This is a genomic window from Actinoplanes sp. NPDC051859 (assembly GCF_044452725.1).
GTDB lineage: Bacteria > Actinomycetota > Actinomycetes > Mycobacteriales > Micromonosporaceae > Actinoplanes.
This window is the reverse complement of the sequence record NZ_JBITBX010000001.1, coordinates 615,869-731,211: the sequence shown is the minus strand read 5'-3', so window position 1 is coordinate 731,211 and position 115,343 is coordinate 615,869. Positions and strand designations below refer to the sequence as shown.

Here is a 115,343-nt window from a genome sequence, read left to right as displayed (position 1 = left end):
CGGTACAGCACGCTCACCTACCAGCACGTCGACGACGAGTTGGCCCCGCCGTACGCCCGGATCCTCGACCGGGCCGGCGAGCTGCCCGACGACGACTTCTCCACCAGCCTCGCCGCGAGCCGCCGGCCCATCGTCCTGGCCGGCGAGAACGGCGAGCCGCTCACCGAGCTGCCCCAGCCCCGGCACGAGGCGTACGTCGACACGGGTGAACCGGCTGCCGCGGTGCACGCGGCCGTGCTGTGCCCGGTCATCGTCGACAACACCTTCGCGGGCTACCTGGTGGTGACCCGGTCGACGCCGGGCTCGATCTACTCCCCCGCCGAGGTGGAGCTGGCCCGGGACCTGGCCGGCGAGCTGTCCCTCGCGCTGTCCGGCGCACGGGCGATGGAACGGCTTCGGGCCAGCGAGGAACGCTACCGCCGGGTGCTGGAAACCATCCCCGAGGGCGTGCTGCAGCTCGACGACGACGGGGTCGCCACGTACGCGAACGAGCCCATCGGTGTGGTCCTCGGCATGCCGCGCGCCCAGCTCATCGGGGTGTCACTGCGCGGCTTCCTCGACAAGCACGGGCAGGCTGAGCTGTCCCGCCGGATCACCGAGTGCAAGCAGGGCCGTTCGACGGTCGGCGCCACCAAGCTGCTGCGGGCGGACGGCTCGCAACGCAGCGTACGGATGAGCATGATGCCGTTGGAGGACGAGCACGGCCACCGCACCGGCGTGCTGTGCATGGTCACCGACACCACCGACCACATCGACGCCAAGGGACTCAAGCGCCAGCTGGACCACCTGCGCCGGCTCGACAGCATGGGCCAGCTCATCGGCGGCATCTCACACGACTTCAACAACCTGATGACCGTGGTCGCCGGGTCCGCCGACATGATCGCGACCACGACGGCGGAGGGTTCGCCGCAGCACCAGATGGCCAAGGACATCCTGGACGCGGTCGGCACCGGGCGGACCCTGACGCATCAACTGCTGGCGTTCGGACGTACGGAAGGAAACCGGCCGGAGATCATTCCGATCCCGGACCTGCTCACCGACGTGCAGAGCCTGTTCAGCCGGACGCTGGGCGAGCGGATCGGCCTCGACCTGGCGTTCAGCCCGGACGTGTGGCCGATCCACGCCGAACGCGGGCCGCTGGAGCAGGCGCTGGTCAACCTGGCCGCGAACGCCCGCGACGCGATGCTGCACGGCGGCATGCTGCGGGTCGCCGCCAGCAACGAGGTGGTCGAGCCGGGTCAACTGGCCGAAGGTGCCCCGGCCGGGCGGATCGTGCACCTGGTCGTCCAGGACACCGGCGTGGGCATGAGCGACGAGACCCGCAAGCGGGCACTCGAACCGTTCTTCACCACCCGGCCCACCGCGGCCGGGCTGGGCCTGGCGACCTGCGCGGGCATCGTCCAGGGCATCGGCGGGCACATCGCGCTGGAGTCGCAGCCCCGGATGGGTACGACCGTGCACCTCTACCTGCCCGCCGCGGAGGAACGGCCCGCGCCCGCCGTCGACCGCCGGATCACCCCGGCCGTCATCGGACGGGTGCTGATCGTCGAGGACCAGCCCGAGGTCGCCCAGCTCGTGCAGCGGCTCATCGAACCGGCCGGCTACGAGATCACCGTGGCTACCGACGCGCTGACGGCGGTCACCCAGGTCGCCGCGGGCGCCCACCCGGACCTGCTGATCACCGACGTGGTGATGCCGACGATGACCGGCCCGGAGCTGGCGGCCGCGCTGCGGACCCACCACCCCGACCTGCCGGTGCTCTACATGTCCGGCTACACGGCGGCGTCGTTGGGGCCGCAGCTGACGCTCGACGCCAACAGCATGCTGGTGGAGAAGCCGTTCACCCGCTCCACCCTGCTCGGCGCGATCCTCACCCTCTGCGGCCCCCAGCCGGCCCGGGAAAGCTGACCTCAGGCGAAGAGGGCGCTCACCGACTCGCCGTTGTGGATCCGGCGCATCGCTTCGGCGAGCGCCGGAGCCACCGACAGGACGGTCAGCTTGTCGGTGCGGCTCGCCGCGGGGATCGGCACCGTGTTGGTGCAGACGATCTCCTCGACGTCCTTCTCGTCGGACAACCGCTGCACCGCACTCGACGCGAACAGGCCGTGCGTGCACGCCACCCGGATGCTGCGGGTGTTGCGTTCCCGCAGGCGGCCGAGCAGCTCGAAGACCGTACTGCCCTTGGCGATCTCGTCGTCCAGGATGATCACGTCCCGGTCCGCCACCTCACCGATCACCGAGCTGATCACCACCTTGTCGTCGGCGAACCGCTGCTTGGCGCCCGCCGCCACCTCGATGCCCAGCATCCGGGCGAACGTCGCCGCCTCTTTCGCGTTGCCCAGGTCCGGGGAGACGACGACGGTGTTGCTGAGGTCGTACCCGCGGAAGTGGTTGGCGAGTTCGCGCAGCGCGTGCAGGTGGTCGACGGGGACGCTGAAGAAGCCGTGCACCTGCGGGGAGTGCAGGGTCATGGCGAGGATCCGGTCGGCGCCGGCCTTCTGCAACAGGTCGGCGACCAGGCGGCCGCCGATGGAGATGCGCGGGGCGTCCTTCTTGTCGCTGCGGGCGTACGCGTAATGCGGCAGCACGACGGTGATCCGGGCGGCCGAAGCACCGCGCGCGGCGTCGAGCATGAACAGCAACTCGACCAGGTTCTCCTGGGTCGGCGGCACCAGCGGCTGGATCAGGAACACGTCCCGCTCGCGGCAGTTGCCCTGCAGCTGCACCTCGATGCAGTCGTTGGCGAATCGGGAGGTCTTGGTCGGCATCAGCGGCACACCCAGGTGCTCGCAGATCTCGGCCGCCAATTCGGGATGGGCACTTCCGGTGAACACGGCGATGTCACGCACGCGCCCACCATAAAGGGCAGGCTGCGGACACTAGCGGGTGACCCGTACGGTCGCCCGGACCGTCACCTCCGACCGCAGCGACCGGGCGATGTAGCACTCCTCGTGGGCCTGCTCGACCAGGCGCAGCACCAGCTCCTCGTCGGTGCCCTCGGCGACGTGCACGACCGGGTTCAGCTCGATCAGCTCGATCGACGCTCCTCGCAGGTCCTCGCTGAGGTAGCCGACCGCATCGTCGGTGTAACGCCGCACGTCGACGTGTTTGCGGGCCGCCACCGACAGGAACGACAACAACTGGCACGAGCTGGCTGCCATGACGACAAGCTGTTCCGGGTTCAGCAATGCGGGGTCGCCCCGAAAGTGCGGGTCCGCGCTGAGCTGCAGCGTCGTCTGGGCCGGCGGGGCGGAAGCGGCGTGCGTTCGCGAGTACGCCCGGTAGCCCTCCCCCGTCGAGCCGTCCCACTCCAGCCGGGCTTCGTGCACGAGTCGATCCATGATTCACAGCCAACCCCGTCGCTTCAGGAAGAGCCAGAGGCCACCGGCCGAGATCACAATCAGCATGGTGCTGACGAGGAAACCGGAATGCCGCTCGTAACCCCAGTACGGCACGTTCTGCCCGAAGAACCCGGTGAGTGCGGTCGGCACCGCGATGATGGCGGCCCACGCGGCGAGTTTGCGGGTCACGTCGTTCAGGTCGTTGCTCTGCTCGTTGAGATCCGCCTCCAACAGCCCGTTGATCCGCTCCCGGGCACTGTCGATGGTCTCCGTCGCCCGCCGCGCGTGGTCGTCCACGTCCCGGTAATAGGGGGCGAGCCGGTCGTCGACGAGCTTGCTCTCCAACCGCAACACCTCGGCGATCAGGCCCGGCATCGGCGCCACCGGGCGGCGCAACTCGGCCAGGGCCTTGCGCAGGCCGAAGCCGTACCGGCGGACGGAGCGCGGTGCACCGCCCTCGTCCAACATCGTGTCCTCGGTCTTGTCCATCGCCTCGTCCAGGGTGCGCGCCGCGGCGAATTGCCCGTCCACCACCACGTCCAGCAAGCCATAGACGAGAAAAGCCACCCCGCCGTGCCGGGCCAGGTCCGCGTCCGCATCCCACCGGGCGACCATCCGGGACAGGTCGCTGGCTGATTTGCGTACGGTGATCAGCGCGCGGGCGGTAATGAACGCGCTGATCTCCGCCTTGCGCATGACGGGCGCCGGATCGCCGGTCGCGACGCTGACGTCGTACACGTTCATGAAGAGGTGGCCGGGATAGCGGTCGAGCTTGGGCCGCTGGTGGTCGTGCACGGCGTCCTCGATCGCCAACGGGTGCAGCTCGAACTCCGCGGCGACGGCCTGCAGGTCCGCTTCCTCCGGGTCGAACAGGTCCAACCACAGCACCGCGTCCGGATGCGCTTTCAACAGCCGCGGAATCTCATCGGTGCCGAAGCCCTCGGCCACCACCCCGCCGCCCTCGTAGAGCCGCGTGGTGGTCGGGCAGGCCGGCACAGCCGGAGGTGATGTCACAACAGCCCACTATGCCCCACCGGCGGTTCCGGCTCGCCTCGAGTGGATCTCGAGAGGACCACGTCACCGTCTTTGCATGCCGACCAGACGTACCGTGATGAAAGCCGGCGGCGCCGCCCTCCTGCCCGCCGCGGGATACGGCGTCTCGGCCGCCGCCCGGGCCGCGACGCCGGCGGCCGTCGAGCTGCCCGAGCCGTTCAGTGTGCGCATGCCGATTCCGCGGACGCTGACACCGGTGGCCCGCACCGCCACCACCGACTTCTACGAGATGACCGCCCGCACGACGACCATCTCCGTCTTCCAGGGCACCACCACCGAGGTGTACGGCTACAACGGCGAATTCCCCGGCCCCACCATCCGCGCCCGGGCGGGCCGCCGCGTCGTCATCGCCCAGACCAACCAGCTCACCATGGACACGGCCGTCCACCTGCACGGCGGCCACGTTCCCCCGGCCAGCGACGGCTTCCCCCTCGACGTCATCGCCCCCGGCGCAACCCGCACGTACGAGTATCCGAACCGGCAGCAGGCGACAACGCTGTGGTACCACGACCACGCGCACCACATGGAGTCCGAGCACGTCTACCGCGGCTTGCACGGCTTCTACCTCATCGAGGACCCCCGAGAAGAGGCGCTCGGCCTGCCGTCCGGTGCGTTCGATCTGCCGATCATGCTGCGCGACGCGCGCTTCGCCGAGGACGGCAGCCTGCACTTCGAGCCCGAGGACTTCCAGAACCGCACCACCATTCTGACCAACGGCCGGCCGCAGCCGTACTTCCCGGTGGCGGCCCGGCGCTACCGGCTGCGCCTGGTGAACGGGTCGAACCTGCGCTCGTTCGTCCTGCGGCTCGGCGACGGCGAGGAGATGACTCAGATCGCCACGGACGGCGGGCTATTGGGCGCCCCGGTGCCGACTCGCGAGGTACGCATCAGCCCCGGCGAACGGGTCGAGGTCGTCGTCGACTTCACCGGACGCAGCGGCTCGCAGGTTGTCCTGGCCGACGAGCACGCGGGGGCGGTGCTGCGCTTCGACGTGGGCCGTGCGGTCTACGACGCCAGCCGGGTGCCACCGGTGCTGCGCCCGCTCCCCGCGCTCGCCACGCCGGACGTGGAGCGGAAGATGAGCCTCGGCATCGACCCACAAGACTTCACCTTCAAGATCAACGGCAAGTCCTTCGACCCGAATCGCGTCGACACCACGATCCGGCGCGGAACCACCGAGGTGTGGGAAGTGACCAACTCCGACGCCTTCACCATCCCGCACAACTTCCACCTGCACCTGGTGCAATTCCGCATCCTGAGCCGCAACGGCCAGCCACCCGCACCCTCCGAGGCGGGCTGGAAAGACACGGTGCCGCTCGGGCCGGGCGAGACCGTACGGCTCCAGGCAACGTTCCACGGCCCACCCGGCCGCTACGTCTACCACTGCCACCTGATCGACCACTCGTCCCACGCCATGATGGCGACCATGGAACTCACCGACTAGGCCTGCGTGTCAGCCGGCAGCGAGTTCCAGGTCCCGGGCGGGCATAGGTCATCGGGTTCCCATCCGCCTTCCCCGACCGGCCAGGAGATCGTCATCGGGCTCGACTACTACCGCACTGTTCATGATCGATTCTTCGCGGTTGGTGGTTGTTTCCGGGGGCGGCACGGGGATTGGGCGGGAGATCGCGCGTACGCAGGCGGCTGAGGGTGACCGGGTCGTCGTGCTGGGGCGCCGGGGCGAGCTGTTGCGGGGCGCGCAGGTCGAGATCAACGACGAGCTGGGCGCCGAGCGGGTGTTCCCGGTCGAGGCTGACCTGACCGAGCCCGCGCAGGTCCGGCGGGCCGTGGCGCGGATCGCGGAGCTCGGCGCGGTCGACACGCTGGTCACCAATGCGGGGGCGATCATCACGCTGCCGGCGAGCGACGATCTCGAAGCGTTAACGGCCGCGTAGCGGCGGGATCCGGACGTCAACTGCTCACCGGGCAGATCATCGGGTTGAACGGCGGTGCCGTCCTGGGCCGGTGACCGCAACACCCGAATAACTCAAGGTACGGCCGCCCGTGTCGATGACCTCAGACGGAGGGACAAATGACGGGGCGGTCCGAGATGAGCGAAGCGCGACGTCCGGAGTCAGTCCGGCGGCCCGCAGAGCTGACCGGACTCGACCTCGGGGCGGAGCTGGGTCGTGGCGCGTACACGACCGTCTTCCAGGTGCGCCGGGGAGACGGGCAGTACGCGCTGAAGCGCCCACGCGCCGAAGCCGCCGACCTGCCCGGGACGCTGCTGGCGTTCTCCCGCGAAGCCGCCATGCTCGCCTGCGTCGACCATCCGGGTGTGGTCCGGGCGCACGCCGCTGGCCTGTTCGACGGCGCTCCGGCGCTGGTCACCGAGCTGCTGGACGGCCGGTCGCTGGCCGATCTGCTCACCGATGGACCGCTGCCGCAGGAGCGGGTCGTCCGGCTCGCCGCGGAGCTGGCGCAGGGACTGGCGGCCGCACACCGCACCGGGCTGGTGCACCGCGACATCAAGCCGCACAACGTCATGGTGCCGGCGAACGGGTCGGCGAAACTGATCGACTTCGGCCTGGCACTGCTGGGCCAGGAGCTGGACGCCGCAGACAAGACGGTCGGCACCTTCCTGTACTGCTCGCCCGAACAGTCCGGGATGCTGAAGCGCCCGGTGGACGGCCGCTCCGACCTGTACTCGCTCGGCGTGGTGCTGTTCGAGTGCCTGACCGGGCGGCCGCCGTACGAGGCGAGTGACGTCGGTGAGCTGTTGCGGCTGCACACCACTGCGCCGGTGCCGGAGTTGCGGACGTGGCGTCCCGACATCGACCCGGCGCTGGCCGACGTGGTCACCCGGCTGCTGGCCAAAGACCCGGACGACCGGTACCAGAGCCCGGCGGCGCTGCTCACGGCGCTGCAGGCGATTGCGGGCGGGCCGGAGTCGGTGCCTGTCGCCGACACCTGGCCGCTGTTCGGGCGGGAAGCCGAGAGCAGCGAGCTGACCGAGCGGTGGCTGCGGGCGCAGCAGGGTGCCGGTGGGGCTGCTGTGGTGCGCGGGCCGGCAGGTTCGGGCCGGAGCCGGCTGGCTGCAGAGGTCTCCACGTCCGCTCAAGGACTGGTCCTGCGGGGCCGGTGCACCGAAGGCGAGGCGGTGCCGCTCGGTGGGCTGCGCGCCGCGCTGGAGGAACGTCTCGACGTCGTTGACCGGATGGAACCGGCCGTGCGCGCTGCCGCGTACGAAAGAATCCGCTCTGCCGCCGCGAAGGCGGGACCGGCGCTGATCGCCGGCCTGTCGCCGCGGCTGGACGCGATCCTGGGCGACGTGCCGGCGGCGACCGGCGACAGCCGGGATGACCGGCTGTTCACGGCGGTGGCCGTCTTCCTCAGTGACCTGGCCCGCGCCAACGCGGGGATGCTGCTGGTGCTCGACGACGTGCAGTGGCTCGACGCGGCCAGCCGGGGGGTGCTCGCCGCGCTCGCCCCGGACCTGCCTTCCCTGCCGCTGCTGGTCGTGGTCACCGAACTCGACGGCGCTGCCCACCCGCTCACCGAGCTGGGCCCGGCGTTGGACACCACCGTGCACTGCGCGCCGCTGGACGCTGTCGCAACGGGTGCGCTGATTGCGTCGCGGCTGCCCGGCGCGCGCGTGCCGCAGAGCCTGGTCGCCCACGTTGCCGCGCTGGCCGACGGTTCGCCGCTGGCGCTGGTGGCGTATCTGCTGCAGCTGGTCGACGCGGGTCTGCTGGTGCCGATGTGGGGCGAGTGGCATCTCGACACCGCCGGTGTCGACGGTTTGCCGGTCGCCTCGGATGCCCGTTCGCTGATCGTGACCCGCCTCGAAGGTCTGCCGGACGAGGTCCGAGAGGTGCTGGCCGCGGCGGCCGTCGCCGGCGGCCAGTTCCGGCACGAGGTCCTAACCGACGTCTGCGGCATGCCGGCCGAGACCGTCGCCCGCGCGTTGGACACCGCGGTGAGCCGACGAATCGTGGAAATCCGCCCCGGCGGCCGATACGGCTTCGTGCACGCCGCGCTGCGCGAAGCGCTGCTGACCGACGTGGCCCCCCGCACCCGGCAACGGCTGCATGCCGCGGCCGCGGCGGTTATCGACCAGCTCCCGCCCGCGCTGCAGGAAATCGACCACGACTACGTGCTCGCCCGGCACTACCTACAGGCCGGCGACCAAGCCGAACCGGTGGCCCGCCGACACAGTCTGCTCGCCGCCGGCCGGCGGGCACTGGACGACCAGGCGCCCGCCGACGCGATCGAATATCTGACCGCGATCACGCCGGCCAGCACTGAGGTCCTGCACCCGCTCGCCGTGGCGTACCTGCGCGCCGGACACTTCGTCGAAGCACGCGAGACGCTGCAGCGGGCGCTGGACGGGGAAACCGACCGGCGGCGCCGGGCCGAACTGCGGACCACCCAGGTCGAGCTGCACCACACCACCTGGGCCGACGGACCGGCACTGGCCGCGACCGCCGAGGCACTGCACGAGCTCGGCCACCCGCTGCCCGCCCACAAGGCCGGCAGCCTGCTGTCCACTCTGGCGATCGCCGCCGCCGGCGCTGTCGTCCGCCGGACCGGCATCGGGTACGGCACCGCAAAAGGCCGCCGCCGCGAGGACCTGGCCGCCCTCGCCGCCGTCCTCGACGCCGGTGGGTACGCCGCCGGCATCGGCATGCGCCTGCGCGAAGCCCTGATCTTCGCCCTGCGCGCCCTGTACGCCGTCAACCGCATCGGCCTGTGCCACGAGTACGTCCGGGTGTACGCGCTGATCGGCTACGTGGTCGCGATGCTGCGCCTGCACCGGATCGCGGAGCGCTGCCTGGCCCGGGCCGGCCGGGACGCCGAGACGTTGCGGGACCCGCAGCTGATCGCATACGTGGAATGGATTCTCGGTCTGGCTCGGCTTTTCGCCGGGATCGACGATGGCCGGACGTTCGACACGGCCCTTGCCACCCACGCGCGGTGGTTCCGTCCGGCGCAGATGCTGCCGGGGATGGCAGCCACGTCCATGCGTCTGCTGTTGCGCGGCTACGCCCGCGAAGCGCAGGCGGACTACGAACGTAGCTTGGACCGGCTGGTCGACCCGACCCAGGCTTACGGCACATCGTTCAGCATGCTCGGTGTCATGCTCCCGGCCCAGCAGGGCAAGCCCGCCGAGGCGGCGGAAGCGCTGGCCGCGCTGCGCGAGGCCCTGCCGCCGGGCACAGTGACGCCGGTGCAGCACGCCAACATCGCCACCGCGGCACTGAGCGCGGCGGTGGAGGAAGGCGAGTTCGGCGCCCGGTTCGACGACATCGTCGCCGAATTCGAGGGACTGGGTCTGCGCAAGAACGAGCTGATGACCCAGCTGAAATGGTTCTACGTGTGGCGGGTGCACGGCCGGTTGGCACAGCTGCGGCTCGCCGCCGACGACGAGCGCCCGGCCCGCCTGCTAGCGGTGGAACACGCGCTCAAGGAGCTCGGCCGAGTCGCCAGCACGCAGCTCATGAAGACCGCCCACCGCACCGGTCAAGCCGGGCTGCTGCAACAGCGCGGCGAGTACCGCAAGGCCATGACCCTGCTGGACCGGGTGGAACGGGACGCCCGCGAGCTCGACGCCCCGCTGGTCGGGTTCGAGATCGCCCGCATCCGGGCCCGGGCACTGCGCGGCCTCGGACTGACCGCGGAAGCCGAGCGGCAGGCCCGGGTGGCGAACCTGCTGGCCGCCACGTACGGCTGGGAACACCGGCACCGCCAGGTCCGCGCCGAGTTCGGCATCGACGGTGCCCAGTCCACGCCGATGCGGGTCTACTCCGACCGCAACGCCCACCTGGGCCGCAACCGCCGCCTCGAAGCCCTGCAACAGGTCAGTGCCGCCGGCGCGACGGTCCTCGACCCGCAGCGGCTGGCCCGGGTGGCCCTCGACGAGACGCTGCGCATCCTCGGCGCCGAGCGCGCCCTGCTCTTCCTCGTCGACGAGACCGGCGCCGTCGTGCCGTTCGCCGGCCGCGACGCCGCGGGTGCCGACCTCGACACCGTCACCGGGTACGGCTCCACGCTCGTGCACCGGGTCATCGAAACCGGCGAGGCCCTGGTCGTCGCCGGCACCGAGCAGGGCGCCGCGCTCGGCTCCCAGAGCGTCGTCGTGCACGGTCTGCGCAGCATCATGGTGGCGCCCGTGCAGTTCAAAGGCCGGACGCTCGGCGTCGCCTACCTGGACAGCCGGATGGCCCGCGGCATCTTCACCGAAGACGACGTCGACGTGCTCACCGCCATCACGAGCCACGTGGCCGTGTCGCTCGAGACCGCCCGCGCCGCACAACTCGGCCTCGCCGTGCAGACCGCCCGGCACCAGCAGCGGCTCGCCGAGACGCTGCGGTCCAGCCTCGCCGAGCTCAGCGCCATCCTGGACCCGCTGCAGGTGCTGCACCACCTGTTCGCCACGCTGCACACCCACGTCGGCGGCTGGGCCGGTGGACTGCTGCTCGCCGGTGACTCCGGTCTGGACGTCGTGTCGGTGGCCGGCACCGCCGACCCCGCCCTGCACGGTTCCTGGCTCGCGGACGGCGTCGACCCGATGCTGGCCGCGGCCCGCGCCGCGGCCACGCCGGTGCTCCTGCCGGCCAGCCCCGAACTGCGCGAGCGGCTGCTCGGCAACGCGGAGTTCGCGCTGGCCGTGCCCCTGGTCACCACCGATGGCCTGGTCGGGGTGGTGCTGCTGGGCGGCGCAGGATTCGACGACACCGCCCGCGAGGTTGCGGCCGCGCTGGCCAGTCAGGGCATGAGCGCGTACGCCAACGCCCGCCTCTTCGCCCGGGTGCAGGAACTGGCAACCACCGACGAACTGACCGGTGTCAACAACCGCCGGCACTTCTACTCGCTGGCCGGTGCACTGCTCAACGTCGCGGCCCGCCACGACCACGACCTGGCCGCCGTGATGCTCGACATCGACAAATTCAAGGCAGTCAACGACACGTACGGGCACGGCGTCGGCGACGACGTCATCCGCGAGGTCGCCCGCCGGATAGCGGCGAGCATCCGCTCCTCCGACGTGCTCGGCCGGTACGGCGGCGAGGAGTTCGCAGTGATCCTGCCGGAACTTGAGGAAGACGGGCCGAACCTGGCGGAGCGCATCCGACAGGCGGTAGCGGCCACGCCGATCCCGACCCGCGGAGGTCCACTCCCGGTGACGGTCAGCGTCGGTATCACCCACCTGCATCCCGGCGATGACGGTCTGGACCAGGTTCTCGCGCGCGCCGACCACGCGCTGTACCAAGCCAAGCAGGGCGGCCGCAACCGGGTGGAGCAGGCATGACGACCATGACGTTCGAACCGGGGCGCAGCGTAGCCGCCTTCGTGGAGGCCATCTCCGGCACCTCCGACGTCGTCTCCGCAGCAGTGGCCGCGGCAGACAGCTTGTCGGCGGCACTCGCCGCAGACACCGTCGCGATCCTGCAGGACACCGCGGTGGTGGCAGTCCGCGGCGCCCTCGATCCGAAGCTGTCGCTGCCCCGGCTGCCCAGCTCCGGCGCCGCATGCGAGACGGTTGGTGCGCGCTCCGTGCTCACGGTGGCAATCGGCCGGCACTCGGGGCGGCGGCTGGTCGCCGTACGCGACAACGGTGTGCCCTTTGTGGACGCCGAGGCCGACCTGGCGACCGGCCTCAGCGCCGCCCTGGCCCTGCAGTTGGCCGCCCTCGACCACCTTGCGGAGCAGCGTCGGTATGCCGGCGGTGACGCCGAAGCCGCCGCCCAGGACGCCCGCAACGGGCGGATGCTGCTCGAGCAACTCGCCGTGGTGCAGCGCGCAGTGGCCCGACGCGCGCCGCTCAACGAAATCTTCGACGCGATCACCGCCGGCGCCCGCTTCCTGCTCGGCGACGCCATCTCCGCGCTGGCGATGCGCGAGATCGACAACCCCGACATGCTGCACCTCGCCTCGACCTGCGGCTTCCCCGACGAGGTCCGGCACCGGCTGTGGCGGGCGCCGCTCGACTCGGCCGGCGTGACCGGCAGCGCGATCCGGCGCGAAGAAATCGCCGTCTTCGCGGGCCGCACGGACGCCACCGAGGCGATGAGCGACGGCATCGAGGCCGGCGTCCAGGCCGCCATGGCGGCCCCCGTCCGCCACCACGACAAGGTGGTCGGTGCCCTGTTCGTGGCCTCCCGCTGCCCGAACCGGGTCTACGGACCGGCCGACCAGGCCGTGCTGACCGCGTTCGCCGAACACGTCGGCGTCGCCATCGAGGCGGCCCGCGCCGTCGACGGGCTTTACCAGGCTTTCCACGACCCGCTCACCGGGCTGGCCAGCTCGGCGTTGTTCCGCAACCGGCTGATGCACACCCTCGCGCTGGCCGCCCGCGAACAGAGCCGCGTCGCGGTCGTCCTGTTCAACCTGCACCGTTTCAAGACCGTCAACGACACGTTCGGCCACGCCGCCGGCGACCTCCTGCTGACCGGCGTCGCCGAGCGGCTGGCCGCCGGGCTGCGCGCCACCGACACGCTGGCCCGGTTCGGCGCGGACGAATTCGCGATCCTGCTCGCCGGCGTGGAGCAGGCCGAGCCGGCCATGGAGGTCACCGAGCGGCTGCTGGCCTCGCTGCGCCGGCCGTTCTGGATCGGCGGCCGGGAAGTCACCATCGACTCCACCGCCGGCATCGCCTTCAGCGCGCTCGGCGAACGGGACGCGGACGCCCTGCTGCAAGGCGCGGACCTCGCCCTGACCGCGGCCAAACAGGACGGTCCCGGCCGGATCGAAATGTTCGAGCCCAGCATGAAAATCGTCCGCGCCCGCCGGGCCGGCCTGGAACTGGACCTGCGGCACGCCGTCGAACGCGACCAGTTGCTGCTGCACTACCAACCGATCGTCGACCTCACCGACGGCCGGGTCACCGGCTGCGAGGCGCTGGTCCGCTGGGCGCACCCCGAGCGCGGCACGGTGTCACCGCTCGACTTCATCTCACTCGCCGAAGAAACCGGCTACATCGTCTCGGTCGGCTCCTGGGTGCTGCACGAAGCCTGCCGCCAGGCCGCCGCCTGGAACAAATCCCTGCCCGGCACCGACCTGCACATCACGGTCAACCTGTCGGCTCGGCAGATCCGCCGACCCGACCTGCCCGACCTGGTGGCGAGCGTCCTGCGGCAGACCGGGCTGGCGCCCGAACTGCTGACCCTGGAAATCACCGAGTCGGTGCTCGTCCACGACGTCGACGCCACCGTGCACCAGCTCCACAAGCTCAAGGGGCTGGGCGTCAAACTCGCCATCGACGACTTCGGTACGGGCTACTCGTCGCTGGCGTACCTGCGCCGGTTCCCGGTGGACATCCTGAAGATCGACAAAATGTTCGTGGACGACATCGGCATCGAAACCCCCGGCGCCTCCCTCACCCCGGCCATCGTCGGACTCGGCCGCACCCTCGGCCTGGTCACCGTCGCCGAAGGCATCGAAGACGCCAGCCAGTGGCAGCCACTCCTCGACAGCGGCTGCGACCAGGGCCAGGGCTACTACTTCGCCCGCCCGCAACCGGCCAGCGAGGTGGAGAAGCTGCTCTTCGACGCGTACGGGAGCCGCTTGGTGGTGCCGTAAGGCGCCGCTGTCCGTATATTGACCGGTGTGCCGCCGGACATCGCACTCAAAGCCATGAACGCCGCCCACCGCACCCTACTGAAGCTGAGCTGTGGTCGGCTCGGCTGGCAGGTCGCCAGCATGACCGTGCTGGAGTTGGTCACCACCGGCCGCCGATCCGGCGTGCCCCGGGCGGTCATGCTGACCTCGCCGCTGACCGACGGCGACGCCCTGGTGATTGTCGCCTCCCGCGGCGGCGACGACCGGCACCCCGCCTGGTTCCTCAACCTCCGCGACCGGCCGGAGGTGCAGGTCTCGGTCCGCGGCGGCTCGCATCAACCGATGGTGGCCCGCATCGCCTCGGCCGAGGAACACGCCCGGCTGTGGCCGCAGGTCGTCAAGGTCTATCGCAGCTATGCGGCCTACCAGAAGCGGACCACCCGCGAGATTCCGCTGGTCCTGCTGTCGCCTGCCTAGCCTTTCAGGATTCGAGGAGCCCGAACGTCCGCATCAGCACGGTTTCATCCTCGCTGTGGGTGTGCACCCGCTCGGCGTTCCCCGCTTCCTCGACGGCGTCCACGACGTATTCGTCAAGCCGGCGCATCCGGTCGGCGTCCCCCTGTGCCACGACCAGCAGCTCGTCGGCCGTCAGCAGCTCCAGGGCATGCACCAGCGGACTCTCGGCGGCGGGCGCCCAGCCTTCCGGCGGCACCCACACTTGAGGTGGTGCCGGATGGGGCCGGCGCTCCGCCAGTGCCGTCGCCTCCGCGAGGACGAGTCGGATCACGTCGGCCGCCACGCCCGGCCGGTCCTCCTGCAGCCGGGCCGAGGGCACGCTGACCCGAACCACCACACCGGTGGACTCCGCCCCCAGCTCGTCGGCGCCGGCCAGCACGACAGTCATCGGTGCGTCGAGGGCGGCCGTCAGCAGGTCGCCCCACGCGGCGAGGCAATGCCGTGCCGTGACGACGACCTTGCCCAGCACGGCGGCGTCCGGACCCGGCTCGACCTGCCAGTTCACTGCGGCGCCGCCACCGTCCACAGTCGCACCTCCTGACTGTACGAGCCGGCGAGTTTCTGTTCAGACTCCACCTCTCCCAGCGCTGCGATGACAGCCTGCCGCCCCGAGCGAATCTTGGCGGTAGACCGTTCGGTTGCCAGCACCAGCAACCTGTCGGGCCCGGCAGCGTCCGCGATCCGTTGCACCTGATCGGCCAACGGACGCATGGGGGAGGGCAGGTTCGGCGGCGGTGCGAACAGATCCTCAGCCTCCAGCGGTTTGGTCCGCATGACTCGCGCCGGGATCGGGCCGAGTTCGTACACGTCACCGACGTGGCATAGCGCGTCGAGCAACGCCCGGTCAGCCGCAGTCCGAGCAGCCCATCGCCGGGGTCACGCAGCCACGCTTCGGGAATCCGTACCGGGCACTTGAGGTCCTTCGGGCCGCCGTAATTGCGCTTGCGCGGAGGACCGATGACGAGCGCACCGACGTGGCAGCGCAGCGCCACCCACAGGTGGCTGCGCGGCGGAAATCGGCGGGCCAGCCAGGTGGCGCCGGCGAAGGAGCGATTAATGCGCTCGGCAACCGGCTCGACCATCATCCCCAGGCCAGCATGGTGCTGCGCGGGGATAGCGGATTCGGGTGGCAGCCGCAGATCGGCATGCAGAGAAAACCAGTCAGAAGGCAAGACCCAAGCCTACGAAGACGCGTCGGGTGTGGCGGCCGTTCCTGAGAAGGCGTGCAGGATGGTGGTGATGGCGACCGCGAGGTCCGCACGGTTGGCTTCGGTGCCGGGCGGCGGTGCGGTGCGGGCGCCCGCTCCGATCAGGCGGTCGAAGAGCAGGCCGTCGATGCAGGCGACCAGGTGATCACCGGCCTGCTGGGGGTTGCTGACGCCGATGGCGGCGAGCATCGCTCTCGCCTGGGCGCGCGAGGCGTCGCCGTGCCGCAGGATCGTGCGGAGTTCGGGGTGGTGGGTGGCTTCGAGGAGGCAGGCGTACCGGGCGAGGGTGCGGTTGCGCGCTCCGCTCATCCAGTGGTCGAGGACCGCTGCGATGGCTGGGGCGGTTTCGGCGCCGTCCGGCAGGTCCTGGCGGTCGAGGTCGGCGATGCGGCGGACCACTGCCTCGATCAGTGCTTTTCGGGTACGGAAGTACGCGGACGTGGTGCCCTGCGGGAGGGCGGCGCGGCTGTCGACGGCCCGGTGGGTGAGGCCGCGCATGCCCAGTTCGGCGAGCAGGTCGATGGCCGCATCAGTGAGGACGGCGAACCGGTTGTTCGGCATGGCACCTCTCCTTCTACAGCTGTAGTATTCCTTCTACATCTGTAGAAGGAGGCGACATGCCCGGCACAGCGGTGGTCATCGGCGGCGGCATCGGCGGGCTAGGAGCCGCGATCGGCTTGCAACGCAAGGGCTGGCGGGTGACCGTGCTCGAGCGGGCAGCCGAATTCCGGCCGGTCGGCGCCGGGCTGGTCCTCCAGGCCAACGGCCTGCGCTGCCTCGACGCGCTCGGCTTGGGCGCGACGGTCCGCGAGCGCGGCCGCCGGGACGTGTCCGCCGGGACACGCACCTCCGCCGGTCGCTGGCTGGCCCACATCGGCGCCGGAGAGCTGGAGCGACTGCTCGGCACGCCGGCGATCGGCATCCACCGGGCCGTCCTGCACGACATCCTGCTCGGCGCCCTCCCCGCAGAAACCGTGCTGACCGGCGCCACCGTCGAATCGGTGACCGCAGACGGCGCCGTCACCTGGCACGGACCGGACGGGCCGGGCCGGGCCCAGGCCGATCTGGTGGTCGCGGCGGACGGCATCCACAGCACGGCCCGCACCGCATTGTTCTCGGCCGTCCCCGAACCGCGCCGGATCGGCGTGACCGCGTGGCGTGGAGTCACCCCGGTCTGGGCCGGCGACCTCGACGTGGCGGTTAGCTGGGCACCCGGCGCCGAGTTCGGCATGGTGCCGCTCACCGACGGCCGCGTCTACTGGTACGGCGCCGTCAACTCGGATCAGTCGGCGGGAGACGTACGGTCGCATTTCTCGGCGTGGCACGACCCGATCCCGGCGCTCATCGCCTCGACCGAGACGGTGCTGACTGATGAGCTCGCCTGCCTGGACACGCCGCTGACCAGCTATGTCCGCGGCCGGGTCGCGTTGCTCGGCGATGCCGCACACGCGATGACCCCGCACCTCGGCCAGGGCGCCAACCAGGCCCTGGAGGATGCCGTCGTGCTCGCCGCGCTGGCGGATCAACCCCAGGGCCTGCGGGAGTACGACCGGCAGCGGCGCCCCCGCAGTCAACGGGTGGCGCAGGCGTCCCGCACGGTCGGCCGCTTCGGCCAGCAGTTGCGCAACCCGGCGGCCGTGGCAGCCCGCAACGCCCTCATGCGCCTGACGCCGCCCCGGTTCGCGCTGCGCTCGATGGCCCGGTTCGCGGGCTGGCAACCGCCGTCGCTGGACTAGGCCCGTCGCAGGGCCGCTCGGGGCGAGACGACCGGCACCACACGGCCCCGCCGGCAGGAGTGCTGGCGGGGCCGCCTCGTCGGGACCGAGGAGTGTGGGATCAGTTGGCGTAGGCCAGGCGAACCGAGGGGCGGGTGGCGATGGTCGCCGGGCGGTACTGGGCGGTGCGCTGGCGGCGGTAGATGACGAAGGTGTCGCGGATCGTGCGGACGATGCTCTTGGTGGTGACGGTCGAGCCGGCGGTGCGCTCCTCGAGGCGGACCGGGGCGGCCTTGAGGTCGTTGATGCCGGCCTCGCCGGCGGCGACGAAGAGCTCGAGGTCGAAGGCGAAGCGGCGCTCCTGCATGCGGGGCAGGACGGTGGCGAGCACGTCGCGGCGGACGATCTTGCAGCCGGTCTGGGTGTCGCGGACGTCGAGGCGGAAGAGGCCCGAGACCAGCGTCGAGTAGGAGATCGAGATCAGCTTGCGCAGGCCGGAGGCGGCGCTGGCCGAGTCCTCGTGGCGCTTGTCGGCGTAGACGACCGCGTGGTTGCCGGCGCGGGCGACGGTCAGGTACTCGACCAGGTGCTGCGGGTCGATGTCGCCGTCGGCGTCGACGAAGCCGATCCAGGCGCCGCGGGCGGCGACGAAGCCGAGGTGCAGCGCGCCACCCTTGCCCTGGTTGGCCGGGCTGACGACGACCCGGACGCCCGGGAGGCCGGCGAGGGTGCGCTCCGAGCCGTCAGTCGAGCCGTCCGAGACCGCGATGACCTCGTAGCCGATGCCGGCGTCCTGCAGGCAGCCGACGAGGCGCTCGATCGTGCTGCGCAGCGCCGCACCCGGGTTGTAGAAGGGAACGACGACCGAAAGCTCGACACCGGCGGCGGCGCGGCCCCAGAGGGCGGTCGCGTCGTAGAGCGGGGCGGCGGCGGTGAGCTCAAGCGTCGTGTTCATGCCCCTGGAGATCGGGCCGCTACCTCAACGCAACCTCTAGCCGATCTCAAAGGCGAGGCAAGGAATCAGGTGGTGCGGGTGGTGCGCAGGAGAAAGCCCGGCAGCGTCAGTTCCCGGGCGGTGACGCGGACCTTCGCCACCTCGGTGCCGCTCCAGTGCGGTGCCGCGAAGCTTGACCGCAGGAAACGTTCGGTGACACCCCACGGCTGGTCGCCTTCGAGCGACACGGCCAGGACGACAAGACTCCCGCCGGGTGCCACCAGACCTGGCAGCCGTTTCAGGTACGCGTCGACGTCCGCGTTGCTGCTGCGCTGCAGACTGTGCAGCAGCCCGGAGTCGAACACCGCGTCGAAGGGCGCGGCCGCCAGCGCGAGCTGGGTGGCGTCCTGCACCTCGAAGTGCACGTCGAGGCCCTCGGCTGTGGCCTTGGCACCGGCCGCGGCGATGGCAACGCCGGAAATGTCGACCGCTGTGACCCGATAGCCCCGACGGGCGAGGGCGAGGGCCAGCTCGCCCGTGCCGCAGCCGACGTCGAGCACGGTGCGACCCGGCACCCCGGCTTCGAGCACGGCTGCCAGCGCCGGCTACGGCCTGCCGATCTCCCAGGGCGGTCCGCCCGATGGAGCTGCCTGAAGGTAGAGCTCGTCGTAGCCGGTCACCGCCTCATCCTTGCAGCATGGCGGCCGTGCAGGTGTGCTCGACGGCTGCGCAGAAGCGGGCCAGTTCTGCGGGGGCCAGCGTCGCGAAGTAGGGCACGATGATCGCTGCGGTCAGCCGCTCGGCGTCCAGTCGCTGCTGCCGCACCTCGGCAGGGTCGCGGAAGGGGCCTCGATAGCCCATGCGTTCCGCGTACGCGGCACCGGTGCGCGGCGGGGGATGCGGTGCGGCGAGGATGGCGTCGAGTGGGGTGAGTCCGCAGGCCAGAATCGCGGCGATGTGGGCGGCTCCGCGCAGCTCGCGCAGGAGATGAATGGTGAGGGCGGCTCGGCTCGGGAGGCTCGTGGGGGCGGCCAACCGGCGCCAGCCGGTGAAGAGCGCCCCCAGGGCCGCGGGGGCCGCGTCGATGATCCGGCGCCCCAGCTCGTCGACGATGTCGAGCGTGTCGGGGCTGGTCCGGTCGAAAGCTTGCTCGCCCCAGGCGGCGATGCGGTCCCGGTAGTGCAGTGCCACGTCGTAGTGGGTCAGCCCTACGGGCACGGCGGTCCAGGCCCGGTGCACCGCGTCCAGCGGCTCGAACGCGATGGCGGCCGCGGCGACCTCGGCGGGGCAGCTGCCGAGCACGCCGGCCCGACCGACGACCCAGAACTGGCTGCCCGAGGCGAATCCGAGCGCCATTCCGTACGCGTCGGTGGACTTCGCGATGAGGAAGCCGCGGGTGTAGTGCTGGATCGGCGCGAACACCCGGTCGACGGTGTCGGCGGCGGTAGCGGTCGGCATACCTTCTCCTGAGGGATCAGGCCGGGGCGAGCCAGGCGCCGAGGATGTCGGCGAGGCGAGCCAGGTCGGCGACGGCCACCCGTTCGGTGGCCTGGTGGGCCTGCGTGATCGAACCCGGACCGAAGATCACCGTCTCCCGGGCAAGCCCGGAATAGCGCAGGGCGTTGGCGCCGAAGGGCGCCACGGTGGGGGTGGTGCCGGCGGTCCGGGCCAGGAATTGGACGAGGCCGGCGTCGGAACGTTGATAGAACGCCGGCGAGCCGGGCTTGCCGTCCGGCGCCGGCGGGATCAGCGAGGTGATCTCGCAGGGCACCGGGCAGGCAGCGCGGGCGATGGCCGCGAGCTGGTCCAGGACGTCGGCGGGGTCCTCGCCCGGGACGATCCGGCGACCGACCGCCATCGTGCACCGGTCGGGGATGACGTTGCCGCCGGTGCCGCCGGAAATCTGGGTGACCGACACGGTGCCGGTGCCCAACTCGGTGGCGGGCGGCAGGGACTGGAGTCGCCGGTGTTCGGCGGTGAACGCGGCGACCACCGGTGCGATCGCCTCGATCGCGTTGACACCGAGGTCGGGGCGTGCCGAGTGGGCCGCCGTGCCGTGGGCGGTCACCTCGGCGAGCACCAGGCCTTTCAGCCCGTGCACCGGGCGGAACTCGGTGGGTTCGGCGACGACGAGATGGTCGATCCGCAGGCCTTGCTGCTCGACCCAGGGCCGGAACCGGGTGGCGCCGAGCAGGCCGCCGGCCTCTTCGGCCACCGACCCGACCAGCAACAGGTCCGGCTCGGGCCGAAGTCCTGCGCGAGACCAGGCCGCCAGCAGGTGCAGCAGGACGCCCAGGGTGGCTTTGCTGTCCAACGCGCCGCGGCCGTAGAGGTGCCCGTCCTCGACCCGGCCGTCGAAAGGCGGGTCAGTCATGTGCTCGACGGTGACGGTGTCGGTGTGCACGTCCACGACGACGAGGCGCTCGGTCCGCCCGCGGAAGCGGCCGTACACGTTGGGACGCCCGGGGGCCACCTCGTCCAGGACGACGTCCGCCGCACCGCAGTCCGTGAACCGCTCGGCGAGCCGGTGGGCGAGCGCGCCCTCCCCGATCGGGCCGTGGCGTTCGGCGCGGGGTCCGCTGTGCAGGGGGTTGACGCTGGGGATCCGGACCAGTTCGGCGACCGCATCCACCAGCGCGGCGACGTCCGACGTCACTCGTGGTCGAGGGCGTAGAGGCGGGCGGCGAGGTCGAACTGGGCCTGGGTGTCGATGTCGATGGTCAGATTGGTGGCCTTGAACCACATCGGGCGGGCACCGACCAGCCCCAGCGTGGTCGCCACGTGCCGCGTCATGATCGAGCAGGAGAAGCCGAGCTGATAGAAGGTGGGCAGCTCCTGCGACGGGCGGTGCCAGGGGCCGAAGCCGAAGCCGATGGGGTGGAAGCTCTGGTCGAGCAGGTACTCGGCCATCGGATACACGACGACGATCGAGTCGGCGGTCGCGACGTCGCGGGTGTGCCAGTCGCGCACCACCGCCTCGTGCTCGTCGAAGAACGGGTCGGTCGCGTGGCACCACATCACGTCGTCGTCGCCAGGCAACTGTTTGCAGACTTCGTTCACCACGGACTGGAACGGGTAGGAGTTCTCGGTGAGATGTGCGGGCCGCGGCAGGAATGAGACCCCGTACTTGTCGGCGAGGATGCGAGTGGACTCGTCCTCCGAGGAGATGTAGACGTCGGCCGGATCGCCGAGCCGCGACAATTTCGTCACCAGAATGTCCAGAAGTGACTTCCCGTGCGCAAAGTCGCGGTAGTTCTTGTCCGGCACGCGACTGGACGAGCGCTTGGCGGGAATGACGTATTTCATGATCCGCTCCTCTTCGATCATCATCGGGCGGTGGGGCGTGTCCGGGCTCGCCCGTGGTGTCCGGTGGGGTGTGAATGGTGTGTTTTCCCGGCGGCCGTCGAAGCGCCGCACGGATGCATCATCGATCGAGCTGAATTTGCCAACAATCGAAAAATCTACAGTGGATGGGTATCAGTTCCCGACTCTCCTCCACAAGGCGGATCACCGTTGACGAGTTGTTAATCGACATTGACAGTTCCGGACAAAGCATTACCGATTCCGGCGAAACGCAGGGCGCCCAGGTCGGCAAAGAGACTGTCTCTTGTGATCTTGAATTGCGTGTGACACGGTCCAGATTCATGACCGGGGGCATGATCCGTCGCGCGGAGAAAGACGCGGCGGCCACGCGGATCAAGACCCGGTAATACACCTCACCTCAGACGTGAATTCTCCCGTGCCAGGAGGAGATCCGTGGCTATCACCCTGACCGCACGCCACCCGCTCTTCGTCGCCGAAGTGACGGGCGTCGACCTCACTTCTCCACTGTCCGACGACGTCTTCGCGGCAATCCACGCGGCCTTCGACCGGCACGCCGTGCTGGTCTTCCCGGGCCAGCCGCTCACCAACGAACAGCAGCTCGCGTTCAGCAAGCGCTTCGGCCCGCTGGAGACCGCCCCGAACTACGCCGGGACCGCACTACGCCTGCCCAACGAGTTCACCGACATCTCCAACCTCGACCACGCCGGGCGGATCCTGGACCCCAAGGACCGGCTCAACCAGTACAACCTCGGCAACCAGCTCTGGCACACCGACAGTTCGTTCAAGGCGCGCCGCGCGAAGTGCTCGCTGTTGAGCGCCCGCGAGATCCCGCCGATCGGAGGCGAAACTCAGTACGCCGACATGCGCTCGGCGTACGAGGCGCTGCCGGCAGACCGCAAGCAGCAGATCGACGGCCTCGTGGCGGAACACAGCATCGCCCACTCCCGCCGCAAGACCGGGTTCGACGGCTTCAACAGCGACATCTCGACGACGCTGCCGCCCGTACCGCAACGCATCGTCGACCACTACCCGGGCGGCCGGTCCAGCCTCTACCTCGCCTCACACGCCTCGCACGTGCTCGGCTGGCCGGTGGAGAAAGGTCGGGCCCTGCTCGAGGAACTGATCGAGTTCGCCACCCAGGACCAGTTTGTCTACACCCACCACTGGACCGTCGGCGACCTCGTGGTGTGGGACAACCGCCGCACCATGCACCGCGGCCGGCCGTACGACCCGACGCAGCGCCGCGTCCTGCACCGCACCACGGTGTCCGATGTGGAAACCGCCTACGAGCCGGCCAAGGCGACCGAAGACGACCGGTCCGGGGTCGGCAACTGAACGCCTGCGAAACGGGGAAGAAGAGATGACGTACGCCGCGCGCCTCACCGTGGTCGGCTGCGGCCACATGGGGCTTGCCATCGTCCGGGGTCTGCTCGGCGCGACCCCCCGGCCCCGGATCCTCGCGGTCGAGACCAACCCCGAGCGCCGCAAGGTCCTGCGGACAGTCGAGGGGCTCACCGTGGGCGCCGAACTGGCCATCACCGCCGGGGACTTCGTCGTCCTCGCCATCCCGCCACAGGCCTTCGGTGCATTTGCGGCGGCCGAGCGGCACCGGTTCACCGCGGATACGCCGGTGCTGTCGGTGATGGCCGGGCTCACTGCCCGGACCATCGCCGACGCACTGGGCACCACGCAGGTGGTCCGTGCGATCCCCAACACTCCCTCCGAAGTGTTCGAGGGTATGTCCGTCTACTACGCGGAGCCGGCGGTCACGGAGGCGACCGTCGCGCAGGCGGACCTGCTGCTGGCCTCGATCGGGCAGGCGCTGCGGGTGGACGTCGAGGAGCTGGTCGACGACGCCACCGCAATCTGCGGTGGCGGCCCGGCCTTCGTCAGCTACATCGTCGATGCCTTCTGCCAGTTCGCCACCTCACGCGGCTTCTCCGAGTCGGCCGGGCGAGCCATGGCGGCCCAGGTCTTCGGCGGCACGGCGACCCTGATCCGGCACAGCGACAAGCCACCCATGCAACTCTGCCGCGAGGTGATGACACCGAACGGCACCACCGAACGGGGCATAGCCGCGTTCGACGCCGCCGAGCTGAAAGTCTCGGTCCTGGCTGCGCTCACCGCGTCCGCCCACCGCTCCCGTGAGCTGGCGTCTGCGCTGAGCGCGGGCGCCCACCCGCGGAACGATGGCTGAGGGGGTGCCGGGCGGCGATGACGCCGCCGCGGCTCCCCGCCCCCCGTGCGCGACGTACGACGTGTGTTTCGACCTCGGCCACTGCTTTCGCCTGTTCGATCGGCCGGAAACGTTCCACGTCAGTCAGGCCGGTCTCGCGCTCGGCGATCACCTGGTCCGGCACCTGCGCGAGCGCGAGCTGGGCGGGCGGATTCTGGAAATCGGCACCGGCAGCGGGGCCATCTCCCTCCTGCTACGCGGTCTGGGCGCCTCGTCCATCTCGGCGACCGACATCTCCGCCGCCGCGGTGTCCACCGCCCGCCAGAACGAGCTCGCCAACTTCGGTGACGCCGTCATCGACTTTCGGCACAGCGATCTGTTCCCGGACAGCCCGCGACGCTTCGACCTGATCGTCTTCAACCCGCCGGGGTGGCGTACCCCGTCCGACGTCTTCAAGGCCGAGCTGGACGAGAAGCACCGCTCCCTCGATCTTGCGGCCATGTTCTACGGCGACAGCGTGCTGCTGCGCTTCCTGCATCAGTTGCCGGAGCATCTCGCGCCGGGCGGACGCGCCATCATCGGCCTGAACTCGCTGGTCGGCATCGCCGACATCTTCGGGCGGTCTCGGTCGATCCAGCGGCCATCAGGCACCGCCACGGTGCATTCGGAGGTGTTGGAGCGGATCGAGTTTCCGCTGCTGTTCTACACCGAGGAATGGCTGGAGTTGCGCACCTCGCTGCTGGCCCAGTTCGAACAGGGCCGCGAGGAGTACGCGGCCACCTTCATCACCCGCGGCAACACCCTCCACTGGTTCTACGAGATCACCGAGGTCACCGTGCTCGCACCGTTCGAGGAGCTTGCCCTGCCGAGTCCGCTGCCCACGCCCGCCCGGGCGGTCTTGCAGCATTCGGCCGGCGCCGAGCCGCTGGTCGGCTGACCATGGCGGCGACAGCGCGGTCCACCTACGACGTGGTGGTCGTGGGCCTGGGCATCATGGGTGCGGCGACGCTGTTCCACCTGAGCCGGCTGGGCGTGCGTGCCCTCGGTGTGGAGGCGCACGGCCCGCTGCACGGGTGGGGTTCTTCGCATGGTCAAACGCGGATCTTTCGTCGCGCGTACTGGGAAGGCGATCAGTACGTTCCGCTGCTGAATCGCTCCTATGCCGGCTGGCTGGAACTCGCCGACGCGGTGTCCGAGACGATCGCGGTGCGCACCGGCGGGCTCTTCGTCGGCTCCCCCGATTCGCGACTCGTGCACGGCTCACAGGGCACCGCCGACCGCTGCGGAATCGGCTACGAGCGCCTGTCGGCGGGCGAGATCACGCACCGCTTTCCGGCCTTCCACGTCCGCGACAATGCCGTTGGCCTGTATGAACCGGACGCTCTCATGCTGTTCGCAGACCGCGCCCGGCTGCACTATCTGTCCCTCGCGGTCGACGCCGGCGCTCAGCTCAGCTACGGCAGCGCGGTCCGTTCGGTGGAGCCCGGATCCCCAGATTCGGTGACGGTCACCGGTGCCGGGTGGCAGGTGGACTGCGGCACGGTCGTGCTGACGACCGGCGGCTGGATCGGCCGGTTCCTGCCCGACGAGCTCGGTCCGCTGGTCCGCCCGATGCGCATTCCCGTTTTCGAGCTGGACGTGGCGGAGCCCCACGCGCGCGACCACGCGCCGGACCGCTTCCCGGTCTTTCTCTTCGAGGATGCTGAGGGTGCCCTCGTGTACGGGTTTCCGCGCTGGCGTTCGGACGGCGGCCTCCGGATCGGCTTTCACAACCGGCAACTCTCCCCGGCAGATCTCGATGGCCCGCGCCGGCCGCCGACCGATCCGGAACGCCGCGAGTTGTGGCGGACTGTCGAAAGTCTGCTCCCCGGTGTCCGCAGCACCGGCCGGGGCGCCTCCTGCATCTACACGATGTCGCCGGACGAGAGCTTCTTCATCGGCCGGTCGCAGCAACAACCGCGGGTCGTCTACGCGAGCGCGTGCTCGGGGCACGGCTTCAAGTTTGCGCCCGGCATCGGCGAGATCCTGGCGCAACTCGCGACCGGCGGCGACCCGGCGGTCGACGTCTCGGCCTTCAGCGTGACGAGGGGGCGGCTACCGGCATGACAACGGACGACACGACGATCTCGGATCCGACGTCCCCTGACACCCTGCCGGGACTGCCCGAGGGCTACCGGCCCTGGCCGGCGCTGTGGGCGCTGGTGGCGGGCATCTTCATGATCCTGGTGGACTCGACCATCGTCTCGGTGGCCGCCGATGCGATCTGGGTCGACCTGGAGACCGACCTCAACGCGGTCATCTGGGTCACCAGCGGCTACCTGTTGGCGTACGTGACTCCCCTGTTGTTGTCGGGTCAGCTCGGCGACATGTTCGGCCCAAAGCGCTTGTATCTGCTGGGTTTGTTCGTCTTCACCGCGGCCTCGGCGTGGTGTGGTCTGTCCGACACCCCGGAAATGCTGATCGCCGCACGGGTGGTGCAGGGCCTCGGCGCCGCGTTGATGGCTCCGCAGACGATGGCGGTGATCACCCGCACCTTCCCGGCGCACAAGCGCGGTTCGGCCATGGCTTTGTGGGGTGCCGCGGCCGGAGTGGCGATCCTGGTGGGCCCGTTGGCCGGCGGGGTGCTGGTGGACAGTCTGGGCTGGCAGTGGGTGTTCTGGGTCAACGTGCCGCTGGGCGTGCTCGCCTTCGCCGCCGCCGTGCTGCTGGTCCCGAACCTGCCGACCCGGCGGCATCGGATCGACTACGCGGGCATCCTGCTCAGCGGGTGCGGTCTGCTGCTCCTGGTCTTCGGGCTGCAGGAGGGGCAGCGCTACGACTGGGGCTTCATCCGCGACCTCGGGCCGGTCCCGGTCACCGTGTGGGGGCTGATCGGCACCGGCCTGCTGGCGTTGGTGGCCTTCGTGTGGTGGCAGTCCCGGGCATCCGAACCACTGATGCGACTCACGCTGTTCCGGGACCGCAACTTCACCCTGTCCAATGTGGCCGTCGCCTGCATGGGCTTCTCGTTCACCGGGATGGCTGTCCCGCTGATGTTGTTCGCGCAAAAGTCCATGGGTCTGAGCCCGACTCGGGCGGCCGCATTGCTGATCCCGCTGGCCGTGATCTCCGGGGCGCTGGCCGCACCGGCAGGCAAGCTGGCCGACCGGGTCCATCCCCGCTATCTGACCGGGCTCGGCTTCGCGGCCAGCGCGACGGCCCTGGTCTGGCTGGGATTCGCGGCCCACGGCAGCACCCGGGTCAGCACGATCCTGGCCCCGCTCGCGCTGATCGGCGTCGGCAACGCCTTCATCTGGGGGCCGCTGACCGCGACCGCCAACCGCAACCTTCCGCTGCACCTCGCCGGCGCGGGATCCGGCGTCTACAACACGACCCGCCAGGTCGGCGCAGTCCTGGGCAGCGCCGCGGTCGGCGTGCTCATGCAGCACCAGGTCGAGCGCGAGTTCGCCCCGTTCGCCGCGGTGCTGCCACCCGGGGCGGGGACCGGCACAGCGCAAACCCTGGGTCCACTGCCGGAGGTGCTGCGCGGCCCGTTCGCCGAAGCGATGGGCACCAGCGTCTTCCTGCCGGCCGCGGCCCTGGTGCTCGCCTTCATCGTGGTGCAGTTCCTCGTCGCACCCAGCCACCTGGCCCGGTCATGAGCCGGCCGCGTGGCGCAGTTCCCCATCGCGCCAAGCCAGCCGGCCCGGTCATGAGCCGGCCGCGGCGGTCAGGAGGCGACGGTGAGGACCGGGCCCGGTCCGGCCGCCGCGTCCGTGACGATCCGCTTGTACGCCTCGGCGTACTCACAGGAGTGGAGCTTGCCGTAACCGAGCATGCGGTCGACCACCCAGCGCACGTCCGCGGCCGGGTCCGTCGAGGTCCGGAACTGGCTGCGGTGCGCGAGAATCGCCGCCACCTTGCGCTCCGCGGTGTTGCCGACGTCGATCAGCAGGTCCGTGTGTTCGTGGCCCGGCACCCAGACCTCGGCCACCCGGTGCGGGGACAGCCCTTCCGCCAGGAGTTCAGGGAAGGCGCGGGGGTTGCGCGCGTCGGGATACACGGCGTTGAGCGCCGCCTGTCCCACGGCCAGGTGATCGGGGTGCGAGGCGCCGATCGGGAACTGCAGCGACCGCAACGGCTGGTGGGTGAGGACGAGGTCCGGCCGGTGCCGGCGGATCACCCGGGCGAGCGACAGCCGCAGCTCGGCATTGTCGGCGAGCAGGCCGTCCGGAAAGCCGAGGAATTCCACTTCGGTGACACCGAGCACCCGCGCGGCATCGCGTTGTTCGGCGGCGCGCGTCGCTGCCAGTTCCGCGGCCGGCTCGTCCGGATCCTCACCGCCTTGCGCGCCATCGCTCACGACCAGATAGCTCACCCGCACCCCCTCGTCGCGGAGGCGGGCAATGGTGGCCCCGAAGGCGAACTCGGCGTCGTCGGGATGGGCGGCGATCACGAGCACCCGCTCGAATCGGCGCGGGAGCGGAATGAGCGGCGTCATGGCCGCAACATACCCCACAGAGTATCGACCGCGATGAAATGGACTGGCCCATTGTGATCATGAATGACAATTCCGCGAATCCGACCGCATGGGCGGAATTCATCACGCGCTGGCACGAAGGAAAGGTGACTCCGCCGGAGCTCACCGCGTGGCAGACCTCGGCCCTGCGGACCGTGCTGGCACACGTACACGAAAAGTCGCCGTTTTATCGTCGCCGGCTCGCCGGCGCGGATCTGTCGATTCCGGACCTGGCCGCGCTCGCTGATCTACCCTTCACCACCAAGGACGATCTCCGCGAGGCCATGCACGACATGCTCAGCGGGACCGTAGGCGAAGCGCAGTTCTATTTTGAAACGACCGGGACCACCGGGCGCCCCACGCCGTGCCCGCGGGCGGCGATCGACTTCGACCTGAACGTGTTGCCGCTGACCCACGCCCTCGACGGCATCGTCCGCAAGCATTTTGCCGGCACCGACGAGCGGCCCATCCTGGCCGTGGTCGCCCCCAACGACGTGCACGCCGCCTGCCTGAGCCTGTCGTTTGCGGCGAAGCAGCTCGGCATCGCCAAGCTGGACCTGTTCCCGATCACCCCGACGCTCGGCTTCGCCCGGTTCTTCGAGGTGCTGGTGGAGCTGCGGGTCAACATGATCCTCTGCTCGCCCGGCCTGCTCATGGCCCTGGCCGAGATGAGCTCCACCTACGGCGTGGAGATTCCGGACGATGTGAACATCAAGGTCCTGCTCACCACCGGTGAGATGTGCTCGGACGGCATGCGTGACCTGCTCTCCGGCACGTGGCACGCCGAGAGCTACAACTTCATGTACGGCTCCCAGGAAGCCGGCTGTCCCGCGGTCACCCGACCCGACGGCTCGGTGGCGGCGATCGAGCCCACCTACCTCCTGGAAGTCCTCGACCTGGACACGGACAAGTCGCTGGGTCTCGAGGGCTACGGCGAGCTGTGCCTCACCACGCTGGTGCCCGGCCTCAAACCGTTGATCCGGTATCGCACCGGGGACCTGGTGCAGATCACCCCGGACGCCGCGGGACACCGGTCGGTCCAGGTGCTCGGCCGGGTCAAGGACATGACCCTGATCGGCGGCATCCGCCGCAGCGCCGCCGAGATCGACAACGCCGTCCTCGCCGATCCCGACCTGATCTACGGGTACGACATCGAGGTGCACGCCACGGACGGCGCGGACCGCCTGCTCGTCCGGGTCAAGGCCAAGGAGGGCGCCGACCAGTCCCGGCTCAAGGCGCTGGTCGCCGGCCGGCTGACCGCCGCGTTCGGCGTGCCCGTCGAGGTGCGCATCCACCCGCTCCTCGATCTGAAGAGCGCGACGGGTGGCTGGGTCAGCTGGAAGACGGCACGCATCAAAGACCTGCGGGTGGCGCAGACCGACGACATCGAAACCCGATCCGCGGCCGACCTGGCCCGCGCAGTCGAACGGGCGATCTGACATGACCGAGCACATTCTGACCGGCGCGACCGGCTTCGTCGGCAGTCACCTGCTGGCCGACCTGCTCGCCGACGACACGACCAGCAAGGTGTACGCCCTGGCCCGCGGCGACGCGGAGCACACTGCCACCGACCGGGTCGAGACGGCCCTCAAACTGGCCGGGGGCGAGCTCGACCCCGACCGGCTGATCGTGGTGGAGTCGGAGCTCACCGAGCCGGCCTGCGGCGTCGACCCCGGCGCGGTGCCGCCCGGCGCCGGTCCCCGGGTCTTCTGGCACCTCGCCGCTTCGCTGCAATGGCGACGGGGACAACGGGAACAGGTCTTCCGCACCAATGTCGACGGCACCCGGCACGCTTTGGACCTCGCGGCGAGCACCGGCGCCGACCTTTTCGTGTACGTCTCCACGGCGTACACCTGCGGTGCGGTCCAGGGTGACATCCCCGAGGAGCTGCACCGGCCGCCTGCCTTCAGCAATGTCTACGAAGAAAGCAAGTGCGCCGCGGAGCACCTGGTCGCCGAGTCCGACGGGCCGCGGCGACTGATCCTGCGCCCCTCGGTCATCGTGGGGTCCTCGCACGACTACCGGCCCAGCGGCAGCTACACCGGCCTGTACGGCTACCTCAGCGAGCTGCGCCGCTTCAAGGACATGCTCGGCGACTCCGACGAGTCGGTGCGTTACACGGCGGACCGCAGCACCCGCATCTCGTTCATCCCGGTCGACCACGTGGTGGCGGACGCCCGCGCCATCGTCCGGGACGAACTGGTCGAGCCGCGGCAGGACATCTACCACGTCAGCGGCCGGTCCGAGGCGTCCGTCGGCCCGGTCACCGACTACATGCTGGAGCTGCTCGGGCTGACCGGCCGGCTGTTCATCATCGACGAGGAGTTCGACGACCCGACCACCTTCGAACGCTTCTTCGCGAAACGCATCGACTTCTTCTCCGACTATCTGCGCCGGGAGAAGCGGTTCGTACGCAGCCACGGCCCTGAGCGGGCCGTGCCAGTGGCCGAGCTGCTCAAGTTCATCGACGCCGAGGACCAAGCGCTGGCCGCCTCGTGAACGTCGCCGAACAGGTGGTCGCCCGCCTGGTCGCCGAGGGCGTCGAGGTCGTCTTCACCGTGCCGGGCGAGCAGCTGGACCCGCTGTTCGGGGCGCTGGCCCGCAGCGGCATCCGGGTGGTGCACGCCCGGCACGAGCAGGGCGCGGCGTTGATGGCGTACGGCTACGCCCGTTCCACCAGCCGGATCGCCGTCTACACCGTCATCTCCGGCCCGGGGGTGCTCAACTCGGCGGTGGGCCTGTCCACGGCGTACGCGGGTGACGCGCGGGTGGTGTGCCTTGCGGGTCAGCTCCCGACCGGCCTGCTGGACCGGGAGCTGGGCGTCCCGCACGAGATGCCGGACCAGCTGGGCGTGTTGCGGACCCTCACCGGCTGGGCGGCCCGGGTCGAGAAGCCCGATGGCGTCGCCGGCGTGCTCGACGAGGCGTTTCACCGGCTGCACCACCGCCGGCCCCGACCGCTCGCCATCGAAATCCCGGCCGACGTCCTGGGTGCGGAGGTCGCCGCACCCGAGTCGTGGCTGCCGCCGCCGCTGCCGGAGCCGCCCGCCGCGGAGGCGATCGAGACGGCCCGGGCGGCGCTGGCCGGCGCCCGGACGCCGATCATCTTCGTGGGCAGCGGTGCGCGGGCTGCGGTGGCCGAGGTGACCGAGCTGGCGGAACTGCTGCGGGCGCCGGTCACCACCGAGCTGGGCGGCCGCGGCATCGTCAGCGACGATCACGAGCTGTCGATCGCCCTGCCCGTGGCGCATCGACTGTGGCCGCAGGCCGACGTCGTCCTGGCGGTGGGCACCCGGCTCTACCGGCCGCAGGTCGAGTGGGGTGTGGACGGCCTGCAGGTCATCCGGGTCGACCTGGACGAGGCCGAGATCAACCGGGTGGCCGCCCCGGCAGTGGCGCTGGTCGGCGACGCAGCACCGACGCTGCGCGCGCTGGTGGACGGGCTCAGCCCGGTGCCAGACCGGCAGCACTGGTGGGCTGAGGTGGCCGAGGCCCGCCGCAGTGTGGACGCCGAGCTGGCAAAACTGACGCCGCAGGTCGACTTCCTGCACGCGATTCGCCGGGCGCTGCCGGACGACGGCTTCTTCGTCGACGAGATGACCCAGGTCGGCTACGTCGCCCGCCTCATGTTCCCGGTCCGGCAGCCCGCCACGTATGTGCTGCCGACCTATCACGGCGCCCTCGGCTTCGGCTTCGCCACGTCGCTCGGCGTCAAGATCGCCCACCCGGACCGCGCGGTGGTGTCCATTTCCGGCGACGGCGGCTTCCTGTTCACGGCGGCGGAGTTGGCGACCGCGGTCCAGCACGGCATCGGCGTCGTCGCCGTCATCTTCAACGACAACTCCTTCACCAACGTCGAGCGGTCCCAGCGCAAGTTCATGCCCACGACGGTCGCCACCGCACTGCGCAACCCCGACTTCGTCCGGCTCGCCGAGGCCTTCGGTGCGGTCGGCGTCCGTGCCCACGACCCCGACGAGCTGTGCGCCGAGATCGCACAGGCGTTCACCCGCCCCCACACGCCGACGGTGATCGAGGTGCCGATCGGCGAGACGGCCAACCCGTGGCCCTGGATCCGGTTGCCGCGGGTCCGCTGACCACTGAGGAGTCCCCATGACACCGCCCTTCCGTGCCGCCCTCGCACACATGCGCACCCAGGAGATCGTGCACATCGCTCGGCTCTGCCAGGAATACCCCGACGCCATCAGCCTGTGCTTCGGGGAGTCGGACCTACCCACGCCGGCCGTCGTCCGAGAGGCCGCGGAGCTCGCCATGGCCCAGGGCAAAACCACCTACGCCGACCGCCGTGGCATCGCGCCGCTGCGGCAAGCCATTCAGGACTACCACCGCCGTACGCACAGCCTCGAGCTCGCCCCGGACCGGATCTCGGCCACGTCCTCCGGGATGACCTCCATCATGATCTCGCTGCAATGCCTGGTGGAGCCCGGCGACAACGTGGTGGTCGTGGCGCCGATCTGGCCGAACATCGTCATCGCCGTGGAGTCGATGGGGGCCACCGTTCGGTTCGTCGCGCTGGAGGCCGACGCCGGAGTGTGGTCCCTGGACCTCAACCGGGTCGAGGCCGAATGTGACGACCGGACCCGGGCCATCTTCGTGGCGACCCCGAACAACCCGACCGGCTGGACCATGACCGCGGATGAGCAGCGCGACCTGCTCGCCCTCGCCCGGAGGAAGCACACCTGGGTGATCGCGGACGAGGTCTACAACCGGATCGTCTACGACGGCTCGGTCGCCACGCCCTCGTTTCTGGAGGTCGCCGAGGACGACGACGCCCTGTTCGTGGTGCAGAGCTTCTCCAAGACCTGGTCGATGACGGGCTGGCGGCTGGGCTGGCTGGTCCACCCGGCCGGCCTGGTCCATCAGGTCGGCAACCTCAGCGCCATCAACAGCACCGGCTCGGCGACCTTCATCCAGCACGCCGGAGTCGCGGCCATCCAGCACGGCGAACCGTTCGTCACCGAGATGCGGGCCCGGTGCACCCTCGGCGCACAGACTGTCGCGGATGCTTTCAAGGGCCACGACCGCATCATGGCCCCGGAGGTTCCCGCGTCGTTCTATTCGTTCTTCCGGATCGAGGGTGCAGCGGAGAACCCCCTTGCGTACGCCGAGGACATCGTCCGTCGCGCCGGGGTGGGCATCGCCCCGGGCACAGCGTTCGGTCCCGGCTTCGAAGGCTATTACCGCGTCTGCTTCGCCCAAGACCCCAAGCGGCTGGAGGTGGCGTTGAGCCGACTGACCGCCGCGGTGTGACCCGCGGTCAGTTGTCGAGGTCGGATCGCCCCGAAATTTGGCTGTTGCCGGGTAGGTCGCCCATCGCCTCGTGACCATGGCGTCCCGATTCCCCCGTACGCATGCGTAACCGGGCGAGGGCGACCTATCCCCCCGACAACGAGGTCAATACTCATTGCTGGATCTTGTACGGAGCATGCGAGACTCTTGTCGGTCCTTGGGGATTTCTTGAATCCCCTGGTCAGATGACAGTCGTGCGGAGGGCAGTTGGCGGCGGAGTTCGGGGTGCTCGGCCCGGTGGAGGCTCGGATCGACGGGCAGCTCGCCGACCTGGGGCACGCTCGGCAGCGAAATGTCCTGGGTGTGCTCCTCGTGGAGGCCGGCCGCCGGGTCACCGTGGACCAGCTCATCGACCGGGTGTGGGGCGAGGAGCCACCACAACGGGCCACGAACGCGCTCTACAGCTACCTGTCCCGCTTGCGCCGTGCCCTGACCGCGGCAGGCGCCGACATCCGGCGAGAACCGGGCGGCTATCTCCTCACAGTGGACCCGCAGACGGTCGACCTGCACCGGTTCCGCACACTGACGGCACTGGCCCGGGCAGCGACCTCGGATCGGTCGGCCGCCGAGCTGATCGGGCAGGCGCTGGACCTGTGGCGCGGCGACCCGTTCACCGGGCTGGACACGCCCTGGCTGGCCGCCCTACGGCGTACGTTGCTCGGCGAACGCCTCGCCGCTGAGCTGGACCGCAACGACGTTCTCCTCCGGCTAGGCCGGCACGGCGAACTGCTCCCCGCCCTCACCGCCGCCGTCGCCGAGCACCCGCTGGACGAACGGCTGACCGGACAGGCCATGCTCGCCCTCTACCGGTGCGGCCGGCAAGCCGACGCCGACCAGCTGTACCGGCGCATCCGGCACAGCCTGGCCGACGAGCTCGGCAGCGACCCGAGCGTCGCGCTGCGCCAACTGCACCAGCAGATCCTCGCCGCCGACCCCGCACTGACCGCGACACCGGCGTCAGCCACCGCACCAGCCACCCCGGCGGCGGTGCCCAGCCAGTTGCCGGCTGACGTCCGAGCTTTCACCGGGCGCACCAAGGAACTCACCGCGCTGGACAGACTGCTGGCACCGACAGCCGGGGACGAACCGCCGCTCACCGTCGCCCTGCTGTCCGGCACTGCCGGGGTGGGCAAGTCCGCCCTCGCCGTCCGGTGGGCGTACCGCGTCCGAGACGCCTTCCCCGACGGCCAGCTCTACGTCAATCTGCGTGGCTACGACGCCGAACAGCCCGTGTCGGTGGCGGATGCGCTGGCCGGGTTCCTCACCGCGCTGGGCGTCCGCGGGCCGGAGCTCCCGCCCGGAACCGACGAACGCGCCGGCCGATACCGGTCCGAGCTCACCGGGCGGCGGATGCTCATCCTGCTCGACAACGCGGCCTCGGTCGAACAGATCCGGCCACTGCTGCCCGGCACCGGCTCCTGCCTGGTGCTGATCACCAGCCGGGACTCGTTGCCCAGCGTGGTCGCCGTCCACGGCGCCGAACGCGTCAACCTGGACCTGCTCCCGGACCCGGACGCCATCGGGCTGCTCCGCAAGCTCATCGGCCCCCGGGTAGACCGCGAACCCACCGCCGCGGCGGCCCTGTCCACGGCCTGCGCCCGGCTGCCGCTGGCCCTGCGCATCGCCGCCGAACTGGCCGCCGACCGCACCGACGTGCCCCTGGCCGACCTGGTCGCCGAGCTCAGCGACCACCAGAACCGGCTCGACCTGCTGGACGCCGGCGGCGACCCCCACGCCGAAGTCCGAGCGGTGTTCTCCTGGTCGTACCAGCACCTCCCCGCCGCCGCGGCCCGGGCATTCCGCCTCTTCGGACTACATCCGGGCGAGACCGTGCACGTCGACGCCGTAGCGGCAATGATCGGCACCGGCACCGCCGAAACCCGGCGACTCCTCGGCACGCTGTCCCGAGCCAGCCTGGTTCAGGCCGCCCCCGGCAGCCGCTACGGCATGCACGACCTGCTCCGCGCGTACGCTGCGGAACTCGCCACCGACCACGACGGCGAGCCGGACCGACGCGCCGCCCTCACCCGGCTGTTCGACCATTACCTAGCCGGCTCCAGCACGGCGATGAGCACGCTCTACCCCGGCGAGGCCGGGGCAGCCGGCAACCCCGACGCGGCCCGCGCCTGGATCGAAGCGGAACGCCCCAACCTCGCCGCCATCTGCACGTACGGCGCGGCGCACGGCTGGCACCAGCACACCATCGACCTCGCCGCGACCCTGTTCCGTTACCTCGACGCGGGCGGCCCGGTAGCCGAGGCGGCGACAGTCACTGCCTGCGCCGTCACCGCGGCCCGAGCCATCGGCGACCGCGACGCCCAAGCACGGGCACTGGCCCACCTCGGCCGGCTCCACCGGCGACAGGGCCGGCTTCCCGAAGCCCTGGAGACCTACCAGCAGGCGCTGACCCTCTACACGGAGCTCGGCGACCGCGCCGCCGAAGCCCTGGTGCTCCGCAACCTGGGCAGCGTCGACTGGCGCCGAGGCGACTACCGCCAGGCCGCGGAACACTACCGGCGCGCCTGGACGGCGTACCGCGACCTCGACGACGACGCCGGCCAGGCCGACGCCCTGGTCAGCCTGGGCCTAGTCGACACCCGGCTCGGCTCACACTCCGAAGCAGCGCAGCGGTTCCAATCCGCCCTCGAGCTGTTCACCGCGCGCGGCGACCGCTACAGCGAGGCGTACGCGCTGTCCCTGCTCGCCCGCCTGCCCCACAGCTCATCGTCATCCACCCTGCTCGACCACGCCGCCCAACACCTCGAGCGCAGCCTCGCCACCATCCGCGGCAGCGGCGACCGGACCGCCGAGGCGTACGCCCGCACCGACCTGGCCGCGGTGCACGCCCGCCAAGGCCGCCTCACCGACGCCGCCGACCAGCTGGGCCGCGCCCTCGTCCTCCACCGGCGGATCGGCGACCGGGTCAGCGAGGCAGAAGCCCTCAACGACCTCGGCCAAGTCCTCCGCGCGGCCGGTGACCCCACCGAAGCCCGCACCCAGCACGGCCAGGCTCTGGCCCTGGCCGAGGAGATCGGCGACCGCTACGAGCGGGCCCGAGCCCACGACGGCATCGCCGCAGCTCTGACCGACACCGGCGACCACGACCAGGCCCAGCCACACGCCGATCAGGCCCGGCGCATCTTCGCCGATCTCGAAATCCCCGCTGTCTAGGCCCTCCGGACCCCATCGATCCACAGCACGGTGACCGGGCAGCCGCGCTGCTTCGCATAGGCGACGACGTCCGCAGTTCCGCCCACACCCCGCGCAGGCTGCCCGTCCCACACGGCAAACAGATGATCGCAGCGATCCACCAACGTCTGACCGGCGGCAAGGAAGCCCCGCTCGCGTGGTGTGGCATCCGGCATGGTGAGCACGGTCGTCGCCGGACGAACCAGATCGTCAAACCGAGCCCGACTGCCATCCCCCGTCAGCGAATCGGCGTAGCCCGCCCACGGCAGCACCGCCTCGAGCCTGCCCCCGGCCGCCAGGACGAAAGCCGCAAACAACTGATCAGCGCCCTCGGCAAGACACGACACCCCCACCAGAGCAGACCCGGCGGGCAACACTCGACGCCAGTGCGCCACCGCGCAGTCAGCAATACCCGCCGGAAGCACCCGGTGGCCTGTCACCCCGTACCGCACAGCACCCTCCTGGCCCTGGTCAGCAGGTTGACTGGTAGGGCAGTTCAGGAATGTAGCGTGCCCACTCCTCGGCGTTGAACCCTGCCCAGTGATCGCACACGCCGGCCGAACCGGCGCGCCGCCTCGACGCATCAGCCACCTTGTCGATCGCCGCGGTGGCCGACGGGGCAGCGACCACGCGCCGATTGGTCAAAGATAAAGATCCACATCAGTGCCACGACCACAGACGCCAACTGTGCGCTTCGACCGAACAGAGCAGGAGAGCCCACATGACCGAACGGGACAGGGGCTCAGACCTCGCCATAGCCGCTGTGCTCTGCGGGGGAATCGCGGTCGTCGGAGCGGCAACCGTGCTGCTGGTGAGCCCGGCCCTCCTCGTCGGCCTGCTGCCGGACGGCTTCGGCGACATCGAGCCGGACCGGATGATGGCCGGATTCGTCGGCGTCTTCAGCACACTCGCCATCATCGTCCTCGTCCTCGCCGCCCGGCGCGGACCTGTCAGCGGTCTCCGCGTCGCGCTCGTCGCAGCACTGGCGATCGTCTCGATCGGGTGCGGCCTCCGAGCATTCGTCCCGGACGAAGAAGCTGAACCAATTCCGGAGAACACCTGCGTGGCCTACAGCGGCGGACGACACACCTGCCCGGGCGGCTGACGTTCAAGGAGAGGCGCAGCTGCAACCTTTCCTCCGCCGGCCGCGGGCTGGAGACCCTTACCGCCGCCTATCCCACGGCTGCCAGAAAATCTGAGTAGAACAGGCCCAGGCCTACGGCCACGCAGACCGCCGCCACGATCCAGAACCGGACCACGATGTTGACCTCGCTCCAACCGGCCAGCTCGTAGTGATGATGCAGCGGCACCATGCGGAAGACCCGCCTGCCGGTCGTCTTGAACGAGACGATCTGGATGACCCAGGTGACCGTGATGATGAAGAAGAGTCCGCCGATCAGAATCGACAGCAGCGTGGTGCGGGTTGCCACCGCGAGTCCGCCGATCAGGGCCCCGAGCCCGAGCGCTCCCACGTCGCCCATGAAGATCCGCGCCGGGGAAGTGTTCCACCACAGGAAGCCCACACAAGCGCTGGCAGCCGCCGCCGCGATCATGGCGATCTCGAGAGGATCGCGGACCTCATAGCAGTAGGTGCTCGCGCGGGCGTACGTCTCGTCCGCGCACCAGTGCCGGTATTGCCAGTACCCGATCAGCGCGTAAGCGCCCAGGACCAACGTCGATGCGCCGGTGGCCAGGCCGTCGAGGCCGTCGGTGAGGTTCACGCCGTTCGACATCGCCGTGATCACGAAGACGAACATGAGTACCGAGCCGACCTTGCCAACATCCAGGAGGCTGATGTCTCGAATGAAGGAGATGTGCTCGCTGGCCACGGTCTGACCGTTGGTGCTCGCCACAGCAAGGGCAGCAATGCCGAAGCCGGTGCCGATGATCGCTTGGCCGAGCAGTTTCGCTTTGGCGGACAGGCCGTCCGAGTTGCGCTTGCGCACCTTCAGGAAGTCGTCGACGAACCCGACCGCGCCGCAGAAGACAAACAGTCCGAGCAGGACGAGGGCAGTCATGGTCGGCTTTTCCTGGGCGATCTGCCGCTCGGGCAGCGTGGTCAGCGCCAGGTGGCCGGCGACGTACGCGATGAGGGTCGCCACGATGAACACGACGCCCCCCATCGCCGGGGTGCCCTTCTTGCCTTCGTTCGAGGCGAGCCCGAGAGAGCGGATCGGTTGTCCGGCCTTGAGCGCGGAGAAAACCCGGATCGCCACCGGTGTGCCGAACAGGGAGACGATGAAAGCGACTGCGGCCGCGACGATGACTGCCCTCACGAGCGAGCCGCAACGAGATCCGAATTACGGACGGCATTCCCACAAACGCCACGCGTGTGGGACATCTCAGCATCGTCGGTCACGGGGCACGATCTTGCCAAATGCCAGCAACCTCGTCGCAGTCTCGCGGACGGCTGGCTGGCCGCTTCAGCGGGGCAGGATGCGCGTTATCGCCTCGTGGTCGCCGCTGAGCCGCAGGCCTTGCTGCACTGCGGCGCTCGGGTCGAGCTCGCCGAGCAGGGTGGCGGCCAGGAGGTGCGGCGGTCCGGTCAGCGACGCGGTGGGGTGGTCGACCCGGCCGGCGTGGGTGTGCACCGAGCCGTCCTTGACTTCGATGACCAGGTCTTCGTTGCCGTCGGCGTGCAGTTGCAGGGCGATTGCCGGCTCGTCGGGGCGATGGTCGGTCAGTGCCCGGGCGGGCATGTCCAGCCAGTGGGTGCGGAAGGTGTCGTTGCTGCCCGGCTCACGCAACAGCGGCACGCCCCACCGGCTCAGTTCCTGCAGCACCGGCTCGAGCGCGCGGCCACGCTCGGTGAGGGAGAACAGGGTGGTGGCTACCGGCGGCGGGGCGGCCTCGCGGTGGATCAGGCCGGCTTGCTCGAGTTCGCGGAGCCGGTCGACCAGCAGGTTGCTGGCGATCCCGGGCAGCCCTTTGCGCAGGTCGGTGTGCCGGCACGGACCCAGGGCGAGCAGTTCGCGGACGATCAGGAGGGTCCACCGGTCGCCGATGGTGTCCAGTGCTTTCGCGATGCCGCAGTACTGCCCGTAGGTGCGCATGCCAGCACCCTACCTCGCAACGTTGAGATTCAAAACTCTCTTGTTGACTTTCTCAACAAGCTCGGTCTAGCGTCGAGTCCGCCGACGAGCGCGGCAGCACCGCGGCCCTCGTCGCCGACGGTCAGCCCGTCCTCTGACCAGCAGAAACAAGGAGTAACACATGAAGATCGTCCTGTTTGGTGCCAGCGGCAACATCGGCCGGCCCACCCTCGAAGAACTCCTGCGTCGCGGCCACACCGTCACCGCGGTCACCCGCGCTGGCCGCTTCGACGGACTCAAGCACAAGGCCTTGACCGTGACCTCCGGTGACGTCACCGACCCCGCGACGGTCGCCTACCTCGCCGCCTCCCACGACGCCGTACTGTCGGCCGTCGGGCCCCGGATCGGCCAGGAGAACGACCGCGCCACGATCGTCGGTGCCGCCCGTGCGCTGATCGACGGACTCCGCCGAGCCGGCGTCAGCCGCCTGGTCACCATCGGCGGTGCCGGCAGCCTACGCACGCCGACGGGCGCCCGGGTCATGGACGACCCGGACTTCCCCGCACTGTGGAAAGCCAACGCCGAGGCCCAGTCCGAAGCGCTCGACCTCTACCGCGGCGTGCACGATCTCGAGTGGACGTACGTGTCGCCCGCGGCAATCATCGCAGCGGGCGAGCGGACCGGGGCCTACCGCAGCGCCGGGGACACTCTGCTCACCGATGACGACGGCAACAGCCGCATCTCGTACGCCGACTACGCGATCGCCTTGGCCGACACGATCGAAAGCGGCACCGCGATCCGCCGCCGCATCACCGTGGCGTACTGAGCCATGAGCAACGACACCGCCGGCCGGCAAACCCGATTCATCGTCCTGCTCGCTGCGCTCGTGGCCTTGGGACCATTGTCTATCGACAGCTACCTGCCCGGACTGCCGGCCCTCGCCGGCGATTTGCGCGCCAACGCCGCGGCCACCCAGCTCACCATCACCGCCTGCCTGGCCGGGCTGGCGATCGGACAGCTGATCGCCGGGCCGCTGAGCGACACCTACGGCCGGCGGCGTCCGTTGCTGGCGGGCCTCGCGCTCTACACGATCGCCAGCGCGCTCTGCGCGGTGGCGCCCGACGTCTGGACCTTCGTCGGCCTGCGCCTGGTCCAAGGGATCGGCGGGGCGTTCGGCATCGTCATCGCCAACGCCATGGTCCGCGACCGCACCTCCGGCGCCCGCACCGCACGTCTCTTCTCCGCACTGACCTTGATCACCGGCCTGGCGCCGGTGTTCGCGCCGGTCCTCGGCGGACAGCTCCTGCGCGTCACGGCCTGGCCGGGAATCTTCGTGGCCCTGGCCGCACTCGGCGCCGTGATGCTGGCGGCCTCCGCCGCAGGACTGCCGGAGACCCGGTCCTCCGCTCCACGCCAACCGCTGCTGACTGTCTTCCGGCAGCTGCTCAGCGACCGCGTCTTCACCGGGTACGTCCTGGCCAACGGCCTGGTCTTCGCGGCGATGTTCGCCTACATCTCCGGCTCGCCGTTCGTCCTGCAGGAAATCCACGGTCTGTCGCCGCAGCAGTACAGCGCCGTGTTCGCCGTCAACGCCGCCGGACTCATCGCGGCCGCCCAGATCAGCGGCCGGCTGGTGGCCCGGGCCGGCGCTCGCGTGCTGCTGCTCGCCGGTCTGCTGAGCGCGACAGCCGGTGGCACCACGGTCCTGGCCGCGGTGTTGACCCGGGCACCCCTGCCCGCGCTCCTGATCGGCCTGTTCGTCCTGGTCGCCAGCGTAGGCCTGGTCATGCCGAACGCCGCGGCCCAGGCCCTGGCCGACCACGGCAGACACGCCGGGTCGGCCGCCGCACTGCTCGGCTTCAGCCAGTTCATGATCGGCGGGGCACTTGCTCCGCTGGCCGGCGCGGGTGGCGCCACCGACGCCTTGCCGATGGGCATCATCGTCGCCGTGCTGCCGGCGCTCGCCCTGCTCGCACTCGGTGTCCTCACCCGGTCGGTGTCCGGTGAGCGCACTCGCAGCCGACCGCGCCAGGACATCGAGCGCAGCCGAGCCGACATCCACTAGGCCGTTTCATCCTTCGTCACGCGGTGACTCGACGTGGTGCAGGACGAGGATGGCCTGCACCACGTCGGCGGCCACCTTGCAAGCTCAATCGCGCTTCAGGTCAAAGGACCGGATTCGCAACCCTGACCGGGTGCACCCGCAACGAACGACTCCTGCCGGCTTCCGCCCAACTGTCAGAGAGTGCAGGTCCCCCCGCCGCGCTCGAGCCGACCGCCATCGGCCGCGCTCTCGGCGGCTAGGCGACTCCGTTACCGCTCCAGCCACCGCCACTCGACCCGCTGACCGAGATCACGTCGGTGCGACCGAAGCCGCCGAACCCGCCGCTCATCCCGCCGTTTCCTTGATCTCCTCCTTCGCCGACGGTCGACCTGTTACTCCCGGTCGAGCCACCGATAGTGCCGCCGCCAATGAACACCGTGTTGGAGCCGCTTGCCGCCGCCGGGCCGGCGGCAACAACTAAGGCACCGATGATCGAGGCGCCGACCACGGCCCCAGCAACTGCCAGTTTCCTGAGCTTCATAGGAGTCCCCCTCGGACAGCCACGCGGAAGTTCCGCATGCCACCAAGCAGTCTGTCCAGCCCCCTTTCGGCAACCTTTCGCCAGCATCCAGGCCCACAGTCCAACGGGCACCCTCCACCAAGAACGAAGCCCACACGTCCCGCAGACCCGACCATCGGATCAGCACAGCTCGACAAGCACGGAGTCCAACCGCTCCCCGACGACGGGCATGCCCGTAAGGGGAACGTGAAGTTCGATGGTTGGGAGCGCATTGCCCCGACAGTTGCGCTAGCCAACCCCGAAAGGTGATGTCGAGGAGCCACAACCCACCGGCCTGCCGAACGCCGCAGCCCAGGCCCTGGCCGAAGACCCACCGCCGGAGACGCACAGACCAATGTCGAGACTCCGCATCATCGCGACCGTGCCCCACAAACCGCGCGATGCAGGCCTCCCGTTGCCAGGATCACACCCGCGGGAAAGCAACAGGTCACAGCAATGCAGTCGACGCGACCGCCGCAAAGTTGATCTTCACTGCGGCGAATGGGGCAGCGCTTTCGCCCTGAATCATCAAGGATGAAAATCCACATTGTTCGCCGGCGGGAGGAAAGCATTCGGCCCACAGCACAACAAGAGATACGTAGGTCGGTTACCGGGCAGGAAGCACCGGCACCGGCCAATGCCATCGGGGAGGCACACATGCGTAACCATCTTCTTGACAACCTGAAGCGCCGACACACCACTCGACACCAGCCATCGACCCGGCGCGGCAAAGTCCGTCGCACCTCGCGCGACGCCGCCGCCCGCATTCTGCGCACCGAGGATGATCACCTTCTCGGCCTGCCCGCTCAGCGCCTGCCGAAAAGCACGTTGATCGACCACTACCCGCAGCGGTAGTAGGCCGGCCTCACACCAGAGGCTGCAGCCGAACCGTTTCCATCCGCCGGTCGAGGCCCGCCCGTCGCAGCTCGTAGCGACCTTCACCCAACACCCGTCTGCGCCGCATGGCCCGGGCGGGCTCCGACCCTACCTCTGCGACGTGACGCCGGGCGATGCCGGTCCGCCGCCGGATCCGCGACGTCACCTCGGCCACCTCACCCAGCCCCGCCGCCCCACTTCGCGGACTATCCGGCGACCGCCAGAAAATTCGAGGAGAACAAGCCCCACCGATCGCTACGCAAACAGCCGCCACGCTCCAGAATCGGACCACGATGTTGACTTCGCGCCACCCGCCCAGCTCGAAGTGATGGTGCACGGACCGCGCACACGACGGATCCGCACGCCCCGGGACAGTGTTGCCAGCTCTCTTTCGCTGACCTTTCGTCACCATCTCCGGGCCTCCCGCCCAGCTCCGTAAGGAGAGACGGCTGGGCGACCCGCGGGACGACATCGGGCCTGGTCCGCCAGTGGCGGATCAGGCCCGATGATCCGCGGATGCGGTGTCGACCCGGGCGAAGCAACGCGGCGGCCGGTAATGCCGCCGCGTTGCGCGGGTCAGGTTCCGGGACGGCGAACTGCCACCAGGTCGGGACCCACCTGCTGGATGTCGAAGTACTGCGGTTGGATCAGCTTCCTCGGGATGAGAATGTCGGTGGTTTTCGTGCCGTACGGGAAGGCGTCCTCTGCGTACGTGTAAACCAGGTTGTCGTTGTCCTTGAAGCCCAGGGCAATGGCGTCGATCTTGTCGAACGGGTTGTCGCCGGACCGGGCGGCAAACTCCGCCGGGGTGGCCGATGCCGCGAGTTCCCGGAGGAAGTCGAGGCGTGGGTGGAACTGGCTCACCGGGTGGCTGTAGTTCACGTTGTACTGCACGAAGCCGTAATAGGGATAGATGGACATCAGGTCCGGACGGGCGGTCAGCACGACCGGGTGGTCCTCACCCTTGTACTTCCCGTCGATAGCCGCGGCGATCGGGCCGAGCGGATTGGGCGCCACCTGCGCGTCCTCGCGGTGGAATCGGGGCAGGGTGCCGTCCGGCATCGCCTGGTTGTGGGCGACCTTCGCCGCACCCGAGACCCAGTAGCCGAACTGGTCGCCGACGAAGACCACGAGCAGGACACCGATGACGGCGGCAACCCGGCCCACGAGGTTCATGGAGAAGCGTTTCGCGGCGTACCCAGCCAGCCGGACGCCTGCCATCGCTGCCGCGGCGAGGAGCACTACCGGGACCAGTTCTCGCATGCGGAACGACATCAGCGGCTTGTCGACAGCCATGAACACGAAGCCCGCCACGTGCCAGACGTAGAGCGAAATGAGCAGGATCAACATCGCTCGGGAGAGCGCCTCCTTGGCCGTCGCCACCAGGAAGATCAGGCCGGCGAGGCAGAGCGCGCCGAAGACCGACGGCTCGAGGAAGGGCAGGTGCAGCCCGATGACCTCGGGCACGAGCCAGCGGTTGTTGAGCGACTCGACGTGGGAGGAGGTCAGCATGCTCCAGGCAAGCGGCGCCCAGAACACTGCCGAGCCGGCGGCTGCGATGCCCAGAATGACAGCGGTACGGCCGGTCTCCCGCCAGCTGTGTGTCCCGCCGCGGCGGGTCACGAAGTAATGCAGGACAAGCACAAACGGAATGATGAAGAAGAAGTAGTAGTAGCAGGTGAAGAAGGCCGCACCGATCAGGCCGAGGACTACCGGGTGCAGGCACTTGACTCCCCGGCGGGTCAGACCGAAGCCCACCTCGAGCCACCAGGGAATGAAGGTGACCACCACGATGGCGGCGTACGGCTCGTGGAGCCAGGGGATGAACAGGAGCGTCGCCGAGATGAGCGCCGCGGTGCGCGGCGAGGTGATCCGCCGCCACATCAGGTAGGTCAGAATCGGCGCGATGAACGCCACCACGATCGTGCCCAGCTTCAACATCTGCCAGGGCACCACGCCGGTGAGAGCCGAGATCCGCCCCAGCACCCAGAAGTACGCGGGCGCGTAGTAGGTCGGCAGATCCTTGTACATGTAGTCGTCGAGGTGCCAGGTGTCCGCGAAGCGGGTGACCGCCTGCTGCCGGAACAGGTTGTCGCCGGTCACCCCCAGGGTGTCGAACGGCGTGCCGTGCAGGGAAACAAGCAGGGTCAACGAGCCCATGGCCCCGAACAGGGCCGGCAGCAGGTCCGCGTCCCAGGTGCTCTTGGTTCGCCGAGCCCACCAAACAGCGCCGGCTGCGAGCGCGGCCACGACGACAGGAAGGGAGTGCAGGCCGTACTGGGTACGATTGGAGTACGGATCGACGTCCATCGCCACCGCCGCCAGGTGAACGAGAAGGACGACGAGAGCTGCTCCCGCGCCGAAAATCAACGGCCGCCACTGGATGAACATCCGCCGGGGCAGACCGCCCGCAGACGGCTTGTCGGGCTCGGAGGCCGGACGAACCGCGTCGCCCGAAGATTCACCAGGTGATGACACTTCGGCCTTCGGCGGATCTAGCGCGCGTTTCATCCGTTCTCCAACTTCTTAAGGGCCGATCAAGATCGCGCGTAGACTACTCAGCCATCCGCATCCGTTCCACCCGGTCGATACCGGACACCAGCGCATCAGGTCGATTCAAGGCATTTGCGCAGACTAATTCGACGCCGGCAACAACCAGCAACGAACTGGCGCGGGCCCGTCCAGGAACCGCCCTAACCACCACTTTGCTCCACAAAGGATGGTCCGCCAACTGCCGTTCCAGGTCACCACGACGCGGCCAGAGTCATTGCCCAGCAACACTTGCGCGACCCGACCCAACCCCAGCGCAACCCCCGCGGAGCGCAGCCCGCTCCCAGCACAGCCCTCGCGCAGAGCACCCCCCCATGCAGAGCACGGCCCTGTGAAAGCGCAGCCTGTGAAAAGCACAACCACCGCGCAACGCACCGCCGCGCGGAGCCCCCGCTACAGCCAGCAACTCCACCGACACCGGCGACAACTACCTCAGCGCGCACCGCACCCCCGCACACAGCGCAGCCTTGCCCGAGAGCGCAGCCCCCGCACAGCGCAGCACTCCCAGAAGCACAACCAACGCGCACAACGCAGCCCCGCCGAGAGCCCCACTAACGCGCCCAGCCAGCCAAGAGCACAACCAACGCGCGCAACCAACGCGCCCAGCGCACCCACCGCACCGCGGGGTTTTCGGGGGCTCGGCCCCCGGAGCAGACAAAACGAGGGGCCGCGGTCCGCGCTTTCCGCGGACACACGACCCCTGCCATCTCGTGGGCGATACTGGGATCGAACCAGTGACCTCTCCGGTGTGAACGGAGCGCTCTCCCGCTGAGCTAATCGCCCTTGCCGCAGCAGACTGTACCGGACCGCGCGAGTGGTGTGCGAATCAGGGGTCGGCGCGTCAGACGGTCAGGAGGTCGCGGATCTTGACGATCAAGTCGACGCCCATGGTGAGCTTGACCGACAGCCACACGACGGCGCTGATGAAGACGAAGCCGAGGAAGCCGATCACGGCGCGCAGGGGCAGTGACTGTTGGAGGACCCAGTGGGTCCAGGACTGCACGTGCCGCTTGGTGAACTGGAGCAGGTGGCGGGCCCAGACGAATTCGACCGCCCAGATGGCGAGGCCGAGGATGACAATGGCCCAGCCTGGTCCGGGGAGCGGGATGAGGGCGATGCCGACGGCGACCACGACGGCGCCGAGCACGCCGACGCCGACCTTGAGGGCGAGGTGGCTGCTGCGGTTGGCTCGCATCCGATCAAGAGCGCCGTGCCATCTGCCCGTCACGCTTCGTGGCGATTCGGCGACAGGAGTGGGCGAATCGGTCACCTGGTCGGATTGGGGCATCTCATTCACTTTCCCGGCAAAGATCGCGGACTCCCGGTCATTTCATCCCCTAGTGTTCCGCCTCCCCGTCACTACCCGGGGGAAATGGACGTTACCGGAGTGAGTCAACTGCTGGACCCACCCGACGCCGGGCGGAACCGAGTACTTGGGCAAACAAGACAACATACCGTTTAACGGCTCGTTCGGAGAGCTTATCGGAACCGTCTTCCCACTACTGGGTGAGATCAGCGTATGGCGGAGCGTAATGACAGGGATCACCTGAGTATGGGAAACGCGGGGTTCACCAGCCTCGCAGCGGTGCCGGGGGGAGTTCGTCCATGAGTACCATTCGTCCAACGACCGTCGAGGTCGAAACCTCGCTGCGGCTCGTAGCGCCTGATGCCACGGCCCTGCCCGTGCGCGCCAGTCTGCGGTACGACCCAGCCGACCCGTACGCGGTCCACGTGTTGTTCCACGCAGAATCAGCCGGTGGGGAAGCCGTGAGCTGGTCCTTTGCGCGGGAACTGCTCGTGACCGGGCTCGATGAGCCCGCGGGGATCGGGGACGTCCGGGTGTGGCCGTGGGCCACGCCGCGGGGCGACTTCGTGGCCCTGGCGTTGTCGTCGCCCGACGGCAACGCACTGTTCGAAGTACCACGCAGCGTTCTGGTTCGGTTCCTCCGGCGCACCTATGTGGTGGTTCCGCGGGGCCGGGAGTCCGATCATCTGGACGTGGATGCGGCGGTCAACCGGCTACTCGCCGGGCGATAGCAACAACGAATTCACGGGGCGACCCGTGCGGACACTGCCGGTCCGTACGGGTCGCTTTTTCGCGTACGGAAATCGCGGCCTTTTTGTCCGTTTCAATGCTCGTTTTCCTGATCGTCTAGCGGATATCCGGCGACCTGGCGACTCCCACGTGCATCGCAGGTCACGGCCGGATACGGTCGCCTCGATGGCCACGCCAGGACAGCAGCGCACCCGGCCCGCGCCCGCACCGCAGAGCGCCGGCGTGGGCACGTGTGCGCTGTCGCAGACCGACCTCACCGCCGACCCGACGCGGCCCCGGCGGTTGCCCTACCACCTGCTTGCCCTGACCACCGCCGGGCACGGCACGGTCGAGATCGACTTCACCGCACACAGCTGCCGGCCGGGAACCCTGCTGTGGGTACGGCCGGGGCAGGCACTCCGGTTCGGCGGTGAGCCTGGCCTGGATGCCGCCCTGGTGACCTGGCGGCGCGACCTGCTCCCGGCGACCGAGAGCACCGGCGTGCCGGTGGATGACCTGCCCGGACCGGCGCGCTGGCAGCTCGCGGGCGAGGACGAAGACGCGGTCATCAGCGAGGTGGCACAGCTGGGCGTCGACTGCGTGCGCCACCCGACCGGCCCGGTCGCCGCGGGTTTGCTCCGACACCAGGTCGCGGTGCTGCTGCTCCGGATCGCCCTGCTCGACGACACCGTGCGAGGCGCTACGTCTCCCGCTGAGGCCCGTACCTTCGTCCGCTTCCGCCGGGATCTGGAGGAGGGGCACCCGCGTAGTCGCCGGGTGGAGGATTACGCGGCGCGCATCGGCTGCTCCGTTCGTACGCTGACGAGGGCTTGTCTGTCGCTGACCGGGCGGACCGCCAAGCAGGTCGTCGACGATCGGGTGGCGCTCGAGGCCCGCCGCCTGCTGGCCTGCACGGACCTGTCGGTGGCGGAGATCGGCCGGCGGCTCGGCTTTGGCGAGCCAACGAACTTCGGCCGCTTTTTCCACCGCGAGGCGGGGTTGAGCCCGGGCGCTTTCCGGAGTTGGGTCGCTGCCCGGGAGACGGCACTGGGCGACCGGGTGCCAGTGCCAAGATCCGCCATGGAGTGAGCTTTCGCCCCGAACGAGGGACAGTGCGATCACGCAATGACGCTGCGTGATGCCCGAATTCCCATAATTCCCGGGGTCGGCGGGGTGCACGCGCGCCGGGACGGCATGATGGTGGGGTGCAGATCTCCGCGCGTGGCGACTACGCGGTACGGGCGGCGCTGAGCCTGGCTAACGCCTACCCGGCCTTGATGTCCGCCCAAGCCGTCGCCCAGGACCAGAACATGCCCCGAAAGTTCCTCGAAGCCGTGCTCGCGGATCTCCGTCGGGCCGGCGTGGTGCGCGCGCAGCGCGGCGCCGAGGGCGGCTACACGCTGTCACAGCCGCCCCGCGACGTGACGATCGGCCAGATCCTCCGGGCCGTCGACGGGCCGCTCGCCGGGGTGCGCGGGCTGCGTCCGGAGGAGACTCAATATTCGGGTGCCGCGGAAAATCTGCCGAACCTCTGGGTCGCCGTCCGCGCCGCCGTGCGCGAAGTGGTGGACGAGGTCAGCCTCGCCGACCTGATCAGCGGCCGGATGCCCGCCCACGTCCGCAAGCTGACCACCCGCCCGGACGCCTGGCAGCCCCGCTAGTTTCAGAAGATCGGCCATCGGGAATCCGTCTGTCACCCGACGATTCCACGGAAGGGATTCCCCGATGGGCATCATGTACCGCAGCCGCAAGAAGTTCGGACCGCTGATCCTCAACTTCACCCAGCGGGGCCTCTCCTCGTGGACGATCAAGATCGGGCGCTGGTCCTGGAACTCCAAGGCGAAGGCGCACCGCGTCGACCTGCCCGGCCCGCTGTCCTGGAAGCAGGACAAGTCCGGCTCTCGCTCCTGAGCGGAGCGCCGTGACCACACTCAGCCCGAAATGAGCACGTCGCCGCCGAGCCGGCCGTGCTCGGGGCGCCGGGTCACCGTCCCGGCGTCCAGCAGCGCGTGGAGCACCCGGGTGGCGTCCGCCGCCCGGTAGACGGTCTCGGTCAGGGCGAAGGTCCGCAGCTCGGTAACGCTGACCTCGCCCCGCTCCGCCAGATGCGCCAACAGTTCGCGGCGCAGCGGACCGGGATGCGGATTGAGCGAGATGTCGATCAGATGCCGCTCGGGGTCGCCCGGATCGCGGTAGCGCACCCCCGCGAACTCGTCCACCGCCCACAGTAAATCCTTGAAGCCCTCGAGGTGCTTGCCCAGCGTCGTGGCATAGAGCAAGACCTCGCCCGGCTCGGCTGACACCGCCAGCTCCACCGCCGCCACCAGCGGAAATCCCGCCTGCCGCAGCTCGTCACGCGCCTGCGACACCGGCGACGCCCCGGGCAGGACCACGATCACCTCGGCCGGTTTCCCCGTCGCCAGGGCCGACAGCATGGTCGCCGTGGGCGGCTCCCCCACGGCCGTCGCATCCAGAAAACCCAGCACGGGTACGCGCGCAGCACCCGCCGCCTTCAGGGCCAGCCCCCACACGTCCTCGGTCCGGCCCGGCACACTATGGACGCTCAGCCCGGCAGCGCCTGCCCCGTCGAGCTCGCCGCCGACGGCGACCATCGCCAGCTCACGCCCCCGGACCAGGTCGGACTGTTCGGTGAAGACACCCAGCGCGGCCGCGGCCAGCGGCTGGGTGGACTCGGCGTAGCCATGGACGTAGACGGCTCGGCGAGCACGATGGAGCGCCGCCGGGGCCCACGCTTCGAGGTGACGGACCAGGATCTCGCGCTTGACATCGGCGACACTCATGACCTCGTTCTACCTTGTCCCGCCGTACCGTGTCGCACGCGCGTCAAGACTTGTACCTACGGTCGCCGAACAGACACTATGAGGCACGTGCCCCCTCCGCTCGCCGCCCTGACCGCCCAGGCTCAGACGCTGACGGCCGCGGGCGACCTCGCCGCCGCCCGGGAAGTCCTAGCCGGAATCCTCGACCCTGGCACCGACCCCGACCTGGCCTCGCCCGACGTGGCCCTGGCGGCCGGCCTCCTGGCTCGCATCCTTGTCGCGCTCGGCGACGCCCACGCGGCACAAACCTGGTCGCAGTTCGCGCACACCGCCGAGCACCGGCTCCACGGCCCCGACGACGAACGAACCATCGCCGCCGTGGCGACACACGCCGCAGTGCTGCACCGGGTGGGCAACCACGGCCGCGCGGTCCAGGTCTATCGCGGGCTCGTCGCCGCACTGACCACGCTGGACGGCCCCCTCTCCGACCGGGTCCTCGCCGCCGAAGCCGACTTGGCAACAGCCGAGCACGCCGCGGGCCAATGCACCGCCGCCCGCACCCGCCTCACCGGCGCCTGGAGCCGGCACCGCGAAGCACACGGCGACACTTCCCCGGCGGGCATCAAAATGCTGGCGCGCCTGGGCGCCATGGAACGCGAATGCGGCCGGGAAGACACAGCGCTCAGCCACCTCACCCTCGCCCAGGAGCTGTGCGCCCGGCACCTGCCCACCGGCCACTCCCTCACCGAGCAAATCGCCCGGCTGACCGGCAAACCCGCCTCCGGCCAGCACCGCTGCGGCCAGGTCCAGCGCTCGACCGGCCCCGACTCCCCCGCCATCTTCCGCCCCAGCCCCGCCGCAAACCACCCCCTACCCGGCGCCGACCCGGCCCCCAGCCAGCCCGGCGTGTCCGACAACCCGCCATCGACCGCCGGGCAGCCGTCTTCGCTCGGCGCTGGCGCCCCGGTCCCCGCCGGGCCGCCTTCCATCGGCGCTTCAGCCACCGGCCTCAGCCAGCCAACGGCCACCACGGGGTCAGGCCCGGCCGACCGACCCTCCCCCACCGACGGGCCGGCGCACACCGCGGATCAGCCGTGGCCCGGCCCCGACTTCCACCCCGCAGCACATCGACCGTGGCTTGGCGCCGACCACCACCCCGCGGCAGACGGTCCGCTTCCGGACGAGGACCTGACCCCGGTGACCGCGGTGCCGTTCACCGAACCCGCGCCAGCCGAGGAAACAGCCCGCGAGGGCCGGGAACCCACGGGTGCAACACCGGCCTCAGCACCGACAGCGGCGACGTCAACAGCACCCGCGGGAGCGGCACCGCGGGGAACGCCGTTGGGGGGAACTGGTGTGGTCGTCGGGTCGGAGACTGCTCCCGGCGTGTACCCGGTGGGCCCGCCGAGCGCAGGGCCGGGGCTGGCGCCGATGCCGCTTTCCCAGGTCGGGTCCGGCGCCTCGACCGGCGTGTACGTTCCCCGGCAGGAGGACCGGTCGGCCACCTTTGTCAGCCCAGCTCCGGAGTTGTGGCCCGAGCCGGCGGACCGGGCCGGTGCGCCGGTCGTGGAGCGCTGGTCGCCCGTACCGAAGGATCGGTTGGCGAGCCGGCAGCCCTTCCTGCTGGCAACCGTGCTGGTGGCCGGGGTGGCGGCCGCGGCCGCGATTGTGGCGGTGACCTTGCCGCGCGGCGACCGGGCTTCCACGACGCCCACCGCGCCTGTCCCGTCGAGTGCCGCCGAGCGTGGTTCGTCGAGTGCCCCGGCCGAGCCGCCGCCGGTCGACGCGCTCGCGCCCGTGGCTGTCGCGCTGCGTGACAACCGGGACAGCGTGTCGCTGACCTGGCGTTATCCGCCGGGATCTGAGGGGCCGGTGCTGATTTCCGGTGGTCGCGAAGGACAGGAGCAGCGGGCGTTCCAGCAGCTCGCGGCGGGCACCACCGAGTACGTCGTTTACGGCCTGAACGAGCAAAACGACTACTGCTTCACGGTCGCGGTGGTCTACACCGTCGACAAGGTGGCTGCGTCGTCGGCGGTGTGCACCCAGCGGCGCTGACGAGAATGTGACGCAACTAACTCAGACCGTGGTCGACAACACCTCACAACCGCCGTGGGCGAGCCGATCAACTCCGCATACCGAAGACCCCTGCCGGGGGTACGACCGGGAAGGCGGGGACGCTTGTGACGACCGAGGCGGCCGAGGTGGCCAGCACGGCCCTGGCCGACGACAGCCGTACACAGCTCGAGGAGACGCTCGAGGAGCTCGAGCAGCGACCCGTGTCCTGGTTTCGGAGCGTCACTGTGCCCGCCGCCGCCGTCGAACGCCGTGCGGTGGCGCTCGGCTACGAGGATCTCGCGATCCGGGCCAAGCTGCTACGCGCGGGCGTGCTCATCCGTGAGGGCCGGCTGGAACGGGGTGGCCGCTGGGCGCACCAGGTGCTCGCCTGGGCGCAGGAGCACGAGAACCCGTTCCTGCTCGCCCGCGCGCACCGCATCCTGTCGACCTTCTACGGCCAGATCGGTGACCGTTCCGAGGCGCTGACCCACGCTGTCCAGTGCAATGCGCACCTGACCGACGACGAGCCGCCGAATGTCCGGGCGCGGCACCTCATGATGCTCGGCATCGCGCTCGATGAGAGCGGCTCGACGGAGGAAGGCGACCGCCGGTTCCGCGAGGCGCTGACCATCGCCACCGCCGTCGGTGACCTCGAGCTGACGCTGAACATTCTCAACAACATGGCGTATACCGCGTACGAGAAGGACGACGAGGAAGCGGCGCGGGAGCTGGTCCGGCGGATGCGTGAGGTCGGCGCGCGCAGTTCGCGCAGCCTCAGCGCACACGAGTTGGACACCGTTGCGCGCATCGAGATGATGAGCGGTCGCTACGACGTGGCCGAGGAGACGCTCAGCGTTCTGCTCGAAGCCGATCAGTCGAAGGTGGAGTGGCACGAGGGCGACGCCCCGGCCGTCTGCCTACTCACCCTCGCCGAGGCCCGCCGGATGAGCCGCCGCTATGCCGCGGCACAGCAGGCCCTGGACACCGCGGTGAAGATCGCCGAAGAGCGCGGTCTTGACCGGGTACGCGCCCAGGCCCGCGAAGAGCAGGCCGCCCTCTACGCCGCCACCGGCCGGTTCCGGCACGCGTACGAGGAACACCTGACGTTCCACAAGGAGATGGCGGCGCTGCATTCCGCCCAGCGGGAGGCCCGCGCGCGGGCGTTGCAGGCGGTGTTCGAGGCCACTGAGGCGCGCCGCGCCAGCGAGCACTTCCGCGAGATGGCCCACCGCGACGCCTTGACCGGCCTCTACAACCGCCGTTACGTCAACGACCGGCTTCCCGCGCTGCTCGGTGAGGCACTGGTGCTGCGGGCGCCCATCTCGATCGCGATTCTCGACCTGGACCACTTCAAGCGGGTCAACGACACCCTCTCGCACAGCACCGGGGACGTTGTCCTCCAGCAGATCGCCGAGCTGTTGTCGGAGACGGCGGGCAGCACGATGATCGCGGCCCGGATGGGCGGCGAGGAGTTCCTGCTGATCATGCCGGGCACGGACGCGGAGGAGGCCGCCGAGCGCTGCGAACGGCTGCGCCTGCGCATCCGCGCGCACGCCTGGGAGCCGGTGACCGGCGCCCTGCCGGTGACCACCAGCATCGGCGTGACCACCTCGGACGACGGCCGCGGCTCACCGTCGTCACTGCTCTCCCTGGCCGACCGCAACCTTTACGTCGCCAAACGCGAAGGCCGCGACCGCGTCGTCTCGGACGTCTGACCCAGGGTTACTCAGCGGCCGCCGGGGAGGTTCTCCTCGGCGACCCGCTCTTCGCCACGGCGGCGAAGCAGTTTCAGGCCGGGCAGGCCGACTATGGCCAGGTGCAAGTCGTTGGTGACCGCCAGCAGGGCGTGCAGGTCCGGTCCGACCTGATCCAGCTTGCCGAGCAACGGCAGCACATCGTTGCTGAGGTGCTCCCGCAGCCGCGGCAGTTCGTCGATCATCTTGATCGCCGCTGTCACTTCCTCCGGGGTCAGCTCTTCGACGAACCGGGCGGCCAGCGGAGCGGCCTGGCGCAGCGTCGGGGCATAGCCGTCGAGCAGTTCCTTCGCCTCGGTGGAGGTGCCTTCCGCCTGGGCCACCACGGCGGCAGCAGCGTTGGTGATGGCGGCGACCTCTTCGACGGCGTTCGCGGCCGCGGCCAGGATCGCCGTGGTCTGCCGGATGGCCTCCGCAGCGTCCGTCACCGTGCCACCGGCACCGGCGACCAGCGCCTCGGCTTCGCCCGCCGTGCGACCCACCCGCCCCATCAGCGTCTCGGCCTCCCCGGCGGTGTGGTCCACCCGGCCCAGCAGTTTTTCCGCCTGCCCGGCGGTCCGCTGCGCGCTGGCTATGACCGCGTCGGCTTCGGCGGCGGTCGCCCCCACCCGCACCATCAGCGAGTCAGCGCCGGAAACCGTGCCGTCGACCCGCTCCATCAAAGAGTCGGCACCCGCGACCGTCGTGCCGACCCGGGCGACCAGGGCGTCAGCGGTCGCGGCTGTCGTATCCACCCGCGCGACCAGCGCATCGGCGGTCACGGCCGTCGTATCCACCCGAGCCACCAGGGCGTCAGCGGTCACCGCTGTGGTATCCACCCGGGCCACCAGGGCGTCGGCACTGATCGCTGTGGTGTCGACGCGGGCCATCAGGGTGCGGGCGTCGCCGACCGTGGTGTCGACCCGGCTGATCAGGGACTCGGCGGCCCCGACCGCGTTTTCGACCCGGTCGATCAGGCCGCCGGCCCGTTCGGCGAGCACGGTGACCCGGCTGACCAGGAGTTCCGTCTGGCCGAGGAGGCTCACTAGCCGGACGGGGACGGTGGCTGCGGTGGCGGCCGTCTCGACCACCTGCCCGACGGCGTACCGGGCCAGGTCGACGAGTGCTGCGGGGGTGGGCAGGAGGGCCATGTCCCCCATTGTGCCCGTCGAGGCAACGACCAACCCCCATGGTGATCATGCGAATGGTGTGACTCGTGGTGCCGGAAACATTGCGTGACGTGGAACTCGCGTTTGGGATCTCGCGCTGACCACGGCAATATGCAGGGGTGCGCCGTCGGAAACCTTGGCTTGTCGCGTTCGCGATGACGATCATCGTGAGCGGTGTGGGCCTGGTGGGCTTCGGCGTCCGGGACGGTCGCGGCGCTGCCGGGCTGCTGCCGAGCGCGCTGACGGTGGGCGAAGAGCCGTCTCCGGCGCCGAGCGGGCCCAGCCCCGAGGAGCTCGCGGCCAAGGAGCGTCGCCAGCGCGTGGACCGGTTGGACGCGGCGCTGAAGAAGGTCGCCGCGGACGCCCCCGAGTTCGCTGTCGCCGTTCTGGACGCGCGGACCGGCGCCCGCTACTCGTTCCGGGGTGCGGCGACGTTCGACACCGCGAGCATCGTGAAGGTCGAGGTGTTGACCTGTCTGCTGTTGCAGGCCCAGGACGAGGACCGCGACCTGACCGAGGGCGAGACGGCCCTGGCCGAGCCGATGATCCGCAAGAGCGACAACGACGCCACCTCCGAGCTGTTCGAGCGGGTGGGCGGCCGGGTGGCGATCACCCGGTGCAACGAGCGCCTGGGGCTGACCGAGACCGTGGTCAACGCCGCGTGGGGGCTGACGAAGACCACGGCGGATGACCAGGTCACCCTGCTCAGCGAGCTGGTGGACGCCGAAGGCCCGTTGGATGCCGACTCTCGCCGGACCGCTTTCCTGATGATGAACACGGTCGTCGAGAGCCAGCAGTGGGGCGTGCCGCGGCTTGCGGAGTCGGGCGAAACGGCAACAGTCAAGAACGGCTGGGACACGCGTACGGCGGACAGCGGCCTGTGGGCGGTCAACTCGATCGGCCGGCTCGTGTCCGCCGACGAGCACACCGACGTGTCGATCGCGATCCTGTCGCACGACAACTCGTCGATGAGCAACGGCATCACCCTGGTCGAGAACGTCGCCGAGCTGACCCGCAGGTACCTGGAGTTCTAGGAATTGGCGGTCGCGCGCCGCTTGTGCACCAGGTTCACCAGCTGGCCGATGACCAGGACCAGGATGATCGCAGCGACCACGCCCTCCCACGGCTCCGGGAAGATCGAGCCGCCGGCCACTCCGATGCCGGCGTAGACCGCGGACCAGAGGGCGCAGGCCGGCAGGTTGGCGACCACGAAGGTGCGCCAGCTGAGGCCGAGGAACGCGGCGGCGAGCAGGACCGGCACCCGACCGCCGGGCAGGAGCCGGGAGACCAGCAGCACCGGAATCTGGCTGCGCTGCAACCGCTCCTTCAAGGGCACCAGGTGCTCCTCGTCGCGCAGCCAGCGCAGCCGCCGCGCAAGTTTTTCACCGCCGGCACGGCACATCGCGTACATGACGAGGTCGCCGACGTAGGCGCCCGCCGCGCCCGCCGCAATCACCAGGACGATGAGCAGCGGGTGGTCGTGGAAGGCGAGGGCTGCCGCGCCACTGACCGCCGCGCCGGTGGGGACGATGGGCACGATGGCGCCGAACGCGACGATGCCGAACAGCGAGGCCAGCGCGCCGAGTTCGGAGATCACGCGGCCGACTCGATGGTCAGCGTCTCGCCCTGGGCCAGCACCCGAACCTGGGCGTCGGGTGCGGCGGTCGCCGCGATGCGGGCGAATTCGGTGCCCGGGTCGCGGAACATGTGGGTGCGGACCCGTGCCATCCCGATCGGCCAAAACGTGCCGTAGTGCACCGGCACCGCCCAGGCGGCCTTGACGCGGCGCAGGGCCTCCGCACCGTCGGCCGCATCCAAGTGGCCGTGCGCGGCCAGGGTGGGGCCCCAGCCGCCGACCGGGATGAGGGCCAGGTCGAGCGGGCCGATCGCGGACATGCCGTCGAACAGGCCGGTGTCGCCGCCGTACCAGGTGCGGCTGGCGCCCTCGACGACGAAGCCCATCGCCACTGAGCGCAGTCGCGACCAGGGGCCACGGCCGCCGTCGTGAGCGGCGGGGACCGCACGGACCGTTACCGCGCCGACGGTTGTCTGCTCGCCGGGGGCCAGTTCGACGCAGCGGTCGCCGTACGCGCGGCCCAGGTTCTTGGCGACGAAACCGGCCGAGCCCCGGGGCACGATCAGCTGCGGCTCACCCGGCACGGCCTTGAGTGACGGCAGGTGGAAATGGTCGGCGTGCAGGTGGGACAGCAGCACCGCGTCGGGGGCGCCGGGCAGCGCCGGCGTCGGCCCGGCGAGGCGGCGCAGGTGGATCAGCCGGTCGGTCAGCACCGGATCGGTCAGCAGCCGCACACCCGAGTCGGCCAGCCACATCGTGCTGTGCCCCCACCAGGTGACGCTTGTCTCGGTCACGCACCCACCGTACGGGACCGGGCGCACAGGGCTCGCAGGGCGCGACCACACATCCGGGCGTACGCGTGTTGGGCGAGCACCGCGACCGGACCGCCGAGCCGCATCAGCAGGCGCGCGGGCCGGCTGAAGGCGGTTACCGAGAACCACACCTCGCCCTGGGCGTCGCGCTCGACCAGGAACGCCTCCTCGCCGCTGGCTTGGTGGCCGGCCAGTGTGCCGTACCCGAAGCCGGCCCGGTCCGGCTCGTCGACGGTCCACACGACCTCGCAGGGGACGTGCAGCGGCCCGGCGCCGACGGTCAGCCGCACGCCCGGGGCGGCCCGGTCGGCAGTGGTGTTCATCCGTGCACCGGTGCGGCGGTGCATCCGGAACGTGAGGATCGCGCCGGCCGCGCAGTCAAAGGCGTCGCGCCCCAGCCGGGTGCGGTAGTGCAGGTGTCGGTAGCCGGCCGGCAGTGGTTCGTGCCGGGTCGCGCCGACCTCGGCGTACGTGAATCCGGTCATCGGTTTCCTCTCCTTGTCTCTCACACCATTGCCCCAGCGCGGCGCCAGCCCACCATGCCGCACACCGCGAATCCGAGTGCGTTTGCCACCCCGTGCGTGGCGGCCATCCAGGCGAGCGACGGGTGGGGCAGGCCGGTGGCTTCGCCCAGCGCCCAGCTCACCGCGAGGATCATCGAGGCGGCGAGCACCACTGCCGAGCCACCGAGCAGGACGGCGGTGAGCCGATCCGGGACCGAGGTGCGGGCGTGGGTCCAGACCAGCGCGCCGACAGTCCACATGCCGGCGGTCAGCACGAGCGCGCCGGCGAGCTCCACCCATTCGGCGGTGAAGTAGCCGAGGAACACGATCATCGTCCCGGTGGGCACGGTCAGGGCCGCGGCGTCGGCGGCCGTTCCGGGCCGGATACGCGTCTGCAACGCGGCGATCAGCGCTGCCGCGAACCCGGCGAAGTGGAAGTGCGCCACCGTCAGCGACAGCACGCCCAGCTCGAACCCGAACAGGTGATATCCGCTGCGCTCGGCGACCAGGGCGCTCGCGGCGATCGCCGGACCGATCAAGGCGGTCAGCACCGCGGCTTCGGCGGGCCACTGGCTGCGGGGGCGGGTCGGTCTGCTGATCGCGTACGCACACAGCACCGCGGCCGTGACCGCATAGCCGGTAGCCAGCGCCGTGGCGATGTCGCCGCGCGGCAGCCACAGGCTGACCGCGCCGGCGACCGCCCCGTAGGGCCAGACCCGGCGGGCGAGGTTCGCGGCTGGATCGTCGAGCATGCGGAGCCCAGCCGGAACGACGACCAGCATGCCCACCGTGACCAGCACATTGACCAGTGCCCACATGACGGCCCCCTTTTTGAACGCGTTCAAGTACTGCAGCCACTGTAACCCCCCTGCGCCCGGGTCGCCGATGTGATCCTCGTCCGGCACACTGTCGCCGTGAATGCACCACGGACCGCCGTCGTCGTGAACCCCGTCAAGGTCCCCGACCTCGACCGGCTGCGCCGCACCATCGTCGACGGGCTCGCCACCGCGGGCTGGCCCGAGCCGCAGTGGTACTCCACGACCCGCGAAGACCCGGGCTACGGGCAGGCCCGCACCGCCGTCGAGCAAGGCGCCGAGCTCGTCTTCGTCTGCGGCGGCGACGGCACGGTGATGGCCGTCGTCTCGGCCCTCGCCGGCACGGACGTCGCACTGGCCGTCATCCCAGCCGGCACGGGCAACCTGCTGGCCGCCAACCTCGGCCTCAACGGCGACGTAGCCACCGGAGTCGAGATCGCGCTGCAGGGCGGCCGCCGCCGGATCGACGTCGGCGTCTGCGGCGACAAATGCTTCGCGGTCATGGCCGGGATGGGCTTCGACGCCCAGATGCTCGAAGGCACCTCCGAGACCGCCAAGAAGCACATCGGCTGGATCGCGTACGTGGGCGGCGCGCTCAAACACCTCCGCGACCGGCCCATGCCCGTCGTCATCTCCCTCGACGGCAAGCCCGCGCTGCGGCGCCGACCCCGGACGGTCATCGTCGGCAACGTGGGCCGGCTGCAGGGCGGGGTACGGCTGCTCGCCCAGGCCGACCCCGCCGATGGGCTCCTCGACGTCGCGATCCTCAGCCCCCGCAACCTCGCCCACTGGGCCGCGCTGAGCTGGGCCGTGATCCGGCGCCGGGAACGCATCCCGCGGATGGAGACGTACACCGCCAAGCGCGTGGAAATCCGTGGCCTGCAACCCCAGCCCCGCCAGCTCGACGGCGACCTCATCGAGCCCGGCGCGAGCATGTCCATCACCGTTCGCCCGCGTGCGCTCCTGCTCTGCGTACCGCAGCCGGCCGGCGACCCCGACCTCGCGTACGACAGCGGCGCCGCCGAGAAGGCCGCGGCGGAGCGGTTGAAGTGAGAAGGCCGCGGCGGAGCGGTTGAAGTGAGGAAGCCATGAGCAGTACCGAACCCGTACCCGAAACCAAAATGATGCCGGGCGATGAGCTCTCGGCGGACGACGCGTTCCTCGCGTTGCGGCACTACGGGCGGTGGCATCTGCTGCGGGACGCGTTCGTGCGGTTCCGGTACGGCGATGGGTTCAGCCACTCGCGGGCGCTGGCGCTGCAACTGTGCCTGGCGGTCGTACCCTTCATGATCGCTCTGTCCGGTCTGGCGACCGACCTCGGCGCCGAGGAGGGCGGGCAGGTCGTCGCGGACACCGTCCTCGAGCTCACGCCCGGCGCCAGCGAGTCCCTGGTCCGGGATCTTCTGCAGGACGACGACCGCACCGAGGACGCCGGCGAACTGGCGTTGGTGCTGGGTCTGATCACCGGACTGGTCGCGTTGACCACGGCGATGGCCCAGATCGAGCGCGGCGCCAACCGCATCTACGGCGTGGAACGCGACCGCAAGGCCCTGCACAAGTACACGCGGGCCACCGTCCTCGCCCTTGTGGCCGGCCTGCCCGCGCTCTTCGGCTTCCTGTTGCTCGTGGCAGGCCACGCCACCGGCAACTCGATAGCCCGGCAGTCCGGCTGGAGTTCCGGTGCGGAGCTGACCTTCGAGATCGTCCGCTGGCCGCTCAGCCTGATCCTCATCGTCTTCGCGGTCGGACTGCTGTTCCGGCATTCCCCCCGGCGCCGCCAGCCCGGCCTCACCTGGCTGCTCTTTGGCGCCGCCCTGTCCACCGTGCTGTGGTGGGTCGCCAGCCTGGGACTCGCCGCGTACGTCATGTTCAGCGGCGGCTTCGGTGCCACCTACGGTCCCCTGACCGCGATGATGGCGCTGCTGCTGTGGGCCAACCTCACCGGCATCGCCCTGTTCCTCGGCATCGCCTTCGCCGCCCAGCTCGAAGCCCAGCGGGTCGGCATTTCCCGCCCGGCCCTGCAGGACCGTTGGGAGCCCGGCTCCGACGATCCGTCAGCTGACTCCGCCGCCCCCGCGCAGGCCGGGGCCGGCGAATCCGGTGTACCGAAGGAGACGGCGGGGTAATCCGGGCGCACCCCCGAGATTGCAGGAGCTCGCATGGTCACCGACGAGCAGGACAGAACGGCCGTTCCGGAGCCGGCCCGCGGCAGACCGCTGGCCCACTTCGCCGAACGCAGCGTTCTGGGCCTGCTCGTCGTCATCACGCTCGGCCTCGGCTTCGGGCTGCTGCTGCTCCTCGTTCGCGGCAGCTGGGGTCCCCTGGCCCGCCTCGACAAGGGCGCCGCCGACGGCCTCAACCGCCTGGTCGCACCGCAGCCCGCGGTGGTGGACGCGCTCGACTTCGTCGCCCGCGCCGGCGGCCGACCGATCATGATGTGGCTGGTCACCATCGCGGTGGTCGCCCTGCTGATCCGCAAGCGCTTCCGACTCGCGATCTACCTGGTGGTCACCGGAGTCGGCGCGCTGCTGCTCGACCCGTCGCTCAAAGCCCTGATCGATCGGGTACGCCCCGTCGTCGACGTCCCGATCGCCACGGCGCCCGGCAACAGCTTCCCCAGCGGCCACGCCCTCGGCTCCATGATCGTGTACGGCTCCCTGCTCCTCGTCTTCCTCCCGGCCGTCTCGGCGCGACACCGCAAGTGGTTCATCGCCCTCGTGGCACTGATCGTCACGGCGATCGGGATCACCCGGATCTCGCTGGGCGTGCACTACGTGTCGGACGTGCTCGCCGGGTGGCTGCTCGGCGCGGCTTGGCTGGGTGTCACCGCGTACGCGTTCCGGGTGTGGCGCCGCGAGATCGGGCGCCCGGAAGTCCCGCTGGAGGACGGCCTGGAGCCGGAGGCCGGGGACGACGTGCGGCCCGGCACGCGAGGCGAGCACCTGCTGCCGCACCCGTGGGCGGGCGCGATGGAGATCCTGGTCGGTTGGGTGTTCGTGTTCGGTCTGCTCTTCCTGCTGGGTTGGACGCTGACGAACAAGACCGAGGGCACCTGGCTGGGCCGCTTCGACGACGGCGTGCCGACCTGGTTGCAGAGCATGCGCACCCCGGCGTGGGACGACGTGAGCTACGCCCTGAGCAAAGCCGGCGACACGCACGCTATTTTGCTCGTCTCGCTGGTTTTCTGCCCGCTTGTCCTCGCCATCTGGCGGCACTGGCGGATGGTGCTCTACATCGTGCTCGCCATGGTCGGCGAGCTCACCCTGTTCCTGTGCACGTCCGCCGCCGTGGACCGCCCGCGTCCCCCGGTCGAGCAGCTCGACGGCAATCTGCCCACCTCATCGTTCCCCTCCGGCCACATCGCCGCGACCATGTGCCTGTACGCCGCCATCGCTGTCCTGCTCTTTCCGCGCCTGCGCCAGTACTGGTGGCGGTGGATCTTTGTGGGGCTCGCCGTGGTGATGCCGCTCGGCGTGGCACTGTCCCGGATGTACCGCGGGATGCACCATCCGACCGACATGATGGGCGCCGCGCTGCTGACCGCCGGCTGGCTCACCGTGCTCTACTTCTCGATCCGCCCCAACGCCGACGTACGCCCCCACTCCGCGGTCCGTGCCTCGGCGAACAACGATCCGGCAGGCCGCGACTTCGCCAGCCGGGCGACGGCGGCGACGCCTGGCGGCCCTGCCAACCTCGATGCCGGGAGCCGGGCGGAGGCGCGCGATGGCGATTAGCCTGCTCACTTGGAACATTCGGACCGGCGGGGGCGGGGGCCGGCTGGCGGCGATCGTGGCCTTGCTCCAGCGCGAGCGTCCCGACCTGATCGCGCTGCAGGAATTGCGGGACTTTCAGCGGCACGACGGGCACCGCATGCGCGACGTGGCGGACGCCCTCGGCATGGTGGCGCACCTCGCGCCTTCCGCTTTCGGCCAGCCGGTGGCAGTTCTGGTCCGGCCGCCGCTGACGATCGTCGGTCGCTCTGCTGTCCGTTGGCGGCTGCATCATGCGGCGGCCGCTGTGCAGGTGGCGACCGAGGCTGGACCGCTGACCGTGGTGAGCACCCACCTGAATCCGTTCCGGCCGTACCGACGGATGCGCGAGGCCCGGTGGCTCGCTCACCGCTATCGCGGACCGCTCACGGTGATCACGGGCGATCTCAATGCGCTGGATCCGCACACCGCCCACGCTGAACGCCTGGCGCAGTTGCCGCCGCTCTTTCGCCGACGTCACCTCGGCAGCGACGGCAGCCCGGACACTCGGGCGATCGAGGCCCTGAGCGCGGCGGGGTTCGTCGACGTATGGCGGGCAGCCGGCGAGGGCGACGGGCTCACGGTGCCGACGACGCGCGGCGGCGGCCGGGAGTTCTCGAACTGCGGCATGCGGCTGGACTATCTGATGGCTCGACCCGCAGTCCGGGTGATTCGCGCCCGGGTGATCCGCGGAGACGAGACCGAATGGGCCTCCGACCACTATCCCGTGCGGGCAGAGCTGGATCTGACGGCCGCCTGACCGGTACGCCGGAAAGGCCCCGGCGGGCGGCCGGGACCTCTCCGGGTGGGGATGGGATTAGAAGACCGAAACGCCGTAGACGCCGAGCGCCTCCGTGACGGGCTGGAAGAACGTAGTGCCGCCGGAGGAGCAGTTGCCGCTGCCGCCGGAGGTCAGGCCCATGGCGGTGGTGCCGGCGTAGAGCGGGCCGCCCGAGTCGCCCGGCTGGGCGCAGACGGTGGTGCGGATCATGCCGTAGACGGAGCCCTGGGCGTAGTTCACCGTCGCGTTGAGAGCGGTGACCCGGCCGGAGTGGGTGCCGGTCGTGCTGCCGCGGCGGTAGACGGTGGTGCCCACGGCCGGGGTGCCCGCGCTGGTGATGTCCTGCGAGCCCACGGCGCCCGGCTTGGCGATCGTCGTGTTCGTGTAGCGGACGATGCCGTAGTCGTTGGTCGGGAAGCTGCTGCCCGACCGGGTGCCCAGCGTCGCCGAGCCGTTGGTCCAGGTGGAGCCCGCGTTGGTGCAGTGCCCGGCGGTCAGGAAGTAGTAGGTGCTGCCACTGCGGACGTTGAAGCCCAGCGAGCAGCGCGAACCACCGGTGTAGATGGCGTCGCCACCCGAGATGGTGGTGCTCAGCGTGCCGGGTACGGACTCGACGCGGGCCCTGTCGCCCAGTTTGCCCACGGTGGCCTTGACAGCGGCCAGCTTCGCGCCGGTCACCGTGCTGTCGGCGGTCACCAGGATCTGGTTGCTCACCGGGTCGAGGGCGAACGAGGTGCCGGGCGTCTTCAGGCTCACCTTGAGCGTGGCGTCAGCAGCGGCGAGTTGGGCGCCGCTACGGGTGACGTAGCGGGGAACGGCGCCCGCGGCCGTCACCGTCTGAGCGGTCGCCGCGTCCGTGACGTTCACGATGAGCTTACCGGCGCCGTCCACGTAGGAGCCGGCGGCCTGGTCGCCCAGCCGGGATTCGAGGGTCGTGGCGAGCGCGGACGGGGCGAACGTGGGATCGGCGGCGGGGCCGGCGGGGGCTGCGGCCGCGGGTGACGCGAACGCGGTGGCGGCCAGCAGGGCGGCAGCGAGGCCGGCGATCGGTCGACCAAGCTTGGAGCCGGGGGTGTGCACGGGGATCCTCCCAGGGGGACGGGGGAGGTACGCCGGGTTCCCGGCGTACCGAGTGCCACCCGTAGTATTGAGAACAATCAATGACAACTCAAGGAAACAATGTTTAACCCACTGTCACCAAGATGTCTGTCAAATCACCCCTGAGCTGGACTATTCCGTCTTACATAGCATCGAGTTATCACTCAACCGGGATGTCATGATGTTCATGAATGACATCCCGACATTGTTGTTACGCGACGCCGGCGAGGGCTGGGCGCGGGCGGAGATCGGCGGCGAGCCGGTGGGCCTGCGCCCGAATCTCCGGGACCGCCGTGGTCTCCCACTGCGCACCTCGGCGCAGCGGCCCAATCAACCACAGCCGCTCGTGCACCCGACCGTCAGCGGCGACGAGCCGGCCCGCCGGGTCGATGTCCAGGCCCAGGTCGTGCGGGCTGAGCCGAACCAGGCCCTCGTCCAGCAAGTCGCCCACGAGCGGGCCCGCGGAGCCGGGCAGCTTCCCCGGACCCGCGCAGTTCACCACAGCGGCGTAATTGGCGAGTCCCGGCCACGCGGGAACGCCACCACGGCGGATCTCCAGCAGCCCAGCCTCCCGCAGCGCCATCACCCGGGCAGCAACCACCGGCGCCATCCGGTGCCGGTGACACTCCCAGGTGCGGGCCAGATGCCGCAGGAAGGCTTCCTGCTCCTCGCGGGTCAGGGCCGTCCACAACTTGTCCAGGTACGGCCGCATGCCGTCGACGATCGGCCGCCAGTCCACCGCCTCCCCCGCCGCGGACCGTACGGCCCGCACCACGTCGCGCAGGGTGGCGCAGTCGTCCAGGTCAGGCTCGGCGGGCGGCGCCGCGTCCACGGTGTGGGTCAGCGGCAGCATGCCCCGGCGGCTGATCGCCACCACGGGTGCGGTGCGCCGGTCGTCGGCGGTCAGGGTCAGCGCGACGTCCACCGCGGTCAGACCGGTGCCGACGAGCAGGACGGGCCGGTCGGTGGGCAGCGCCTCCAGCACACCCGGCACCCACGGATCGTCGATGTAGTGCTCGTGCCCGAACGGCTGCTTTGCGGTGACGGGGCCACCGACGGCCAGCACGATGTGGTCGGCCCGGACGACGGCACCGTCGTCGAGCGTGACAGTGCCGCCATCGGCTGTGGGCTCGATGCGACTGGCCCGGGTGCGCCGAACGTCCACCCGACCCGGGTGGGCCGCAACCGCCTCATCGAAGACTTCGCGCAGGTAGCGGCCGTACTCCCGGCGCGGGCGAAACTCGGCGGGAGCAGCGCCGGACCAGCGGACGAAGTGGCTGGGGTCGTCCGGGTCGGCGCTCATCGCGCCCGCCCGGGAGTTGAGCAGGTGCCAAGGCTGGGCGTTCCCGTACGCGACTCCGCCGCCCAGCTCACCGGGCTCGATGAGGACGACGTGGTCCTCCTCGCCGCTGCGCAGCAGCTCCCGCGTCACCAGGACGCCCGAGCACCCGCCTCCGACCACCGCCACCGTGCGCCGCATGGCACCCCCAATCTCCTATCAGCACGATAGGCAATGGAGGCCGCGGAAGCCAGGACCGCCGGGCCGATCGTGTGGACCGCCCGCACCCTATCCGACGCCGGCCCGCCCACCCCAGCGCTCAGGCCTCGCTGATCGTGACAGCAGCATCCTCGGAGAGACGGTAGCCGATCCCGTACACGGTGGTGATGATGTCCGGATCGCCCAGCTTGGTGCGCAGCCGGCTCACGTGCACGTCCACCGTCCGCACGGTGGTGTGGGTGTGGCCCCACACGTGGCCGAGCAGCTGGTGCCGGCCGAAGACCTGCCGGGGATTACGCGCCAGGAAGACCAACAGCTCGTATTCCAGTCGGCTGAGATCGAGCGCCTGGCCGTCGTAGGTGGCGGTGCGCGGCCGCAGGTCGAGGTGCAGACCCGGGCGGGTGCGCCGCGACTCCTGAGCGGCGGGCACCGGCACGAGCGCCGGACCGGCCAACGCGACGTCGGCACCCGGGCCAGCGGCCGCCACCAGCTCACGCAGCGCCGCCAGCAGCCGCTCGCCATCCTCCGAGCCGGGCTTGCCGAGCGTGATGGTCACGGTGATCGAGGACGTCGGCTCGCTGCCACGGGGCCGCAGGCTGCGGGGACGGCCGACGGGTCGGCGGACCGGGGAGCTTCGGCGAGGGGAAAGGTCGGCGACGGCGAGAACGGACATGCTGGCCTCCGGGAGGTACCACCGCGGCCGGATCTCGGCGGCGGTCGAACAATACTTTTCCCATGTACGGGATAGGATTATAGGCGCATCTATGCGCGGGCGAGTTCACGCGGAAGAAGGAGTTTCCGATGGATCTTCCTCAGGGTTCGTGGCCTGCATCGTCGCAGCGATCCACGACACCCGACCCCCGGGCGACATTGCCCGAGATGGACGAACCCCGGGTCAGCTCACCGGGGCGATCGGCCCTGGCAACACCGGGCACTCGCGCACCGGAGCAGATCGATGGCGAGGCGGGACGTCAAACGTACGTCGCGCATCAGCATGCCTCCGATCCTTCTCGTCGCACGCAACCGGAGTCAAAACAAATCCAGAATGCGGGAGGTGTTTACGCCGAAACAATAACGGTACGCCCGGGCAACCGAAAAGGTGACGGCGCACACATTGCGCCATTCGATCGTCACCGATCCCCGCTTCGCCGTCCACCGTGGGCACTGGGGCCGACCGGACCCTCGCTCGGGTTTGGCAGGATCAGCGAATGGACTACCTCGTCTCCATCCCGCTCATCCTGCTGCTGCTCGGCCTGATCGGGCTCCTGTTCGCCGCCTCGAGTGCGGCACAGCGCGACCGGCAGCGTACGGCCGCCCGGCTCGGCGCCATCGAGAACAAGCTCGACGCGCTGATCGCCCACACCGGCGCGGTCGTCACCGAACCGGCGTACCCGGAGGTCGAGGAATTCATCCGGCAGCACAAGATGATCCATGCGGTGCGGGCGTACCGGCAGGAGACCGGCGCCGACCTGCTGACAGCCAAAAACGCCGTGGACGCCATCGCCGCCCGCCTCAGCCGCTGACGTCACAAGATCTTCCGGCGGCGGGCCTGGCTGTGTGAAGCTGTGCCGATGCAACCGCGTACCCACCCCGTCATCACCTCGGACGGGCTGACGCTCACCGTCGAGGAATACGGCGTGCCCGGCGAAGCCGCCTCGATCGTCTTCCTGCCGGCCCTCGGCGTACCGCTCGGGTACTACCGCAAAATGTTCGACACGTGGGCTGACCGCGGTCGTCACCTCGTCGGCGTCGAGCTCCGCGGCATGCCGCAGAGCCCGGTCGGCGATCTGCGCCGTGCCACCTTCGGGTACGCCCACCTGGTCAACGTCGACATCCCCGCCGTCTTCGCCGGCTCCGCAGTCGCGGCCGCCGACAAGGTCGCGCTGGTCGGCCACAGCCTCGGCGGACAGCTCGCCCTGCTGTCCGGCGCCGCCGGCAGCGTCAACCCGGACGCCATCGTCACCCTCGGCACCGGCACCAGCTCCACCGCCGCCCGCCGCAGCCGCATCGGCCGCGCCCAGCGCGCCGCCGGTGTCCGCCTCGTCGGCGCGGTGACCTGTTCGCTCGGCTACTGGCCGGGCCACCGCCTCGGCTTCGCCGGACGCCAGCCCCGCACCCTGATGGCCGACTGGGGCTACGAGGCCCGCCACGGCCGGTACCGCCTGCACGGCGACCGCACCGACTACGAGGCGGCATTCGCCCGCATGCAGACGCCAGTCCTGCTGGCCGGCATCGCCGGCGACCGTATGATCCCTACAGCAGCAGTCGACCACCTCGCCCGGCGCCTGCCACCCCACGTCGAACGTACCCGCATCGACACCATCCGCGACCACTTCCTCTGGGCCCGCCGCGCGCCCGAACAGGTCATCGACAAGGTCGACTCCTGGCTCGTCAGCCACCAGCTCTGACGCGGGGCGGCCGCCCTCCGCGAGATCGACCGGGCGGCAGGGCACCCCGGGTCACGATCCGGGACACGTCCTCGGCACCCGGGCGACGCCTCGCTACCGTGGGCGGGTGTCTGAGATCCCGTGGTGGAGCCTGCCCCTCGTCGCCGCAGTGTTCGCCCTGGCCGGGGCGGGGGTGACCCTGCTGGTGTCGGCCCGTGACGACTACGTGCGCAGCCGGACGAAGCGGACCAAACGCTGGTACGCCGAGCGCCGCGACGCGTACGTCGCTCTGCTGACCCAGTTCGAGCGCGCCTCGTACCGGTTGCGGGCAGCACTGGAGACGGGCCAGCGGATGCCGGGACCGTTCACCTACACCGACGAGGTCGGTCCGGCGCTGATGCAGGTCCGGCTGCTCGCCTCGGGTCAGGTGCGCAGCGCCGCCCTGGCCGTGCACCTGCTGCTGGAAAAGCTGTACGCCGAGCGTCCGACCCCACCGCCCGGTGTCGACCCGGCCAAGTCGGCCCGGGAAATGCTCGGCCACGTGCCGCTGGTGATGCAGGAGTTGGAGGCGGCGATCCGGGAGGAGCTGGGCATGGAGGCGATGCCGCCGGCGGAGCTGCCCGCTACTCACGTGGCTACCCGGGCGTGGTGGCGTCGGCGTAGAGCGGTTTAGGGAGTCCGTCGGCTGGATACGCTCGCTGCCATGAAGATCGCCGGGCTCGTCCTCGCGGCGGGCGGCGGGCGCCGGTTCGGCCGGCCCAAAGCCCTGGTGCCCTGGCAGGGCCGGACCCTCGTCGCGCACACGGCTGAGACGTCCGTCCGGGCAGGCTTGCACCCCACCGTGGTGGTGATCGGTGCGGCGGCCGACCGCGTCCGTGCGGCCGCGCCGGGCCTCGACTACGTCGAGAACCCCGGATGGGAGACCGGCATGGCGTCGTCACTGCGCGCCGGGCTGGCTGCCCTCACGCCGACGAACGCCACCGCGGCGGTGGTCCTGCTGGTCGACATGCCCGGCATAACCCCCGCTTCCGTACGCCGCATCGCCGCGCAAGCCTCCCCCACCGCCCTGGTCACCGGCACGTACGCCGGCCGCCGCGGCCACCCGGTCCTGCTGGGCCGGAACCACTGGGCCGCCATCGCTCGAAGCGCGACAGGGGATTCCGGCGCCCGTGACTACCTGCGCGCGCACGCCGCCGAGGTGGAGACCGTGCCGGTCGACGACGTGGCGAACGATCACGACCTGGACACTCCGGCGGATCTGGCGGTGGCCGAGCGTGCGTGACCTGCTGGCGGACCTCCTCGCCGCGGGCCGCCACGGCGAACCGGCCGGGCTGGCGACCGTGACCGCCACCTGGTCCAGTGCACCCCGGCAGCCCGGCGCGGCGATGCTGGTCCGCGCCGACGGCAGCGCCGTGGGCAGTGTCTCGGGTGGCTGCGTGGAGGCCGCCGTCTACGAGCTGTGCCGCGACGTGGCCGAGTCCGGCACACCCCGGTCCGCCCGGTACGGCGTCACCGACGACGACGCGTACGAGGCGGGACTGCCCTGTGGTGGCACCATCGACGTCTTTGTGGAACGGGCCGGGTTCCCCGAGCTGGAGGTCCTCGCCGCCGCGGTGCAGACGGACCAGCCGGTAGCGCTGCTGACCTGTGTGGACGGTGCGAGCGGGCAACTCGGCCGGCATCTCGTGCTCACCCCGGACGGACGGTACGGCTCGCTGGGCGGCGACCGGCTGGACGATGCGGCCACCGACGACGGGCGCGGCATGCTGGCCGCCGGCCGGACCGGGCTGTTGCGCTACGGCCCGGCCGGGCAGCGCCGCGGCACCGGCCTCGCCGTGCTGGTCAGCTCGTTCACCCCGGCCGCCCGGATGCTGGTTTTCGGGGCGACCGACCACGCCGCGGCGGTGGCCCGGATCGGCGCGTTCCTCGGCTACCGGGTCACGGTCTGCGATGCCCGGCCGGTCTTTGCCACGGCCGAACGGTTCCCGGAGGCGGACGAGGTCGTCGTCGACTGGCCGCACCGCTATCTCGCCGCCGAGGCCTCGGCCGGGCGCGTCGATACCCGTACGGTGGTGTGTGTGCTGACCCACGACACCCGATTCGACGTGCCGGTGCTGTCGGTCGCGCTGGACCTGCCGCTCGCGTACGTGGGGGCGATGGGTTCCCGGCGAACCCACGACGACCGGCTCAAGCGGTTGCGCGAGACCGGCCTGCCCGACTCGACGCTGGACCGGTTGAGCTCCCCGATCGGGCTGGACCTTGGCGCCCGTACGCCGGAGGAGACCGCGGTCAGCGTGGCCGCCGAGATCGTGGCCCTGCGCTGGCGCGGCACCGGCGAACGGCTCTCGGCCACCGCCGGCCCCATCCACCACGAGGACAACTGATGGCTTCGCTCGCCCCGGTGCCGCTGGGCACCTGGCCGACCCCGCTGGAACCGGCACCCCGCCTGTCCGACGCGCTCGGCCTGGACGAACTGTGGATCAAACGCGACGACCTCACCGGGCTGGGCGGTGGCGGCAACAAAGTCCGCAAGCTGCAATGGCTCTGCGCGCAAGCTCTCGACGCGGGCGCGACCCGGCTCGTCACCACCGGCGCGGCCCAGTCCAACCATGCCCGACTCACCGCCGCGGCCGCCGCCCGGCTCGGTCTGCCCTGCACCCTGGTGCTGCGCGGCGACCCACCGGCAACCCACCGCGGCAATCTCCTGCTCGATGAGCTGTCCGGCGCAGCGATCGTCTGGGCTGGTGCGGCGCCGTTGGACGAGGTGGCCGCCGCGCAGGACGGCTACGTCATCCCGTTCGGCGGAACGTCGCCGGTCTCGGCCCGGGGCTATCAGGGCTGCGCCCGGGAACTGCTGGCCCAACTGCCCGACCTGTCCACCGTCGTCGTGGCGCTGGGCTCGGGCGGCACGATGGCCGGGCTGGTCGCCGAACTCGGCCCACACCGGGTGCAAGGCGTGGACGTCGGCGCGCTCCCCGACCCTCGCGCCACCGTGGCAGCTTTGCTGACCGACATGGGCACGCCGGCAGACCCGGCGGCACTGCAGATCGACGAGACCCAGGTCGGCGCGGGCTATGCCACCCTGACAGATTCGGTACGGTCGGCGCTCGTGCTCGCCGCCCGGACCGAAGGGCTGTTCCTCGATCCGACGTACACCGGCCGGGCGCTGGCCGGTCTGCGCGCGAACCCACCCGACGGCAAGGTCGTGTTCCTGCACACCGGCGGCCTGCCCGGCCTCTTCGGCCACCCCGACCTGACCTGACCTCCTCCCTGGGTAGGAGGCGACGGGCTTACGGGCGGAGGAATCCGAGGCCTGGGCCACGCAGGATCAGGTCATGCCAACTCTGTCGCGTCTGCACCGCCCGTTGCTGGTCTTCACCGCGGCGATGGCGCTGCTCGCCGTGATCGCCGCGGTGGGCGTCGCCGTGGACTCGCGGGTGCTCACCGGGATGCCGATCTGGGCGAAGCCGCTCAAGTTCTCGGTGTCGTTTGTGCTGTACGCCGGGACTCTCGCCTGGATGCTGTCGCTGTTGCCACGCCGCGGTCGTGCTGCCGGATGGGCGGCAACTGTCATCGTGGCAACCGGAGTCGCTGAGATGGTCGTCATTGTCGGCCAGGTGCTGCGCGGAACCACCAGCCACTACAACGAGCAGACCCCGTTCGATGCGCTGCTGTGGCAGGTCATGGCCGTCTCCATCATGGTGCTGTTCGGCGCGCACTTCGTCGTCGGAGTGGCGCTGCTCCGGGCCCGGATCGCCGACCGGGCCGCCGCCCACGCCGTACGGTGGGGGCTCGGTTTGTCCCTGCTCGGCATGCTGGCGGCCATTCCGATGACCCTGCCGTCCGCCGCACCCGCCGGACAGACCGGCATCGCCGGTGCGCACAGCGTGGGGGTGAGTGACGGCGGGCCGGGATTGCCGCTGCTGGGCTGGAGTACGACCGGCGGTGACCTGCGCATCGGCCACTTCGTGGGGCTGCACGCCCTGCAGGCCCTGCCGCTGCTCGCCATGCTGCTCGGCCGTCGCGCGGACACCCTCACCCGGCTGCGGCTGATCGCCGTGGGCGGCGGCGCGTACGGCGCGCTGACCGTGCTGCTGACCTGGCAGGCGCTGCGCGGGCAGCCGCTGCTGCAGCCCGACGCGTTGACACTGGCTGCTGTCGGCGCGCTGATCATCGCCACCGCGCTGGCCGCGGGTGCGGTTCTGCGCGCCCGGCGGCCGGAACTGGAGCTTGCTGCATGACCGCCGTCCTGTTCCCGCTGACCTTCGCCGTCGCCGCCCCGTTCTGGGCGCTGATGATCCTGCTGCCGCGCTGGTCGTGGACCCGCCGGATCGTCACGTCGCCGCTGATCGTCCTCCCGGTCGTGGTCATCTACGCGCTCCTGGTCCTGCCCGCGCTGGCTACGGTGCTGCCCGAGGTCGCCGACCCGGACCTCGAGGGCATCCGGGCGTTCCTCGGCACGGCGGACGGCGCGGCGGCGGCCTGGGCGCACATGATCGCCTTCGACCTGTTCGTCGGCCGCTGGGCGTGGCTCGACGGCACCGACCGTGGCATACCGATCTGGCTCATGTCGCCGCTGCTGGTGCTGACGATCCTGCTCGGCCCGCTCGGCCTCGGGGCGTACCTGCTGGTCCGCACCCGCTACCGTGCGGCGCTGCAGCGGACGTCTCCCGACCCGGCACCCGTAGGCCCCACGTCAAAGGAACACGCATGACCTTCACCACAGGTGCGCCGAACGCCACCCTCCGGCGCCGCCTCGGTGCCCTGACCGTGGCCGTACTCAGTGCCGTCACCCTGGGCTCGGCGGTGACCGCCACCGGCGCTTCCGCGGCTCCGGACGACCACTGGATCCTCGCCGGTGACCAGGCCGGACGCCAGTTGCTCGCGCTCGACCCCGCCGTCGCCGACTGGAACGGCGGCGCGGCCGTCCGATGGGAGTGGAAGCCCACCGCGGCCCGCGGTTACAGCGCCGCGGAGACGGCCGCCTTCGCCGGTGGCAACGACTTCCGCGTCCGGACCCGTGGAGCCAGCCCCGATCAGCGCCTCGTCCTGGTCGACGGGCGCGGTCTGTCCACCGTTGCCGCGTACCCGTCCGGGCGCCGCCTCTGGGCCCAGGTGATCCCCGGCAACCTGCACTCCATCGAGCTGCTGCCGGACGACAATGTCGCCGTGGCCGCCAGCACCGGTGGATTCGTCCGGGTGTACGCCGCATCGCAGGGCCCGAACGCCGCGGCCTACGACCAGTTCGACCTGCCGGACGCCCACGCCACCCTCTGGGACCCGACGACCACCCGGCTGTGGGTCACCGGCCGGGACCGGGAGACGAAGAAGCACATCCTCACCGCCCTGGTGGTGGGCGGCACCCCCGCCGCGCCGACCCTGCGCGAGGACGTCGACAAGCGGGTGACCCTGCCGTCGGTCTGGGGTCACGACGTGTCCGCGAACAGTCAGGATCCCGGCAAGCTGTGGGTGACGACAAACGGCGGCGCCTACTCCTACGACAAGGCGACCCGACAGTTCACCGACCTCGGGGCGGCGAACCGCATCGAGGTCAAGGCCATCGGCAACCAGCCCTCGGGCCAGCTCGTCGAGACGATGCCCGACAACGCGAAGAACCCGAAGGGCGACTGCCGGGCCAGCACCTGGTGCACCGACACCGTCGACTTCTTCGGACCGGACAGCACCCGTACCCGCAAGGGCGCCGCCTTCTACAAGGCCCGCATCCTGAATTCGCACTACAGCGTCGAGGATCAGAGCCTGCGCGGCAAGGTGTGGACGCGTACGCGCGGCGCCGACGACCGGTGGGCCGCCGCCGTCAGGATCGACGGGAACCCCGCCATCAGCCGGGCCGCCGCCACCGCATCGCCGGACGGGACCACCCACGTCTTCACCCTGGTGCCGGGCAGCGGCGTGTGGCACCGCTCCCGCGACGCCGCCGGCCGCTGGGCGGGCTCCGCGACGAAGGTGGACGGCAACGGCGACGCCACCCGGATCGCCGCCGCCACCACGCCGGACGGACGGCTCCACCTCTTCACCCTGGTGCCCGGCAGCGGCGTGTGGCACCGCGAACGCGGCACCACGGGCTCCTGGGCCACGGCCGGCGACCGGATCGACGAGAACGGGGACGTCACCGACCTCACCGCCGCGGCACTCCCGGACGGCACCACTCAGGTCTTCACCCTGCTGCCGGGCAGCGGCGTGTGGCACCGCGAACGCGCCGCTGCCGGCGGCTGGGGTTCCGCCACCCGGGTGGACACCAACGGCCGGATCACCGGCCTGTCGGCGACCGGAACAGCCGCGGGAACGCTGCACCTGTTCACCCTGCTGCCGGGCAACGGCGTGTGGCACCGCGAACGCGCCGGCGCCCAGTGGGGCAGCGCCGCACGGATCGACACCGACGGGGGGATCCGGGCGCTCGCGGCATCCGGCTGGCCGGGCCGGAACCTGCAGGTGACGACCGCACCGGCCGGCGCCGGAGTGTGGAGCCGGACCAGATCACAGGACGGCACCTGGCAAACGCCGCAGCTCGCCGACGACGACACCTCCGTCCTGCACGTGTATGCCGCGGAACTCCCCGACGGCACCCTGCAGGTCGGCAAGATCCCCGAGGTTTCCTGAGCCCGGCCCAGGGCGGGGCGGGGCCTAGGGTGGTCGGCATGGGATGGGTGAGCCGGCTCTTCGACGCGCGGGACACCCTCGTGCGCATGCTGCTGCTCGACCTCAGCGGGGTCGGCTACCTCGTTTTCGGCACCGGGGCCGGGCATGCTCCCACCCGTACCCAATGGGTCCTGGCTCTGATCGCCTTTGGCACGGCCCTGCTGCTGCACCAGCGCCGGGTGGCGAACCTGCTCGCCCAGTCGGCCCTGCTCATCGTCGCGTTCGTCATGATCGACGACCAGATGATCAACGAGGTGGGTGCCGCGTTCGCCCTCCTCGAACTGACCATGGCCGCGACCCGGCCCCGGACCTTCGCCGCCGGCGCCGCCCTGGTCGCTGCCATCAACCTCACCGCCGGGTACGCCCACGGCCCGGACCGCTGGACCGGCCCGCTCTATGCGGCGCTCGTGGTGGTCGGCCTGCCCGTCCTGCTCGGCCTGGTCATTCGCACCACCCGGGAACTGGGCCAGCAGGCGGAGGCCAAAGCGGAGGCAGAGCGCCAGCAGCGCGAATCGGAGAGCCGCGCCGCCCGCGCCGACGAACGCAGCGCCATCGCCCGCGAGCTCCACGACGTGGTCGCCCACCACGTCGCCTCGATGGTGCTGCGGGTCGGCGTCGCCCGGCACGTCCTGCCGGACGCCGACCCCCGGGTCACCGACGTCTTCGACGACGTCCACCGCACCGGCACCGCAGCCCTGGCCGACCTGCGCCGGCTGGTCGCGGTGCTGCGTGATCCTTCCGTACGCACGGACGCCGCCCTTACCGCCCTCGAACCGTCCGCGCTGCCCGCCGCCCTCGCCGCGGCCGTGGCAACGGCGGAACAGGCCGGCCTGACCATCGCCCGCACCCTCAGCCCCGAAGCGTCATCCATCGACGCGGTCCGCGGCATGGCGGTCTTGCGCCTCACCCAGGAGGCTCTCACCAACGTGGCCAAACATGCCGGTCCGACTGCGCGGGCGACCCTCGCCGTGACCGTGACCGACGGCAACGTCCACTGGTCGGTGACGGACGACGGCGGCGGCACACCACCCGGCCTGCCCGCCGGCGGCAGCGGACACGGCCTGACCGGCATGCGGGAACGGGTCGAGGTGCTCGGCGGCACCCTCACCGCAGGTCCGGACGGTAACGGTTGGCGGGTCGCCACGCTCCTGCCCGGCACCGATCAGCCCGCCGCTGCCGCGCCCGCTTCCCCGCCCGCCGCTGCCAGCCTCGTCGACCCGGGCGGGAGCAGCGGGTGATTCGGGTGCTGCTGGTGGATGACCAGCCGCTCATCCGGACCGGGCTGCGCATGCTCTGCGAAGCCGAACCGGACGTCACCGTGGTGGGCGAGGCCGACAACGGCCGGGACGCGACCACGCTCGCCGCCCGCCTCACCCCCGACGTCATCGTCATGGATCTGCGCATGCCCGGCGTCGACGGCATCACTGCCACCAGTCGCATCCTCGCCGCCCGCCCGGCCACCCGGATCGTGGTCCTCACCACCTTCGGTGATGATGACCACCTCTATCCCGCCCTGGCCGCGGGAGCGTGTGGATTCCTCCTCAAGGACGCGCCCCCGACCGAGCTCCTCGACGGCATCCGTCGCGCCGCCGCCGGTGACAGCCCGTTCAGTCAGGACGTCCTGCATCGCCTCGTGCAGCGTGCCGTCGCAGCTCAGGGCGGTGAGCCCCGCCGGATCCCCGGCCTGACCGCCCGCGAACGCGACGTCCTCGACCTCGTCGCCGAGGGCCTCTCCAACACCGAGATCGGCGACCGACTCCACATCGGAGTTACCACGGTCAAGACCCACGTCACGAGCCTGATGTCCAAGACCGGCAGCCCCAACCGCGTCCGTCTCGCCCTATACGCCCGCTCCGCCTGATCCAGCCACCCCGGTGGATACGTTGCCGCTCCGGAAGTCGGCCGTCTATGGTGTGCCGGTTCTTGATCAACGGGGAGACACGTGAACACTCGCACCTTGCTCGCATCGGTCCTGCTCGCCGCCGGCGTGGCCGCGCTGCCCACCGCCGCCTTCGCGGCCGAAGACATGGGCGTCCTGCACGTTCGGACCGGAGCCGCGGTGCCGGTCCACCCCGGGGAGACCGTGACGGTTCCGGTCGGCATCGCCAATGTCAGCGACAAGCCCGTCACCGGGGTCGTGGCGGAGATCCGGGTCCTCAACGACGTCAACCTGCCGACCACGTTCAGCAACTGTCGGTACTACGTCGACAGCAACGTCGAAGGCGCATTGTGCGAATTCGACACGGAGTTCGCGCCCGGGAAGGTCTACGAGATCGCCGGCCTCCAGGTCTCGGTGGAGCCCGTCGTCAAGAAGGACAAGCTCACTCCGGTGATCGTCCGCATGCTGACCCCCGAGTGGGTGAAGGGGCAAGGCGGCATTGACGCGTTCGCCGCCAAGGAGGCTGGCCGGGGCACATCGGTCAAGACCGGGACCGCGGGTCCGGCGACTCTGGTCGAGGCGACCCACCCGCTGAGCACCGAGGGTGAGGTCGTCGGCTTCGCAGGGCTCAGCCTGATCGTCCCGCCGGCTCCGGTTGTCCCGACCGCGCCCAGCAGCAGCGCGCCAGCGCCCACTGTCCCGGCTGCGCCCAGCAGCGCCCCGGCGCCGGTTGTTCCGGGCAGCGCGCCAGCCTCGGCGCCGACCAGCGCCCAGGCTCCGGCCGTCCCGGCGTCGGCGTCGGCGTCGGTAAGCGCTACGGCCACCGGTGGTGCCGCGGCTGCTCCCGCCACGCCCGGCACCGGCGGCGGTGACCTGGCGTTCACCGGCAGCGACGCCGCCACGGTCGCGACCGTGGGCGTGGGCGCTCTCCTGCTCGGCACGGTGGGCTTCTTCGTCGCGCGCCGGCGACGGACCCGCTTCGTCGCCTGACCTGTCGCACACCGAGTGGAGGGCCGGCCTGATGGCCGACCCTCCACTCGCCGTTGCAGCGGGCGATCAGCGCAGAAGGTAGAAGCGCCAGAAGTCGTGGGGGATGTCGAGGGTGCGCGGGTCGGTGAAGCCGGCCGCACGAGCCCAGGACAACAGGGTCGGCGCGCGAAGAACCGTGCCATGGGCGTGGTCGGGGCTCTCGGCTCGGGTCGCGGGCAGGCAGTGCAGGACGCTGAAGGCGTACTGGAGGCGTTCGATCTCCCCGGCCGGGGCGGTGAACTCGTCCTCGACCCGTTCGTCGCCGATGAGGACGCTGCCATCGAGGGCGAGGACGGCGCGGGCGGCGGCCAGGACCTTGACCGGGTCGCCCATGTCGTGCAGGACCACCGCCGGCGCGGCAGATGTGCCAGGCGACGGCACAGAGATCACCTCCTCTGATCGGCACTGCCGCCGGGCTTTTTAACGGTTCGCGAGGTGCGAAACGGGTCTGGAGAAACCCCTGCGCAAGACGTGAATAACGCGTACGTTTCATCCTGATCTGGGCCGGTCCGAAGTCTTTCGCGGGGGGATACGCGTGGAACGAGTGCACAGGCGAGTCATCAGTTCGGCAGTGAGCACCGCCGTCGCCTTCGGTGGCGTGGTGGTGGTCATGGGCCTCGGAGGGCAGGCGGGACCAGCCGCGTTGCGAGCGGAGGTGGCCCCGGCGGAGCCCACACTCCACACCATCGACCTGGCCCCAGCCGCGGCGGGCTTCGCCCGGACCACACCGGGGGGCGGGCACGTCATTGCCCCGCGGACCACCGAGGAGTTCAGCCTGCTCGGTGCCACCTGGACCGACCCGAAGCGCCGACTTACCGGCATCGTGCAGGTGCGGACCCGGTCGGTCGCGGACGGCACCTGGACACCGTGGCAGAACCTCGAAGCCGACGAGCCGAACCCGGCTGAACCGGGCTCCGGCGACGCAGTGAGCAACCGTGGCAGCACCGATCCGCTGTGGGTCGGCCCCTCGGACGGGATCGAAGCCCGGGTGTCCGGCGCCGGCCGGGTCACGGCGCTCCCGCCCGGCCTCCGCCTCGACCTGATCGACCCGGGCGAGGCACCGGTCGCGCCCGAGCCGAAGGCGTACGGGCGGGCGCTGAAAAGCGTCACCGTGCCACCGCGGCCGGCACCGACTGTGGTGACCCGGGCGCAGTGGGGTGCCAACGAGAAGCTGGTCAAGGAGGCGCCGGAATACACCACGGACGTCCAGGTGATTTTCGTGCACCACACCGCCGGAACGAACGGCTACCGCTGTGCGGACTCCGCGTCGATCATCCGCGGGATTCAGGCGTACCACGTGAAGAGCAACCACTGGAACGACATCGGCTACAACTTCCTGGTCGACAAGTGCGGCACGCTGTTCGAGGGACGCCGCGGTGGCATCACCCAGGCGGTGCTGGGCGCACACACGTTGGGCTTCAACGCGCACAGCAGCGCGATCGCGGTGCTCGGCAACTACGCGTCGCAAGGGGTGCCGGCCCGGGTGCGGAATGTCATCGCGCAGGTGGCGGCGTACAAGTTGGGGGCGTACGGCAACTCCGCAGCCGGCCGGACCACGCTGATCTCCAGCGGCAGCGACCGCTACGCCGAGGGCAGCAAGGCGTCGCTGAACCGGATCTCGGGACACCGCGACACCGGTAAGACCGAGTGCCCCGGCAACGCCCTCTACAGCCAGCTCGGCACGTTGCGCGGGCTCGCCTCGGCGCCGCCGCGCGGCTTCCAGCTGACCAAGATGAACGGCGCCACGAAGTCCGGTGACGTCTGGTTCAGCCGTGGAACGATCCGGCCGTACTGGCAGGTGGGCACGGCGGCGACCATGATGCACCGCTACGACGTGTACGTCGATGACGTCCTGACCGCGTCGGTGCCTGCCACGCAGAAGCAGCAGCTGGTCCAGCTCACACCGGGCAAGCACAAGGTACGCGTCCGGGCCGTCGCGCTGAACGGCCGCAGTGCCAGCGTGGAAGCCGACGTCTACGCCGACGAGACGCTGCCCGAGTTCACCAGCGGGCCCAACGTCACGCTGCGGCCAGGCTCGCTGAACAGTGCCGTACCGGTCCGGTTGACCTGGGCGGCCAGCGACACCGGCGGGCTGCGTTCGATGTGGCTGACCTCGCCGGTGGCGGCAAACCTGGGCAGCACCGCGCGGGCCTGGACCGGTTCGGTGCGGCCGAGCGTGGAGACCACCTTCGGCCTGCGAGCCACCGACAAGGCGGGCAATGCCCGGTCGGTGGCGGCGGTACGGACCCCGGTCCTGCTCGCCGAATCGACAGCGGCACAGACCGGCACCTGGCGTTCGGTCGGCAGCCCCGCCTACCTGGGCGGGACCGCCCTGCGCAGCACCGCCGAGGGCGCGTCACTGAGCTGGACCTTCACCGGCCGGGCTGCCGCGCTGGCGGTGAGCCGGACCGCGATCTCGGGCCGGGTCCAGGTCTACGTGGACGACGCTCCCGCGGGCATCGTCGACCTGCACTCCCCGAGCACGCTGAACCGGCGCGCACTGTGGAGCCGTTCGTGGACCACCAGCGCCGAACGTACGGTCAAGATCGTGGTGGAGGGCACCACGGGCCGTCCCGGCATCCTCTCCGACGGACTGGTCTATCTGCGTTAGCAGTCGGTCCGCTGGTCGAGCACTGCGCGGAGGGCGCGCAGTGCGAAGTAGAGATCGGACTTGACCTCGCGGACCGGCAGTCCTCGTGCCGCGGCGGCCGCCTCCAGCGGGACGCCCTGATAGAACAGCTCGATCAGGATCTCGCGGTGGGCGGCCGCGAGATCCTCGATCGCCCGGACGATCGTGGTGTGCGGGTGCCCGGTCCGCGGGCCGGCGCGCTGCCGCGCGAACCGTTCGGCGGCGCTGCCGGGGGCCGGAGTGAACAGGTCGGCGTGGCGTGGTGGCGAGCCGGAGCGGTCGGCCGCGTGGCGGCCCATGCGTTCCCCTCTCCGTCGGGTGATGCGAGGGTCCCATGCTGATCCACCAGCGGCGCCGCGGCACCGGGAAAAGTACCCGCGTCCACGGATTCGGGTATCACCCGGGTAGTTCCCCGGTGTCCCCGGTCGACGGCACTCTCCACAGCCCGCGATCGCGCACTAACGTGCACCTATGAGCACCGCCACGAGCCCACCCAAATCGCGGGGCAACCTACCCGCCGAGGTGACCAGCTTCGTGGGCCGGCGGCACGAGCTGACGGGCCTGCGGCGGATGCTCAGCACCAGCCGGCTGGTCACCCTGACCGGTGCGGGCGGAGTCGGCAAGACCCGGCTGGCTCAGCACGCCGGCCTGGAGCTGCGCCGCGCGTTCCGCGACGGGGTGTGGCTCACCGAGCTGGCCGAGCTGCGCGACCCCGACCTGCTGGCGGTCACGGTTGCCGAGGCGTTGGGCATCCGCGAGGAAGCCGTACGCCCGGACGCCCCGGGATTGTCGGCTTTCCTCGCGGACCGGCACGCGCTGCTCATCCTGGACAACTGCGAGCACCTGGTTTCCGCCTGCGCGGACCTGGTGGCGACATTGCTGCGCGCGTGCCCGTACCTGCGGATTGTCATCACCAGCCGGCAGGCGCTACGGATCACCGGCGAGGCAACCCTGACCGTGCAGCCGCTGTCGGTGCCGGCGGCGGACCTGACCTGCACGCCCGCCGACCTGGCCCGGTACGAGGCGGCGAGCTTGCTCGTGGAGCGGGCGACCGCTGTGCAGCCGGACTTCGCGGTCACGGAGGCAAACTGCGCCACCATCACGGCACTGGTCCAGGCGCTCGAGGGCGTGCCGCTGGCGATCGAGCTGGCGGTGGCACGGCTGCGGGTGCTGACGTTGGCGGAGATCCTCGACCGGTTGACGGACCGCTACCGCCTGCTGACCTCCGGCGCGCGCAACGCCCCGGCCCGGCAGCAGACTCTGCGTGCGCTCGTCGACTGGAGTTGGGACCTGTGCACGGAGTCGGAGCGGCGGCTCTGGGCTCGGCTGTCGGTCTTCTCCGGCGGGTTCGAGTTGGACGCCGCCGAGCAGATCTGCGCTTTTCCGCCCCTGACGAGCGAATCGATCCTCGACCTGGTCGCCTCGTTGGTGGACAAGTCGGTGCTGTTCCGGGTCGGCGACGGCCCGCGGGCGCGCTACCGGATGCTCGAGGTGGTCCGCGAGTACGGCGCCACCCGGCTCATCGCGGACGGGGAACAACCGGAGGTGGCGCGGCGGCACTGCGCATGGTTCGCCGACATCGCGCACTACGGCGACGTGCACTGGGCCAGCCCGGACCAGGCCGCACTCATGCGGCGGTCCCGCCACGAGCAGGCCAATCTCCGGGTCGCCCTCGAACACGCGGTCACGGCCGCCCCGCCCGAGGTGGCCCTGCGGTTCGCGGCCGACCTGCAGAACCACTGGTTCGTCCGCGGGTTCCTGTCCGAGGGTCGGCACTGGCTGGAGCGTGCCCTCGCGCTGCCCCCGCCACAGCACTGGACCCGCGCGCGGGCGTTGCGCGTTGCCGCCTGGATCGCCTGCGTGCAGGGCGACCAGTCGCGCGCGTCGGCGTTGCTGGCTGAAGCGAAGGATCTGGCGGCCACGCTGCCCCCGTCGCCGGAGGACGCTTTCATCCCGGTGGTCGAGGGCAACATCGCCATGTTCGCGGGAGACCATGCGGCGGCCCTTCCGCTGTTCGAAACTGCGCTTTCCGGCTTCCGTACGCTCGACGTCCACGCCGGTGAACTGTGGTGTCTCGCCGTCCTGGGTCTCGCCCGCGGGTTGTCGTCGCCCTCCCCCGCCGACGGCTACGCCGACCTGCTGGCCTGCCGCGACCTCGCGGAGTCGCACGGCGAGGTTTGGTGGCGCTCGTTCGCGCTGTGGGCGCTGAGCGTCTTGCGCTGGCGGGCCGGGGATCACCCGGGTGCCACCGCGGCCGCCCGGGAAAGCCTGGAGATCGGCACGGTTGTCGAGGACGAGCAGTTCACGGTCGGATTGTCGCTGGAGGCGTTGGGCTGGGTGGCCGGCAGCGAACGCCGAGACCAGCGGGCCGCACAGCTGCTGGGCGCGTCGGATCGCATGTGGCGGGCCATGCAGGCGTCCCTGTCGTCGTTCCGCAGCATGCGCGATTTCCATGACGAAGCCATGTCTCAGCTTCGCGACCGACTCGGCGACCGGTCGTTCGAGGCGGCCTTCCGACACGGCAAGACCTTGACCGGCCCCGAGGCCATGGCGCTGGCCCTGGACCGCATCCCTGCCCCGCGCGGCGAAGCCGACCCGGCGGCCCGGACTACCGGCCGCAACGCCGAAGCCGGTCGGTCGGCGGGCGCTGGCCCGGCCCGCGACGCCGAAGCCGGCAGCCTGGATGCTGGCGCCGACCGGGCCGTCGGCTGGCCCGGGCCGGAGCTGGCCGGTCTGGGGTTGACCCGGCGGGAGCGGGAGGTGGCGGCGCTCGTCGCCGAGGGGATGACGAACCGGGAGATCGCCGCGCGGCTGGTGGTGGCGCAGCGCACGGCCGAGGGCCACGTGGAGAACATCCTCAGCAAGCTGGGTTTCACGTCGCGGTCCCAGGTCGCCGCCTGGTTGGCCGCCCAGCGCTGAAGGTCCGTCTCAGTTGGCCGACCAGATGGCCGTGTTCAGGGCGGTCGCGAAGGTCACCCACGCCCAGTAGGGCAGCAGCAGGCCCGCGGCGAGGCGGGAGACCGGGCGGAACAGCCACACGGTCACGCCGATCATCACCCACATCGCGACGATGTCGACCAGCGCCAGGCCGTACTGGCCGAAGCCGAAGAAGATCGGTGTCCAGACCGCGTTGAGGACGAGCTGTACCGCGTACGCGGACATCGCCGGGGTCCAGCCGGTCTGCCGCCAGACCAGCCAGCCCGCGACGGCGATCATGGCGTAGAGGACGGTCCAGACCGGGCCGAACAGCCAGGACGGCGGCGCCCAGGCAGGCTGGTTGAGGCTTTGGTATTCGGCGGAGGTGCCAGACACGCCCAGTCCGCCGATCAGCGCGGCGGCCGCGACCGCGACGCCGAAGGGGACCAGCGTCCACCACGAGTGGTGCACCGGGCCGGGGCGGTACGCGACATCGCTGCTCATGACTGCGCAGGTACCCCGGCCCACGCCGGATCATGCCCGGCGGCGGTAGATCACCACCTGCCAGGGTTCGAGGTCGAAGTCGGTCGGTGCCGGTGCGTTGCTCACCACCAGTTCCGCTCCGGCCCATGCCTCGGCGCTCGGGAGGTCGGCCCGCACCCGCTCCCCCGAGAAGTTGCCGATCACCAGCAGTTCGACGTCGTCGTGGCGGCGGGTGAAGGCGTACAGCTGCTCGTGGTCGGGGAGCAGCATGGTGAAGTCGCCGTACACGACGACGGGTTCTTCGTGCCGGAGCGCGATGAGCTTGCGGTAGAAGTGGTAGACCGAGTCGGGGTCGGCGGCCGCCGCGGCGGCGTTGATGTCGGTGTAGTTGGGGTTCACGGCGAGCCACGGCGTGCCGCTGGTGAAGCCGGCCTGTGGCGAGTCGTCCCACTGCATCGGCGTGCGGGCGTTGTCCCGGCCGCGCGCCCGCAGCACGGTCAGCACGTCCTCGGGCGCGTGCCCCTCGTGCTCGGTTGCCTGGGCGAAGTGCCCGAGCGCTTCGATGTCGCGGAAGTCGGCGATGGACGCGAACGGCGCGTTCGTCATGCCGAGTTCCTCGCCCTGGTACACGTACGGCGTGCCGCGGTGCAGGTGCAGGATCGCGCCGAGCATTTTGGCCGACCGGACCCGGAACTCGGGCGAGTCGTCGCCGTAGCGTGACACCACCCGGGGCTGGTCGTGGTTGTTCCAGTAGAGACTGTTCCAGCCGACGTCGGCGAGCCCGGCCTGCCAGCGCCCGAGGATGCCCTTCAACACGGGCAGCCGCAACGGATAGAGCAGCCACGGGTCGGGTCCGCGGTCGACGAAGACGTGCTCGAACTGGAAGACCATGTCGACTTCACGCCGGGCCGGGTCGGTGTAGCGGATCGCCTCGTCGATGGTGACGCCGGGCATCTCGGCGACGGTCAGCAGCGGTTCACGGCCGGCGAAGACGCGCTCGTGCATCTCGTGCAGGAACTCGTGGTTGCGCGGGCCGTTCATGTAGTGCGGGGCGCCGACGCCGTAGAGCGAGCCTTGCGGCACCGCGCCGTCGGGCAGGCTCGTGTCCTTCGAGATGTGGTCGATGACGTCCATCCGGAAGCCGTCCACGCCCCGGTCGAGCCACCAGTTCATCATCGCGTAGACCGCCTCGCGGACCTCGGAATTCTCCCAGTTGAGGTCGGGCTGCTTGCGGCTGAAGATGTGCAGGTAGTACTCGCCGGTCGCCGGGTCGTACTCCCAGGCGGAGCCGCCGAACACCGAACCCCAGTTGTTGGGTTCGGCGCCGGGCGTGCCGGGTTCCATGCCCGCGCGGGCGGGACGCCACCAGTACCAGTCGCGTTTCGGGCTGTTCAGGGCTGCGCGGCTCTGCTGGAACCAGGCGTGTTCGTCCGAGGAATGGTTCACGACCAGGTCCATGACCAGCCGCATGCCGCGGTCGTGGACGGCGGCAAGCAGCTCGTCGAAGTCGGCCAGGGTGCCGAACAGCGGGTCGATGTCCTGGTAGTCGCTGATGTCGTAACCGTTGTCGTCCTGCGGGGACGTGCAGATCGGCGACAACCAGATGACGTCGACGCCCAGTGCGGCGATGTGGTCCAGGCGGGCGATGATGCCCCGCAGGTCGCCCATGCCGTCGCCGTCCGCGTCGGCGAAGCTGCGCGGGTAGATCTGATACACGACGGCTCGGTGCCACCAGGGGTTGTCCATGGTCCCTGGTTTAACACGGGAACCACCGGCGAAACCCCCGATCCGCTCGCATACTGAGCCACATGAGGGTGGCGCTGCTGGGACCGATCGCGTGGCGCACGCCGCCCGTCCACTACGGGCCGTGGGAGCTGGTCACCAGCCTGCTAGCCGAGGGACTGACCGCCCGGGGCGTCGACGTCACCCTGTTCGCCACGCTGGACTCGGTCACCAAGGCCACCCTGGACGGCGTCGTGAGCCGGGGTTACGAGGAAGACCCCGACATCGACGGCCGGGTCTGGGAGGCTCTGCACGTCGGGTACGCCCTGGAGCGCTCGGGCGACTTCGACCTGGTGCACAACCACCTGGACTGGCTGCCGTTGGCGTTTTCCGGGCACTGCCGGGCGCCGATGCTGACGACGATCCACGGGTTTTCGGGGCGCAACATTCTGCCCGCGTACCGAAGGGCACGCTCTTCTTTCGTCTCTATCTCTGATGCGGACCGGTCGCCCGACCTGGACTATGTCGGCACCGTCTATCACGGCGTCGATCTGGACGAGTTGCCGTTCACCGCGGACGGCGGCGAAGGACTGGTCTGCTTCGGGCGAATCCATCCGGACAAGGGCACGCACGCGGCCATCGAGATCGCGCGGCGGGCTGGGCGCCGGCTCACACTCTGCGGGATCGTGCAGGACGAGCAGTACTTCCGCGAGCAGGTCGAACCGCATGTCGACGGGGACGCGGTGGTGTACCTGGGCTCGGTGGGTCCCCAGGACCGCGCGCGCGTGCTGGGTGGCAGTGCGGCGCTGCTGCACCCGATCACGTTCGCGGAGCCGTTCGGGTTGTCCGTGGTGGAGTCGATGATTTGTGGGACGCCTGTGATCGCGTACCCCCGCGGTTCCATGCCGGAAGTGGTCGACGAGGGTCTCACCGGGCGGCTGGTCGACGGCGTCGATGACGCTGTCGCAGCCGTGGCGCGCATCGACTTGCTGGACCGGGCCGCCTGCCGGGCGCGTGCCCGCAGCCGGTACGGCGCGGACCGGATGGTCGACGACTACCTGGCGATTTACCGCGAATTGGTCTGCTGAATAGGACGTTTTTGTTAACGTCTTATTACCAAAATGCCGAATTTCCTGCGAATCGCGGAGAAAAAGTATTAGTGCGTCCGGTCCGTGCTGCGGGGAGGCAGCAACCTGAGCAGAAAGGGCCTGTCATGCCCGCCACCTACGGCTTCCTGAGCACCTATCCCCCGACGCAATGCGGTTTGGCGACCTTCAATGCGGCGCTCGCGACCCACCTCACCGGGGGCGCACCGGGCAACGGGGTCATCCGCCTCCTCTCTGCAGACGCGGCGGGCGGCGGCCTGGAAGTCGACCGCTCCGCGCCGCGGGTGGCGCACACGTGGCACACCGACACGCCCGGCGGCTGGACCGCCGCCGCCAACGCGATGAACCGCTACGACGTCGCGATCGTGCAACACGAGTACGGCATCTACCCCGGCACCGACGGCGACGAGGTGCTGCCCCTGCTGCGCGCGGTGAAGATTCCGAAGATTGTCGTGCTGCACACCGTGCTCAGCACCCCGTCGCCGATGCAACGCTCGGTCCTCGAACGCATCGTCGCCGCCGCCGACGCCGTCGTGACCATGACCGACACCGCCCGGCAACGACTCACCGCCGGCTACCGCGTCGACCCGCGCAAGGTCACCGTCATCCCCCACGGCGCCGGTAGCCACTCCAGCGCACCCCGCGAAACCCTCGACGTCCCGCACCTGCTGACGTGGGGACTGCTCGGCCCGGGCAAAGGCATCGAGTGGGCACTGCGCGCCCTGGCCCGGCTCGGCGACCTCGACCCGGCCCCGGTGTACACCGTTGCCGGCCGTACCCACCCCAAAGTGCTCGAACACCAGGGCGACCGGTACCGGGACTCGCTCAAGGACCTGGCCGGCGAGCTCGGCGTGGACAAACAAGTCCGGTGGGAGGACGTCTACCTCGACCAGGGCGCACTCAGCCGACTGATCCGCTCCGCCGACGTGGTGGTGCTGCCGTACGACTCGACGGAACAGGTGACCTCCGGCGTGCTCATCGAGGCCGTCGGCGCCGGCGTGCCCGTCGTCGCCACCGAGTTCCCGCACGCCGTCGAACTGCTCGCCGACGGCCCCGGCCTGCTCGTGCCCCACCAGGACCCCGAGGCGATGGCCGCCGGCATCCGGCACCTGCTGGCCGCTCCCGACGCCACGAACCACCTCACCGGGCTCGCCGGTGGACCGACACTGCGTTGGCCCGCCGTGGCCGCGCGCTACCAGAGCCTGGCCGGCCGGCTGCTGGCCGACCGCCGACCCGCCATCGCCACCTCGGTACCCGCGTGAGCGTCTCCCTGCGGCTGGTTCCGCCGCCCCTGCACCTGCTCGACGCACCCGCACCGAACTGGTCCCACCTGCTGCGCCTCTCCGACGACACCGGGCTGCTCGAACACGCCCGCAACGCGATCGTGCGGCGCGAACACGGCTACTGCGTCGACGACGTCGCCCGCGGCCTGGTCGTCGCCAGCCGCGAACCGCAGCCCGGCGCGCACGTCATCACGCTGGCCGAGCGCTACCTTGCCTTCGTCACCCACGCCACCGCACCGGACGGCCGGGTCCGCAACCGGCTGTCCTACGAGCGTCGCTGGCTCGACGAGCCCGACATCGGCGACTGGTGGGGGCGCGCGCTCTGGGGTTTGGGCACGGCCGCGGCCCGCAGCACCATTCCTTGGGTACGCCGAGAAGCACGCGAAGCCTTCTCCGTGGCCGCCCAACAGCGCTCACCCTGGGCACGCGCGATGGCCTTCGCCGGGTTGGGCGCCGCCGAGGTCCTCCGCGCCGACCCGCGGGCCGGAGAGGCGGCACAACTGCTCGCCGACGCCGCCACCGTGATCGGACTGCCCGGGCGGGACCCGAGCTGGGTGTGGCCGGAACGCGAACTCACGTACGCAAATCCGGCCCTGCCCGAGGTTTTGATCCATGCGGGGGATCTGCTGGGCGACGAACCGCTCCTCGCCGACGGGCTGCGCATGCTCGGCTGGCTGTGCCGCATGCAGGACCACGACGGGCACCTGTCGCTCGTGCCGGTCGGCGGCTGGTCACCGGGCCTCGACCGGCACCGCTTCGACCAGCAGCCCATCGAAGCCGCCGCGGTCGCCGACGCCTGCGCCACCGCCGCGGCGGTCACCGGCGACGACGCCTGGGACGCTCCCCTGCTCGCCGCGATCAGCTGGTTCCTCGGCGACAACGACACCGGAAGCGTCATGTACGACCCCCAAACTGGCGGAGGATATGACGGACTGACCGCAGATGGGCCTAACCTGAACCAAGGTGCCGAATCCACTCTCGCGCTCGTCGCCACGTTGCAGCACGCCCGCACGTGGGCCGGCCGGGGCGCGACCCGACCTTCAGGTGGCCCAGCGTGACCGCGACCCTCGAACCGCACGAAGTGCAGACCACCTCCCTCGTCCAGCGCCACACGATCACCATGCAGCCCGACGGGCGGCGCGTGGTCATCAAGCTGTTCGTTCCCGGCGAGGACGCGCAGCTCGGCCAGAACCGCGCCTCCCTGATCATCGATCGCGTTCTCCAGCTCGACGAGGACGAGATCGGCCGGCTCGTCGACGACGTGCTCACCCGGTTCGCCGGCCGGCACCACGACCTGCTGCACACCTTCCAGCACCACTACGAGGTGGTCCACCACCGCGTGCCGCCGGACGTCGAGCTCTCACCCAACGCGCGTACGCTGATCGGCGCGTACTTCAGCCACGAGTTCGCGGTGGAAGCGGCCGCCCTCTGCAACCCGTCGATCGTCCCGCACCCGGACCAGAGCGGGCTCGGACCCGGCCAGCTCCGGGTCGCCATCAGCCTCCGCCAGATCGGCGAGGGCCACATCTCGTCCATCGGCTTCTGCTCGGCGATTCTCGGCCCCCACGAGGCCATCCGGATGGAAAGCCGCGAAGGCCCGCTGATGATCGGCGAGCGGACCGGCGCGCGCCACCAGCGTGACCTGCTCGCCGCCGGCCTCGCCGAACTGGACCTCGACAACGAGCTCACCTGCAGCGTCCTCGGCTCCCTGCCCGAACGCTACGACGACGAAGAGTTCGAAGACGTCCTTGCCCACCTCCCCGGCGAACTGCTGTCCCGGCCCACCGCCGGCGAAACCCTCGCCACCCTCCGCGAACTCGTCGCCACCGACTACGCGGTCGCCTTCCCGGCCACCGTGCCGCTGCACCAGCGCATCCTCTGGCCCGCCACACCCGCCGAAAGCAACGGCATGGAGGACGCGCGGTTCGTGCAGGTCGTCGAGGACGACGGGCGCACGGCGTACCAGGCCACGTACACGGCGTACGACGGGCGGCAGATCGGCGGGCGCATGCTGCACACCCGCGACCTGCGGCACTTCGAGGTCACCGCCCTGCGCGGCCCCGCAGCCCGCAACAAAGGTGTCGCTCTGTTCCCGAGACCGGTCAACGGGCGCCACCTCGCCCTGTGCCGCTCCGACGGCGAAACGCTCGGCCTCAGCGAACGCGACGAGTCCAACCAGTGGCAGCAGGCCACCCCGCTGCTGATGCCCCACCGCGGCTGGGACCTCATCCAGGTCGGCAACTGCGGCTCCCCGATCGAGACCGACGCCGGCTGGCTCGTCCTCACCCACGGCGTCGGCCCCATGCGCCGCTACGTCATCGGCGCGATGATGCTCGACCTCGAACACCCCGAACGGGTCATCGCCGACCTCCCGCACGGTTTGCTCGACCCCGACGACATCGAACGCGAAGGGTACGTCCCCAACGTCGTCTACTCCTGCGGCGGACTGCTCCACGGCGGCCGGCTGTGGCTGCCGTACGGGGCCAGCGACGTCCGGGTGGGCTTCGCCAGCATCCCGCTCGGCCGCCTGCTGGACGCCATGGTCGTCGTGCCCTGACTTTAGTTACGCCAGCATCGACTAAAGCCGGTGTCGCCGCAGTTGTCCGGTCCGGCAGGATCTAGCCGTGATCGAGGAGAGAACTGTTGCGACACCGGCTTCGCTGCGCGTCGCAGTCTGGCTCGGCGTGCCAGCCGCCGGTGCGGGACTCGGCTGGCTGATCCATTACCTGCTGGACTGGATCCTGCGCATCCCGTTCGCACCGTTTCGCAGCCTGTTACGTCAGGTCGAACGGCTCGGCGAACCGCAGGCAACCATCGGGGCCCTGGTCGTCGGCGCCGGCCTCGGACTGATCTTCGCCTTCTACATCGACCGGGAAGCCCTGACCGTCCGCGTCGCCGGCACCGAGGTGGTGCTGACCCGCCCCGGCGTCCACCGCACAGTCCCCCGCGCCGACATCACCACCGCCTACCGCGACCGTGACCACCTGGTCCTGCTCGACCGCACCGGCCGCGAAGTCGCCCGCGAACCGTTCCTCGTCGGCGCTCGCCGCCTCGCCGCCCTCTTCGGCACCGCCTGGCACGACCAGGACCCGTACGCCGAGGAATACCGTCGCTGGGTGCCCGGTCTCCCGCAGGTCCCGGCCGAAGCGGAAGCATTGTTCGCGGCCCGCCAGAGAGCGCTCGACAAGCACGACGACCGGGACGTGCGCGAGCTCCGCACCGAACTCGCCCGCCTCGGCTACGTCCTCCGCGACGACCGCAAACGCCAGCACTTCCGCCGCGCAGACCAGTAACCGCTCGCTCTCCTCCCGACTCCTGAGCTGTTCACGCCGGGTTCAACCTCGAGTGGCCGCCTGCGCGAGGATCTTGGGGTGCGTGCTGCGCTGCCTAGCGCACGTCGAGGAGTACGGCGGTGGCGTTGTCGGCGCCGGTCGAGGCCTCGCTGAGGAGGTCTGCCAGGGCAGGGGTGTGGTGCAGGAGTTGGGTGAGGCGATGGTCGCCGAGTTCGTCGGAGACGCCGTCCGTGCAGAGCAGGTAGCGGTCGCCGGGGCGCAGGCTCACGTTGATGACGTCCGGTTCGGGAGCCTGGGGGTGGCCGGCATAGCGGGTCAGCCGATAACGCGCCGACCGGGCCTGGGGCGAGTCCGCGGCGTACCAGCCGTTGAGGAGGCCGAGCCAGGCGGCCGTGTGGTCGGTGGTGAGCAGTTCGAGCAGGCCGTCCCGGAGGCGGTAGGCCCGGGAGTCGCCGAGCTGCACCAGCCACGCCGCGCTGTCGTCACCGCTGGACTCGGGGCTGGACTCGGCGCCGACGAAGGCGGTGAGGGTGCAGCCGGTCAGGTCGGGTTGACCCCGGCCGGCGGCGCGTACGGCTTTCTGCACCGCGGCGACCGCAGCGCGCAGAGCCGCCGGACTGCCCAGGTCTGGCTGCGCGGCGAAGACGTCGACGGCGGTGCGACCGGCGGCGGTACTGCCCGGCCCGTCGCCCATGCCGTCCGCGACGACGGCGAGCGGGCGTACGGGATCAAGGTGGGCAACGTGGTAGTTGGCGCTGTACCTGGTGCCGAGGACGCTGCCCGCGGCGACGGAGACCGGGCGCTTCCCGATCGTCCAGTCCGCTGTGCTGATCTCCATGGGGTCAGACGGTACCGGCGGCCACCCAGATGGTGAGGACGGCGAGGAAGTCGCCGCGTTCGCCGGCGGCCTCCACCTGCTCGAACCATTCGGTGCGCAGGCCGGCCGGGGTGGTCCAGGTCTCCTCGGCCACCTCGGGGTTGACCATGGGGAGCACCACAGCGGCCGAGGTCGGGTCGCCGAAGAAGCAGGTCACCGGGGTGGCGGTGACCTCGGTGAGGCCGTGGTCGAGCAGGCGGCGGCGCAGGGTGCGGCCCATGTCGAGCTGGTGGTGCGTGAGCCGCTCGTGCATGTGGTCGATCACCGTGTCGGCCAGGACCTCCTCGACGCCGTCGAAGGCCAGCGACGCCCAGTCGGTGTCGAGGAGGCAGACGCGGCCGCCGGTGCGGGTCACCCGGGCCAGTTCGCCGATGGCGGCGTCGGCGTCGGCGACGTGTTGCAGGACGCGTTCGCACCAGACGCCGTCGAAGGTTTCGTCGTCGAAGTCGAGCGCGCCGACGTCGCCGGTCACGTAGGTGATGTCACCTTCGGTGTGCCGGGCGCGGGCCGCGGCGAGGGTGCCCTCGGAGTGGTCGAGGGCCACCACTTCGCCGTCGGGGGCGACGGCGGCGGCGAGCTCGCGGGCCACGTCGCCGGCGCCGCAGCCGGCGTCGAGCAGGCGCTGGCCGGGGGCGGGGCGCAGGGCCTGCCAGGCGGCGTGCCGGACGCGGCGGATCTCGGGGTGCCGGGACATCTCCTCGAGGGCCGCCACGAGCTTGGCGAGCAGGTCGGGGGGCATGCGGTCGAGATCCGCGAACGGGGTGCGGTCCAGCTGTGCGGGCTCCATGGCGCCATACTTGCTCGCCGATCGACGCGATGTGGGCGGCCGTCAACCATCCGACACCAAGCCCTCACGTTTGGTGATCGTTCACCGTCGGTGGGGTGCTGTTCGTCATGGTTGACCTGGGCAGGGCTTTGTAGGATCCGGTCCATGACTACGAGGATCGGCCTGGTCGGGTACGGCTCGGGCGGGCGCATCTTCCACGCCCCCCTGCTGGCGTCGGCGGCGGGCGTCGAGTTCGCGGGTGTGGTGACCCGGTCCGCCGAGCGGCGCGCGGAGCTGGCCGAGACCTACCCCGGGGTGCCGGCGTACGACTCGATCGCCGACCTGGCCGCCGCCGGGGTGCAGGCCGTGACGATCTCGACGCCGGCGGCGACGCACGCCGATCTGGCGCGCGAGGCGATCAACCGGGGGCTGCCCGTGGTGGTCGACAAGCCGTTCGCCCTGGACGCGGCGACGGCCCGGGAGGTCACCGACCGGGCGGCAGCGCGGGGCGTGCTGCTCAGCGTCTACCAGAACCGCCGCTATGACGCCGACTTCCGGACCGCGCAGCGCCTGATCGGCGAGGGCACGCTCGGCGAGATCCGCCGCTTCGAGTCGCGCTTCGAGCGCTGGTCGCCGGAGCGGCAGCCCCCGGCCGCGGGCGGCGGCACCCTGCTCGACTTCGGTGCGCACCTGGTCGACCAGGCGCACTTGCTGTTCGGCCCGACCGAGCGGGTGTACGCCGAACTGCGCGCCGACGGCGGCCTCGACAGCGACGTCTTCGTGGCCCTGCACCACGCGAGCGGCGTCGAGTCGCACCTGTGGGGCAGTTGGCGCCAGGCAGCGCCAGGGCCGCGCTTCCGCGTCACCGGCACGACGGGCACCTACATCGTCGACGGCATCGACGGTCAGGAGGCGTTGCTGAAGGCCGGCCGGTCGCCCGCCACGCTCGGCGACCGGTGGGGTGTCGAGCCGGAGCACGCGTGGGGGCGCCTCTACCGCGGCGCGACGGGGGCACCGGTCCGCAGCGAGCGGGGCTGTTGGGACGCCTTCTATCCCGCGTTTGCCGCGGCGGTGCGGGGCGAGGGCCCACTGCCCGTCGACCCGCAGGACGCGGTCCGGAACATGGCAGTCCTGGATGCGGCCCGGCACAGCGCCACCACGGGCGAGACGGTGACGCTCTAAAGCAGACTTCGTAGCAGGGCGAAAATGTCGGGCATGCCCATCGCCTCGTTGTTGGTGAGCAGGACGAGGCGACGGTCCGATTCCGGCAGGCTCGCGGCGAAGGTGATGTAGCCGGCGTTGTGTCCACTGTGGTGGAACCACGGTTCGCCCGCGTACGTGCCGACGTACCAGCCGTAGCCATAGCCGCGGGAGTGGTCGTCGGGTTGTCCGGTGGCGGCGCGTTCGGTGAGCATCAGCGTGCGCCACGGCTCGCGCAGCAGGTCGCCGGCCGCCAGGTTGCTCATCCAGCGGGTCATGTCGCCGGTGGTGGACCAGACGTCGCCGGCGCCCATGCCGACCACGTCCAGGTTCCAGGACGGCAGCGGCTCGCCGTGTTTGTCGTGGCCCGCGGCGACGTCGGGGCGGGCGCCGGGCGGGCCGGCGAACGTCGCGGTCAACCCGGCGGGCTCGAAGATCCGACCCGCCAGAAACGTCGCGTACGCCGTGTCGGCAACCCGCTCCACGACCTGCGCTGCCAGCACATACGCCGGACTGCTGTAGCGCCACGCCGCGCCGGGTGCCGTCAGCGGCGGCACCGAGCGGAACGTTTCGACCAGCTCGGCGGGTTCCATCCGCGCCGCCAGGTCGATCATCGGGTAGTCCGCCCAATGCCCGATGCCGGAGGTGTGCGCCAGCAGGTGGTGCAGGGTGACGCCGGGCCAGCCGGGAATCCAACGGTCCAGCGGGTCCGCCAGGTCGATCCGGCCGTCCTGGGCGAGCAGCAGCAGGGCCGCCGCGGTGAACTGTTTGCTCACCGAGGCCAGCTGGTAGCGGATCGGCGAGTCGTCACCGACGACCACCTCGGTGCCGCGGTCGAGCCGGACCAGTCCCCCTTGTCTCATTCGCCGACTCTAAGGTGCGGCGACGATGCCCGCGAGTGGAGTCGATCTAGGGACGCTGGCGCAGCACCTCCGCCAGCGAGGTTGCCGGGCGGCCGGTCAGCCGTTCGAGGGCCGGGTCCACGGTGTCCAGTTCACCCGCCGCCACCGCCGTGTAGGTACTCACCCAGGCGTCCACCTGCCACTGCGGGGCGCCGTAGACCGCGCGGGACGCGTAAGCCTCCTCCACCGTTTCGGCGTGGTACCGCGCGCCGATTGCAGCGGCCAGTTCGGCGAAGGAGTGTGCCTGCGGTCCGGTGAGGTCGTAGGTCTGCCCGGCGTGCGGTGCCGGGTCGCGGAGGACGGCGACGATCGCGTCGGCGATGTCGTCCTGGGCGACGACCGCAACCCGGCCGTCGCCACCCGGCCCGCGGATCACCCCGTCCGTCCCGGCCAGCGCGGGGACGAAGTCGGCGTAAAGGTTGTCGCGCAGGAATGTGTGGGGCAGCCCTGCGCCGCGAATGTGCTCCTCGGTCGCCCAGTGGTCGCGGGCCAGCGTGAAAGTGGCGTCGGGGCGCGCGCCCATGAATGAGGTGTAGACCAGGTGACCGATGCCTGCCGCAGCAGCCGCGTCCACGAAGGCGCGATGCTGGGCGATCCGGTCGGGGTTCTCCGCCGCGGACACCATCAGCACGACGTCGGCGCCGGCGAGGCCCGCCCGGACCGCCGCGGAATCGCTGTAGTCGGCCACCGCGACCGAAGCCCCGGCGATCCGCGGCGCGCGGGCGGCGTCCCGCACCAGCAGCCGCTGCGGTCGAGCCAGCCGCGCAGCGACCCGCCCGCCCAGCCGCCCGGTCGCCCCGGTCACCACGATCGTCACGACTGCTCACCCCGCGTCCCGGCAGTGGCCCGACACGACGGAAGAGGTGCCCGCCGCGGCGGGACGGCGGCCAGCAGCGGCGAGGAGAAGGCCGGGAGCGCGCGGTTCATGACCGGAGGATATGCCGCGGCTGGACATCAGGGCCGTAGACGCGAGCAGTGGCTACCGAGTCGGCGAAGCGGGCCGCGTCCAGGTCGAGGCCGCCCGGGATCCAGCTGAGCTCCGGCCGGTCCGGCTCGGTCATCGCCGCCAGGACGTCCGCCGGGGCGAGGCCGCACTCCTGCAGGGCCCGGATTTCCCGAGGATTGATGGCTGGTGGCAGCGGCCCGTTTCCCAGGTCAGTGCCGTAGACCGCTTTTCCGCCGTACGCAAGGAAAAGGCGGAGGTTGGCGACGGCGGTCTCACGCTCGGGGGTGGGGCTGCCGTAGCCGTGGATGTCGAGCGTGCTGATCCAGGTCATCCGGGCGGCGCAGGCGCGCAGCAGACCGTCGTCGAGTCGCTCAGTCCATGGAGTGTGCGCGAGCAGGTCAGCGCCGGCGTCGAGGGCGGCTGCGACCGTGTCCGGCCCTTCGGCATGCACGACCACCGGCAGGCTCCGGTCGTGCGCGGCTGCCACGACAGCGCCCAGCGTCGCGTGCGGCAGCATCGGGCCGCCCGCGTGCGCCGTCGCCTTGATCAGGCTCGCGCCGCCCGCGTGCGCCTCGGCGACCGCGTCGGCCGCGTCGGCGGCCGACTGCACCACCCGGCAGCTGCCCGCCGGCGCCCAGGAGCGGTCGCTCGGATAGCCGCCGGGCGCGGTGAGGAACGGTCCGGCGTAACGCAACCACGGATGGCGGCCGGCCAGCTCGGCGAGCTGGCCGGGCACGCCACCCAGATCCTGCACCCAGGCGAGGCCGCCCGCGCGCAGGGTCGGCAGGTCGACGAGGGCGGTGTGGATGTGCGCGTCGCCGAGGCCGGGCAGGATCGTGCCGGGAAGCCGCAACCGCGCGTCCCCGGTGGGCAGCGCCGCAACGGCCGTCACGACGCCGTCACGCAGCGCGGAGGCGGTGTGCAGGCGGCCGTCCCACCACAGCGAGTCCGGGACGAGCCAGGTCACGGCTGCTTCTCGAGCAGGTCCCGCAGGAAGCTCAAGCCCCGGTGCACCTCGGCGAAGCCGGTGCTCAGCGGCGCCGGGCCGATCCGTAGGCCGTCCGGGCGCCGGTAGTCCGGGATGACACCGCCGGCCCAGAGCGGCTCCAGAAGCTGCTCGAAGCCGGGCCGCCGCAGCGTCACGTGGCCGCCGCGCCGAGCCGGGTCGCGCGGGCTGACCACCTCGACGCCCAGCGGGGCCAGCCAGGCGTCGGCCAGCTCGATCACATATTCGGTGAGCAGCAACGACTTGCGCCGGACCGCGGCGATGCCGGCCTCGGCGAGCAGGTCGAGGCTGGCGTCCAACGGCACCATCGCCAGGATCGGCGGAGTGCCGCTCAGCATCGCGCGAATGCCCGGCGCCGACTCGTGCCCGGGACCCATCTCGAAGGACGCCCGGTGGCCCATCCAGCCCCAGATCGGTTGCCGCAAGTCACCCTGCAGTTCTGTGCGCACGTACGCGAAAGCGGGCGCCCCCGGCCCACCGTTGAGGTACTTGTAGGAGCAGCCGACCGCGAGGTCCACACCCCACGCGTCCAGCTCGACCTCTACCGAGCCAGCCGAGTGGCACAGGTCCCAGAGGGTCAGGGCACCGGCGGCATGCGCGATGCGGTTGATCTCGGCAACGTCGGCAAGCCAGCCCGAGCGGTACGCGACGTGGCTGAACAGCACGAGCGCGGTGTCCTCGCCGACCGCCGCCGCGACCTGTTCTGTGGTGATGCCCGCGGTCGGGTCGGTGTCGATCCACACCAGTTCGACGCCGCGTTCGGCGGCGACGGCCTCGCAGACGTACCGGTCGGTGGGGAAGTTGTCGGTGTCGAGGACGATCTTCCGGCGGCCGGGGCGGGCGTCGACGGCAGCTCGCACCAGCTTGTAGAGCAGCACGGTGGTGGAGTCGGCGACCACGACCTGCCCGGCGGCGGCGCCCAGCGCGAGCTCGCCGAGCCGGTCGCCGAGCCGTTGCGGCTGTTCCAGCCAGCCGTCGGTCCAGCCACGGATCAGCCGGCCCGCCCACTGGTCGCGCACGAACGCGGTCATCCGTTCCTCGGTCGCGCGCAGCGGCCGCCCCAACGAGTTGCCGTCGAGATAGGAGATGACGTCGAAGTCGTCCGGCGCGAGGAAACGATCCCGCAGGGGCGCCAACGCATCCGCGGCGTCCAGCGTCTCGGCCCGCTGCAGCAGGTCGTCAGTCAAGGTCACACCCCTATTTCGGTACGCACGGTGTACAGCTCCGGAAAGAACGTCAGGTCCAGAGCTTTGCGCAGGAAGTCAACTCCGCTGGAACCGCCGGTGCCGCGCTTGAAGCCGATGGTGCGCTCGACCGTCTTGAGGTGCCGGAACCGCCAGAACTGGAAGTTCTCCTCGAGGTCCACGAACTCCTCGCAGGCCTCGTACGCCTCCCAGAACTTGTCCTTGTTCTCATAGATCTCGACGAAGACCGGCACCAGGTCGGCGTGGAACTTGTAGGGCTCGGTCACATCCCGGTCGAGGATCGCGGCCGGGACCGCGTGGCCTTGCCGGGCGAGGTAGCGCAGGAACTCGTCGTAGACGCTCGGGGTCTCCAGGGCTTCGGTGAGCATCGACTTCGCGCCCGGATCGTCGTCGAAGACCGACAGCATCCGCTTGTTCTTGTTACCGAGGGTGAACTCCACCGCGCGGTACTGGTAGGACTGGAAGCCCGAGGAGGTGCCGAGGAAGCTGCGGAACTCGGCGTACTCGCTGGGCGTCAGGGTGGCCAGCACGGACCACTGCTCGGTGAGGCAGCGCTGGATGTGCTTCACCCGGGCCAGGCCCTTCAGCGCGGGCCGGAGCTGGTCGGCCGCGATCTGCCGCAGCACGGCACGCAGCTCGTGCAGCACCAGCTTCAGCCAGAGCTCCGACGTCTGGTGCTGCAGAATGAAGAGCAGCTCGTCGTGGTGCACCGGCACGCTGACCGGGTGCTGCGCCGACAGGATCCGGTCCAGATCCAGATATTTACCGTACGAGAGATTGACCTTGAAGTCTCGGACAATGCCCGGCTCCAACGGCCGCTGGTGCGACGACACGATGCCCTCCTCGAGTGATCCCATGAAGGGAAACACACAAGGTCAGATGTTTGCCAGGGCTTCGTTGGTAAGGATCGGACCCCAGTACACCCACTGACCGTCGTGCCGCACGAACCGGCTCCGCTCGTGCATGTCCCCCGGCTTGCCGCCGTCTCGGTAATGGGCCCGGAACTCCACCACGCCCTCGGCGTCGAAGAGGCCGCCCCTGGTCGCCTCGATCACGTCCAGCCCGGTCCAGCGCAGCGCAGGATCCGGCTCGACCGAGTCGGGGCGGGTGTCCGGATGCCACGACTTCAGCACGTACGGGGCGTCGTCCAGCACATAGGCGGCGTAGCGGGAGCGCATCAGGGCCTCCGCGGTGGCCGGGGCGTGGCCGCCGTGGGCGCGGCCACAGCATTCGCCGTACGGCAGCACCCATCCGCAGGGGCAGGGATCGGAGTTCTCCAGTTCGGTGACCGCCGTTGCCGGGCGGCGCCGCTGCTTCTGTCGGGCCATGGCCCTATCCTTCCCCACCGCCCACGCCGCGTCAGCCGGCCTGCTGCTCCGTCACGATTCCACTGATCACCATCTGGCAGCGGTCCAACTCCTCGATGAGCGACTGCATCTCCTCGATGGCGGACACGGCGTTCTGGGTGTCGGCGCGGATGCCACCGACCTGGCCGCCGATCTCGTTCGTCGCGGTGGCGGTCTCGTTGGCCAGGTCCTTGACCTCACTGGCGACGACGGCGAAGCCGCGCCCCGCCTCGCCGGCCCGGGCCGCCTCGATGGTGGCGTTCAGCGCGAGCAGGTTGGTCTGCTTGGCGATGGTGGCGATGAGCTGCACAACCTTGCCGATCTCGGTGCTGCTCGCATCCAGCCGCTGGATCACCGCGACGGCGGTCTGCGCGGCGCGCACCGCCGACCGGGTTGCCGTCGCCATGTCGCTGCTGACATCCGCGAGGCGGTGCACCGAGTCCTGCGTGGTCGACGGCAACGTGTACTTGCCGGTGTCCATCGATGCATCGGCGGACCAGTCCTCGGTCGCGGTCTCGTAGTCGGTCATCGCTTCCCGCCCATCACTCGTTCCCCGGTAACCAACATCGCATCCCGGCCGGGTGATCCGCGGCTGTTTCCCCCTAATCCGGCGCCCGGTTCTGATCAGCGCCCTCTCTTCCGCTGAGGGCGGACACCTCAGTGCTGGCCGTCAGAGCGCAGCGAAGTGCCCGGGGTGCCCGCCCGGCGCAGGCCCGCGACGCGGACGAAGATGCGCCGGCGGGCCACCGCCTGCCCGCGGCGGTCGAGCTGGTAGCCGTCGAGCCAGACCCAGCCGGCGTAGGTGGGCCGGCCGTCGACCGCGATGATCCGGAACGCGAACCCGGAGCGGCCGGTGAACTGCACGCTGGCGGCCCGTCCGACGAGCACCACATCGCCGGGGTGCAAGGGCGCGCCGTCGACCGTCACCGCTGTCACCTCCACCCAGGCGGCCCCCGCGCCCGTACCCTGCCGTACGGAATCGATGTCCGTTCCGGCCGGGTGGGCCGGAGAAATTCGTCCTGCGGCCCGGCTCCACCTTGGGCCGTCGCAGCGTCGACCTCAACAGCAGCGGCAGAAATGGCACAAAGACCGCCGGTCAACCGACGCTGACCGGGGTCCGCACACCGTCCTGGACGCGGTACATCTTTGCCTCGGCGAGATCGAAGTAGAGCCCGGTCAGGGTGAGCCGGCCCGCGTCCGCTGCCGCCCGTACGGTCGGGTAGGTGCACAGGTTCTTCAGCTGTTGCGCCACGTTGGCGGTGATGCATTCCGTCTCGCAGTCACCCTCGAGGGCCGACCCGGCGGCGTCGAGCCAGCTGCCCAGCGCCGACGGGCCACCTGCGGCGCCGGCCATCATCGCGCGGACGGCACCGCAGCCCGAGTGGCCGCACACGGTGATGGTGGTGACGCCTAGGACGTCCACGGCGTACTCGACGGCGGCACCCACCGAGGTGTCGTCCGAGCCGTACGGCGGCACGATGTTGCCCACGTTGCGCACGCAGAACAGGTCACCCGGGCCGCTCGTGGTGATCAGATTCGGCACGACCCGGGAGTCGGCGCAGGTGATGAAGAGCTGTTCCGGCTGCTGCCCGTCGCGCGCGAGGTCGGCCAGGTGCGGGCGGACCAGCGGCGCGACACTGCGTTCGAACTCGTCGATGCCGGCTTGCATGGCGTCCTGCCGCTGCTCGTTGAGCGACACCCATTGCGACCAGGAGCCGAGCAGGCGCGGCGCCCGGGCTGGTTGGCTGCGGGCGACGCCCAGCCGGCCATCGGTGGCCCGGTGGAACCAGCTGTCGTGGACCTCGCGGACGCGCACTGTGCCGCCACCTCGCTCGTACGCTTCCTTCCAGTCCTGGATCGTCTCGAAAGCGCCCTGGTCGAGGTAGTCGAGGTGCAGCTCCAGCTCGACGGTCTCGCTCGGCGGCAGGACGGACAGCTCGCGGGCGACCCGGCCGGCGCCGACGAAAGCAAGCGTGCCGGTGATGACCACCGTCCAGCGACCCGGCGTCGGCGAGGTCCGCGTGATCTCGCACCGGGCCAGCCGCACGATCATCAGCAGCACGGCGGTAGCCATGCCCAGCGCGACCCCGGTGAGCAGGTCGACGAAGATCACCCCGACGGCGGTGACCAGGTACGTCGGCAGTTCCCGGTGCCGCACGTAGGTTTTGATCTGGGCCAAGCTGACCAGCCGCAGCCCCACGACGACGAGCACGGCGGCCAGAGCGGACAACGGAATCCGTTCGAGCAGTCCGGCGAAGAGCAGCACGAAGACGGCAATCCACAGTCCGTGCAGAATGGCTGAGGCGCGGGTCTTCGCCCCGGCGGCGACGTTGGTGGAGCTGCGGACGATGACGCCGGTGACCGGCAGTCCGCCGAGCGCACCGGAGACGGTGTTGGCGGCGCCCTGGGCCAGCAGTTCCTTGTTGAGGTCGGCGCGCGGTCCGTCGTGCATCCGGTCGACGGCCACCGCGGAGAGCAGCGATTCGACGCTGGCTACCAGGGCGATGGTCACGACCGCTATGGCGATGTCCGGCAGGCCGCCGTCCGGCCAGCGCGGGAAGGTGAGGCTGCCCAGCGGGTTGGGCGGCAGGTCGACCCGCTCGACGGTCAGGCCACCCGCACTCGCGACGATCGTGGCCGCGGTGACGGCGACGAGGGCGGCGGGCAGCAGCGAGATCTTCACCAGGCGCGGCCAGATCAGCAGGATCGCGATGGTGAGTACGCCGACGAAGACGGCACCGCTGTGGTTGCCGGCGATCTGCCGGGGCAGGTCGCGCAGGTTGTCCCAGGCGGCGCTCTGCGGGTCGCCGCCGAGCAGTACGTGCACCTGGCTGAGGGCGATGACGACGCCGATGCCGGCGAGCATGCCGTGTACGACGGCCGGGGAGAGCGCGAGAGCGGCCCGGCCGAGGCGGAAGGCACCGAGCGCGAGCTGGATCAGGCCGGCCATAGCCACGATGGCGGTGGTCGCGGCCCAGCCGAATTCGGCGACGGTGCCGGCCACGATGACGGTAAGCCCGGCGGCGGGACCGCTGACCTGGAGCGGGGCGCCGCTCAGCGCGCCGGCGACGATGCCACCGACGACCGCAGCGACCAGGCCGGCCAGCAGCGGTGCGCCGGAGGCGGCGGCGATGCCGAGCGACAGTGGGATGGCGATGAGGAACACGACGATCGAGGCTGGCAGGTCATGGCGCAGCAACGTGCGCCCGCGACCGGCCGTCTGGGTGTCCGGCGTCGTCATGAGGTCCTTTCCCTGCAAACGCGAGTGGGATATTTCGGACACCCTAACGAAGATCCGTGAACAATCCGTTACACAAAGCGACCTAGCTGGTTACTCTCAGCAACTTCTCAGCGAGAATGCATCCACCAACGACAAGGGCCGGACCAGGGCACGGATGCCCCGATCCGGCCGTAGGTGGCCGTGCAGGTGGTCAGCGGCTGTCGGAATCCCCACCGGTGATGGCCGCGCGGCCCGCCTCCAGGCGGGCAACCGGCACGCGGAACGGTGAGCAGGACACGTAGTCGAGGCCGACCTCGTGGAAGAAGTGCACCGACTCCGGGTCGCCGCCGTGCTCGCCGCACACACCGAGCTTCAGCTCCGGGCGGACCGCCCGACCCTCCTCCGCGGCAATCCGGATCAGCCGGCCCACACCGTCCCGGTCGATCGACTCGAACGGCGAGATGCCGAAGATGCCCAGCTCGAGGTAGCGCCAGAAGAACGCACCCTCGACGTCGTCGCGGGAGAAGCCCCAGCCCATCTGGGTCAGGTCGTTGGTGCCGAACGAGAAGAAGTCCGCGGCCTCGGCGATCTGCCCGGCGGTCAGCGCCGCCCGGGGCACCTCGATCATCGTGCCGATCAGCACCTCGACGCCGCTGTCCGCCACGACTTCGGCGACGATCTGCTCGCACTCCTGCCGGACCATCTCCAGCTCCTGCACGGCGCCGACGAGCGGGACCATGATCTCCGGGCGGGGGTGCAGGCCCTCGCCGGCGAGCTGGACGGCGGCCTCAGCGATGGCGCGCACCTGCATCGCGAACAGACCCGGGATCACCAGGCCGAGCCGAACGCCCCGCAGGCCCAGCATCGGGTTCTGCTCGTGCATCCGGCGTACGGCGTCGAGCAGCTCCTCATCCTCGGCATGGTCCTCGCCGCGCTCGCGGGCGACCGCCACGTTGACGGCAAGCTCCTCCAGCGAGGGCAGGAACTCGTGCAGCGGCGGGTCGATCAGACGCACGGTGACCGGCAGGTTGTCCATGGCCCGGAACAGGTCGACAAAGTCAGCCTTCTGCAGCGGCAGCAGAGCAGCCAGCGCGTCGTTGCGGGCGTCCTCGGTGGAGCTGAGGATCAGCCGCTCGACCAGCTCCTTGCGGTCGCCGAGGAACATGTGCTCGGTCCGGCACAGGCCGATGCCCTCCGCACCGAAGCGCCGGGCGCGCGCCGCGTCCTCGCCGGTGTCGGCGTTGGTCCGCACGGCGAGCCGACGAGACGCGTCGGCGTGGCTCATGATCGTGTGCACGGCGTCGACCAGAGTGGACTCCTCCACCTTGTCGCCCTCGAAGTACTGCACGACCTCGGAGGGCCGCACCGGCACAGCGCCGAGGTAGACCCGGCCGGTGGTGCCGTCGATCGAGACGATGTTGCCCTCGGTGATGACCTGCCCGTTCACGGTGACCCTGTCCCGGCCGATCTCGAGCTGGTCAGCGCCGCAGACGCAGGTCCGGCCCATGCCGCGGGCCACCACTGCCGCGTGGCTGGTCTTGCCGCCGCGGGCGGTGAGGATGCCACGCGCAGCGATCATGCCGGCGAGGTCCTCCGGGTTGGTCTCCCGGCGGACCAGGATGACGTCTTCACCCTCGGCGGCCAGCTCGACAGCGCGCTCGGCGGTGAAGACCGCCTTGCCCGACGCGGCACCCGGCGAGGCACCGATGCCCTTGGTGAGCACGGTCGGGTCGGCGGAGAGGTCGAAACGGGGGAACATCAGCTGGGCGAGCTGAGCGCCGGAAACCCGCCGCAGCGCCTCATCCAGGCTGATCATGCCCTCGTCGACAAGCTGGGCGGCGATCCGGAAGGCGGCTGCGGCCGTACGCTTACCGACCCGGGTCTGCAGCATCCACAGCTTGCCGCGCTCGATGGTGAACTCGATGTCGCACAGGTCGCGGTAGTGGCCTTCGAGCTTCGCCATGATCGCCAGGAGCTCGGCGTAAGACTTGGCGTCCAGCTTCTCGAGGTCTTCCAGCGGGACGGTGTTGCGGATGCCCGCCACCACGTCTTCGCCCTGCGCGTTCGACAGGTAGTCGCCGTAGATGCCCTGAGCGCCGGAGGCCGGGTCCCGGGTGAAGGCGACGCCGGTGCCGGAGTCCGCGCCGAGGTTGCCGAAGACCATGGAACAGACGTTGACCGCGGTGCCCAGGTCGGCCGGAATACGTTCCTGGCGGCGGTAGAGCACGGCCCGCTCGGCATTCCAGGAGCGGAAGACGGCCTCGGTGGCGAGCCGCAACTGCTCGCGCGGATCCTGCGGGAAGTCGTATCCGGTGTGCTTGGCGAAAATGCGCTTGAAGCTCTCGACCAGGGCCTTCAGGTCGGCGGCGTCCAGGTGCAGATCGTCGGTCGCGCCCTTGGCTTTCTTCGCGTCTTCCAGGGCGTCGGAGAATTCCTCGCCGGGCACGTCACACACGGTTTTGCCGAACATCTGGATCAACCGGCGGTACGAGTCCCAGGCAAAGCGGTCGTTGCCGCCCGACTGGGCGGCGAGGCCGACGACGCTGGCGTCGGTCAGGCCGACGTTCAGCACGGTCTCCATCATGCCGGGCATCGAGAAAGCGGCGCCGGAACGCACCGAGACCAGCAGCGGGTCGCCCGCGTCGCCCAGCTTGCGGCCCATCGCGCGCTCAAGCGCAGCAAGATGGTCGTCGATCTCCGCGATCAGCCCCTCCGGGTTGGCCCCGGTCGCCAGGTACGCCTGGCAGGCCCGCGTGGTGATGGTGAAACCGGCCGGCACGGGCAGGCCGAGCCGAGTCATCTCCGCAAGGTTCGCGCCTTTACCGCCGAGAAGCTCCTTGAGATCCCTGTGACCCTCGGAAAAATCGTAGACGTACTTCTCCCCGGCCATAGCCGCCTCCCATTGCCATTGGACCGAACGCCCGTTAATGGTGTCCCGGACGTTAAGGCGCCGCCACCCGAGCCCATAGCCTTCGTGAACAATTGCACAGGTTTTCGCGTAGTTGGGCGCGGAAGACCGGCTCTTCGAGCATCCTCGCGCACCGCACCCCGACGGGTCACTCCCGCCCGGACCCGCACGGGTGTGCGAATCATCATGCTTGGCGGCGGGCGGAAATGGGCACGACACAGCTCCGGTACTTGAGCTGGTCAGGCTCGCCGGTGCGACGACGAGCGGCAGAGGCGGTTAGCAATGACGGAGTCACTGAGGTCCGGCGAAGGTTGCCCGAGCGGCACGCTGGCCGCGGATCTCACGCTCGGCGCGGAGGAAGAGCTGCACGTCGTCGACCTGCGGACCCGGGAGCTGGTGCCCCGCGCACCGGAGATCCTGGCCCGGCTCGACCAGGACCACTTCTCCGCCGAGCTGCACCGCTCGGTCGTCGAGACCAACACCCCGGTGGCCCGCACGCTGGACGACCTGCGCGACGGCATCGTCGGCCTGCGCCGCCGAGCGATCGGTGTCGCCGAGTCGTTGGGGCTCGGCCTGGTCGCTGCGGGCACCGTTCCGGTGGTCGACCTCGACGCGCTGCCGGTCACCCCGACCTCGCGCTACCAGCGCATGCTCGACGAGTACCAGATGCTCACCCGGGAACAGCTGATCTGCGGCGCCCAGGTGCACGTCGGCGTGGCCGACCGAGACGAGGCAGTAGCGGTCGCACAGCGGGTCGCTCCGGCGTTGCCGGTGCTGCTCGCGCTCTCCGGAAGCTCGCCGTACTGGATGGGGGAAGATAGCGGATACGCCAGCGTGCGGTCGCTGGTGTGGATGCGCTGGCCCACCGCCGGCGACAGCGGGGTCATCCGCAGCGCCGCCGAGTACGACGCGCTGGTCGAGGACCTGGTCGCTTCCGGCACGATCAGCGATCCCAAGATGGTCTACTTCGATGTCCGACCGTCCGCGCACCTGCCCACGGTCGAGCTGCGCGTCACCGACTCCAGCCCGGACGCCGACACCGTCGTGCTGCTGGCCGGGCTGTTCCGCGGACTCGTGCTGAAAGCCCTGCAGGACCACCGCGCCGGGCTACCGCTCGTGCCGACCCGGCCGCCGTTGCACCGGGCTGCCATGTGGCGCGCCGCCCGGTCCGGGCTGGAAGGCGACCTGCTGGACCTGCCCCGATCGCCGGTGCCCGTGCCGGCCGCGGTCGCGGTGGAGCGGCTGGTCGGCGAGCTGCGCCCGCAGCTGGAAGAGCTCGGCGACTGGGAGCAGGTGTTCGACCTGTCGGTGCAGGCGCTGAGCCGAGGCAGTTCGGCGGCTCGACAGCGCCGTGCGATGGCCCGGCGGGGGCGGATCTCCGACGTGGTGGACCTGCTCGTCGCCGACACCCGCGGCGGCGCCACCGGAATCGGGCCGGGCGGGCAGAGCGTTCCCGCCGGACTGACCCCGTACGCGGCGAGTGGTGACGAGGCGTTCCCCGACGGCGAGGTGGTGCCCGGGTACGAGCCGATCGTGCAGGTGCTCGGGGCACTGGGTCCGGCCGGGCTGCGCCGCCGCGAGGATGCCAAGGATGACGAGCAGCGCGCCCGTGGCATCACCTTCAGCGTGGCCGGTGAGGCGGCGACCCGGCTGTTCCCGTTCGACCTCGTGCCGCGGATCGTGCCCGCCTCCGACTGGGACAACCTGCAGGGTGGGCTGGTCCAGCGGGTCCGGGCGCTCAACGCCTTCCTGGAAGATGTGTACGGCGACCGCGCGGTCGTCGCCGACGGCGTGGTCCCCGGCTGGGTCATCGACGGCTCGCCCGAGCTGCGACCCAGCGGCGCCCTGAACACCGGCACCGGCATCCGGACCCAGGTGGCCGGAGTCGACCTGGTCCGCGACGGCGCCGGCGCCTGGTGCGTGCTGGAGGACAACCTGCGGGTGCCGTCCGGCATCGCGTACGCCATGCAGAACCGCCGTCTGACCGAGGCAGTCCTGCCGGAGTTGCCGCGCCCGCGCAACCTGATCAGCCCGGAGCAAACTCCCCAGCTCCTCAAACGAGCCCTGCTCGACGCCGCCGGGCCGACCGCCGGCGACGATCCGCGGGTGGTCGTGCTGAGCCAGGGCCCGGACGACTCGGCGTGGTTCGAGCACCGGATGCTCGCCGACGAGATGGGCGTCCCCCTGGTCCGCAGCACCGAACTGCTCGTCGACGACGCGGTCGTGCACCGGGTGGCGAACGGCCGCAAGCACCGCGTCGACGTCATCTATCTGCGGATGGGCGAGGACAGCCTGGTGCACTCCCCCGGCGCCGACGGCATGCCGCTGGGTCCCAGCCTGATCACCGCCCTGCACGCGGGCACGGTGGTCTGTGCGAACGCGCTCGGCAACGGCATCGGCGACGACAAGGCCGTGTACGCGTACGTGCCGAAGCTCATCGAGTACTACCTCGGCGAAAAGCCCCTGATGGCCGACGTCCCCACCTATCTGTGTGGCATTCCCGAGCAGCGCGTCGAGGTGTTGGACCGGCTGGACGAGCTGGTCTGCAAGCCGGTCGACGGCTACGGCGGCGACCGGATCGTCATCGGCCCGCACGCCAGCGCAGACGACCTGGCCGCCGTACGCCGGCAGATCCGCACCGCCCCGCACCGCTGGGTGGCGCAGGAGATGGTGGACCTGTCGACCCATCCGGTGTTCGACGGTCACCAGTTCGCGCCCCGGCACGTGGACCTGCGGGCGTTCATCTTCACCGGCCGGGAGTCGGTGGTCGCCCCCGCGGCCCTGACCCGGGTCGCCCCCGCCGGCAGCATGATCGTCAACTCCTCGCGCGGCGGCGGCAGCAAAGACACCTGGTTGCTGGGCTGATCCTCGGCAGCAACGACATCCCCGCAAGACGGACCACCGTGGAGGTTGATCGAGCATGTGCGGAATCGGCGGCGAACTGAGATTCGACGGTCGGGCGGCCGACCCGGCGGCGGTCCAGCGGATGCTGCCCTGCCTGGCGTCGCGCGGCCCGGACGGCGAGGGCCTGTGGCAGCACGGGCCGGTCGCGTTCGGTCACCGACGGCTCAAGATCATCGACCTGAGCGACGCCGGCGCCCAACCGATGACCGACGACGAGCTGGGCCTCACCCTGGTCTTCAACGGCTGCATCTACAACTACCAGCAGCTCCGCGAGGAACTGCGCGGCTACGGCTACACGTTCGCCTCCACCTCCGACACCGAGGTGATCCTCAAGGCCTACCACCGGTGGGGCGCCGACTGTGTGCAGCACTTCCTGGGCATGTTCGCGTTCGCGATCACCGACCACGCCAGCGGCACGGTCATGCTGGCCCGCGACCGGCTGGGCATCAAGCCGATGTACCTGGCCGAAACGCCGGGTCGGCTGCGGTTCGCGTCCACCCTGCCCGCGCTGCTCGCCGCCGGCGACGTCGACACCTCGCTCGACAAGGTCGCACTGCAGCACTACATGACGTTCCACTCGGTCGTGCCCGCGCCGCGCACGATCCTGGCCGGCGTCCGCAAACTTCCGCCGGCAACCGTACGGGTCATCCAGCCGGACGGCACCTCCACCTCGACCGTGTACTGGGAGGCGTCGCACGAGCGAGTCGACAAGCCGTCCTCCCGGGCCGAATGGGCGGAGGCGATCCACACCGGACTGCGAACCGCGGTCGAGCGCCGGATGGTCGCCGACGTGCCGGTGGGGGTGCTGCTGTCCGGCGGGCTGGACTCCAGTTACATCGTGGCGTTGCTTGCCGAGCAGGGGCAGCGCGGGCTCACCACGTTCTCGATCGGCTTCGAGTCCGCGGCCGGCGAGAGCGGCGACGAGTTCGCGTACTCGGACCTGATCGCCGAGCGGTTCGGCACGAAGCACCACCAGATCCGGATCGGCAAGGACCGGTTCCTGCCCGCCGTGTCCCGGACCGTCGCGGCGATGAGCGAACCGATGGTCAGCCACGACTGCATCGCGTTCAACCTGCTCAGCGAGGACGTCGCCCAGCAGGTCAGCGTCGTCCAGTCCGGACAGGGCGCCGACGAGATCCTCGCCGGGTACAGCTGGTATCCGCCGCTGGCCGACGTGCCCCGGGAACACGCCGTCGAGGCGTACGCGAAGGAGTTCTTCGATCGCGGGCACCGTGAGCTGGCCGGCCAGCTGGCCCCGGAATGGTTCTTAGGCGCGGACGTGAGCAGGGAATTCGTGGCAGCGAGCTTCGCGCGGCCGGGCGCCACGACGGCGGTCGACGCGGCGTTGCGGCTCGACTCGCAGGTCATGCTGGTCGACGATCCGGTCAAGCGGGTCGACAACATGACGATGGCGTGGGGGCTGGAGGCGCGCGTACCGTTCCTGGACCACGAGCTGGTCGAGCTTGCGGCGGCCTGCCCGCCGGAGCTGAAACTGGCGCAGGGCGGCAAGGGCGTGCTGAAGGACGCCGCTCGCGGGCACGTGCCGGACGAGGTCATCGACCGGACCAAGGGCTACTTCCCGGTTCCCGGCATCCGGCACCTCGAAGGCCCGATGCTGGACCTGGTCCGCGAGGCGCTGCACGCACCGGCAGCCCAGGCGCGGGGCTTGTTCCGCAAGGAGTACGTCGACGCACTCCTGATGGACCCGAACACGCCACGCACCACGCTCGGCGCAAACCAGCTGTGGCAGCTGGCGCTGCTGGAGATGTGGTTGCAAGACAAGGGACTGTGAGCGAAGGAGGGGCCCGCATGGCCGGTCAACTCAACCGGATCGACGTCACCGTGCTGCCGGCCGGGTGGCGAGCGAAGGAGTCCTACCCCTCGGAAGCCAGCGGGAGTTGGTCGCCGGCCCTGTCGCCGGACGGCCGGCACGTCGCGTACGTGTCGGACCGCAGCGGCTCCCCCCGGGTCTGGGTGCAGCCGGTCGGCAGCGAGCTGACGTTCCTGGTCGACACCGAGGAGCCGGTCACCGAGGTGCACTGGTCGACCGGCGGCGGGTGGCTGGCGTGCGTGATCGCTCCGGGTGGCGCGCCGCGTACGGAAGTGTGGCTGGTCCGCCCGGACGGCTCGGTGCCGCACCAGGTGGCCGGCTTCGGCACGGACAGCGCGGAGAACGTGCGCTGGCTGCCCGGACGGCCGCTGCTCGCGGTGGCCGAGAACCTGAGCACCACCCTGCTGATCGACGCCGAGCACGGCACCCGGGAGGTCATCGCCGAGGGCGAGCTGACCTCGCTGTTCGACGTCTCCCCGGATCGCCGCCAGGCCTTGCTGCGGCACGGTCCCCGGGGCAGCCGGCACATCGTGCTCCGCGACCTCGGCACCGGGCACGAGGAGTACGTGACCAGCGGCGAACAGGCCTGCTTCGCCCCCGACGGCACGATCTACGCCCGAAGCGACACCGGCGAACGCACGAGACTGCTGCGGGTACGCGATGGCACCGCCGAAGTGCTGGCCGCCTCGGACACCGCCGAGGTCGAGACGTTCGCGCTCACCGCGGACGGCACCAAGGTGGCGGTTCTGTGGAACACCGGCGGCGGACTCTCCGAACTGGCCGTGCTCGGTGCGCACGGCGAGACGCGGATCGACCTGCCCGGCACGGTGGCGGCCGGGCCGGTCTGGAGCACGGACGGCAGCACCCTCGCCTTCACCGCCGAAGCACCCGGTCAGCCGCACGGCGTCTGGGTCTGGGACGGCGACCTGCATCCCGTTGCGGTCGAGGCGCCCTCCCCCGGTGCTGTGCAGCCGGTGCTGCGCCGCTTCCCCTCGCACGACGGACTGGAGATCAGCGGGTGGCTCTTCACCCCGGCCGGCACCGGACCACATCCGCTGGTGGTGTGGCTGCACGGTGGCCCGGAGGCGCAGGAACGCCCAGGCCACGGCCCGCTGTTCCAGTCGCTGGTCGACCGGGGCATCGCCGTGTTCGCGGCGAACGTCCGCGGCTCGTCCGGCTTCGGGCGCAGCTTCGTCAACGCCGACAACGGGCCGCTGCGCACCGCCGCGGTCGCGGATGTCGCCGCCTGCGTCGCTCACCTGGTCGAGACCGGGGTCGCCGACCCGGCCCGGGTGGGCTGCATGGGCCGCTCGTACGGCGGCTACCTGACCCTGGCCGCGCTGACCACGTACCCGGAGCTGTTCGCCGTGGGCATCGACGTGTGCGGGATGGCGAACTTCGCGACGTTCTATGCGCACACCGAGCCGTGGATCGCCGCGGCGGCGGTCAGCAAGTACGGCGACCCGGTGCGCGACGCCGACCTGTTACGCGAACTGTCGCCGATCACCCGGATCGACCGGCTGCGCGCCCCGCTGCTGGTGGTGCACGGCGCGAACGACAGCAACGTCCCGGTGATCGAGGCGGAACAGGTCGTCGCAGCGCTGGCCGAGCGCGGAGTCGAGCACCGCTACCTGCTCTTCCCCGACGAGGGGCACGAGCTGCTGCACCGCTCGTCGCGCGCCGAATACCTGCGGGAGACGGTCGGCTGGCTCACCCGGCACCTGGGAGTCGAGACACCGGTGACGGGACACACGTCCGCTTTGTGATGTTTACTGTGGCGTTCATCGGCTACCCGGGACAGGGTGGACAGCATGACCAAGGCCTGGGTGGTGTGGGGCGCTGGGCTCTGCGCCTACGTCGTGGCCGTCATGCACCGCACCTCGCTAGGCGTCGCCGGCCTCGACGCCCAGGCCCGGTTCGACATCGGGGCGAGCACGCTGGCGTCGTTCGCCGTGCTGCAACTTCTCGTGTATGCCGCCCTGCAGATCCCGGTCGGCGTGCTGCTGGACCGGTTCGGTTCGCTGCGGCTCGTGGTCGGCGGCGCCGTCATCATGGCCGCCGGGCAGGCACTCATGGCGGTCGCCGACGGCACCGGCGCAGCGGTCACCGCCCGGGTGCTGGTCGGCGCGGGTGACGCGATGACCTTCATCAGCGTGCTCCGGCTCGTGCCGCAGTGGTTCCCCACCAAACGGGTCCCGGTGGTCACCCAGCTCACCGGCATCGTCGGGCAGCTCGGTCAGGTGCTCAGCGCCGTACCGCTGGCGGCGCTGCTGGCCGGAGCGGGCTGGACGACCGCGTTCGTCAGTGCCTCCGCCGCCGGGGTGTTCGTGGCGATCGTCGCCGTGGTGGCTCTGCACGACACCCCCGAACGACGGATCAACTCCGGGGAAGCGATGACCGCCCGACAGTTGGGCGCCGATCTCGTCACCGTGTGGCGGCATCCCGGCACCCGACTCGGGCTGTGGACCCACTTCACCACCCAGTTCCCCGGCACGGTGTTCGCCCTGATGTGGGGCTACCCGTTCCTGGTGGCCGGTGAAGGACTCACGCGCGCCACCGCGAGCGCGCTGCTCACCCTGTTCGTGCTGGTCGGCATCTCCGCCGGGCCGGTGCTCGGCGTGCTGGTGCAGCGGCATCCGTGGCGCCGCTCCTACCTGGTGCTGGCCGTCATCGCCGCCAACGCAATCGGCTGGGCGGTGGTCATGGCCTGGCCGGGCCGGGCGCCGCTGGCTGTGCTCGTGCTGCTCGTGATCGCGCTGGGTCTGGGTGGGCCAGGCTCGATGATCGGCTTCGAGTTCGCGCGGACGTTCAACCCGCCGCACCGGCTCGGCACCGCCACCGGCATCGTCAACGTCGGCGGATTCGTGGCGTCACTGGTGACCATCCTGCTCGTCGGTCTGATCCTCGACCTGCGGACGGGCGGGACGGCGGCATACGACATCGCCGACTTCCGGGTCGCCATGGCCGTGCAATACGCCGTCGGCGCCATCGGCGTCGCCGGCATCCTGCGCACCCGTCGGCTGGCTCGGCTCCGGCTGGCCGCCGACGGCATCGAGGTGCGTCCGCTGCGTGAAGTCCTCGCCGAGCGGGGCTGGTTTGGCGCGCGGCGAAACGGAAAAGGGCTCTCGAAGTGAGGAGGACATGAGCGAGCAAGCAGCGCCGGACCGGTTGTGGTCCGGCATCCAAGTCAGCAAAGTCGTCGCCGGCACCTGCGCGGCGGTGGCCGCCGCCGTGCTGGGCTCATACCTGGGCGTGGCCGGCACTCTCGCCGGGGCCGCGCTCGCCAGCGTGGTGGGCTCAGTCGGCACCGAGCTCTTCAACAACTCGCTGAAGCGCGGCACCAAACGGCTCCAGGAGGTCGCGCCGGCGTTCACGAAGGTGCCGGCGGCCGTGGGCACTCCGCCCGTGGCAGCCGCCACGCAAGCGGAAAACCCGGCGCACACCGTCGTGGCGGGCGCCGGCCGGAAGGTCCGGTGGGGCCACGTCGCCGTGGCAGCGAGCGTGTTGTTCGCCCTCTCGATGGGGGTGCTGAGCATCGTCGAATCCGTCACCGACAAGCCGATCTCGGCGACGGTGCGCAACACGTCGGGCACGGGCACCAGCCTCTTTGGCGGCAAGACGGAAGACACGGGCAAGAAGCAACCCGCGCCGGCGACGTCCGCCGAGCCAACGCCCGAGCAAACCCCGGACGACGGTACGTCCACACCGGACCCGGAAAGCAGTGCGCCGGCAGACCCCGCCACCGACCCACCGGCAACGACCGTACCGGCGGAACCGACACCCACCACCGTCGAGACGACCACGCAGGCACCGGTGGCACCGGAGCAGCCGGCCGACCCGGCACAGGGGCAACAAGGGCAGGAAACGCTTCCCGAATAGGACGAGGGCGGTGGCGGCTCGCACCCTCCGGCCGCCACCGCCTTGCCTTCTCGGGTTTGTTTGCGAGGATTCCCGCCATGCCCAAGATCGATCCGGGATTCAGCATTCTCGGCGAGGACTACGCCGCCGACCCGTACCGGCACTTCGCTCAGTTACGGGACCACAACCCGGTGCACTACGAAGCTTCGATCGACAGCTACTTCGTCTCCCGCTATGCCGACGTCCACCGAGTACTCACCGAGCACGACACGTTCAGCACCGAAATGTTCACCGAGCGCGCCGAACCGGTGATGCGGGGCCGGGTACTCGCCCAGATGACCGGCGCCGAGCACACCGCCAAACGGAGGATCGTCGTCCGCGGCTTCACCGGCGCCGCACTGCCCGCTCAGATCCGCGCCATCCGGGACAACGCCGCCGAGCTGATCGCGCCGTTCCTGCCGCTCGGCCGGGTCGACCTGGTCAACGACTTCGGCAAACCGTTCGCCGTACGCGCCACCCTCGACATTCTCGGCCTGGACAAACGGGACTGGGAACAGATCGCCGAG

Annotated in this window: 101 protein-coding genes, 1 tRNA gene and 1 pseudogene (2 of these 103 running past the window's edge); 59 read left to right on the top strand and 44 right to left on the bottom strand. The window is 70.6% G+C overall.

The annotated features are described in order from the left end of the window. On the top strand, positions 1–1,908 hold the 3' portion of the coding sequence (locus ACIA1L_RS03325; RefSeq protein WP_396070849.1) for a response regulator. It extends 162 nt beyond the left edge of the window; only the last 1,908 of its 2,070 coding nucleotides appear in the window; its start codon lies off the left edge, out of view; it ends in the stop codon at positions 1,906–1,908. A gap of 2 nt (positions 1,909–1,910) precedes the next feature. Here ACIA1L_RS03325 and ACIA1L_RS03320 read toward each other — a convergent pair whose 3' ends face one another. The 3 genes from ACIA1L_RS03320 to ACIA1L_RS03310 are packed head-to-tail and all read right to left on the bottom strand — an operon-like array spanning position 1,911 to position 4,355. After that, positions 1,911–2,849, bottom strand: a complete 939-nt coding sequence (locus ACIA1L_RS03320) for a ribose-phosphate diphosphokinase (protein ID WP_396070848.1) — start codon at positions 2,847–2,849, stop codon at positions 1,911–1,913. 30 nt (positions 2,850–2,879) lie between these two features. Beyond that, positions 2,880–3,341 carry an OsmC family protein gene (locus ACIA1L_RS03315; RefSeq protein WP_396070847.1) on the bottom strand — a complete coding sequence of 154 codons (462 nt, stop codon included), beginning with the start codon at positions 3,339–3,341 and terminating at the stop codon, positions 2,880–2,882. A 3-nt stretch (positions 3,342–3,344) separates the two neighbouring features. Then, a complete protein-coding gene (locus tag ACIA1L_RS03310) occupies positions 3,345–4,355 on the bottom strand; it encodes a magnesium transporter CorA family protein (protein ID WP_396070846.1) in 1,011 nt (336 codons plus the stop codon). Between the two features lie 76 nt (positions 4,356–4,431). Here ACIA1L_RS03310 and ACIA1L_RS03305 point away from each other — a divergent pair, with 76 nt between their 5' ends. From ACIA1L_RS03305 to ACIA1L_RS03285, 5 genes are all read left to right on the top strand, one after another. Next, a complete protein-coding gene (locus ACIA1L_RS03305; protein WP_396070845.1) occupies positions 4,432–5,838 on the top strand; it encodes a multicopper oxidase family protein in 1,407 nt (468 codons plus the stop codon). A gap of 121 nt (positions 5,839–5,959) precedes the next feature. Further along, a complete protein-coding gene (locus tag ACIA1L_RS03300) occupies positions 5,960–6,289 on the top strand; it encodes an SDR family oxidoreductase (protein WP_396070844.1) in 330 nt (109 codons plus the stop codon). Between the two features lie 137 nt (positions 6,290–6,426). Continuing rightward, entirely contained in the window at positions 6,427–11,643 is a 5,217-nt protein-coding gene (locus ACIA1L_RS03295) for a diguanylate cyclase (RefSeq protein ID WP_396070843.1), read from the top strand. Next, complete coding sequence (locus ACIA1L_RS03290) at positions 11,640–13,913, top strand: putative bifunctional diguanylate cyclase/phosphodiesterase (protein ID WP_396070842.1); 2,274 nt, start codon at positions 11,640–11,642, stop codon at positions 13,911–13,913. Before ACIA1L_RS03295 ends, ACIA1L_RS03290 begins: the two co-directional genes overlap by 4 nt. Positions 13,914–13,940: 27 nt before the next feature. Further along, positions 13,941–14,369 carry a nitroreductase/quinone reductase family protein gene (locus ACIA1L_RS03285; RefSeq protein ID WP_396070841.1) on the top strand — a complete coding sequence of 143 codons (429 nt, stop codon included), beginning with the start codon at positions 13,941–13,943 and terminating at the stop codon, positions 14,367–14,369. 4 nt (positions 14,370–14,373) lie between these two features. Here ACIA1L_RS03285 and ACIA1L_RS03280 read toward each other — a convergent pair whose 3' ends face one another. The 3 genes from ACIA1L_RS03280 to ACIA1L_RS03270 form a co-directional block, all read right to left on the bottom strand. Further along, positions 14,374–14,934 (bottom strand): hypothetical protein, encoded by a 561-nt coding sequence (locus ACIA1L_RS03280; protein WP_396070840.1) that lies wholly within the window; start codon positions 14,932–14,934, stop codon positions 14,374–14,376. Beyond that, a complete protein-coding gene (locus tag ACIA1L_RS03275; protein ID WP_396070839.1) occupies positions 14,910–15,245 on the bottom strand; it encodes a hypothetical protein in 336 nt (111 codons plus the stop codon). The genes ACIA1L_RS03280 and ACIA1L_RS03275 overlap by 25 nt, the downstream gene beginning before the upstream one ends. Before the next feature lie 344 nt (positions 15,246–15,589). Then, complete coding sequence (locus ACIA1L_RS03270; protein WP_396070838.1) at positions 15,590–16,177, bottom strand: TetR/AcrR family transcriptional regulator; 588 nt, start codon at positions 16,175–16,177, stop codon at positions 15,590–15,592. Positions 16,178–16,233: 56 nt separating this feature from the next. Between ACIA1L_RS03270 and ACIA1L_RS03265 the strand changes: the two genes are divergently transcribed. After that, positions 16,234–17,352, top strand: coding sequence for an FAD-dependent monooxygenase (locus ACIA1L_RS03265; RefSeq protein ID WP_396070837.1), 1,119 nt, complete (start codon positions 16,234–16,236; stop codon positions 17,350–17,352). Between the two features lie 100 nt (positions 17,353–17,452). Here the strand turns inward: ACIA1L_RS03265 and ACIA1L_RS03260 are convergent, their stop codons facing one another. The 5 genes from ACIA1L_RS03260 to ACIA1L_RS03240 form a co-directional block, all read right to left on the bottom strand. After that, positions 17,453–18,286 (bottom strand): glycosyltransferase family 2 protein, encoded by an 834-nt coding sequence (locus tag ACIA1L_RS03260; protein ID WP_396070836.1) that lies wholly within the window; start codon positions 18,284–18,286, stop codon positions 17,453–17,455. 65 nt (positions 18,287–18,351) lie between these two features. Beyond that, positions 18,352–18,855: a class I SAM-dependent methyltransferase gene (locus tag ACIA1L_RS03255; RefSeq protein WP_396070835.1), complete on the bottom strand. Its 504-nt coding sequence runs from the start codon at positions 18,853–18,855 to the stop codon at positions 18,352–18,354. Between the two features lie 94 nt (positions 18,856–18,949). Further along, the gene (locus ACIA1L_RS03250; protein ID WP_396070834.1) at positions 18,950–19,723 is read right to left on the bottom strand and encodes a hypothetical protein; all 774 of its coding nucleotides are present in this window, start codon (positions 19,721–19,723) and stop codon (positions 18,950–18,952) included. A 16-nt stretch (positions 19,724–19,739) separates the two neighbouring features. Further along, positions 19,740–20,921 (bottom strand): M20 family metallopeptidase, encoded by a 1,182-nt coding sequence (locus ACIA1L_RS03245; RefSeq protein ID WP_396070833.1) that lies wholly within the window; start codon positions 20,919–20,921, stop codon positions 19,740–19,742. Then, a complete protein-coding gene (locus tag ACIA1L_RS03240) occupies positions 20,918–21,571 on the bottom strand; it encodes a cytidylyltransferase domain-containing protein (RefSeq protein WP_396070832.1) in 654 nt (217 codons plus the stop codon). The genes ACIA1L_RS03245 and ACIA1L_RS03240 overlap by 4 nt, the downstream gene beginning before the upstream one ends. Positions 21,572–21,735: 164 nt before the next feature. Between ACIA1L_RS03240 and ACIA1L_RS03235 the strand changes: the two genes are divergently transcribed. From ACIA1L_RS03235 to ACIA1L_RS03210, 6 genes are read left to right on the top strand one after another with little or no spacing between them, the layout of a single operon-like run. After that, a complete protein-coding gene (locus ACIA1L_RS03235) occupies positions 21,736–21,975 on the top strand; it encodes a hypothetical protein (protein WP_396070831.1) in 240 nt (79 codons plus the stop codon). 46 nt (positions 21,976–22,021) lie between these two features. Beyond that, positions 22,022–22,924, top strand: a complete 903-nt coding sequence (locus ACIA1L_RS03230; protein WP_396070830.1) for a TauD/TfdA dioxygenase family protein — start codon at positions 22,022–22,024, stop codon at positions 22,922–22,924. A gap of 25 nt (positions 22,925–22,949) precedes the next feature. After that, positions 22,950–23,786 carry a pyrroline-5-carboxylate reductase family protein gene (locus ACIA1L_RS03225; protein ID WP_396070829.1) on the top strand — a complete coding sequence of 279 codons (837 nt, stop codon included), beginning with the start codon at positions 22,950–22,952 and terminating at the stop codon, positions 23,784–23,786. Next, positions 23,779–24,702 (top strand): methyltransferase, encoded by a 924-nt coding sequence (locus ACIA1L_RS03220; RefSeq protein ID WP_396070828.1) that lies wholly within the window; start codon positions 23,779–23,781, stop codon positions 24,700–24,702. The genes ACIA1L_RS03225 and ACIA1L_RS03220 overlap by 8 nt, the downstream gene beginning before the upstream one ends. 2 nt (positions 24,703–24,704) lie before the next feature. Continuing rightward, positions 24,705–25,871, top strand: coding sequence for an N-methyl-L-tryptophan oxidase (gene solA, locus ACIA1L_RS03215; protein ID WP_396070827.1), 1,167 nt, complete (start codon positions 24,705–24,707; stop codon positions 25,869–25,871). Further along, entirely contained in the window at positions 25,868–27,406 is a 1,539-nt protein-coding gene (locus ACIA1L_RS03210) for an MFS transporter (protein ID WP_396070826.1), read from the top strand. Before solA ends, ACIA1L_RS03210 begins: the two co-directional genes overlap by 4 nt. Positions 27,407–27,474: 68 nt before the next feature. Here the strand turns inward: ACIA1L_RS03210 and ACIA1L_RS03205 are convergent, their stop codons facing one another. Next, positions 27,475–28,245 carry a PIG-L deacetylase family protein gene (locus ACIA1L_RS03205; RefSeq protein WP_396070825.1) on the bottom strand — a complete coding sequence of 257 codons (771 nt, stop codon included), beginning with the start codon at positions 28,243–28,245 and terminating at the stop codon, positions 27,475–27,477. A 59-nt stretch (positions 28,246–28,304) separates the two neighbouring features. Here ACIA1L_RS03205 and ACIA1L_RS03200 point away from each other — a divergent pair, with 59 nt between their 5' ends. From ACIA1L_RS03200 to ACIA1L_RS03180, 5 genes are all read left to right on the top strand, one after another. Beyond that, complete coding sequence (locus ACIA1L_RS03200; protein WP_396070824.1) at positions 28,305–29,702, top strand: phenylacetate--CoA ligase family protein; 1,398 nt, start codon at positions 28,305–28,307, stop codon at positions 29,700–29,702. A 1-nt stretch (position 29,703) separates the two neighbouring features. Further along, positions 29,704–30,762: an SDR family oxidoreductase gene (locus ACIA1L_RS03195; RefSeq protein ID WP_396070823.1), complete on the top strand. Its 1,059-nt coding sequence runs from the start codon at positions 29,704–29,706 to the stop codon at positions 30,760–30,762. Then, positions 30,759–32,357 (top strand): thiamine pyrophosphate-dependent enzyme, encoded by a 1,599-nt coding sequence (locus ACIA1L_RS03190; protein WP_396070822.1) that lies wholly within the window; start codon positions 30,759–30,761, stop codon positions 32,355–32,357. Before ACIA1L_RS03195 ends, ACIA1L_RS03190 begins: the two co-directional genes overlap by 4 nt. 16 nt (positions 32,358–32,373) lie before the next feature. Then, a complete protein-coding gene (locus ACIA1L_RS03185) occupies positions 32,374–33,531 on the top strand; it encodes a pyridoxal phosphate-dependent aminotransferase (protein ID WP_396070821.1) in 1,158 nt (385 codons plus the stop codon). Between the two features lie 246 nt (positions 33,532–33,777). After that, positions 33,778–36,741 carry a tetratricopeptide repeat protein gene (locus tag ACIA1L_RS03180; protein WP_396070820.1) on the top strand — a complete coding sequence of 988 codons (2,964 nt, stop codon included), beginning with the start codon at positions 33,778–33,780 and terminating at the stop codon, positions 36,739–36,741. Here ACIA1L_RS03180 and ACIA1L_RS03175 read toward each other — a convergent pair. Next, positions 36,738–37,211: a hypothetical protein gene (locus tag ACIA1L_RS03175; RefSeq protein ID WP_396070819.1), complete on the bottom strand. Its 474-nt coding sequence runs from the start codon at positions 37,209–37,211 to the stop codon at positions 36,738–36,740. The two genes, ACIA1L_RS03180 and ACIA1L_RS03175, sit on opposite strands and share 4 nt — an antisense overlap. Before the next feature lie 269 nt (positions 37,212–37,480). Here ACIA1L_RS03175 and ACIA1L_RS03170 point away from each other — a divergent pair, with 269 nt between their 5' ends. Continuing rightward, positions 37,481–37,864, top strand: coding sequence for a hypothetical protein (locus tag ACIA1L_RS03170; protein WP_396070818.1), 384 nt, complete (start codon positions 37,481–37,483; stop codon positions 37,862–37,864). A gap of 67 nt (positions 37,865–37,931) precedes the next feature. Here the strand turns inward: ACIA1L_RS03170 and mraY are convergent, their stop codons facing one another. Then, positions 37,932–39,035, bottom strand: a complete 1,104-nt coding sequence (gene mraY, locus ACIA1L_RS03165; RefSeq protein WP_396070817.1) for a phospho-N-acetylmuramoyl-pentapeptide-transferase — start codon at positions 39,033–39,035, stop codon at positions 37,932–37,934. A gap of 147 nt (positions 39,036–39,182) precedes the next feature. Beyond that, entirely contained in the window at positions 39,183–39,812 is a 630-nt protein-coding gene (locus ACIA1L_RS03160; protein ID WP_396070816.1) for a winged helix-turn-helix transcriptional regulator, read from the bottom strand. Positions 39,813–39,972: 160 nt separating this feature from the next. Between ACIA1L_RS03160 and ACIA1L_RS03155 the strand changes: the two genes are divergently transcribed. The 3 genes from ACIA1L_RS03155 (at position 39,973) to ACIA1L_RS03145 (ending at position 43,249) form a co-directional block, all read left to right on the top strand. Continuing rightward, positions 39,973–40,617 carry an NAD(P)-dependent oxidoreductase gene (locus ACIA1L_RS03155; protein WP_396070815.1) on the top strand — a complete coding sequence of 215 codons (645 nt, stop codon included), beginning with the start codon at positions 39,973–39,975 and terminating at the stop codon, positions 40,615–40,617. 3 nt (positions 40,618–40,620) lie between these two features. Then, entirely contained in the window at positions 40,621–41,856 is a 1,236-nt protein-coding gene (locus ACIA1L_RS03150) for a multidrug effflux MFS transporter (protein WP_396070814.1), read from the top strand. 1,195 nt (positions 41,857–43,051) lie between these two features. Then, positions 43,052–43,249 carry a hypothetical protein gene (locus ACIA1L_RS03145; protein ID WP_396070813.1) on the top strand — a complete coding sequence of 66 codons (198 nt, stop codon included), beginning with the start codon at positions 43,052–43,054 and terminating at the stop codon, positions 43,247–43,249. Positions 43,250–43,476: 227 nt separating this feature from the next. Here the strand turns inward: ACIA1L_RS03145 and ACIA1L_RS03140 are convergent. The 4 genes and pseudogenes from ACIA1L_RS03140 to ACIA1L_RS03125 form a co-directional block, all read right to left on the bottom strand. Further along, positions 43,477–43,607, bottom strand: a pseudogene (locus tag ACIA1L_RS03140) (phospho-N-acetylmuramoyl-pentapeptide-transferase); the annotation flags it as partial. A 239-nt stretch (positions 43,608–43,846) separates the two neighbouring features. Beyond that, on the bottom strand, positions 43,847–45,781 hold the full coding sequence (locus ACIA1L_RS03135; RefSeq protein WP_396070812.1) for an arabinofuranosyltransferase: 1,935 nt from the start codon (positions 45,779–45,781) through the stop codon (positions 43,847–43,849). Between the two features lie 750 nt (positions 45,782–46,531). Further along, positions 46,532–46,603, bottom strand: a tRNA-Val gene (locus ACIA1L_RS03130). A gap of 58 nt (positions 46,604–46,661) precedes the next feature. Further along, positions 46,662–47,015, bottom strand: a complete 354-nt coding sequence (locus ACIA1L_RS03125; protein WP_396070811.1) for a TIGR02611 family protein — start codon at positions 47,013–47,015, stop codon at positions 46,662–46,664. A gap of 410 nt (positions 47,016–47,425) precedes the next feature. Here ACIA1L_RS03125 and ACIA1L_RS03120 point away from each other — a divergent pair, with 410 nt between their 5' ends. The 4 genes from ACIA1L_RS03120 to ACIA1L_RS03105 all read left to right on the top strand — a co-directional run bounded on the left by ACIA1L_RS03120 (position 47,426) and on the right by ACIA1L_RS03105 (position 49,766). Beyond that, positions 47,426–47,857, top strand: coding sequence for an SsgA family sporulation/cell division regulator (locus tag ACIA1L_RS03120; RefSeq protein WP_014446635.1), 432 nt, complete (start codon positions 47,426–47,428; stop codon positions 47,855–47,857). 184 nt (positions 47,858–48,041) lie between these two features. Continuing rightward, complete coding sequence (locus tag ACIA1L_RS03115) at positions 48,042–48,944, top strand: AraC family transcriptional regulator (RefSeq protein ID WP_396070810.1); 903 nt, start codon at positions 48,042–48,044, stop codon at positions 48,942–48,944. A gap of 116 nt (positions 48,945–49,060) precedes the next feature. Continuing rightward, a complete protein-coding gene (locus ACIA1L_RS03110; RefSeq protein WP_396070809.1) occupies positions 49,061–49,516 on the top strand; it encodes an RrF2 family transcriptional regulator in 456 nt (151 codons plus the stop codon). 64 nt (positions 49,517–49,580) lie between these two features. After that, positions 49,581–49,766 (top strand): DUF4236 domain-containing protein, encoded by a 186-nt coding sequence (locus ACIA1L_RS03105; protein ID WP_396070808.1) that lies wholly within the window; start codon positions 49,581–49,583, stop codon positions 49,764–49,766. Between the two features lie 20 nt (positions 49,767–49,786). Here the strand turns inward: ACIA1L_RS03105 and ACIA1L_RS03100 are convergent, their stop codons facing one another. After that, positions 49,787–50,656, bottom strand: a complete 870-nt coding sequence (locus ACIA1L_RS03100) for a hypothetical protein (RefSeq protein ID WP_396070807.1) — start codon at positions 50,654–50,656, stop codon at positions 49,787–49,789. 87 nt (positions 50,657–50,743) lie between these two features. Between ACIA1L_RS03100 and ACIA1L_RS03095 the strand changes: the two genes are divergently transcribed. Both ACIA1L_RS03095 and ACIA1L_RS03090 read left to right on the top strand, forming a co-directional pair. Further along, entirely contained in the window at positions 50,744–52,690 is a 1,947-nt protein-coding gene (locus ACIA1L_RS03095; RefSeq protein ID WP_396070806.1) for a fibronectin type III domain-containing protein, read from the top strand. Positions 52,691–52,815: 125 nt separating this feature from the next. Beyond that, complete coding sequence (locus ACIA1L_RS03090; RefSeq protein WP_396070805.1) at positions 52,816–54,405, top strand: GGDEF domain-containing protein; 1,590 nt, start codon at positions 52,816–52,818, stop codon at positions 54,403–54,405. Positions 54,406–54,416: 11 nt separating this feature from the next. On the opposite strand, the gene ACIA1L_RS03085 is transcribed toward ACIA1L_RS03090, so the two are convergent. Next, positions 54,417–55,574, bottom strand: a complete 1,158-nt coding sequence (locus ACIA1L_RS03085; RefSeq protein WP_396070804.1) for a hypothetical protein — start codon at positions 55,572–55,574, stop codon at positions 54,417–54,419. A 173-nt stretch (positions 55,575–55,747) separates the two neighbouring features. Between ACIA1L_RS03085 and ACIA1L_RS03080 the strand changes: the two genes are divergently transcribed. Next, positions 55,748–56,626: a serine hydrolase gene (locus ACIA1L_RS03080; RefSeq protein ID WP_396070803.1), complete on the top strand. Its 879-nt coding sequence runs from the start codon at positions 55,748–55,750 to the stop codon at positions 56,624–56,626. On the opposite strand, the gene ACIA1L_RS03075 is transcribed toward ACIA1L_RS03080, so the two are convergent. Genes ACIA1L_RS03075 through ACIA1L_RS03060 form a run of 4 tightly spaced genes read right to left on the bottom strand, consistent with a single transcriptional unit; the run spans position 56,623 to position 59,301 of the window. After that, the gene (locus ACIA1L_RS03075; RefSeq protein WP_396070802.1) at positions 56,623–57,189 is read right to left on the bottom strand and encodes a DedA family protein; all 567 of its coding nucleotides are present in this window, start codon (positions 57,187–57,189) and stop codon (positions 56,623–56,625) included. The genes ACIA1L_RS03080 and ACIA1L_RS03075 overlap by 4 nt on opposite strands. Then, positions 57,186–57,962, bottom strand: a complete 777-nt coding sequence (locus tag ACIA1L_RS03070) for an MBL fold metallo-hydrolase (protein WP_396070801.1) — start codon at positions 57,960–57,962, stop codon at positions 57,186–57,188. Before ACIA1L_RS03070 ends, ACIA1L_RS03075 begins: the two co-directional genes overlap by 4 nt. After that, the gene (locus ACIA1L_RS03065) at positions 57,959–58,465 is read right to left on the bottom strand and encodes a DUF1990 family protein (RefSeq protein ID WP_396070800.1); all 507 of its coding nucleotides are present in this window, start codon (positions 58,463–58,465) and stop codon (positions 57,959–57,961) included. The genes ACIA1L_RS03070 and ACIA1L_RS03065 overlap by 4 nt, the downstream gene beginning before the upstream one ends. 20 nt (positions 58,466–58,485) lie before the next feature. Beyond that, positions 58,486–59,301 carry a YndJ family protein gene (locus tag ACIA1L_RS03060; RefSeq protein WP_396070799.1) on the bottom strand — a complete coding sequence of 272 codons (816 nt, stop codon included), beginning with the start codon at positions 59,299–59,301 and terminating at the stop codon, positions 58,486–58,488. 96 nt (positions 59,302–59,397) lie between these two features. Between ACIA1L_RS03060 and ACIA1L_RS03055 the strand changes: the two genes are divergently transcribed. Genes ACIA1L_RS03055 through ACIA1L_RS03040 form a run of 4 tightly spaced genes read left to right on the top strand, consistent with a single transcriptional unit; the run spans position 59,398 to position 63,807 of the window. Further along, positions 59,398–60,351, top strand: a complete 954-nt coding sequence (locus ACIA1L_RS03055) for a diacylglycerol/lipid kinase family protein (protein WP_396070798.1) — start codon at positions 59,398–59,400, stop codon at positions 60,349–60,351. A gap of 35 nt (positions 60,352–60,386) precedes the next feature. After that, positions 60,387–61,424, top strand: a complete 1,038-nt coding sequence (locus tag ACIA1L_RS03050) for a YihY/virulence factor BrkB family protein (protein WP_396070797.1) — start codon at positions 60,387–60,389, stop codon at positions 61,422–61,424. 33 nt (positions 61,425–61,457) lie between these two features. Continuing rightward, positions 61,458–63,032: a phosphatase PAP2 family protein gene (locus ACIA1L_RS03045; protein WP_396070796.1), complete on the top strand. Its 1,575-nt coding sequence runs from the start codon at positions 61,458–61,460 to the stop codon at positions 63,030–63,032. Next, positions 63,022–63,807 (top strand): endonuclease/exonuclease/phosphatase family protein, encoded by a 786-nt coding sequence (locus tag ACIA1L_RS03040; protein WP_396070795.1) that lies wholly within the window; start codon positions 63,022–63,024, stop codon positions 63,805–63,807. The genes ACIA1L_RS03045 and ACIA1L_RS03040 overlap by 11 nt, the downstream gene beginning before the upstream one ends. A gap of 57 nt (positions 63,808–63,864) precedes the next feature. Here ACIA1L_RS03040 and ACIA1L_RS03035 read toward each other — a convergent pair whose 3' ends face one another. The 3 genes from ACIA1L_RS03035 to ACIA1L_RS03025 form a co-directional block, all read right to left on the bottom strand. After that, positions 63,865–64,908, bottom strand: coding sequence for a S1 family peptidase (locus tag ACIA1L_RS03035; protein WP_396070794.1), 1,044 nt, complete (start codon positions 64,906–64,908; stop codon positions 63,865–63,867). A gap of 229 nt (positions 64,909–65,137) precedes the next feature. Then, positions 65,138–66,406, bottom strand: a complete 1,269-nt coding sequence (locus tag ACIA1L_RS03030) for an FAD/NAD(P)-binding protein (protein ID WP_396070793.1) — start codon at positions 66,404–66,406, stop codon at positions 65,138–65,140. A gap of 118 nt (positions 66,407–66,524) precedes the next feature. Then, positions 66,525–67,097 carry a winged helix-turn-helix domain-containing protein gene (locus ACIA1L_RS03025; RefSeq protein ID WP_396070792.1) on the bottom strand — a complete coding sequence of 191 codons (573 nt, stop codon included), beginning with the start codon at positions 67,095–67,097 and terminating at the stop codon, positions 66,525–66,527. 535 nt (positions 67,098–67,632) lie between these two features. Here ACIA1L_RS03025 and ACIA1L_RS03020 point away from each other — a divergent pair. From ACIA1L_RS03020 to ACIA1L_RS02965, 12 genes are all read left to right on the top strand, one after another. Next, positions 67,633–67,947, top strand: a complete 315-nt coding sequence (locus ACIA1L_RS03020) for a hypothetical protein (RefSeq protein WP_396070791.1) — start codon at positions 67,633–67,635, stop codon at positions 67,945–67,947. 48 nt (positions 67,948–67,995) lie between these two features. After that, the gene (locus ACIA1L_RS03015) at positions 67,996–68,832 is read left to right on the top strand and encodes an alpha/beta fold hydrolase (RefSeq protein ID WP_396070790.1); all 837 of its coding nucleotides are present in this window, start codon (positions 67,996–67,998) and stop codon (positions 68,830–68,832) included. 106 nt (positions 68,833–68,938) lie between these two features. Continuing rightward, positions 68,939–69,484 (top strand): hypothetical protein, encoded by a 546-nt coding sequence (locus ACIA1L_RS03010; RefSeq protein ID WP_396070789.1) that lies wholly within the window; start codon positions 68,939–68,941, stop codon positions 69,482–69,484. 30 nt (positions 69,485–69,514) lie between these two features. After that, positions 69,515–70,093, top strand: a complete 579-nt coding sequence (locus ACIA1L_RS03005) for an NTP transferase domain-containing protein (RefSeq protein ID WP_396070788.1) — start codon at positions 69,515–69,517, stop codon at positions 70,091–70,093. Further along, positions 70,086–71,195 (top strand): XdhC family protein, encoded by a 1,110-nt coding sequence (locus tag ACIA1L_RS03000; RefSeq protein WP_396070787.1) that lies wholly within the window; start codon positions 70,086–70,088, stop codon positions 71,193–71,195. The genes ACIA1L_RS03005 and ACIA1L_RS03000 overlap by 8 nt, the downstream gene beginning before the upstream one ends. Then, positions 71,195–72,073: a pyridoxal-phosphate dependent enzyme gene (locus tag ACIA1L_RS02995; RefSeq protein ID WP_396070786.1), complete on the top strand. Its 879-nt coding sequence runs from the start codon at positions 71,195–71,197 to the stop codon at positions 72,071–72,073. Before ACIA1L_RS03000 ends, ACIA1L_RS02995 begins: the two co-directional genes overlap by 1 nt. Before the next feature lie 73 nt (positions 72,074–72,146). Continuing rightward, complete coding sequence (locus ACIA1L_RS02990) at positions 72,147–73,052, top strand: hypothetical protein (protein ID WP_396070785.1); 906 nt, start codon at positions 72,147–72,149, stop codon at positions 73,050–73,052. Next, the gene (locus ACIA1L_RS02985) at positions 73,049–73,525 is read left to right on the top strand and encodes an ABA4-like family protein (RefSeq protein WP_396070784.1); all 477 of its coding nucleotides are present in this window, start codon (positions 73,049–73,051) and stop codon (positions 73,523–73,525) included. The genes ACIA1L_RS02990 and ACIA1L_RS02985 overlap by 4 nt, the downstream gene beginning before the upstream one ends. Beyond that, entirely contained in the window at positions 73,522–75,429 is a 1,908-nt protein-coding gene (locus ACIA1L_RS02980; RefSeq protein WP_396070783.1) for a DUF6528 family protein, read from the top strand. The genes ACIA1L_RS02985 and ACIA1L_RS02980 overlap by 4 nt, the downstream gene beginning before the upstream one ends. Before the next feature lie 38 nt (positions 75,430–75,467). Then, a complete protein-coding gene (locus ACIA1L_RS02975) occupies positions 75,468–76,706 on the top strand; it encodes a sensor histidine kinase (RefSeq protein ID WP_396070782.1) in 1,239 nt (412 codons plus the stop codon). Next, positions 76,703–77,329 (top strand): response regulator, encoded by a 627-nt coding sequence (locus tag ACIA1L_RS02970; protein ID WP_396070781.1) that lies wholly within the window; start codon positions 76,703–76,705, stop codon positions 77,327–77,329. Before ACIA1L_RS02975 ends, ACIA1L_RS02970 begins: the two co-directional genes overlap by 4 nt. A gap of 81 nt (positions 77,330–77,410) precedes the next feature. Then, positions 77,411–78,337 carry an LPXTG cell wall anchor domain-containing protein gene (locus ACIA1L_RS02965; protein WP_396070780.1) on the top strand — a complete coding sequence of 309 codons (927 nt, stop codon included), beginning with the start codon at positions 77,411–77,413 and terminating at the stop codon, positions 78,335–78,337. A gap of 66 nt (positions 78,338–78,403) precedes the next feature. On the opposite strand, the gene ACIA1L_RS02960 is transcribed toward ACIA1L_RS02965, so the two are convergent. Beyond that, the gene (locus ACIA1L_RS02960; RefSeq protein WP_396070779.1) at positions 78,404–78,757 is read right to left on the bottom strand and encodes a hypothetical protein; all 354 of its coding nucleotides are present in this window, start codon (positions 78,755–78,757) and stop codon (positions 78,404–78,406) included. 190 nt (positions 78,758–78,947) lie between these two features. On the opposite strand from ACIA1L_RS02960, the gene ACIA1L_RS02955 reads away from it, so the two are divergent. Next, positions 78,948–80,987, top strand: coding sequence for an N-acetylmuramoyl-L-alanine amidase (locus ACIA1L_RS02955; protein WP_396070778.1), 2,040 nt, complete (start codon positions 78,948–78,950; stop codon positions 80,985–80,987). Here ACIA1L_RS02955 and ACIA1L_RS02950 read toward each other — a convergent pair. After that, the gene (locus ACIA1L_RS02950) at positions 80,984–81,304 is read right to left on the bottom strand and encodes a hypothetical protein (RefSeq protein WP_396070777.1); all 321 of its coding nucleotides are present in this window, start codon (positions 81,302–81,304) and stop codon (positions 80,984–80,986) included. The two genes, ACIA1L_RS02955 and ACIA1L_RS02950, sit on opposite strands and share 4 nt — an antisense overlap. 172 nt (positions 81,305–81,476) lie before the next feature. Between ACIA1L_RS02950 and ACIA1L_RS02945 the strand changes: the two genes are divergently transcribed. After that, complete coding sequence (locus tag ACIA1L_RS02945) at positions 81,477–83,924, top strand: ATP-binding protein (protein ID WP_396070776.1); 2,448 nt, start codon at positions 81,477–81,479, stop codon at positions 83,922–83,924. 9 nt (positions 83,925–83,933) lie between these two features. Here the strand turns inward: ACIA1L_RS02945 and ACIA1L_RS02940 are convergent, their stop codons facing one another. Then, positions 83,934–84,425, bottom strand: a complete 492-nt coding sequence (locus ACIA1L_RS02940; RefSeq protein ID WP_396070775.1) for a TspO/MBR family protein — start codon at positions 84,423–84,425, stop codon at positions 83,934–83,936. Positions 84,426–84,455: 30 nt separating this feature from the next. After that, on the bottom strand, positions 84,456–86,150 hold the full coding sequence (locus tag ACIA1L_RS02935; protein WP_396070774.1) for an alpha-glucosidase: 1,695 nt from the start codon (positions 86,148–86,150) through the stop codon (positions 84,456–84,458). A 62-nt stretch (positions 86,151–86,212) separates the two neighbouring features. On the opposite strand from ACIA1L_RS02935, the gene ACIA1L_RS02930 reads away from it, so the two are divergent. The 5 genes from ACIA1L_RS02930 to ACIA1L_RS02910 all read left to right on the top strand — a co-directional run bounded on the left by ACIA1L_RS02930 (position 86,213) and on the right by ACIA1L_RS02910 (position 91,808). Next, the gene (locus ACIA1L_RS02930; RefSeq protein ID WP_396070773.1) at positions 86,213–87,214 is read left to right on the top strand and encodes a glycosyltransferase family 4 protein; all 1,002 of its coding nucleotides are present in this window, start codon (positions 86,213–86,215) and stop codon (positions 87,212–87,214) included. Positions 87,215–87,339: 125 nt separating this feature from the next. After that, the gene (locus ACIA1L_RS02925; protein WP_396070772.1) at positions 87,340–88,494 is read left to right on the top strand and encodes a glycosyltransferase; all 1,155 of its coding nucleotides are present in this window, start codon (positions 87,340–87,342) and stop codon (positions 88,492–88,494) included. Then, a complete protein-coding gene (locus ACIA1L_RS02920) occupies positions 88,491–89,573 on the top strand; it encodes a glycosyltransferase (RefSeq protein ID WP_396070771.1) in 1,083 nt (360 codons plus the stop codon). Before ACIA1L_RS02925 ends, ACIA1L_RS02920 begins: the two co-directional genes overlap by 4 nt. Next, positions 89,570–91,072: a glycoside hydrolase family 130 protein gene (locus tag ACIA1L_RS02915; RefSeq protein WP_396070770.1), complete on the top strand. Its 1,503-nt coding sequence runs from the start codon at positions 89,570–89,572 to the stop codon at positions 91,070–91,072. The genes ACIA1L_RS02920 and ACIA1L_RS02915 overlap by 4 nt, the downstream gene beginning before the upstream one ends. 67 nt (positions 91,073–91,139) lie before the next feature. Further along, positions 91,140–91,808: a hypothetical protein gene (locus ACIA1L_RS02910; protein ID WP_396070769.1), complete on the top strand. Its 669-nt coding sequence runs from the start codon at positions 91,140–91,142 to the stop codon at positions 91,806–91,808. A 94-nt stretch (positions 91,809–91,902) separates the two neighbouring features. On the opposite strand, the gene ACIA1L_RS02905 is transcribed toward ACIA1L_RS02910, so the two are convergent. Next, complete coding sequence (locus ACIA1L_RS02905) at positions 91,903–92,646, bottom strand: PP2C family protein-serine/threonine phosphatase (RefSeq protein WP_396070768.1); 744 nt, start codon at positions 92,644–92,646, stop codon at positions 91,903–91,905. A 4-nt stretch (positions 92,647–92,650) separates the two neighbouring features. Beyond that, positions 92,651–93,472 (bottom strand): methyltransferase domain-containing protein, encoded by an 822-nt coding sequence (locus ACIA1L_RS02900; protein ID WP_396070767.1) that lies wholly within the window; start codon positions 93,470–93,472, stop codon positions 92,651–92,653. Between the two features lie 144 nt (positions 93,473–93,616). Here ACIA1L_RS02900 and ACIA1L_RS02895 point away from each other — a divergent pair, with 144 nt between their 5' ends. Beyond that, positions 93,617–94,633: a Gfo/Idh/MocA family oxidoreductase gene (locus tag ACIA1L_RS02895; RefSeq protein ID WP_396070766.1), complete on the top strand. Its 1,017-nt coding sequence runs from the start codon at positions 93,617–93,619 to the stop codon at positions 94,631–94,633. Here ACIA1L_RS02895 and ACIA1L_RS02890 read toward each other — a convergent pair. The 10 genes from ACIA1L_RS02890 to ppdK all read right to left on the bottom strand — a co-directional run bounded on the left by ACIA1L_RS02890 (position 94,630) and on the right by ppdK (position 106,166). After that, positions 94,630–95,514 (bottom strand): serine hydrolase domain-containing protein, encoded by an 885-nt coding sequence (locus ACIA1L_RS02890; protein WP_396070765.1) that lies wholly within the window; start codon positions 95,512–95,514, stop codon positions 94,630–94,632. The two genes, ACIA1L_RS02895 and ACIA1L_RS02890, sit on opposite strands and share 4 nt — an antisense overlap. A gap of 46 nt (positions 95,515–95,560) precedes the next feature. Then, the gene (locus tag ACIA1L_RS02885; protein ID WP_396070764.1) at positions 95,561–96,370 is read right to left on the bottom strand and encodes an SDR family oxidoreductase; all 810 of its coding nucleotides are present in this window, start codon (positions 96,368–96,370) and stop codon (positions 95,561–95,563) included. 106 nt (positions 96,371–96,476) lie between these two features. Beyond that, positions 96,477–97,466 (bottom strand): amidohydrolase family protein, encoded by a 990-nt coding sequence (locus tag ACIA1L_RS02880; RefSeq protein WP_396070763.1) that lies wholly within the window; start codon positions 97,464–97,466, stop codon positions 96,477–96,479. Next, positions 97,463–98,692: a kynureninase gene (kynU, locus tag ACIA1L_RS02875; RefSeq protein ID WP_396070762.1), complete on the bottom strand. Its 1,230-nt coding sequence runs from the start codon at positions 98,690–98,692 to the stop codon at positions 97,463–97,465. The genes ACIA1L_RS02880 and kynU overlap by 4 nt, the downstream gene beginning before the upstream one ends. 2 nt (positions 98,693–98,694) lie before the next feature. Then, positions 98,695–99,543 carry a tryptophan 2,3-dioxygenase gene (gene kynA / locus ACIA1L_RS02870; protein WP_396070761.1) on the bottom strand — a complete coding sequence of 283 codons (849 nt, stop codon included), beginning with the start codon at positions 99,541–99,543 and terminating at the stop codon, positions 98,695–98,697. 42 nt (positions 99,544–99,585) lie between these two features. Next, positions 99,586–100,038 (bottom strand): YchJ family protein, encoded by a 453-nt coding sequence (locus ACIA1L_RS02865; RefSeq protein WP_396070760.1) that lies wholly within the window; start codon positions 100,036–100,038, stop codon positions 99,586–99,588. A gap of 31 nt (positions 100,039–100,069) precedes the next feature. Beyond that, positions 100,070–100,585: a methyl-accepting chemotaxis protein gene (locus ACIA1L_RS02860; protein ID WP_396070759.1), complete on the bottom strand. Its 516-nt coding sequence runs from the start codon at positions 100,583–100,585 to the stop codon at positions 100,070–100,072. 128 nt (positions 100,586–100,713) lie between these two features. Beyond that, positions 100,714–100,983 carry a hypothetical protein gene (locus ACIA1L_RS02855; RefSeq protein WP_396070758.1) on the bottom strand — a complete coding sequence of 90 codons (270 nt, stop codon included), beginning with the start codon at positions 100,981–100,983 and terminating at the stop codon, positions 100,714–100,716. 169 nt (positions 100,984–101,152) lie between these two features. Next, positions 101,153–103,297 (bottom strand): SulP family inorganic anion transporter, encoded by a 2,145-nt coding sequence (locus ACIA1L_RS02850; protein ID WP_396070757.1) that lies wholly within the window; start codon positions 103,295–103,297, stop codon positions 101,153–101,155. 190 nt (positions 103,298–103,487) lie between these two features. Continuing rightward, positions 103,488–106,166: a pyruvate, phosphate dikinase gene (gene ppdK, locus ACIA1L_RS02845; protein WP_396070756.1), complete on the bottom strand. Its 2,679-nt coding sequence runs from the start codon at positions 106,164–106,166 to the stop codon at positions 103,488–103,490. Between the two features lie 300 nt (positions 106,167–106,466). Between ppdK and ACIA1L_RS02840 the strand changes: the two genes are divergently transcribed. From ACIA1L_RS02840 to ACIA1L_RS02815, 6 genes are all read left to right on the top strand, one after another. Beyond that, positions 106,467–109,049 (top strand): glutamate--cysteine ligase, encoded by a 2,583-nt coding sequence (locus ACIA1L_RS02840; protein WP_396070755.1) that lies wholly within the window; start codon positions 106,467–106,469, stop codon positions 109,047–109,049. Between the two features lie 55 nt (positions 109,050–109,104). After that, positions 109,105–110,880 (top strand): N-acetylglutaminylglutamine amidotransferase, encoded by a 1,776-nt coding sequence (locus tag ACIA1L_RS02835; protein WP_396070754.1) that lies wholly within the window; start codon positions 109,105–109,107, stop codon positions 110,878–110,880. A gap of 17 nt (positions 110,881–110,897) precedes the next feature. Continuing rightward, positions 110,898–112,685 (top strand): S9 family peptidase, encoded by a 1,788-nt coding sequence (locus ACIA1L_RS02830; RefSeq protein ID WP_396070753.1) that lies wholly within the window; start codon positions 110,898–110,900, stop codon positions 112,683–112,685. Positions 112,686–112,730: 45 nt separating this feature from the next. Further along, positions 112,731–114,053: a nitrate/nitrite transporter gene (locus ACIA1L_RS02825; RefSeq protein ID WP_396070752.1), complete on the top strand. Its 1,323-nt coding sequence runs from the start codon at positions 112,731–112,733 to the stop codon at positions 114,051–114,053. A 7-nt stretch (positions 114,054–114,060) separates the two neighbouring features. Then, a complete protein-coding gene (locus tag ACIA1L_RS02820; protein WP_396070751.1) occupies positions 114,061–114,798 on the top strand; it encodes a hypothetical protein in 738 nt (245 codons plus the stop codon). A gap of 77 nt (positions 114,799–114,875) precedes the next feature. Next, positions 114,876–115,343: the start of a cytochrome P450, cyclodipeptide synthase-associated gene (locus ACIA1L_RS02815; protein ID WP_396070750.1), read on the top strand. 780 nt of this gene lie beyond the right edge of the window; the window shows 468 of its 1,248 coding nt (coding positions 1–468); the start codon lies at positions 114,876–114,878; its stop codon lies beyond the right edge, outside the window.

Excerpts from the sequence above, each read along its gene's own strand:
- ACIA1L_RS02930 (WP_396070773.1), top strand. The coding sequence starts at position 86,213 with ATGAGGGTGGCGCTGCTGGGACCGATCGCGTGGCGCACGCCGCCCGTC.
- ACIA1L_RS03170 (WP_396070818.1), top strand. The coding sequence starts at position 37,481 with ATGACCGAACGGGACAGGGGCTCAGACCTCGCCATAGCCGCTGTGCTC.
- ACIA1L_RS03105 (WP_396070808.1), top strand. The coding sequence starts at position 49,581 with ATGGGCATCATGTACCGCAGCCGCAAGAAGTTCGGACCGCTGATCCTC.
- ACIA1L_RS03225 (WP_396070829.1), top strand. The coding sequence starts at position 22,950 with ATGACGTACGCCGCGCGCCTCACCGTGGTCGGCTGCGGCCACATGGGG.
- ACIA1L_RS03220 (WP_396070828.1), top strand. The coding sequence starts at position 23,779 with ATGGCTGAGGGGGTGCCGGGCGGCGATGACGCCGCCGCGGCTCCCCGC.
- ACIA1L_RS03315 (WP_396070847.1), bottom strand. The coding sequence starts at position 3,341 with ATGGATCGACTCGTGCACGAAGCCCGGCTGGAGTGGGACGGCTCGACG.
- ACIA1L_RS02925 (WP_396070772.1), top strand. The coding sequence starts at position 87,340 with ATGCCCGCCACCTACGGCTTCCTGAGCACCTATCCCCCGACGCAATGC.
- ACIA1L_RS03265 (WP_396070837.1), top strand. The coding sequence starts at position 16,234 with ATGCCCGGCACAGCGGTGGTCATCGGCGGCGGCATCGGCGGGCTAGGA.
- ACIA1L_RS02950 (WP_396070777.1), bottom strand. The coding sequence starts at position 81,304 with ATGGGCCGCCACGCGGCCGACCGCTCCGGCTCGCCACCACGCCACGCC.
- ACIA1L_RS03060 (WP_396070799.1), bottom strand. The coding sequence starts at position 59,301 with ATGTGGGCACTGGTCAATGTGCTGGTCACGGTGGGCATGCTGGTCGTC.
- ACIA1L_RS02995 (WP_396070786.1), top strand. The coding sequence starts at position 71,195 with ATGGCTTCGCTCGCCCCGGTGCCGCTGGGCACCTGGCCGACCCCGCTG.
- ACIA1L_RS02985 (WP_396070784.1), top strand. The coding sequence starts at position 73,049 with ATGACCGCCGTCCTGTTCCCGCTGACCTTCGCCGTCGCCGCCCCGTTC.
- ACIA1L_RS03005 (WP_396070788.1), top strand. The coding sequence starts at position 69,515 with ATGAAGATCGCCGGGCTCGTCCTCGCGGCGGGCGGCGGGCGCCGGTTC.
- ACIA1L_RS03210 (WP_396070826.1), top strand. The coding sequence starts at position 25,868 with ATGACAACGGACGACACGACGATCTCGGATCCGACGTCCCCTGACACC.
- ACIA1L_RS03030 (WP_396070793.1), bottom strand. The coding sequence starts at position 66,406 with ATGCGGCGCACGGTGGCGGTGGTCGGAGGCGGGTGCTCGGGCGTCCTG.
- ACIA1L_RS03125 (WP_396070811.1), bottom strand. The coding sequence starts at position 47,015 with ATGCGAGCCAACCGCAGCAGCCACCTCGCCCTCAAGGTCGGCGTCGGC.
- ACIA1L_RS03290 (WP_396070842.1), top strand. The coding sequence starts at position 11,640 with ATGACGACCATGACGTTCGAACCGGGGCGCAGCGTAGCCGCCTTCGTG.
- ACIA1L_RS03260 (WP_396070836.1), bottom strand. The coding sequence starts at position 18,286 with ATGAACACGACGCTTGAGCTCACCGCCGCCGCCCCGCTCTACGACGCG.
- ACIA1L_RS02935 (WP_396070774.1), bottom strand. The coding sequence starts at position 86,150 with ATGGACAACCCCTGGTGGCACCGAGCCGTCGTGTATCAGATCTACCCG.
- ACIA1L_RS02945 (WP_396070776.1), top strand. The coding sequence starts at position 81,477 with ATGAGCACCGCCACGAGCCCACCCAAATCGCGGGGCAACCTACCCGCC.
- ACIA1L_RS03200 (WP_396070824.1), top strand. The coding sequence starts at position 28,305 with ATGAATGACAATTCCGCGAATCCGACCGCATGGGCGGAATTCATCACG.
- ACIA1L_RS03135 (WP_396070812.1), bottom strand. The coding sequence starts at position 45,781 with ATGAAACGCGCGCTAGATCCGCCGAAGGCCGAAGTGTCATCACCTGGT.
- ACIA1L_RS03120 (WP_014446635.1), top strand. The coding sequence starts at position 47,426 with ATGAGTACCATTCGTCCAACGACCGTCGAGGTCGAAACCTCGCTGCGG.
- ACIA1L_RS03195 (WP_396070823.1), top strand. The coding sequence starts at position 29,704 with ATGACCGAGCACATTCTGACCGGCGCGACCGGCTTCGTCGGCAGTCAC.
- ACIA1L_RS03085 (WP_396070804.1), bottom strand. The coding sequence starts at position 55,574 with ATGGCCCTCCTGCCCACCCCCGCAGCACTCGTCGACCTGGCCCGGTAC.
- ACIA1L_RS03025 (WP_396070792.1), bottom strand. The coding sequence starts at position 67,097 with ATGTCCGTTCTCGCCGTCGCCGACCTTTCCCCTCGCCGAAGCTCCCCG.
- ACIA1L_RS02980 (WP_396070783.1), top strand. The coding sequence starts at position 73,522 with ATGACCTTCACCACAGGTGCGCCGAACGCCACCCTCCGGCGCCGCCTC.
- ACIA1L_RS02865 (WP_396070760.1), bottom strand. The coding sequence starts at position 100,038 with ATGGCCCGACAGAAGCAGCGGCGCCGCCCGGCAACGGCGGTCACCGAA.
- ACIA1L_RS03020 (WP_396070791.1), top strand. The coding sequence starts at position 67,633 with ATGGACTACCTCGTCTCCATCCCGCTCATCCTGCTGCTGCTCGGCCTG.
- ACIA1L_RS02850 (WP_396070757.1), bottom strand. The coding sequence starts at position 103,297 with ATGACGACGCCGGACACCCAGACGGCCGGTCGCGGGCGCACGTTGCTG.
- ACIA1L_RS03100 (WP_396070807.1), bottom strand. The coding sequence starts at position 50,656 with ATGAGTGTCGCCGATGTCAAGCGCGAGATCCTGGTCCGTCACCTCGAA.
- ACIA1L_RS03015 (WP_396070790.1), top strand. The coding sequence starts at position 67,996 with ATGCAACCGCGTACCCACCCCGTCATCACCTCGGACGGGCTGACGCTC.
- ACIA1L_RS02990 (WP_396070785.1), top strand. The coding sequence starts at position 72,147 with ATGCCAACTCTGTCGCGTCTGCACCGCCCGTTGCTGGTCTTCACCGCG.
- ACIA1L_RS03185 (WP_396070821.1), top strand. The coding sequence starts at position 32,374 with ATGACACCGCCCTTCCGTGCCGCCCTCGCACACATGCGCACCCAGGAG.
- ACIA1L_RS03065 (WP_396070800.1), bottom strand. The coding sequence starts at position 58,465 with ATGACCGGATTCACGTACGCCGAGGTCGGCGCGACCCGGCACGAACCA.
- ACIA1L_RS02900 (WP_396070767.1), bottom strand. The coding sequence starts at position 93,472 with ATGGAGCCCGCACAGCTGGACCGCACCCCGTTCGCGGATCTCGACCGC.
- ACIA1L_RS03045 (WP_396070796.1), top strand. The coding sequence starts at position 61,458 with ATGGTCACCGACGAGCAGGACAGAACGGCCGTTCCGGAGCCGGCCCGC.
- ACIA1L_RS03240 (WP_396070832.1), bottom strand. The coding sequence starts at position 21,571 with ATGAAATACGTCATTCCCGCCAAGCGCTCGTCCAGTCGCGTGCCGGAC.
- ACIA1L_RS03160 (WP_396070816.1), bottom strand. The coding sequence starts at position 39,812 with ATGCGCACCTACGGGCAGTACTGCGGCATCGCGAAAGCACTGGACACC.
- solA (WP_396070827.1), top strand. The coding sequence starts at position 24,705 with ATGGCGGCGACAGCGCGGTCCACCTACGACGTGGTGGTCGTGGGCCTG.
- ACIA1L_RS03270 (WP_396070838.1), bottom strand. The coding sequence starts at position 16,177 with ATGCCGAACAACCGGTTCGCCGTCCTCACTGATGCGGCCATCGACCTG.
- ACIA1L_RS02825 (WP_396070752.1), top strand. The coding sequence starts at position 112,731 with ATGACCAAGGCCTGGGTGGTGTGGGGCGCTGGGCTCTGCGCCTACGTC.
- ACIA1L_RS02820 (WP_396070751.1), top strand. The coding sequence starts at position 114,061 with ATGAGCGAGCAAGCAGCGCCGGACCGGTTGTGGTCCGGCATCCAAGTC.
- ACIA1L_RS03115 (WP_396070810.1), top strand. The coding sequence starts at position 48,042 with ATGGCCACGCCAGGACAGCAGCGCACCCGGCCCGCGCCCGCACCGCAG.
- ACIA1L_RS03250 (WP_396070834.1), bottom strand. The coding sequence starts at position 19,723 with ATGCCGACCGCTACCGCCGCCGACACCGTCGACCGGGTGTTCGCGCCG.
- ACIA1L_RS03155 (WP_396070815.1), top strand. The coding sequence starts at position 39,973 with ATGAAGATCGTCCTGTTTGGTGCCAGCGGCAACATCGGCCGGCCCACC.
- ACIA1L_RS03040 (WP_396070795.1), top strand. The coding sequence starts at position 63,022 with ATGGCGATTAGCCTGCTCACTTGGAACATTCGGACCGGCGGGGGCGGG.
- ACIA1L_RS02840 (WP_396070755.1), top strand. The coding sequence starts at position 106,467 with ATGACGGAGTCACTGAGGTCCGGCGAAGGTTGCCCGAGCGGCACGCTG.
- ACIA1L_RS03050 (WP_396070797.1), top strand. The coding sequence starts at position 60,387 with ATGAGCAGTACCGAACCCGTACCCGAAACCAAAATGATGCCGGGCGAT.
- ACIA1L_RS03080 (WP_396070803.1), top strand. The coding sequence starts at position 55,748 with ATGACGATCATCGTGAGCGGTGTGGGCCTGGTGGGCTTCGGCGTCCGG.
- ppdK (WP_396070756.1), bottom strand. The coding sequence starts at position 106,166 with ATGGCCGGGGAGAAGTACGTCTACGATTTTTCCGAGGGTCACAGGGAT.
- ACIA1L_RS03295 (WP_396070843.1), top strand. The coding sequence starts at position 6,427 with ATGACGGGGCGGTCCGAGATGAGCGAAGCGCGACGTCCGGAGTCAGTC.
- ACIA1L_RS02905 (WP_396070768.1), bottom strand. The coding sequence starts at position 92,646 with ATGGAGATCAGCACAGCGGACTGGACGATCGGGAAGCGCCCGGTCTCC.
- ACIA1L_RS03150 (WP_396070814.1), top strand. The coding sequence starts at position 40,621 with ATGAGCAACGACACCGCCGGCCGGCAAACCCGATTCATCGTCCTGCTC.
- ACIA1L_RS02975 (WP_396070782.1), top strand. The coding sequence starts at position 75,468 with ATGGGATGGGTGAGCCGGCTCTTCGACGCGCGGGACACCCTCGTGCGC.
- ACIA1L_RS02895 (WP_396070766.1), top strand. The coding sequence starts at position 93,617 with ATGACTACGAGGATCGGCCTGGTCGGGTACGGCTCGGGCGGGCGCATC.
- ACIA1L_RS03145 (WP_396070813.1), top strand. The coding sequence starts at position 43,052 with ATGCGTAACCATCTTCTTGACAACCTGAAGCGCCGACACACCACTCGA.
- ACIA1L_RS02940 (WP_396070775.1), bottom strand. The coding sequence starts at position 84,425 with ATGAGCAGCGATGTCGCGTACCGCCCCGGCCCGGTGCACCACTCGTGG.
- ACIA1L_RS03205 (WP_396070825.1), bottom strand. The coding sequence starts at position 28,245 with ATGACGCCGCTCATTCCGCTCCCGCGCCGATTCGAGCGGGTGCTCGTG.
- ACIA1L_RS03235 (WP_396070831.1), top strand. The coding sequence starts at position 21,736 with ATGGGTATCAGTTCCCGACTCTCCTCCACAAGGCGGATCACCGTTGAC.
- ACIA1L_RS02835 (WP_396070754.1), top strand. The coding sequence starts at position 109,105 with ATGTGCGGAATCGGCGGCGAACTGAGATTCGACGGTCGGGCGGCCGAC.
- ACIA1L_RS02890 (WP_396070765.1), bottom strand. The coding sequence starts at position 95,514 with ATGAGACAAGGGGGACTGGTCCGGCTCGACCGCGGCACCGAGGTGGTC.
- ACIA1L_RS03305 (WP_396070845.1), top strand. The coding sequence starts at position 4,432 with ATGCCGACCAGACGTACCGTGATGAAAGCCGGCGGCGCCGCCCTCCTG.
- ACIA1L_RS02830 (WP_396070753.1), top strand. The coding sequence starts at position 110,898 with ATGGCCGGTCAACTCAACCGGATCGACGTCACCGTGCTGCCGGCCGGG.
- ACIA1L_RS02860 (WP_396070759.1), bottom strand. The coding sequence starts at position 100,585 with ATGACCGACTACGAGACCGCGACCGAGGACTGGTCCGCCGATGCATCG.
- ACIA1L_RS03300 (WP_396070844.1), top strand. The coding sequence starts at position 5,960 with ATGATCGATTCTTCGCGGTTGGTGGTTGTTTCCGGGGGCGGCACGGGG.